The organism is Klebsiella sp. V115_8 (assembly GCF_029967715.1).
In the GTDB taxonomy this organism is placed as follows: domain Bacteria; phylum Pseudomonadota; class Gammaproteobacteria; order Enterobacterales; family Enterobacteriaceae; genus Klebsiella; species Klebsiella quasipneumoniae.
Genome location: NZ_JASCAR010000038.1, coordinates 1 through 104492, shown reverse-complemented (window position 1 = coordinate 104492; position 104492 = coordinate 1). Strand labels below are relative to the sequence as shown.

The 104492-nt window shown below is 58.4% G+C and carries 95 protein-coding genes and 1 pseudogene; 64 read left to right on the top strand and 32 right to left on the bottom strand.

The window, feature by feature from the left end:
- Positions 1 to 214 precede the first annotated feature (214 nt).
- A complete protein-coding gene (panM, locus tag QLG03_RS17780) occupies positions 215 to 598 on the bottom strand; it encodes an aspartate 1-decarboxylase autocleavage activator PanM (RefSeq protein WP_023291228.1) in 384 nt (127 codons plus the stop codon).
- Positions 599 to 1021: 423 nt separating this feature from the next.
- Between panM and livK the strand changes: the two genes are divergently transcribed.
- The 10 genes from livK to ugpQ all read left to right on the top strand — a co-directional run bounded on the left by livK (position 1022) and on the right by ugpQ (position 11105).
- On the top strand, positions 1022 to 2131 hold the full coding sequence (livK, locus tag QLG03_RS17775; RefSeq protein ID WP_002920808.1) for a high-affinity branched-chain amino acid ABC transporter substrate-binding protein LivK: 1110 nt from the start codon (positions 1022 to 1024) through the stop codon (positions 2129 to 2131).
- A 61-nt stretch (positions 2132 to 2192) separates the two neighbouring features.
- Positions 2193 to 3119, top strand: coding sequence for a high-affinity branched-chain amino acid ABC transporter permease LivH (gene livH / locus QLG03_RS17770; protein WP_002920807.1), 927 nt, complete (start codon positions 2193 to 2195; stop codon positions 3117 to 3119).
- On the top strand, positions 3116 to 4393 hold the full coding sequence (gene livM, locus QLG03_RS17765; protein ID WP_255989232.1) for a branched chain amino acid ABC transporter permease LivM: 1278 nt from the start codon (positions 3116 to 3118) through the stop codon (positions 4391 to 4393). Before livH ends, livM begins: the two co-directional genes overlap by 4 nt.
- Positions 4390 to 5157, top strand: a complete 768-nt coding sequence (gene livG, locus QLG03_RS17760) for a high-affinity branched-chain amino acid ABC transporter ATP-binding protein LivG (RefSeq protein WP_023291227.1) — start codon at positions 4390 to 4392, stop codon at positions 5155 to 5157. Before livM ends, livG begins: the two co-directional genes overlap by 4 nt.
- A 1-nt stretch (position 5158) precedes the next feature.
- Complete coding sequence (gene livF, locus QLG03_RS17755; RefSeq protein WP_004145133.1) at positions 5159 to 5872, top strand: high-affinity branched-chain amino acid ABC transporter ATP-binding protein LivF; 714 nt, start codon at positions 5159 to 5161, stop codon at positions 5870 to 5872.
- Positions 5873 to 6143: 271 nt separating this feature from the next.
- Positions 6144 to 7460 carry a sn-glycerol-3-phosphate ABC transporter substrate-binding protein UgpB gene (gene ugpB / locus QLG03_RS17750; RefSeq protein ID WP_032454248.1) on the top strand — a complete coding sequence of 439 codons (1317 nt, stop codon included), beginning with the start codon at positions 6144 to 6146 and terminating at the stop codon, positions 7458 to 7460.
- 106 nt (positions 7461 to 7566) lie between these two features.
- Entirely contained in the window at positions 7567 to 8454 is an 888-nt protein-coding gene (gene ugpA / locus QLG03_RS17745) for a sn-glycerol-3-phosphate ABC transporter permease UgpA (protein ID WP_032454247.1), read from the top strand.
- Positions 8451 to 9296, top strand: coding sequence for a sn-glycerol-3-phosphate ABC transporter permease UgpE (gene ugpE / locus QLG03_RS17740; RefSeq protein ID WP_008806976.1), 846 nt, complete (start codon positions 8451 to 8453; stop codon positions 9294 to 9296). The genes ugpA and ugpE overlap by 4 nt, the downstream gene beginning before the upstream one ends.
- Position 9297: 1 nt before the next feature.
- On the top strand, positions 9298 to 10368 hold the full coding sequence (locus QLG03_RS17735) for a sn-glycerol-3-phosphate import ATP-binding protein UgpC (RefSeq protein WP_023291224.1): 1071 nt from the start codon (positions 9298 to 9300) through the stop codon (positions 10366 to 10368).
- Positions 10365 to 11105: a glycerophosphodiester phosphodiesterase gene (gene ugpQ / locus QLG03_RS17730; RefSeq protein ID WP_023291223.1), complete on the top strand. Its 741-nt coding sequence runs from the start codon at positions 10365 to 10367 to the stop codon at positions 11103 to 11105. Before QLG03_RS17735 ends, ugpQ begins: the two co-directional genes overlap by 4 nt.
- 24 nt (positions 11106 to 11129) lie before the next feature.
- Here the strand turns inward: ugpQ and QLG03_RS17725 are convergent, their stop codons facing one another.
- The gene (locus QLG03_RS17725) at positions 11130 to 11450 is read right to left on the bottom strand and encodes a DUF2756 family protein (RefSeq protein WP_023291222.1); all 321 of its coding nucleotides are present in this window, start codon (positions 11448 to 11450) and stop codon (positions 11130 to 11132) included.
- A gap of 123 nt (positions 11451 to 11573) precedes the next feature.
- Between QLG03_RS17725 and ggt the strand changes: the two genes are divergently transcribed.
- Complete coding sequence (gene ggt, locus QLG03_RS17720; RefSeq protein ID WP_023291221.1) at positions 11574 to 13319, top strand: gamma-glutamyltransferase; 1746 nt, start codon at positions 11574 to 11576, stop codon at positions 13317 to 13319.
- Between the two features lie 89 nt (positions 13320 to 13408).
- Here ggt and yhhY read toward each other — a convergent pair whose 3' ends face one another.
- Together yhhY and QLG03_RS17710 are read right to left on the bottom strand one after the other, a co-directional pair.
- On the bottom strand, positions 13409 to 13885 hold the full coding sequence (yhhY, locus tag QLG03_RS17715; protein WP_072096665.1) for an N-acetyltransferase: 477 nt from the start codon (positions 13883 to 13885) through the stop codon (positions 13409 to 13411).
- 240 nt (positions 13886 to 14125) lie between these two features.
- The gene (locus QLG03_RS17710; protein ID WP_255989228.1) at positions 14126 to 14767 is read right to left on the bottom strand and encodes a polymer-forming cytoskeletal protein; all 642 of its coding nucleotides are present in this window, start codon (positions 14765 to 14767) and stop codon (positions 14126 to 14128) included.
- Positions 14768 to 15031: 264 nt separating this feature from the next.
- On the opposite strand from QLG03_RS17710, the gene QLG03_RS17705 reads away from it, so the two are divergent.
- From QLG03_RS17705 to gntU, 5 genes are all read left to right on the top strand, one after another.
- Entirely contained in the window at positions 15032 to 16069 is a 1038-nt protein-coding gene (locus tag QLG03_RS17705; RefSeq protein ID WP_255989226.1) for an oxidoreductase, read from the top strand.
- Positions 16070 to 16190: 121 nt separating this feature from the next.
- A complete protein-coding gene (locus QLG03_RS17700) occupies positions 16191 to 16886 on the top strand; it encodes a pirin family protein (RefSeq protein WP_040237620.1) in 696 nt (231 codons plus the stop codon).
- 239 nt (positions 16887 to 17125) lie between these two features.
- Positions 17126 to 18121, top strand: a complete 996-nt coding sequence (gene gntR / locus QLG03_RS17695) for a gluconate operon transcriptional repressor GntR (RefSeq protein ID WP_023291217.1) — start codon at positions 17126 to 17128, stop codon at positions 18119 to 18121.
- Positions 18122 to 18301: 180 nt separating this feature from the next.
- Positions 18302 to 18832 carry a gluconokinase gene (gntK, locus tag QLG03_RS17690; protein WP_004202126.1) on the top strand — a complete coding sequence of 177 codons (531 nt, stop codon included), beginning with the start codon at positions 18302 to 18304 and terminating at the stop codon, positions 18830 to 18832.
- Positions 18832 to 20172 carry a gluconate transporter gene (gene gntU / locus QLG03_RS17685; RefSeq protein ID WP_004202127.1) on the top strand — a complete coding sequence of 447 codons (1341 nt, stop codon included), beginning with the start codon at positions 18832 to 18834 and terminating at the stop codon, positions 20170 to 20172. Before gntK ends, gntU begins: the two co-directional genes overlap by 1 nt.
- Here the strand turns inward: gntU and QLG03_RS17680 are convergent.
- Positions 20169 to 20530, bottom strand: a pseudogene (locus QLG03_RS17680) (hypothetical protein). The gene gntU and the pseudogene QLG03_RS17680 overlap by 4 nt on opposite strands.
- A gap of 103 nt (positions 20531 to 20633) precedes the next feature.
- Between QLG03_RS17680 and asd the strand changes: the two are divergent.
- From asd to glgP, 6 genes are all read left to right on the top strand, one after another.
- The gene (gene asd, locus QLG03_RS17675) at positions 20634 to 21740 is read left to right on the top strand and encodes an aspartate-semialdehyde dehydrogenase (protein WP_023291215.1); all 1107 of its coding nucleotides are present in this window, start codon (positions 20634 to 20636) and stop codon (positions 21738 to 21740) included.
- A 238-nt stretch (positions 21741 to 21978) separates the two neighbouring features.
- Positions 21979 to 24165, top strand: coding sequence for a 1,4-alpha-glucan branching enzyme (gene glgB / locus QLG03_RS17670; protein ID WP_023291214.1), 2187 nt, complete (start codon positions 21979 to 21981; stop codon positions 24163 to 24165).
- Positions 24162 to 26138 (top strand): glycogen debranching protein GlgX, encoded by a 1977-nt coding sequence (gene glgX, locus QLG03_RS17665; RefSeq protein ID WP_048335467.1) that lies wholly within the window; start codon positions 24162 to 24164, stop codon positions 26136 to 26138. The genes glgB and glgX overlap by 4 nt, the downstream gene beginning before the upstream one ends.
- A gap of 80 nt (positions 26139 to 26218) precedes the next feature.
- Positions 26219 to 27514, top strand: a complete 1296-nt coding sequence (gene glgC / locus QLG03_RS17660; protein WP_002920566.1) for a glucose-1-phosphate adenylyltransferase — start codon at positions 26219 to 26221, stop codon at positions 27512 to 27514.
- Positions 27514 to 28947, top strand: coding sequence for a glycogen synthase GlgA (gene glgA / locus QLG03_RS17655; RefSeq protein ID WP_004202133.1), 1434 nt, complete (start codon positions 27514 to 27516; stop codon positions 28945 to 28947). Before glgC ends, glgA begins: the two co-directional genes overlap by 1 nt.
- A gap of 17 nt (positions 28948 to 28964) precedes the next feature.
- Positions 28965 to 31412: a glycogen phosphorylase gene (glgP, locus tag QLG03_RS17650; RefSeq protein WP_023291212.1), complete on the top strand. Its 2448-nt coding sequence runs from the start codon at positions 28965 to 28967 to the stop codon at positions 31410 to 31412.
- Positions 31413 to 31513: 101 nt separating this feature from the next.
- On the opposite strand, the gene glpD is transcribed toward glgP, so the two are convergent.
- Positions 31514 to 33022 (bottom strand): glycerol-3-phosphate dehydrogenase, encoded by a 1509-nt coding sequence (gene glpD, locus QLG03_RS17645; protein ID WP_004202136.1) that lies wholly within the window; start codon positions 33020 to 33022, stop codon positions 31514 to 31516.
- A gap of 204 nt (positions 33023 to 33226) precedes the next feature.
- Between glpD and glpE the strand changes: the two genes are divergently transcribed.
- Genes glpE through QLG03_RS17630 form a run of 3 tightly spaced genes read left to right on the top strand, consistent with a single transcriptional unit; the run spans position 33227 to position 35245 of the window.
- Positions 33227 to 33556: a thiosulfate sulfurtransferase GlpE gene (gene glpE, locus QLG03_RS17640; protein ID WP_023291211.1), complete on the top strand. Its 330-nt coding sequence runs from the start codon at positions 33227 to 33229 to the stop codon at positions 33554 to 33556.
- Between the two features lie 50 nt (positions 33557 to 33606).
- Positions 33607 to 34437, top strand: a complete 831-nt coding sequence (glpG, locus tag QLG03_RS17635) for a rhomboid family intramembrane serine protease GlpG (RefSeq protein ID WP_004151408.1) — start codon at positions 33607 to 33609, stop codon at positions 34435 to 34437.
- A 49-nt stretch (positions 34438 to 34486) separates the two neighbouring features.
- Positions 34487 to 35245: a DeoR/GlpR family transcriptional regulator gene (locus QLG03_RS17630; RefSeq protein WP_002920548.1), complete on the top strand. Its 759-nt coding sequence runs from the start codon at positions 34487 to 34489 to the stop codon at positions 35243 to 35245.
- A gap of 15 nt (positions 35246 to 35260) precedes the next feature.
- On the opposite strand, the gene malT is transcribed toward QLG03_RS17630, so the two are convergent.
- Positions 35261 to 37966, bottom strand: a complete 2706-nt coding sequence (gene malT / locus QLG03_RS17625; RefSeq protein WP_023291210.1) for an HTH-type transcriptional regulator MalT — start codon at positions 37964 to 37966, stop codon at positions 35261 to 35263.
- 624 nt (positions 37967 to 38590) lie between these two features.
- Here malT and malP point away from each other — a divergent pair.
- Together malP and malQ are read left to right on the top strand one after the other, a co-directional pair.
- Positions 38591 to 40981 (top strand): maltodextrin phosphorylase, encoded by a 2391-nt coding sequence (gene malP, locus QLG03_RS17620; RefSeq protein WP_117129276.1) that lies wholly within the window; start codon positions 38591 to 38593, stop codon positions 40979 to 40981.
- Between the two features lie 10 nt (positions 40982 to 40991).
- A complete protein-coding gene (malQ, locus tag QLG03_RS17615) occupies positions 40992 to 43085 on the top strand; it encodes a 4-alpha-glucanotransferase (protein ID WP_023291208.1) in 2094 nt (697 codons plus the stop codon).
- Positions 43086 to 43187: 102 nt separating this feature from the next.
- Here malQ and gntT read toward each other — a convergent pair whose 3' ends face one another.
- The 3 genes from gntT to gntX all read right to left on the bottom strand — a co-directional run bounded on the left by gntT (position 43188) and on the right by gntX (position 46149).
- A complete protein-coding gene (gene gntT, locus QLG03_RS17610; RefSeq protein WP_008806999.1) occupies positions 43188 to 44504 on the bottom strand; it encodes a gluconate transporter in 1317 nt (438 codons plus the stop codon).
- 336 nt (positions 44505 to 44840) lie between these two features.
- Positions 44841 to 45416 carry a Fe-S biogenesis protein NfuA gene (gene nfuA, locus QLG03_RS17605; RefSeq protein ID WP_004202143.1) on the bottom strand — a complete coding sequence of 192 codons (576 nt, stop codon included), beginning with the start codon at positions 45414 to 45416 and terminating at the stop codon, positions 44841 to 44843.
- 58 nt (positions 45417 to 45474) lie between these two features.
- Positions 45475 to 46149 carry a DNA utilization protein GntX gene (gene gntX / locus QLG03_RS17600; RefSeq protein ID WP_023291207.1) on the bottom strand — a complete coding sequence of 225 codons (675 nt, stop codon included), beginning with the start codon at positions 46147 to 46149 and terminating at the stop codon, positions 45475 to 45477.
- 39 nt (positions 46150 to 46188) lie between these two features.
- Between gntX and bioH the strand changes: the two genes are divergently transcribed.
- Positions 46189 to 46962, top strand: a complete 774-nt coding sequence (gene bioH / locus QLG03_RS17595) for a pimeloyl-ACP methyl ester esterase BioH (protein WP_049013521.1) — start codon at positions 46189 to 46191, stop codon at positions 46960 to 46962.
- Positions 46963 to 47082: 120 nt separating this feature from the next.
- Positions 47083 to 47352 carry a YdgH/BhsA/McbA-like domain containing protein gene (locus QLG03_RS17590; RefSeq protein ID WP_004202149.1) on the top strand — a complete coding sequence of 90 codons (270 nt, stop codon included), beginning with the start codon at positions 47083 to 47085 and terminating at the stop codon, positions 47350 to 47352.
- Between the two features lie 87 nt (positions 47353 to 47439).
- Here QLG03_RS17590 and feoC read toward each other — a convergent pair whose 3' ends face one another.
- From feoC to greB, 5 genes are all read right to left on the bottom strand, one after another.
- A complete protein-coding gene (gene feoC, locus QLG03_RS17585) occupies positions 47440 to 47679 on the bottom strand; it encodes a [Fe-S]-dependent transcriptional repressor FeoC (protein ID WP_004202151.1) in 240 nt (79 codons plus the stop codon).
- 9 nt (positions 47680 to 47688) lie between these two features.
- Positions 47689 to 50007 (bottom strand): Fe(2+) transporter permease subunit FeoB, encoded by a 2319-nt coding sequence (feoB, locus tag QLG03_RS17580; protein ID WP_032454235.1) that lies wholly within the window; start codon positions 50005 to 50007, stop codon positions 47689 to 47691.
- A 28-nt stretch (positions 50008 to 50035) separates the two neighbouring features.
- A complete protein-coding gene (gene feoA, locus QLG03_RS17575; protein WP_002920506.1) occupies positions 50036 to 50263 on the bottom strand; it encodes a ferrous iron transporter A in 228 nt (75 codons plus the stop codon).
- Between the two features lie 418 nt (positions 50264 to 50681).
- Positions 50682 to 53012 carry a Tex family protein gene (locus tag QLG03_RS17570; RefSeq protein ID WP_255989219.1) on the bottom strand — a complete coding sequence of 777 codons (2331 nt, stop codon included), beginning with the start codon at positions 53010 to 53012 and terminating at the stop codon, positions 50682 to 50684.
- 101 nt (positions 53013 to 53113) lie between these two features.
- Complete coding sequence (gene greB, locus QLG03_RS17565; RefSeq protein WP_002920503.1) at positions 53114 to 53587, bottom strand: transcription elongation factor GreB; 474 nt, start codon at positions 53585 to 53587, stop codon at positions 53114 to 53116.
- A gap of 227 nt (positions 53588 to 53814) precedes the next feature.
- Here greB and ompR point away from each other — a divergent pair, with 227 nt between their 5' ends.
- Complete coding sequence (gene ompR, locus QLG03_RS17560; RefSeq protein WP_001157751.1) at positions 53815 to 54534, top strand: two-component system response regulator OmpR; 720 nt, start codon at positions 53815 to 53817, stop codon at positions 54532 to 54534.
- Entirely contained in the window at positions 54531 to 55886 is a 1356-nt protein-coding gene (gene envZ, locus QLG03_RS17555; protein ID WP_044524966.1) for a two-component system sensor histidine kinase EnvZ, read from the top strand. Before ompR ends, envZ begins: the two co-directional genes overlap by 4 nt.
- Positions 55887 to 55963: 77 nt before the next feature.
- On the opposite strand, the gene pckA is transcribed toward envZ, so the two are convergent.
- The 5 genes from pckA to QLG03_RS17530 all read right to left on the bottom strand — a co-directional run bounded on the left by pckA (position 55964) and on the right by QLG03_RS17530 (position 62120).
- Complete coding sequence (gene pckA / locus QLG03_RS17550) at positions 55964 to 57586, bottom strand: phosphoenolpyruvate carboxykinase (ATP) (protein ID WP_023291202.1); 1623 nt, start codon at positions 57584 to 57586, stop codon at positions 55964 to 55966.
- A gap of 359 nt (positions 57587 to 57945) precedes the next feature.
- The gene (gene hslO / locus QLG03_RS17545; RefSeq protein ID WP_017899960.1) at positions 57946 to 58830 is read right to left on the bottom strand and encodes an Hsp33 family molecular chaperone HslO; all 885 of its coding nucleotides are present in this window, start codon (positions 58828 to 58830) and stop codon (positions 57946 to 57948) included.
- An 18-nt stretch (positions 58831 to 58848) separates the two neighbouring features.
- Entirely contained in the window at positions 58849 to 59250 is a 402-nt protein-coding gene (gene hslR / locus QLG03_RS17540) for a ribosome-associated heat shock protein Hsp15 (RefSeq protein ID WP_023291201.1), read from the bottom strand.
- Positions 59247 to 59930, bottom strand: a complete 684-nt coding sequence (gene yrfG, locus QLG03_RS17535; protein ID WP_004202162.1) for a GMP/IMP nucleotidase — start codon at positions 59928 to 59930, stop codon at positions 59247 to 59249. The genes hslR and yrfG overlap by 4 nt, the downstream gene beginning before the upstream one ends.
- 60 nt (positions 59931 to 59990) lie before the next feature.
- Complete coding sequence (locus QLG03_RS17530; RefSeq protein WP_023291200.1) at positions 59991 to 62120, bottom strand: intracellular growth attenuator family protein; 2130 nt, start codon at positions 62118 to 62120, stop codon at positions 59991 to 59993.
- Positions 62121 to 62440: 320 nt separating this feature from the next.
- Between QLG03_RS17530 and nudE the strand changes: the two genes are divergently transcribed.
- Complete coding sequence (gene nudE, locus QLG03_RS17525) at positions 62441 to 63001, top strand: ADP compounds hydrolase NudE (protein WP_004202164.1); 561 nt, start codon at positions 62441 to 62443, stop codon at positions 62999 to 63001.
- Positions 63002 to 63054: 53 nt separating this feature from the next.
- On the opposite strand, the gene mrcA is transcribed toward nudE, so the two are convergent.
- Positions 63055 to 65613, bottom strand: coding sequence for a peptidoglycan glycosyltransferase/peptidoglycan DD-transpeptidase MrcA (mrcA, locus tag QLG03_RS17520; RefSeq protein ID WP_255989217.1), 2559 nt, complete (start codon positions 65611 to 65613; stop codon positions 63055 to 63057).
- Between the two features lie 118 nt (positions 65614 to 65731).
- Between mrcA and QLG03_RS17515 the strand changes: the two genes are divergently transcribed.
- The 12 genes from QLG03_RS17515 to trpS all read left to right on the top strand — a co-directional run bounded on the left by QLG03_RS17515 (position 65732) and on the right by trpS (position 75682).
- Positions 65732 to 66532, top strand: a complete 801-nt coding sequence (locus QLG03_RS17515) for a pilus assembly protein (protein ID WP_110238275.1) — start codon at positions 65732 to 65734, stop codon at positions 66530 to 66532.
- On the top strand, positions 66516 to 67049 hold the full coding sequence (locus QLG03_RS17510; protein ID WP_255989215.1) for a PilN domain-containing protein: 534 nt from the start codon (positions 66516 to 66518) through the stop codon (positions 67047 to 67049). Before QLG03_RS17515 ends, QLG03_RS17510 begins: the two co-directional genes overlap by 17 nt.
- Entirely contained in the window at positions 67039 to 67467 is a 429-nt protein-coding gene (locus tag QLG03_RS17505) for a pilus assembly protein PilO (RefSeq protein WP_110238276.1), read from the top strand. Before QLG03_RS17510 ends, QLG03_RS17505 begins: the two co-directional genes overlap by 11 nt.
- Entirely contained in the window at positions 67457 to 67837 is a 381-nt protein-coding gene (locus QLG03_RS17500; RefSeq protein ID WP_023291194.1) for a HofP DNA utilization family protein, read from the top strand. Before QLG03_RS17505 ends, QLG03_RS17500 begins: the two co-directional genes overlap by 11 nt.
- A complete protein-coding gene (gene hofQ, locus QLG03_RS17495; RefSeq protein ID WP_032429004.1) occupies positions 67773 to 69014 on the top strand; it encodes a DNA uptake porin HofQ in 1242 nt (413 codons plus the stop codon). Before QLG03_RS17500 ends, hofQ begins: the two co-directional genes overlap by 65 nt.
- 270 nt (positions 69015 to 69284) lie before the next feature.
- The gene (gene aroK / locus QLG03_RS17490; RefSeq protein WP_002920267.1) at positions 69285 to 69806 is read left to right on the top strand and encodes a shikimate kinase AroK; all 522 of its coding nucleotides are present in this window, start codon (positions 69285 to 69287) and stop codon (positions 69804 to 69806) included.
- 55 nt (positions 69807 to 69861) lie between these two features.
- On the top strand, positions 69862 to 70956 hold the full coding sequence (gene aroB / locus QLG03_RS17485) for a 3-dehydroquinate synthase (RefSeq protein ID WP_023291192.1): 1095 nt from the start codon (positions 69862 to 69864) through the stop codon (positions 70954 to 70956).
- An 84-nt stretch (positions 70957 to 71040) separates the two neighbouring features.
- Positions 71041 to 72330 (top strand): cell division protein DamX, encoded by a 1290-nt coding sequence (gene damX, locus QLG03_RS17480; protein WP_282473662.1) that lies wholly within the window; start codon positions 71041 to 71043, stop codon positions 72328 to 72330.
- 78 nt (positions 72331 to 72408) lie between these two features.
- Complete coding sequence (gene dam, locus QLG03_RS17475; RefSeq protein WP_004202178.1) at positions 72409 to 73236, top strand: adenine-specific DNA-methyltransferase; 828 nt, start codon at positions 72409 to 72411, stop codon at positions 73234 to 73236.
- A 17-nt stretch (positions 73237 to 73253) separates the two neighbouring features.
- Positions 73254 to 73931 carry a ribulose-phosphate 3-epimerase gene (rpe, locus tag QLG03_RS17470; RefSeq protein ID WP_023291190.1) on the top strand — a complete coding sequence of 226 codons (678 nt, stop codon included), beginning with the start codon at positions 73254 to 73256 and terminating at the stop codon, positions 73929 to 73931.
- A complete protein-coding gene (gph, locus tag QLG03_RS17465) occupies positions 73924 to 74685 on the top strand; it encodes a phosphoglycolate phosphatase (protein ID WP_023291189.1) in 762 nt (253 codons plus the stop codon). The genes rpe and gph overlap by 8 nt, the downstream gene beginning before the upstream one ends.
- Positions 74678 to 75682, top strand: a complete 1005-nt coding sequence (gene trpS / locus QLG03_RS17460; RefSeq protein ID WP_002920253.1) for a tryptophan--tRNA ligase — start codon at positions 74678 to 74680, stop codon at positions 75680 to 75682. Before gph ends, trpS begins: the two co-directional genes overlap by 8 nt.
- A gap of 74 nt (positions 75683 to 75756) precedes the next feature.
- Here trpS and cysG read toward each other — a convergent pair whose 3' ends face one another.
- The 3 genes from cysG to nirB form a co-directional block, all read right to left on the bottom strand.
- Positions 75757 to 77130: a siroheme synthase CysG gene (gene cysG / locus QLG03_RS17455; protein WP_255989211.1), complete on the bottom strand. Its 1374-nt coding sequence runs from the start codon at positions 77128 to 77130 to the stop codon at positions 75757 to 75759.
- A 153-nt stretch (positions 77131 to 77283) separates the two neighbouring features.
- A complete protein-coding gene (nirD, locus tag QLG03_RS17450; protein WP_023291187.1) occupies positions 77284 to 77610 on the bottom strand; it encodes a nitrite reductase small subunit NirD in 327 nt (108 codons plus the stop codon).
- The gene (nirB, locus tag QLG03_RS17445; protein WP_255989209.1) at positions 77607 to 80150 is read right to left on the bottom strand and encodes a nitrite reductase large subunit NirB; all 2544 of its coding nucleotides are present in this window, start codon (positions 80148 to 80150) and stop codon (positions 77607 to 77609) included. The genes nirD and nirB overlap by 4 nt, the downstream gene beginning before the upstream one ends.
- Positions 80151 to 80388: 238 nt before the next feature.
- Between nirB and QLG03_RS17440 the strand changes: the two genes are divergently transcribed.
- Complete coding sequence (locus QLG03_RS17440; RefSeq protein ID WP_023291185.1) at positions 80389 to 81711, top strand: cytosine deaminase; 1323 nt, start codon at positions 80389 to 80391, stop codon at positions 81709 to 81711.
- Here QLG03_RS17440 and tsgA read toward each other — a convergent pair.
- Positions 81708 to 82895, bottom strand: coding sequence for an MFS transporter TsgA (tsgA, locus tag QLG03_RS17435; protein WP_004202192.1), 1188 nt, complete (start codon positions 82893 to 82895; stop codon positions 81708 to 81710). The genes QLG03_RS17440 and tsgA overlap by 4 nt on opposite strands.
- A 277-nt stretch (positions 82896 to 83172) precedes the next feature.
- Between tsgA and ppiA the strand changes: the two genes are divergently transcribed.
- From ppiA to QLG03_RS17410, 5 genes are all read left to right on the top strand, one after another.
- The gene (ppiA, locus tag QLG03_RS17430) at positions 83173 to 83742 is read left to right on the top strand and encodes a peptidylprolyl isomerase A (protein ID WP_002920238.1); all 570 of its coding nucleotides are present in this window, start codon (positions 83173 to 83175) and stop codon (positions 83740 to 83742) included.
- A gap of 106 nt (positions 83743 to 83848) precedes the next feature.
- The gene (locus QLG03_RS17425; protein WP_004202194.1) at positions 83849 to 84016 is read left to right on the top strand and encodes a YhfG family protein; all 168 of its coding nucleotides are present in this window, start codon (positions 83849 to 83851) and stop codon (positions 84014 to 84016) included.
- Positions 84006 to 84608: a putative adenosine monophosphate-protein transferase Fic gene (locus QLG03_RS17420; protein WP_023291184.1), complete on the top strand. Its 603-nt coding sequence runs from the start codon at positions 84006 to 84008 to the stop codon at positions 84606 to 84608. The genes QLG03_RS17425 and QLG03_RS17420 overlap by 11 nt, the downstream gene beginning before the upstream one ends.
- 31 nt (positions 84609 to 84639) lie before the next feature.
- On the top strand, positions 84640 to 85203 hold the full coding sequence (gene pabA / locus QLG03_RS17415) for an aminodeoxychorismate synthase component 2 (protein ID WP_023291183.1): 564 nt from the start codon (positions 84640 to 84642) through the stop codon (positions 85201 to 85203).
- An 89-nt stretch (positions 85204 to 85292) separates the two neighbouring features.
- Positions 85293 to 86513 carry an aspartate aminotransferase family protein gene (locus QLG03_RS17410; RefSeq protein WP_023291182.1) on the top strand — a complete coding sequence of 407 codons (1221 nt, stop codon included), beginning with the start codon at positions 85293 to 85295 and terminating at the stop codon, positions 86511 to 86513.
- Here the strand turns inward: QLG03_RS17410 and QLG03_RS17405 are convergent.
- Both QLG03_RS17405 and crp read right to left on the bottom strand, forming a co-directional pair.
- Positions 86503 to 88581, bottom strand: coding sequence for a YccS/YhfK family putative transporter (locus QLG03_RS17405; RefSeq protein ID WP_023291181.1), 2079 nt, complete (start codon positions 88579 to 88581; stop codon positions 86503 to 86505). The two genes, QLG03_RS17410 and QLG03_RS17405, sit on opposite strands and share 11 nt — an antisense overlap.
- A gap of 51 nt (positions 88582 to 88632) precedes the next feature.
- Positions 88633 to 89265 carry a cAMP-activated global transcriptional regulator CRP gene (crp, locus tag QLG03_RS17400; RefSeq protein WP_000242758.1) on the bottom strand — a complete coding sequence of 211 codons (633 nt, stop codon included), beginning with the start codon at positions 89263 to 89265 and terminating at the stop codon, positions 88633 to 88635.
- A gap of 306 nt (positions 89266 to 89571) precedes the next feature.
- Here crp and QLG03_RS17395 point away from each other — a divergent pair, with 306 nt between their 5' ends.
- Positions 89572 to 89976 (top strand): OsmC family protein, encoded by a 405-nt coding sequence (locus QLG03_RS17395; protein ID WP_023291180.1) that lies wholly within the window; start codon positions 89572 to 89574, stop codon positions 89974 to 89976.
- 55 nt (positions 89977 to 90031) lie between these two features.
- Here the strand turns inward: QLG03_RS17395 and QLG03_RS17390 are convergent, their stop codons facing one another.
- The 4 genes from QLG03_RS17390 to QLG03_RS17375 form a co-directional block, all read right to left on the bottom strand.
- Entirely contained in the window at positions 90032 to 90901 is an 870-nt protein-coding gene (locus tag QLG03_RS17390; RefSeq protein WP_004202201.1) for a phosphoribulokinase, read from the bottom strand.
- A gap of 36 nt (positions 90902 to 90937) precedes the next feature.
- Complete coding sequence (locus QLG03_RS17385) at positions 90938 to 91156, bottom strand: YheU family protein (RefSeq protein WP_002920151.1); 219 nt, start codon at positions 91154 to 91156, stop codon at positions 90938 to 90940.
- The gene (locus QLG03_RS17380; RefSeq protein WP_072096663.1) at positions 91153 to 92151 is read right to left on the bottom strand and encodes a hydrolase; all 999 of its coding nucleotides are present in this window, start codon (positions 92149 to 92151) and stop codon (positions 91153 to 91155) included. The genes QLG03_RS17385 and QLG03_RS17380 overlap by 4 nt, the downstream gene beginning before the upstream one ends.
- A 219-nt stretch (positions 92152 to 92370) precedes the next feature.
- A complete protein-coding gene (locus QLG03_RS17375; RefSeq protein ID WP_255989208.1) occupies positions 92371 to 94275 on the bottom strand; it encodes an ABC transporter ATP-binding protein in 1905 nt (634 codons plus the stop codon).
- Between the two features lie 173 nt (positions 94276 to 94448).
- Between QLG03_RS17375 and kefG the strand changes: the two genes are divergently transcribed.
- The 4 genes from kefG (at position 94449) to slyD (ending at position 97703) form a co-directional block, all read left to right on the top strand.
- The gene (kefG, locus tag QLG03_RS17370; protein WP_004202208.1) at positions 94449 to 95012 is read left to right on the top strand and encodes a glutathione-regulated potassium-efflux system ancillary protein KefG; all 564 of its coding nucleotides are present in this window, start codon (positions 94449 to 94451) and stop codon (positions 95010 to 95012) included.
- Positions 94999 to 96804 (top strand): glutathione-regulated potassium-efflux system protein KefB, encoded by a 1806-nt coding sequence (kefB, locus tag QLG03_RS17365; RefSeq protein ID WP_072413870.1) that lies wholly within the window; start codon positions 94999 to 95001, stop codon positions 96802 to 96804. Before kefG ends, kefB begins: the two co-directional genes overlap by 14 nt.
- A gap of 11 nt (positions 96805 to 96815) precedes the next feature.
- Positions 96816 to 97016, top strand: coding sequence for a YheV family putative zinc ribbon protein (locus tag QLG03_RS17360; RefSeq protein ID WP_002920143.1), 201 nt, complete (start codon positions 96816 to 96818; stop codon positions 97014 to 97016).
- Positions 97017 to 97109: 93 nt separating this feature from the next.
- Entirely contained in the window at positions 97110 to 97703 is a 594-nt protein-coding gene (gene slyD / locus QLG03_RS17355) for a peptidylprolyl isomerase (RefSeq protein ID WP_004202213.1), read from the top strand.
- A 58-nt stretch (positions 97704 to 97761) separates the two neighbouring features.
- Here slyD and QLG03_RS17350 read toward each other — a convergent pair whose 3' ends face one another.
- A complete protein-coding gene (locus QLG03_RS17350) occupies positions 97762 to 97980 on the bottom strand; it encodes a protein SlyX (protein WP_002920136.1) in 219 nt (72 codons plus the stop codon).
- A 222-nt stretch (positions 97981 to 98202) separates the two neighbouring features.
- Here QLG03_RS17350 and fkpA point away from each other — a divergent pair, with 222 nt between their 5' ends.
- The 9 genes from fkpA to QLG03_RS17305 all read left to right on the top strand — a co-directional run.
- A complete protein-coding gene (fkpA, locus tag QLG03_RS17345) occupies positions 98203 to 99033 on the top strand; it encodes an FKBP-type peptidyl-prolyl cis-trans isomerase (RefSeq protein WP_004202215.1) in 831 nt (276 codons plus the stop codon).
- 168 nt (positions 99034 to 99201) lie between these two features.
- On the top strand, positions 99202 to 99924 hold the full coding sequence (locus tag QLG03_RS17340; RefSeq protein WP_002920130.1) for a transcriptional regulator: 723 nt from the start codon (positions 99202 to 99204) through the stop codon (positions 99922 to 99924).
- On the top strand, positions 99924 to 100310 hold the full coding sequence (tusD, locus tag QLG03_RS17335; RefSeq protein ID WP_002920128.1) for a sulfurtransferase complex subunit TusD: 387 nt from the start codon (positions 99924 to 99926) through the stop codon (positions 100308 to 100310). Before QLG03_RS17340 ends, tusD begins: the two co-directional genes overlap by 1 nt.
- The gene (gene tusC, locus QLG03_RS17330; RefSeq protein WP_032454214.1) at positions 100310 to 100669 is read left to right on the top strand and encodes a sulfurtransferase complex subunit TusC; all 360 of its coding nucleotides are present in this window, start codon (positions 100310 to 100312) and stop codon (positions 100667 to 100669) included. Before tusD ends, tusC begins: the two co-directional genes overlap by 1 nt.
- 7 nt (positions 100670 to 100676) lie before the next feature.
- Positions 100677 to 100964 carry a sulfurtransferase complex subunit TusB gene (gene tusB / locus QLG03_RS17325; protein WP_004202221.1) on the top strand — a complete coding sequence of 96 codons (288 nt, stop codon included), beginning with the start codon at positions 100677 to 100679 and terminating at the stop codon, positions 100962 to 100964.
- Between the two features lie 124 nt (positions 100965 to 101088).
- Positions 101089 to 101463: a 30S ribosomal protein S12 gene (gene rpsL / locus QLG03_RS17320; protein ID WP_002920115.1), complete on the top strand. Its 375-nt coding sequence runs from the start codon at positions 101089 to 101091 to the stop codon at positions 101461 to 101463.
- Positions 101464 to 101559: 96 nt separating this feature from the next.
- Positions 101560 to 102030: a 30S ribosomal protein S7 gene (rpsG, locus tag QLG03_RS17315; protein WP_002920113.1), complete on the top strand. Its 471-nt coding sequence runs from the start codon at positions 101560 to 101562 to the stop codon at positions 102028 to 102030.
- 96 nt (positions 102031 to 102126) lie between these two features.
- Positions 102127 to 104241, top strand: a complete 2115-nt coding sequence (gene fusA, locus QLG03_RS17310; protein ID WP_023291175.1) for an elongation factor G — start codon at positions 102127 to 102129, stop codon at positions 104239 to 104241.
- 69 nt (positions 104242 to 104310) lie between these two features.
- Positions 104311 to 104492: GTP-binding protein (locus tag QLG03_RS17305; protein ID WP_010287081.1), on the top strand; the 182-nt coding region annotated here is incomplete at its 3' end.

Sequence of the window (104492 nt, the reverse complement as noted above, 5' to 3'; positions counted from 1 at the left end):
CTTACTGATGTAAGCTCCCGGGGATTTCGGGTCTTGACGCCTTTTTGCAACGCGAAATGCTGGGTTAAATGGGTGGGGCGCCTTTCACGCTGCAAATGCGTTGTCTGCGCCCGCTCGCGCTGCGCTTACCAGGGCTATAGTTGCCAGGTAGCCCGGCTAAGCGAAGCGCCGCCGGGTTCTTCCTTGGCCATGCTCCGCTTATTGGGGCTACGGCTTAATGCTTTTCCCAACCGGTCTGCTGGGCGCTAAAGCCGAGCGCCTGCATAAAGGCCGCCATCACGCCGCGGTCTTCCACTCCGCGGTCGGCGACGCGCCAGCTATTGATCGCCGGGTTATCACGCAATGTCTCTTCCACTAAATATTGCCCGACGCCGCGGCGGCGGGTCACTTCACGCACGCACAGATCGCTGAGCTCACCTTCGACGCCGCGCAGGGTAACGCGCACAGCGCCCAACAGGCGCTCGTTAAAGCGGGCGGCATAGAGACGATGGTTTTCATCCAGGGTCAGCGTCGACAGATCCTGCGACGGCCAGATTTTCCCCAGATCAATGCGATCCTGATCGCTGAAGTGCTGTAAACGGATAATAGTCAGTTTCATGGGCGGCAAGTCCAGTGCAAAACAGAGGCGCCAGTGTACCCAAAATTGCTGTCTGGCGGAGCGCTGTTTTTTGCGCATACATCAGGGGATTCGTTTTCCTGGCGTTGTTGGGGTAGCGCAATCCGTCATGGATCGAAAAATAAGCAGGATTTTAACCTAATGTGCAGCGTTTTATTCCGCCTTATGTATCGTTATTTTATGCTGCCGCATGGACTTTTTTTTGTTTATCTTCAGCAAAATACAGAATATTATCTTTGCTTAATCGACTGAAAAATAGAGATTTTAATCTGTTTTTTAGTGAAAAGCTGCGCTAAACCATTAAACTCAATGGTAAAAATGGCGTTGTTTAATAAAAGCACAGAATGCTTTTTAACCATAAAAATACAAAACATTTACACCACATCACGAACGGGGTTCTGCAGCATGAAAAGGAACGCGAAAACCATCGTCGCGGGCATTGTCGCATTAGCGATGTCGCACGCGGCGATGGCCAAGGATATTAAGGTCGCCGTGGTCGGCGCGATGTCGGGTCCGGTGGCCCAGTGGGGCGACATGGAGTTCAACGGCGCGCGTCAGGCGATTAAAGACATCAACGCCAGCGGCGGTATTAAGGGCGACAAGCTGGTGGCCGTCGAATATGACGACGCCTGCGATCCGAAGCAAGCGGTCGCGGTGGCCAACAAAATCGTCAACGACGGTATTCAGTACGTTATCGGCCACCTGTGCTCCTCTTCCACCCAGCCGGCTTCCGATATCTATGAGGATGAAGGCATCCTGATGATCTCCCCGGGAGCGACCAACCCGGAGCTGACCCAGCGCGGCTATCAGTACATCATGCGTACCGCCGGCCTCGACTCCTCGCAGGGGCCGACCGCGGCGAAATATATCGTCGAGAAAGTCAAACCGCAGCGTATCGCCATCATTCATGACAAGCAGCAGTATGGCGAAGGGCTGGCGCGTTCGGTGCAGGACAACCTGAAAAAAGCCGGGGCCAACATCGTCTTCTTTGACGGCATCACCGCGGGCGAGAAAGATTTCTCCGCGCTGCTGGCGCGCCTGAAGAAAGAGAACATCGACTTCGTCTACTACGGCGGTTACTACCCGGAAATGGGCCAGATGCTGCGCCAGGCGCGCTCCGTGGGGCTGAAAACCGTGTTTATGGGGCCGGAAGGGGTCGGCAACGCCTCGCTGTCCAATATCGCGGGCGCCGCGGCGGAAGGGATGCTGGTGACGATGCCAAAACGCTACGATCAGGACCCTGCCAACAGCGCCATCGTCAACGCGCTGAAAGCGGAGAAGAAAGATCCGAGCGGGCCGTATGTCTGGATCACTTACGCCGCGGTTCAGTCGCTGGCGCAGGCGATGGACAGAACCGGCAGCCAGCAGCCGCTGGATTTAATCAAAGATTTGAAAGCGCACGGGGCGAAAACCGTGATTGGGCCGCTGACCTGGGATGAAAAAGGCGATCTGAAGGGATTTGAGTTTGGTGTCTTCCAGTGGCACGCCGACGGCTCTTCGAGCGCGGCGAAATAAGCGCTGAAGATGAGTTATCCCTCCGCCCGCGATCCGCGGGCGGTTTGAAAAAGGTTACCTTATGTCCGAGCAGTTTCTCTATTTTCTGCAGCAGATGTTTAACGGCGTCACGCTGGGCAGTACCTACGCGCTTATCGCCATCGGCTATACGATGGTGTACGGCATTATCGGCATGATCAACTTCGCCCATGGCGAGGTCTACATGATTGGCAGCTATGTCTCCTTCATGATCATCGCCGCGCTGATGATGATGGGGATCGACACCAGCTGGCTGCTGGTCGCCGCCGGCTTCGTGGGCGCCATTGTGATTGCCAGCGCCTACGGCTGGAGCATCGAGCGCGTGGCCTATCGGCCGGTGCGTAATTCCAAGCGTCTGATTGCGCTGATCTCCGCTATCGGGATGTCTATATTCCTGCAGAACTACGTCAGCCTGACCCAGGGCTCCCGCGACGTGGCGCTGCCGAGCCTGTTTAACGGCCAGTGGGTCGTCGGCCACAGCGACAGCTTCTCCGCGACGATCACCACCATGCAGCTGGTGATCTGGGTGGTGACCTTTATCGCCATGCTGGCCCTGACGCTGTTCATTCGCTACTCGCGGATGGGGCGCGCCTGCCGCGCCTGTGCCGAAGACCTGAAAATGGCGAGCCTGCTCGGCATTAACACCGATCGCGTCATTGCCCTGACCTTTGTCATCGGCGCAGCGATGGCGGCGGTGGCGGGCGTGCTGCTGGGTCAGTTCTACGGCGTGATTAACCCCTACATCGGCTTTATGGCCGGGATGAAGGCCTTCACCGCCGCCGTGCTCGGCGGTATCGGCAGTATCCCCGGCGCGATGATCGGCGGCCTGATCCTGGGTATTGCCGAGGCGCTCTCTTCTGCCTATCTCAGCACCGAATATAAGGATGTGGTTTCCTTTGCGCTGCTGATTCTGGTGCTGTTAGTGATGCCGACCGGCATTCTGGGCCGCCCGGAGGTGGAAAAAGTATGAAACCGATGCAAATTGCAATGGCGCTGCTCTCTGCTGCGATGTTCTTCATTCTGGCGGGCGTCTTTATGGGCGTGCAGCTGGAGCTGAACGGCACCAAACTGGTGGTGGATACCGCCGCCGATATTCGCTGGCAGTGGATCTTCATCGGCACCGCGGTGGTCTTTTTCTTCCAGCTGCTGCGGCCGCTGTTCCAGAAAGCGGTTAAGAACGTCTCCGGGCCGAAGTTTATTATGCCGGCGGTTGACGGCTCGACGGTGAAGCAGAAGTTGTTCCTGATAGCCCTGCTGGTGATTGCCGTGGCCTGGCCGTTTATGGTGTCGCGCGGTACGGTGGATATCGCCACCCTGACGATGATCTATATCATTCTCGGCCTTGGGCTGAACGTGGTGGTCGGCCTTTCCGGCCTGCTGGTCCTGGGCTACGGCGGGTTCTACGCCATCGGCGCGTATACCTTCGCGCTGCTGAACCACTATTACGGTCTCGGCTTCTGGACCTGTCTGCCGCTGGCCGGCCTGGTCTCCGCGGCGGCTGGCTTCCTGCTTGGCTTCCCGGTGCTGCGTCTGCGCGGCGACTACCTGGCGATTGTGACCTTAGGCTTCGGCGAGATCGTGCGTATTCTGCTGCTCAACAATACCGAAATCACCGGCGGGCCAAACGGCATCAGCCAGATCCCGAAACCGACCTTCTTTGGCCTCGAATTCAGCCGCAGCGCCCGCGAAGGCGGCTGGGATACCTTCAGCAACTTCTTCGGCGTCAAATACGATCCCTCCGACCGGGTCATTTTCCTCTATCTGGTGGCGCTGCTGCTGGTGGTGCTGAGCCTGTTCGTTATCAACCGCCTGCTGCGGATGCCGCTGGGGCGGGCGTGGGAAGCGCTGCGTGAAGATGAGATCGCCTGTCGTTCGCTGGGCCTCAGCCCGACGCGCATTAAGCTGACCGCCTTTACCATCAGCGCCGCGTTTGCCGGCTTCGCCGGGACGCTGTTCGCCGCGCGCCAGGGCTTCGTCAGCCCGGAATCCTTTACCTTCGCTGAGTCCGCCTTTGTACTGGCGATCGTCGTGCTGGGCGGGATGGGCTCGCAGTTCGCGGTGATCCTGGCGGCTATTCTGCTGGTGGTGTCGCGTGAGCTGATGCGTGACTTTAACGAATACAGCATGTTAATGCTCGGCGGTCTGATGGTGCTGATGATGATCTGGCGTCCGCAGGGGCTTCTGCCAATGACGCGCGTGCAGTTGAAGCTGAAAAACGGTCAGGCGAAAGGAGAGCAGGCATGAGTCAGCCATTATTATCCGTCAGCGGCCTGATGATGCGTTTCGGCGGTCTGCTGGCCGTCAACAATGTGTCGCTGGAGCTCAAAGAGCGCGAGATCGTCTCGCTGATCGGCCCCAACGGCGCCGGGAAGACCACCGTCTTTAACTGCCTGACCGGTTTTTACAAGCCCACCGGCGGCACCATTCTGCTGCGCGACCAGCATCTGGAAGGGCTGCCAGGCCAGCAGATTGCCCGGATGGGCGTGGTGCGGACCTTCCAGCACGTGCGCCTGTTCCGCGAAATGACGGTCATTGAAAACCTGCTGGTGGCGCAACATCAGCAGCTGAAAACCGGGCTCTTCTCCGGCCTGCTGAAAACGCCGGCCTTCCGTCGGGCGCAGAGCGAAGCGCTGGACCGCGCGGCCACCTGGCTTGAGCGTATCGGCCTGCTGGAGCACGCTAACCGGCAGGCCAGCAACCTGGCCTATGGCGACCAGCGCCGGCTGGAGATTGCCCGCTGCATGGTCACCCAGCCGGAAATTCTGATGCTCGATGAACCGGCGGCGGGGCTGAACCCGAAAGAGACCAAAGAGCTGGACGAGCTTATCGCCGAGCTGCGTAACCATCACAACACCACCATCCTGCTTATCGAACACGATATGAAGCTGGTGATGGGCATTTCCGATCGCATCTACGTCGTGAACCAGGGGACACCGCTGGCCAACGGGACGCCGGAAGAGATTCGTAATAACCCGGACGTGATCCGCGCATACCTTGGTGAGGCATAAGATGGAAAACGCGATGTTAACTTTTGACAACGTCAGCGCCCACTACGGCAAGATTCAGGCGCTGCACAACGTCAGCCTGCATATCAAACAGGGCGAGATCGTCACGCTTATCGGCGCCAACGGCGCGGGGAAAACCACCCTGCTCGGCACGCTGTGCGGCGATCCGCGCGCCTCCAGCGGGCGTATTGTCTTTGACGGTAAGGATATTACCGACTGGCAGACGGCGAAGATCATGCGCGAGGCGGTGGCGATCGTCCCGGAAGGGCGGCGCGTCTTTTCGCGAATGACGGTGGAAGAGAACCTGGCGATGGGCGGTTTTTTTGCCGACCGCGATCAGTTCCAGACCCGCATCAAATGGGTGTATGAGCTGTTTCCGCGTCTGCACGAGCGTCGTATCCAGCGCGCCGGCACCATGTCCGGCGGCGAACAGCAGATGCTGGCCATCGGCCGCGCCCTGATGAGCCAGCCGCGTCTGCTGCTGCTGGATGAACCGTCGCTGGGGCTGGCGCCGATCATCATTCAGCAGATCTTCGATACCATCGAGCAGCTGCGCGAGCAGGGGATGACTATCTTCCTGGTTGAGCAGAACGCCAACCAGGCGCTGAAGCTGGCCGATCGCGGCTACGTGCTGGAGAACGGCCACGTGGTGCTGGAGGATACCGGCGACGCGCTGCTGGCCAACGAGGCGGTGCGCAGCGCCTATCTCGGCGGTTAATTCATCGCAACCCGGCGTCATTCACTTCGCCGGATAGTAGCCCGGGTGAGGCGCTTGCGCCGACCCCGGGAGCCGATCGCACAACTATTATCCGTGTCTCAGCTCCCACTTTACTTCCCCCGTCCTTTCATCGGCTTGTCATCTCTCTGACCCGTTACTATCTTTTTTTTGTAATAAAAAAGTTATTTTTCTGTAATTCGAACATGTCATGTTACCCCGCGAGCATAAAACGCGTGAAATCGCGCATCCGGCACAACAAGAGAGATAACCGATGATATCGTTACGACATACAGCTTTAGGACTGGCGCTGAGCCTGGCTTTTGCCGGTCAGGCCCTGGCGGTTACCACCATCCCGTTCTGGCACTCAATGGAAGGCGAACTGGGTAAAGAAGTGGATTCTCTGGCGCAACGCTTTAACGCGGCCAATCCTGATTACAAAATCGTTCCGGTATACAAGGGCAACTATGAACAGAGCCTGAGCGCCGGTATCGCCGCCTTCCGTACCGGCAACGCGCCGGCGATCCTGCAGGTGTATGAAGTGGGTACCGCCACCATGATGGCGTCAAAAGCCATTAAGCCGGTCTACCAGGTGTTCAGCGAGGCGGGCATCACGTTTGATGAATCGCAGTTTGTGCCAACGGTCGCCGGGTATTACACCGATTCGAAAACCGGCCATCTGCTCTCCCAGCCGTTTAACAGCTCCACGCCGGTGCTGTACTACAACAAAGACGCCTTCAAAAAAGCCGGTTTAGATCCAGAGCAGCCGCCGAAGACCTGGCAGGATCTGGCGGCCTACACCGCGAAGCTGAAAGCCGCCGGAATGAAGTGCGGCTACGCCAGCGGCTGGCAGGGCTGGATCCAGATTGAGAACTTCAGCGCCTGGCACGGCCTGCCGGTGGCGACGAAAAACAATGGCTTTGACGGCACCGACGCGGTTCTTGAGTTCAACAAGCCGGAGCAGGTGAAGCATATCGCGCTGCTCGAAGAGATGAACAAGAAGGGCGATTTCAGCTACTTCGGGCGTAAAGACGAGTCCACCGAAAAGTTCTATAACGGCGACTGCGCCATTACCACTGCCTCGTCCGGCTCGCTGGCCGATATCCGCCAGTACGCCAAATTTAACTACGGCGTCGGCATGATGCCTTACGATGCCGACGTGAAAGGCGCGCCGCAGAACGCCATCATCGGCGGGGCCAGCCTGTGGGTGATGCAGGGTAAAGACAAAGAGACCTACACCGGCGTGGCGAAGTTCCTCGACTTCCTGACCAAACCGGAAAATGCCGCCGAATGGCACCAGAAAACCGGCTATCTGCCGATCACCACCGCGGCCTACGATCTGACCCGCCAGCAGGGCTTCTATGATAAGAACCCGGGCGCCGATATCGCCACGCGCCAGATGCTGAACAAGCCGCCGTTGCCGTTCACCAAAGGCCTGCGTCTGGGCAACATGCCGCAAATCCGCACCATCGTCGATGAAGAGCTGGAGAGCGTGTGGACCGGCAAGAAAACCCCGCAACAGGCGCTGGATTCCGCCGTTCAGCGTGGGAATCAGCTGCTGCGCCGCTTCGAACAAGCGACCAAATCGTAATCTGTAACTTGCCCGGTGGCGCTGCGCTTACCGGGCCTACGATGTGCCTTATGTAGGCCGGGTAGGGCGTAGCCGCCACCCGGCATTGTTCAGGAACCCAATCTCAATGTCATCATCCCGTCCGGTATTCCGCTCGCGCTGGCTGCCCTATGTCCTGGTCGCGCCGCAGCTGATTATCACGCTGATTTTCTTTATCTGGCCCGCGGGCGAAGCGCTGTGGTATTCGCTGCAGAGCGTCGATCCGTTTGGCCTGTCCAGCCAGTTTGTCGGCCTGGATAACTTCGTGGCGCTGTTCCATGACCCGTACTATCTGGACTCGTTCTGGACCACTATCAAATTCAGCGCCCTGGTGACCGTCAGCGGCCTGCTTATTTCGCTCTTTTTCGCTGCGCTGGTCGACTACGTGGTGCGCGGCAGCCGCTTCTATCAGACCCTGATGCTGCTGCCGTATGCCGTGGCCCCCGCGGTGGCGGCGGTGCTGTGGATCTTCCTCTTTAACCCCGGGCGCGGGCTGATCACCCATTTCCTCGGCGAGCTGGGCTACGACTGGAACCACGCGCAGAACAGCGGCCAGGCGATGTTCCTGGTGGTCTTCGCCTCGGTATGGAAGCAGATAAGCTACAACTTCCTGTTTTTCTTCGCCGCGCTGCAGTCGATCCCGCGTTCGCTGGTTGAGGCTGCCGCTATCGACGGCGCCGGGCCAATCCGCCGCTTCTTCAGGCTGGCGCTGCCGCTGATTGCGCCGGTGAGTTTCTTCCTGCTGGTGGTCAACCTGGTTTACGCCTTCTTCGACACCTTCCCGGTGATCGATGCCGCCACCGCCGGCGGCCCGGTGCAGGCGACCACCACCCTGATTTACAAAATCTATCGCGAAGGTTTCGCCGGGCTCGATCTTTCCGCTTCCGCCGCGCAGTCGGTGGTGCTGATGTTCCTCGTCATTATCCTGACGGTGGTGCAGTTCCGTTACGTTGAAAGTAAGGTGCGTTACCAATGATTGAGAACCGTCGCGGGCTGACGATTTTCAGCCACACCATGCTGATTCTGGGCATCGCCGTCATTTTATTCCCGCTGTACGTCGCCTTCGTGGCGGCGACGCTGGATAACCAATCGGTGTTCGAAACGCCGATGACGCTGATCCCCGGCGGACATCTGCTGGAGAACATGAAGACCATCTGGGTGAACGGCGTTGGCGTCAACAGCGCGCCGTTCTGGCTGATGATGCTCAACAGTTTCATCATGGCGTTCGCCATTACGGTGGGCAAAATCGTCGTGTCGATGCTGTCGGCGTTCGCCATCGTCTGGTTCCGCTTTCCGCTGCGTAACCTGTTCTTCTGGATGATTTTTATCACGCTAATGCTGCCGGTCGAGGTGCGTATTTTCCCGACGGTGGAAGTGATCGCCAATCTCAACATGCTCGACAGCTACGCCGGGCTTACGCTGCCGCTAATGGCCTCGGCCACCGCCACCTTCCTGTTCCGCCAGTTCTTTATGACCCTGCCGGACGAGCTGATAGAAGCAGCGCGTATCGATGGCGCTTCGCCGATGCGCTTCTTTCGCGACATCGTGCTGCCGCTGTCGAAAACCAACCTCGCGGCGCTGTTCGTCATCACTTTTATCTACGGCTGGAACCAGTATCTGTGGCCGTTGCTGATTATTCAGGATGTGAATCTTGGCACCGCCGTCGCCGGCATCAAAGGCATGATCGCCACCGGCGAAGGCACTACCCAGTGGAATCAGGTGATGGCGGCGATGCTGCTGACCCTGATCCCGCCGGTTGTCATCGTTTTAGCCATGCAGCGCGCATTTGTGCGTGGCCTGGTCGATAGTGAGAAATAAAATGGCTGGTTTAAAACTACAGGCAGTAAGCAAAAGCTGGGATGGCAAAACCCAGGTGATTCAACCGCTGACGCTGGACGTGGCGGACGGGGAATTTATCGTCATGGTCGGCCCGTCGGGCTGCGGGAAATCAACGCTGCTGCGGATGGTCGCCGGACTGGAGCGGGTGACCAGCGGCGATATCTGGATCGACCGCAAGCGGGTCACCGAAATGGAGCCGAAGGATCGCGGCATCGCCATGGTGTTCCAGAACTATGCCCTTTATCCGCATATGAGCGTGGAAGAGAACATGGCGTGGGGGCTGAAGATCCGCGGCATGGGTAAGGGATTGATCGCCGAGCGGGTGCAGGAGGCGGCGCGTATTCTTGAGCTCGACGGCCTGCTCAAGCGCCGCCCGCGCGAGCTCTCCGGCGGTCAGCGCCAGCGCGTGGCGATGGGCCGCGCCATCGTGCGTGACCCGGCGGTATTCCTCTTCGACGAACCGTTGTCAAACCTCGACGCCAAGCTGCGCGTGCAGATGCGTCTTGAGCTGCAGCAGCTGCATCGCCGCCTGAAAACCACCTCGCTGTACGTTACCCATGACCAGGTGGAGGCGATGACCCTCGCCCAGCGGGTGATGGTGATGAATAAAGGCGTTGCCGAGCAGATCGGCACCCCGGTGGAAGTGTATGAGAAGCCGGCCAGCCGCTTTGTGGCGAGCTTTATCGGCAGCCCGGCCATGAACCTGCTGGAAGGGCGCATCAGCGATGACGGCGGTCGTTTTGAGCTAGCGGGCGGCATCCAGCTGCCGACGAATCATGAGCACCGGCGCCACGCCGGGCGTAAAATGACCCTCGGTATCCGCCCGGAGCATTTTATCTTAAGCTCGCAGGCGCAAGGCGGCATTCCGCTGCTGATGGACTCCCTGGAAATTTTAGGCGCCGATAACCTTGCCCACGGGCGCTGGGGCGAACAGAAGCTGGTGGTCAGACTGCCGCACCAGCAGCGCCCGGCGGCAGGCAGCACGCTATGGCTGCATCTGCCTTTGGAACATCTGCACCTCTTTGATGGTGAAACAGGACAACGCGCATGAGTAACTGGCCTTATCCCCGTATCGTCGCCCATCGCGGCGGCGGTAAACTGGCGCCGGAGAACACCCTGGCGGCTATCGACGTCGGCGCTCGCTACGGGCACACGATGATTGAATTTGACGCCAAGCTGTCAAAGGACGGGCAGATCTTTCTGCTGCATGACGATAATCTCGAACGCACCAGCAACGGCTGGGGCGTGGCGGGGGAGCTGCCATGGGACGATCTGCTGAAGGTGGATGCCGGTAGCTGGTTCAGCCGTGAATTTAAGGGCGAGCCGCTGCCGCTGCTCTCCCAGGTGGCGGAGCGCTGCCGCCGTCACGGCATGATGGCGAATATCGAAATTAAACCGACCACCGGCCTTGGGCCGCAGACCGGCAACGTGGTGGCCCTGGCGGCGCGGGAGCTGTGGGCGGGAATGACCGCGCCGCTGCTGTCGTCGTTTGAAATCGATGCCCTGGAAGCGGCGCAGGAAGCCGCCCCCGAGCTACCGCGTGGGCTGCTGCTGGATGAGTGGCGTGAGGACTGGCGGGAGTTGACCACCCGGCTGGGCTGCGTCTCCATTCACCTTAACCACAAGCTGCTGGACGCCGGGCGGGTGGCAAGCCTGAAACAGGCCGGCCTGCATATCCTGGTGTATACCGTTAACAAACCCCAGCGCGCCGCCGAGCTGCTGCGCTGGGGCGTAGACTGCATCTGCACCGATGCCATTGACGTCATCGGGCCCCATTTCCAGCCTTAATAACCGCTGCGCGGCGGCTGGCCTTTACGGGTTGGTCTGCCGCAGCATCCCTCCGTTATTGTTCGGCAGCACCTGCTGCGGCGGATTGAGATTCCCGCCCTGCGCCGCGCGCTGCTGATTGGTCTGCAGCTGGTTTTGCAAATGCTGCTGCTGGGAGCGAGTCTGATTGTTCAGATTCTGCTTCAGCATGCTCTGTTGCTGCTGTTGCTGAACCTTCATCTCATTTTGCATGCGCTGCTGGCTGGGGACCACGTAACCCGGCTGGTTGGGGTTGTTATCAATATTGATTGGCTGGGCTAAAACGCCGAGCGGCATCAGCGCCGCCAGAAATAACATCGCTTTCATGGTTTTCTCCTCCCGTGCGTGGGATCACTTAAGTGTACCTCGAATCCGCCATAACAATGATTTTTTAGGAGTTATCAACCAGGCTTAAGCGGGGAATGAAACCTACCTATCAGGAGTAAGACAATGATAAAAACAACAATCTGGCGTCAGGTGGTCATCGCTGCGTTGCTGGCGGGCGGTAGTTTTACCGTCGCCGCCAGTCCACCGCCGCCGCCGCCGGTCTCTTATGGCGTAGAGGAGGATGTATTCCACCCGGTGCGCGCCCGGCAGGGCATGGTGGCCTCGGTGGATGCGCTGGCCACCCGCGTCGGGGTGGATATTCTGCGCCAGGGCGGCAACGCTGTCGATGCGGCGGTGGCGGTTGGCTACGCGCTGGCGGTCACTCATCCGCAGGCGGGGAATATCGGCGGCGGCGGTTTTATGATGCTGCGGACGAAAGACGGCAAGACTACGGCGATCGATTTCCGCGAAATGGCGCCAGAGCAGGCCACCCGCGACATGTTCCTCGACGACCAGGGTAACCCGGACAGTAAAAAATCGCTCACCTCGCATCTGGCCTCCGGTACGCCGGGCAGCGTGGCGGGCTTCTCTCTTGCCCTGGAAAAATACGGCACCATGCCGCTGAACAAAGTGATCCGCCCGGCAATCAAGCTGGCGGAAGAGGGCTTTATTGTTAACGATGCGCTGGCGGACGATCTGAAGACCTACGGCAGCGAAGTGATCCCGCAGCACGAAAACAGTAAAGCGATCTTCTGGAAGAACGGCGAGCCGCTGAAGAAGGGCGACCGGCTGGTACAGAAGAACCTGGGGAAAAGCCTCGAGCTGATTGCCGAGCACGGTCCGGATGCCTTCTATAAAGGCGCTATTGCCGACCAGATCGCGGACGAGATGAAAAAGCACGGCGGGCTTATCACCAAAGCCGACCTCGCTAACTATAAGGCCGTGGAGCGCACGCCGATTAGCGGCGAATATCGCGGGTATGAGATCTACTCTATGCCGCCGCCCTCCTCCGGCGGGATCCACATCGTGCAGATCCTCAATATCCTCGAAAACTTCGATCTGCAGAAATATGGCTTTGGCAGCGCCGACGCTATGCAGGTGATGGCGGAGGCGGAGAAACACGCCTATGCCGACCGCTCTGAATATCTCGGCGACCCTGACTTCGTCAAAGTGCCGTGGCAGGCGCTGACCAGCAAAGCCTACGCCAAAGCGATTGCCGCCGAGATCGACGTCAATAAGGCGAAGCCTTCCAGCCAGATCCGCCCGGGCAAGCTGGCGCCCTATGAAAGCAACCAGACCACCCACTTCTCGGTGGTCGATAAAGACGGCAATGCGGTGGCGGTGACCTATACGTTGAATACCACCTTCGGCACCGGCATTGTGGCGGGGGACTCCGGCATTCTGCTGAATAACCAGATGGATGATTTCTCGGCGAAGCCCGGCGTACCTAACGTCTATGGCCTGGTGGGCGGCGACGCCAATGCGGTGGAGCCGAAAAAACGCCCGCTGTCGTCGATGTCGCCGACCATTGTGGTGAAAGACGGCAAAACCTGGCTGGTGACCGGCAGCCCGGGCGGCAGCCGGATCATCACCACTGTGCTGCAGATGGTGGTCAATACCATCGATTTCGGGATGAACGTCGCAGAAGCCACCAACGCCCCGCGCTTCCATCATCAATGGTTGCCGGATGAGCTGCGGGTGGAGAAAGGCTTTAGTCCGGATACCCTGAAGCTGCTGGAGGCGAAAGGGCAGAAAGTGGCGCTGAAAGAGGCGATGGGCAGCACTCAGAGCATTATGGTGGGGCCGGACGGGATGCTGTATGGCGCCTCCGACCCGCGTTCGCCGGATGATTTAACGGCGGGGTATTGATATGTTGCCCGGTGGCGCTGCTGCGCTTACCGGGCCAACCACTGCACGAACGCAGGTCGGGTAAGGCGAAGCCGCCACCCGGCAACATGCTACTTCATTCTCGCCATATAATATGCATCCACATATTCACCGTTGCGCAGCGCGTAACGCTTGCCTGTGCCTTCGATCTCAAATCCGTGTTTTTTGTACACCGCAATCGCCGGCTTGTTATCAGCGAACACCGTCAGCTCAATGCGGTCAACGCGCAGCCAGTTATCGCACAGGTCGATCATCTCGCGCATCAGCGCGCTGCCGATACCGCGCCCCTGATGGCCGGCGGCAACCGCCATGCCAAAGGTCGCCACGTGGCTGCGACGAGGGCGCGGTTCGACATGGAGCGACAGATGCCCGGTAACCCGATCGTCCAGCGTCGCCACCAGATGGAAGGTATGGGGTTTGGGCTGTAGCTTCTCCTGCCAGGCTTCCATGGCGGGGTAAGGGATCTGTAGCGTGTCATGATAGACCTCCGGGTGCGCCATCAGCATACGTAAAGGTTCAGCATCGCGCGGTTCGGCATGGCGTATCACTATGTCACTCATTCCCTTGTCCTCTTTTTGGTGGTTGATTCTCCTTCACCATCTCTGACGGCAGCCGGGGAGTCAATGCCGTTTTTTGCAAAAAAAAGATAGACAAGTGCGAATGAGAATGATTATTATTGTCCTGCATTCAGGAAGACCCTTGCGGAAAGCCTGAAAGCACGACATTGCTCACATTGCTTCCAGTATTACTTTAGCCAGCCGGGTGCTGGCTTTTTTTTTGCTGCAACCTCAGGCGCTTTGCGGCCTGGCGGACATCACGCCGTCTTCCGCAACCAGGCCGATGAGATGACTTTTGCTTTCCGCCGCGGCCAGCACCTCGGCGCTGCCGGTGAACTGGCCGCCCTTTTTAATCGCCAGCGAGCGATAGGCGAGGGTGCCATCCAGATTGCCGTGTTCCTCAATGGTGATGCTGTCGCCGCGGCACTGGCCCTGAACCCTGCCATCAATAATCAGCTCACGGCAGCTGATGTTGCCCTCGACCTGACCTTCACGCATCACCTTAATCAGATGTTCTTTCGCCTCGATGTTGCCGGTAAGCTGGCCGTGAATATAGACATGGCCGCTGGCGACAATATTGCCGACGAAATGCACCCCGCTGGCGATGACCGTAGTCTCTTGTTTTTTGCTGGCGACCGCCTGGGGTTCTGGGTTGTTTGCCGGAGGCGTGGCCACTTCTGACGTCTGAGGTTCCGTTTTATTTTTCTTAATAAACATCGCGTTAATTTTGTTCCGTTGGCTATGGAGGAGAAAGGCGACCAGTGCGCAGGCGGCCGCCAGGCGCGCCGGCACGATCGCATCGACAGACCAGGCGATCAGCGCGAGAAGCCAGAAAAAAAGGGCGCCGTTTAAGGCGAGATACTGTTTGTCCATCCGTAGCGGCTGGCTACTCCGTTAGTCATCAGCAACGTCCTGGTTTGCCCTCCACTTATCCGCAGTTTCGCCATTGAGATCAAGATATTTAACCGAAAAATGTCGATTTAATCTGTTGTTAATCAATGAGTTATTAATAATTGCGTATGGATGGTACGCGACCTATTTTTTTGACGAATCTTCACGGAAAACGGACTGAGAGGATGAAGTCATGTCCCGGCTTGCGCTATGGTTGAAGGTAGCTCATTAACTAAGGACAGCGTTATGACTCTGCACTGCGCATTTATTGGCTTCGGCAAAAGCACCACCCGCTACCATCTTCCTTACGTGTTACACCGCCAGGACCGCTGGCAGGTGGCGCACATCTATCGCCGTCGGGCGAAGCCCGAGGAGCAGGCGCCGCAGTATTCCCACATCCATTTCACCAGCGATCTCGATGAAGTATTAAACGACCCGCAGGTCAGGCTGGTGGTGGTCTGCACCCATGCCGACAGCCATTTTGACTATGCGAAAAAGGCGCTGGAGGCGGGGAAAAACGTGCTGGTGGAAAAGCCGTTCACCCCGACGCTGGAGGAAGCCAAGACCCTGTTTGCGCTGGCGAACAGCAAAGGCCTGACGGTGACGCCCTACCAGAACCGCCGCTTCGACTCCTGCTTCCTGACCACTAAAAAGGTGATTGAGAGCGGCAAACTTGGCGAACTGGTGGAGATCGAAAGCCATTTTGACAACTACCGTCCGCTGGCGGAGACCAACCCCGGCGGCCCGCAAAACGGCGAGTTCTATGGCCTTGGTGTGCATACCCTGGACCAGATTATTTCGCTGTTCGGCCGCCCGGACCATGTCGCTTACGATCTGCGCTCGCTGCGCAACAAAGCTAACCCGGATGATACCTTTGAGGCCCAGCTGTTCTACGGCGATCTGAAGGCCATCGTTAAGACCAGCCACCTGGTGCAGATCGACTACCCGAAATTCATCGTCCACGGCCATAAAGGCTCGTTTGTGAAATATGGTATCGACCAGCAGGAGACCAGCCTGAAAGCCAATATCATGCCGGGCGAGCCGGGCTTTGGCGCGGACGACAGCGTCGGCGAGCTGGTGTATGTCAACGAGGCGGGGGAGACGGTGCGCGAAGCGGTCCCGCTGGAGAGCGGCGACTATGGCCGGGTCTACGACGCGCTGTACGACACCCTCGTCAACGGCCAGCCAAATTACGTCAAGGAATCTGACGTTCTTACCAATATGGAGATCCTGCAGCGCGGCTTTGAGCAGCCCTCACCGGTCACCATTACTCTGGTGAAATAAGCCCAGTCGGCTCCTCTGCGCTTGTTCATATTTTTTGAACAGAGGAGTCAATTTTCACCCTCTATGATCGTCGGCGAAATGGGTCCACACTGACTCCATCGAAAACATATGGGGGTGCAACATGATCTACTTACGCAAAGCGAACGAACGTGGCCACGCTAACCATGGCTGGCTGGATTCCTGGCATACTTTCTCTTTCGCCAACTACTACGACCCGAACTTTATGGGCTTCTCCGCCCTGCGGGTGATTAACGACGACGTCATCGACGCCGGTCAGGGCTTCGGTACCCACCCACATAAAGATATGGAGATCCTGACCTATGTGCTGGAAGGGGCGGTGGAGCACCAGGACAGCATGGGCAACAAAGAGCAGGTGCCGGCGGGCGAGTTCCAGATCATGAGCGCGGGTACCGGGGTGCGTCACTCTGAGTACAACCCGAGCAAAACCGATCGTCTGCGTCTGTACCAGATCTGGATTATTCCGGAAGAAACCGGCATTACCCCGCGCTACGAGCAGCGCCGCTTCGACGCCGCCCAGGGCAAACAGCTGGTGCTGTCGCCGGATGCACGGGATGGCTCGCTGAAGGTCTATCAGGATATGGAGCTGTATCGCTGGGCGCTGCTGAAAGATGAGCAGTCGGTTCACCAGATTGCCGCGGAACGTCGCGTCTGGATCCAGGTCGTCAAAGGCGAAGTGACCATCAACGGTACCAAAGCCTCTACCAGCGATGGTCTGGCTATCTGGGACGAGCAGGCGATTTCGGTTCATGCCGACAGCGATAGCGAAATCCTGCTGTTCGATCTGCCGCCGGTTTGATCGTTATCTGAGGTCGTCTATACCCAAAATAATTCGAGTTGCAGAAAGGCGGCGACGCGGAGAATCCCCAGGAGCTTCGTTAAGTAAGTGACCAGGGGTGAGCGAGGAAAGCCAACGCGCATGCAACTCGAAGTATGATGGGTATAAATAAATTGCGTAGCCTTCCCTCATGTTAGGGAAGGTTGCGCTTTGTCCGTGATAAACTGAGAAAATGTTCCCCGTTGATCACAGTCAGGACGATGAAAAAGAAAAGACCCGTACTTCAGGATGTAGCCGATCTTGTCGGCGTGACCAAAATGACGGTCAGTCGCTATTTACGCAACCCGGAGCAGGTCTCCGAAGCGCTGCGTGGCAAGATTGCCGTTGCCCTCGATGAACTGGGTTATATTCCCAATCGCGCCCCTGACATTCTCTCCAACGCCACCAGCCGCGCCATTGGCGTGCTGCTGCCATCGTTAACCAACCAGGTGTTCTCGGAAGTGCTGCGCGGGATTGAAAGCGTCACTGACGCCTTCGGCTATCAAACCATGCTGGCGCACTACGGCTACAAGCCGGAAATGGAAGAGAAACGCCTCGAATCGATGCTCTCCTGGAACATTGACGGCCTGATCCTCACCGAACGCACCCATACGCCCCGCACCCTGAAGATGATTGAAGTCGCCGGCATTCCGGTGGTGGAGCTAATGGACAGCCAGTCACCGTGCCTTGATATCGCGGTCGGTTTCGATAACTTCGAAGCGGCGCGGCAGATGACGGCGGCGATTATCGCCCGCGGCCACCGCCACGTTGCTTATCTCGGCGCGCGTCTTGATGAACGTACTATCATCAAACAGAAGGGGTACGAGCAGGCGATGCTCGATGCGGGCATGACGCCCTACAGCGTGATGGTGGAGCAGTCCTCGTCCTATTCATCCGGGATTGAGCTGATGCGCCAGGCGCGCCGCGAATACCCGCAGCTTGACGGCATCTTTTGCACCAACGATGACCTCGCGGTCGGCGCGGCCTTTGAGTGCCAGCGCCTGGGGCTGAAGATCCCGGACGACATGGCGATAGCCGGTTTCCACGGCCACGATATCGGCCAGGTGATGGAGCCGCGGCTGGCCAGCGTCCTGACCCCGCGCGAGCGGATGGGGCGCATTGGCGCCGAACGTCTGCTGGCGCGCATTCGTGGCGAAGCGATTACCCCTAAGATGTTAGATTTAGGTTTCACATTGTCACCGGGCGGATCAATTTAAACTGACAAGTTTGAAGTAGATCACACATATTCACATCTGGCACGAATGGATATTGCTTCTCCACAGGTCCGGCATGACAATGTTACCGATAACAGTTACCCGTAACAATTAACCGATACGCCGCCTTCGCGCTCAATGAGTCAGCCCCGGCGCGGCGTACCTGTCCGGTGGGAGGATGCTTTGAGCACGACTAATCATGATCACCACGTCTACGTTCTGATGGGCGTTTCCGGCAGCGGGAAATCCGCTGTCGCCAGCGAAGTGGCGCATCAGCTGCATGCCGCGTTTCTCGACGGCGACTTTCTGCATCCGCGCAGCAATATCACCAAGATGGCCTCCGGTGAGCCGCTCAACGATGACGACCGTACCCCGTGGCTGCAGGCGCTAAATGACGCCGCGTTTGCCATGCAGCGTACCAATAAGGTGTCGCTGATCGTCTGTTCGGCGCTGAAGAAGAGCTATCGCGACATTCTGCGCAAGGGCAACCCGAACCTCTCCTTCATCTACCTGAAAGGCGACTTCGAGGTGATCGAAAACCGTCTGAAGGCGCGTAAAGGGCACTTCTTCAAAACCCAAATGTTGGTGACGCAGTTTGAAACGCTGCAGGAACCAGGCGCCGACGAGAGCGATGTGCTTATCGTCGATATCGACCAGCCGCTGGAAGGCGTGGTGGCCAGCACCATTGAGGTGATCAACAAAGGCAGTCACTAGTGAGTACTTTAACGCTTGTTTTAACAGCAGTCGGCTCGGTATTGCTGCTGCTGTTTTTAGTCATGAAGGCGCGGATGCACGCCTTCGTGGCTTTGATGGTGGTTTCTATTGGCGCAGGTCTCTTCTCCGGCATGCCGCTGGATAAAATCGCGGCGACGATGGAAAAGGGGATGGGCGGTACGCTGGGCTTCCTGGCGATCGTCGTCGCGCTGGGCGCGATGTTCGGGAAGATCCTGCATGAAACGGGGGCGGTCGATCAGATTGCCGTCAAGATGCTCAAATCCTTCGGCCACAATCGCGCGCACTATGCGATTGGTCTCGCCGGCCTCATCTGCGCGCTGCCGCTGTTTTTCGAAGTGGCGATCGTGCTACTGATCAGCGTCGCCTTCTCGATGGCGCGCCATACTGGCACTAACCTCGTGAAGCTGGTGATCCCGCTGTTTGCCGGGGTGGCCGCCGCCGCGGCGTTCCTGCTGCCGGGACCGGCGCCGATGCTGCTGGCGTCGCAAATGCACGCCGACTTTGGCTGGATGATCCTGATTGGCCTGTGCGCGGCCATTCCGGGAATGATTATCGCCGGGCCGCTGTGGGGCAACTTCATCAGCCGCTACGTTGAGCTGCATATTCCTGACGACGTGACGGAGCCGCATCTCGGCGAAGGCAAAATGCCCTCCTTCGGCTTCAGCCTGTCGCTGATCCTGCTGCCGCTGGTGCTGGTAGGCCTGAAAACCATCGCCGCGCGCTTTGTGCCGGTGGGGTCGACCGCTTACGAATGGTTTGAATTTATCGGTCACCCATTCACCGCGATCCTGGTAGCCTGCCTGGTGGCAATCTACGGCCTGGCGGTACGTCAGGGGATGGCGAAAGACCGGGTGATGGAGATCTGCGGTCATGCGCTGCAGCCGGCGGGCATTATCCTGCTGGTGATCGGGGCAGGCGGCGTCTTCAAGCAGGTGTTGGTTGACTCCGGCGTCGGCCCGGCGCTGGGTGAAGCGCTGACCGGTATGGGGCTGCCGATCGCCATTACCTGCTTCGTGCTGGCGGCGGCGGTGCGTATCATCCAGGGCTCCGCCACCGTGGCGTGCCTGACGGCGGTCGGCCTGGTGATGCCGGTGATTGAGCAGCTGAACTACAGCGGCGCGCAGATGGCGGCCTTGTCTATCTGTATCGCCGGCGGCTCGATTGTCGTGAGCCATGTGAACGACGCCGGCTTCTGGCTGTTCGGTAAATTTACCGGCGCCACCGAAGCCCAGACGCTGAAAACCTGGACGATGATGGAAACCATCCTCGGCACCACCGGGGCGATTGTCGGCATGATCGCCTTCCAGCTGCTGAGCTAAGTCTGTTCGCCACCCGCTCGCGGGTGGCCAAAAGCCAGGGTAACGCCGTTTACCCTGGCTTCCCGGCGATAAGCCGCGCTTTTTCCCTCTTTTCTCTTCCCGCTCCTCGCCCTTATTAGCGCTACGACGATGCTCGTATCCTTCGGCAAGCCTTGCTGCACCTGGGTTTGTTGCCTCTTTTTGGCAAGGGGAAAATCAGCGGATTTCGCGCTTAATCCATAATCAGGATCAATAAAATCGCGACGGAAAATGTTCCATTCCCTGGGTGATTTCCCCGATAATCATTGCGCTTTGACGACGACCAGCGACGGTGGACAATGTGCAGGATAAGTTGCTTTTCTGATTGTTCAGCAATCATTGATTAATTTCACTTGCGACTTTAGCTGCATTTTGTAAGGTGAGGGATAATCCAGTTGGAAACTGGTCAGGCACAAACAGCACACACCTCGCAGGAATACGTTATGAAAAATGTTGGTTTTATCGGCTGGCGCGGAATGGTCGGCTCTGTTCTCATGCAACGCATGGTTGAAGAGCGCGATTTCGACGCCATTCGCCCGGTGTTCTTCTCTACCTCCCAGCTGGGACAGCCAGCGCCGTCTTTCGGCGGTAGCACCGGTGGCACGCTCCAGGATGCGTTCGATCTGGACGCGCTGAAGGCACTGGACATTATTGTCACGTGCCAGGGCGGCGATTACACCAACGAGATTTACCCGAAGCTGCGCGAAAGCGGCTGGCAGGGTTACTGGATTGACGCCGCCTCTTCGCTGCGCATGAAGGACGATGCGATCATTATCCTCGACCCGGTTAACCAGGACGTGATCACCGCCGGCCTGAACAACGGCGTAAAAACCTTTGTCGGCGGCAACTGTACCGTCAGCCTGATGCTGATGTCCCTCGGCGGCCTGTTTGCCCAGGATCTGGTGGAGTGGGTCAGCGTGGCGACATACCAGGCGGCTTCCGGCGGCGGCGCGCGTCATATGCGCGAACTGCTGAGCCAGATGGGCCAGCTGCACAACCACGTCGCGGCAGAGCTGGCGGACCCGGCTTCCGCCATTCTGGATATCGAGCGCAAAGTGACGTCGCTGACCCGCAGCGGCGAGCTGCCGGTGGATAACTTCGGCGTACCGCTGGCGGGCAGCCTGATCCCGTGGATCGACAAACAGCTGGATAACGGCCAGAGCCGCGAAGAGTGGAAAGGCCAGGCGGAGACCAACAAGATCCTCGCCACCTCGTCCGTTATCCCGGTAGACGGCCTGTGCGTCCGCGTTGGCGCGCTGCGCTGCCACAGCCAGGCGTTCACCATCAAGCTGAAAAAAGATGTCTCTATCCCGACCGTTGAGGAGCTGCTGGCCGCGCACAACCCGTGGGCCAAAGTGGTACCGAACGATCGCGACATTACCATGCGCGAGCTGACCCCAGCCGCGGTGACTGGCACCCTGACCACCCCGGTAGGTCGCCTGCGTAAACTGAATATGGGGCCGGAGTATCTGTCGGCCTTTACCGTTGGCGACCAGCTGCTGTGGGGCGCCGCGGAGCCGCTGCGCCGGATGCTTCGCCAGCTGGCGTAAGCGCAGGATGAACAGAAAGGGGGTCTTCGAGCCCCCTTTTTTTTTGCGTAATACAAGGAGTAAACGCGGATGTTAGATTTTTCCCCACGGAGGTAACTCAGCCTTGGCTATGCTTTAAGTAAGGAATTCCTTACCTGAAGGTGGGACGGAGCAGAAGGATGCAGAAAGCGCTGCGCCGTTCAGGTCAAAAAAAGTCGCCAGTTACAGGAATGAGCGACACTTACAACAGGATGAAAGCATGTCTAATCATATCGATAGAGACGTGATTAATGCGCTAATCGCCGGTCATTTCGCGGACCCTTTTTCCGTGCTCGGCATGCACCGTACCGACGCCGGGCTGGAAGTGCGCGCATTATTACCCGATGCCACCGATGTGTGGGTTATTGAACCGAAAACCGGACGCAAAGTCGGCAAGCTCGAATGCCTCGACTCGCGTGGTTTCTTCAGCGGCGTTCTGCCGCGGCGTAAAAACGCCTTTCGCTATCAGCTGGCCGTCACCTGGCACGGGCAGCAGAATCTGATTGATGACCCTTATCGCTTTGGTCCGCTGCTGCAGGATCTTGACGTCTGGCTGCTGTCGGAAGGGACCCACCTACGCCCTTACGAAACGCTGGGCGCGCACGCCGCCACCATGGACGGCGTCACCGGCACCCGTTTCTCGGTATGGGCGCCGAACGCCCGTCGCGTCTCAGTGGTGGGGCAGTTTAACTACTGGGACGGCCGGCGCCACCCGATGCGATTCCGCAAAGAGTCCGGCATCTGGGAACTGTTCGTCCCCGGCGCGCACAATGGCCAGCTGTATAAATTCGAGCTGATTGACGCCCACGGCCATCTGCGGGTCAAAGCCGACCCTTACGCCTTTGAATCGCAAATGCGTCCGGAAAGCGCCTCGCTTATCTGCGACCTGCCGCCTAAAGTCGAACAGCCGGCGGACCGCAAAGCGGCGAACCAGTTCGATGCCCCTGTCTCTATCTATGAAGTGCATCTTGGCTCATGGCGTCGTCATACCGACAATAATTTCTGGCTGAGCTACCGCGAGCTGGCCGACCAGCTGGTGCCCTACGCGAAATGGATGGGCTTCACCCATCTCGAGCTGCTGCCGGTTAACGAGCACCCGTTCGACGGCAGCTGGGGCTATCAACCCACCGGCCTCTATGCGCCGACCCGCCGATTCGGCACCCGCGATGATTTCCGTTACTTTATCAACGCCGCGCACGCCGCCGGGCTAAACGTCATTCTGGACTGGGTGCCTGGCCACTTCCCGGCGGATGATTTTGCCCTTGCCTCTTTCGATGGCACCGCGCTGTATGAGCACAGCGATCCGCGCGAGGGGTATCACCAGGACTGGAATACCCTGATCTACAACTACGGACGCCGCGAAGTCAGCAACTTCCTGGTGGGAAATGCGCTGTACTGGATCGAACGCTTCGGCATCGATGCTCTGCGCGTCGACGCGGTGGCCTCGATGATCTATCGCGACTATAGCCGCAAGGCGGGGGAGTGGATCCCCAATGAATACGGCGGCCGGGAAAATCTGGAAGCCATTGAGTTTCTGCGCAACACCAACCGCATCCTTGGCGAACAGACGCCGGGCGCGGTCACCATGGCGGAAGAGTCCACCGATTTCGCCGGGGTAACCCGTCCGCCAGCCGGCGGGGGCCTCGGTTTCTGGTTCAAATGGAACCTCGGCTGGATGCACGACACCCTGGATTACATGAAACTCGATCCGGTGCACCGCCGCTTCCATCACGACAAAATGACCTTCGGCATGCTCTACAACTACACCGAGAACTTTGTGCTGCCGCTCTCCCACGATGAAGTGGTGCACGGCAAAAAATCGATTCTCGACCGCATGCCGGGGGACGCCTGGCAGAAGTTCGCCAACCTGCGCGCCTACTACGGCTGGCTGTTCGCCTTCCCGGGGAAAAAGCTGCTGTTTATGGGCAATGAGTTCGCCCAGGGCCGCGAGTGGAACCACGACGGCAGCCTCGACTGGCATCTGCTGGAGGGCGGCGACAACTGGCACCACGGCGTCCAGCGGCTGGTGCGCGACCTGAACCATACCTATCGCCACCATAAGGCGCTGCACGAGCTGGACTTTGACCCGTACGGCTTCGAATGGCTGGTGGTGGACGACCACGAGCGCTCAGTGTTTGTCTTTGTGCGCCGCGACCGGGCGGGGAACGAGATTATCGTCGCCAGCAACTTCACGCCGGTGCCGCGCCACGACTACCGCTTCGGCATCAACCAGCCGGGCCGCTGGCGCGAGGCGTTGAATACCGACTCAATGCACTATCACGGCAGCAACCAGGGCAACGGCGGGGTGGTGGAAAGCGATGCCATCCCCAGCCACGGTCGCGAACATTCGCTGTCCCTGACCCTGCCGCCGCTGGCGACGATCTGGCTGGTCCGGGAGGCGCAATGACCAACCTCGCGGCAGGCAAGCCTGCGCCGTTGGGCGCCAGCTATGACGGCAAGGGGGTGAACTTCGCCCTCTTCTCCGCCCACGCGGAGCGGGTGGAGCTGTGCGTGTTCGACGAGCAGGGCAACGAGCAACGCTTCGATCTCCCGGCGCGCAGCGGCGACATCTGGCACGGCTGGCTGGCTGCCGTCGGGCCGGGCCTGCGCTACGGCTACCGGGTGCATGGCCCCTGGGATCCGGCGCAGGGACACCGCTTTAACCCGGCCAAGCTGCTGCTCGATCCCTGCGCTCATCGGGTTGAGGGCGATCTGCCGGACGACGAGCGCCTGCACGGCGGAATGTGGCAGCCGGATCATCGCGATAGCGCCGCGATAGCGCCAAAATCGCAGGTAGTGGATCTGCGTTACGACTGGCTGGGCGATAAACCGCCGCGTACCCCATGGGGGGAAACGGTGATTTATGAAGCGCACGTGAAAGGGCTCACCCTGCTTAATCCGCAGCTGCCGGAAGCCATTCGCGGAACGTATAAGGCGCTGGGCCACCCGGTGATGATCGCTTACTTCAAATCGCTGGGCATCAGCGCCCTTGAACTGTTGCCGGTGGCGCAGTTCGCCAGCGAGCCGCGACTGCAGCGGATGGGGTTGAGCAACTACTGGGGCTACAACCCGCTGGCCTGGTTCGCGCTGGATCCGCGCTATGCCAGCGACCCGACGCGCGCCCTGGATGAGTTTCGCGATGCGGTTAAGGCGCTACATGCCGCCGGTATCGAGGTGATTCTGGATATCGTGCTCAACCATAGCGCGGAAATCGATCTTGAAGGTCCCACCGTCTCCCTGCGCGGAATCGACAACCGTAGCTATTATTGGGTAAGGGAAGATGGCGATTATCACAACTGGACCGGGTGCGGGAATACGCTCAATCTCAGCCACCCGGGGGTAGTGGAACTGGCGCGCCAGTGTTTGCGCTTCTGGGTGGATGAGTGCCATGTCGACGGTTTTCGCTTCGATCTCGCCTCAGTGATGGGACGGACGCCGGAATTCCGCCAGGATGCGCCGCTGTTCGAGGCTATCCGCCACGACAGCGTGCTGTCGCAGGTGAAACTGATCGCCGAACCCTGGGATATCGGCCCGGGGGGCTACCAGGTGGGCAATTTTCCCCCGCTGTTCGCTGAGTGGAACGACCATTTTCGCGATAGCGCCCGCCGCTTCTGGCTGCAGCAAAACGTCTCCCTGGGGGATTTCGCGCAACGCTTCGCGGCCTCCAGCGATCTCTTTGCCCGTGATGGCAAGCCGCCATCGGCGACGGTCAATCTGGTGACGGCCCACGATGGCTTCACGCTGCGCGACTGCGTTTGTTTCAATCAGAAACACAATGAGGCGAACGGGGAGGAGAATCGCGATGGGACTAACAATAACTACAGCAACAATCATGGTATAGAAGGATTAGAAGCTAATTTTGCGGTGATTGAACGGCGACGCGCCAGCGTGCATGCGCTGCTGACGACGCTGCTGCTGGCTCAGGGGACGCCGATGCTGCTGGCGGGCGATGAGCAGGGTCACAGCCAGCACGGCAACAATAATGCCTACTGTCAGGACAACGCCCTGACCTGGCTCGACTGGCGCCAGGCGAACCCGGGATTAACCGCCTTTACCGCGGCGCTGATCCACCTGCGCCGGCGCATTCCGGCGCTCACCCGCAACCGCTGGTGGCAGGAGGGGGATGGCAGCGTCCGCTGGCTTAATCGCCATGCCCAGCCGCTGACTGCCGGGGAGTGGCAGCAGGGGGCAGCGTGTATGCAGATCCAGTTGTCGGATCGCTGGCTGCTCACGCTGAACGCCACCGCAGAGGTGGTCGATATGGTTTTACCCGAGGGGGAATGGCGCGCCGTTCCTCCATTCGCCGGAGAGGATAATCCGGTCATCATGGCTGTCTGGCATGGGCCCGCGCACGGAGTGTGCGTATTTCAAAGGTCGTAAGCCCTGAAGCTTCCGGTTGAACCCGTGGCGGCGGCGCGGCGGGATGAGCAGGAAAGCGGGGGTGTAAAAAGGAGTTAATCATGGTTAGGCTTGAAAAAAACGATCCGCTGATGCTGGCGCGTCAATTACCTATCAAATCCGTGGCGTTGATCCTTGCGGGCGGCCGTGGCACCCGGCTTAAGGATCTCACCATTAAGCGTGCGAAACCTGCCGTTCACTTCGGCGGCAAGTTCCGTATTATCGATTTCGCATTATCTAACTGCATTAACTCAGGGATCCGCCGCATCGGCGTTATTACCCAGTATCAGTCGCATACGCTGGTGCAGCACATCCAGCGCGGCTGGTCGTTCTTCAGCGAAGAGATGAACGAGTTTGTCGATCTGCTGCCGGCCCAACAGCGCGTACACGGCGAAAACTGGTATCGCGGCACGGCGGACGCGGTGACGCAGAACCTGGACATCATCAGCCGCTACAAGGCCGAGTACGTGGTGATCCTCGCGGGCGACCATATTTATAAGCAGGACTACTCGCGCATGCTGATCGACCATGTCGAAAAAGGGGCGCGTTGCACCGTGGCCTGCATGCCGGTGCCCATTGAAGAGGCATCCGCCTTCGGCGTCATGGCGGTCGACGAAAACGAAAAAATCATTGAGTTTGTCGAGAAACCCGCCAACCCGCCGGCGATGCCGACCGACCCGACCAAATCGCTGGCCAGCATGGGCATTTATGTCTTCGACGCCGCCTATCTTTATGAGCTGCTGGAGGAAGACGATCGCAACGAGAACTCCAGCCATGATTTCGGCAAAGACATCATTCCGAAGATCACCGAAGCTGGCATGGCTTATGCACATCCTTTCCCGCTCTCCTGCGTGCAGTCCGACCCGAACGCCGAGCCGTACTGGCGCGACGTGGGGACGCTTGAGGCCTACTGGAAGGCCAACCTCGATCTGGCGTCAGTCACGCCGGAGCTGGATATGTACGACCAGAACTGGCCGATCCGTACCCATATGGAATCGCTGCCGCCGGCGAAGTTCGTGCAGGACCGTTCCGGAAGCCACGGCATGACCCTGAACTCGCTGGTCTCCGGGGGCTGCATTATCTCCGGGTCGGTGGTGGTGCAGTCGGTGCTGTTCCCGCGCGTGCGGGTGAACTCATTCTGTAACATTGATTCGGCAGTCTTGTTGCCAGATGTCTGGGTGGGGCGCTCATGCCGCCTGCGTCGCTGCGTGATTGACCGCGCCTGCGTCATCCCGGAAGGTATGGTGATTGGTGAGAACGCGGAAGAGGATGCACGCCGCTTCTATCGCTCAGAGGAAGGTATCGTGCTGGTGACCCGCGACATGCTGCGGAAATTGGGGCACAAACAGGAGCGCTAATGCAGGTCTTACATGTATGTTCTGAGATGTTCCCGCTGTTAAAGACGGGCGGTCTGGCGGACGTCATCGGCGCGCTGCCGGCGGCGCAAATCGCGGAGGGTATCGATACGCGCGTGCTGTTGCCGGCGTTTCCCGATATCCGCCGCGGCGTGGTGGATGCCCAGGTGGTGACCCGCCGGGATACGTTCGCCGGGCGGATCACGCTGCTGTACGGCCACTTTAACGGCGTGGGGATCTATCTGATAGACGCCCCGCATCTCTATGACCGGCCGGGGAGCCCTTACCACGATACCAACCAGCACGCTTATACCGACAACGTTCTGCGCTTTGCGCTGCTGGGCTGGGTGGGAAGCGAAATGGCCAGCGGACTGGATCCGTTCTGGCGCCCGGATGTGGTCCATGCCCACGACTGGCACGCCGGCCTGACGCCGGCCTACCTGGCGGCGCGCGGGCGTCCGGCTAAATCGGTCTTTACCGTGCACAACCTGGCGTACCAGGGGATGTTTTACTCCTGGCATATGAATGATATCGAGCTGCCGTGGTCGTTTTACAACATGCATGGCCTCGAGTTTAATGGCCAGATCTCGTTTCTGAAGGCCGGCCTTTACTACGCCGACCATATTACGGCGGTGAGCCCGACCTACGCGCGCGAGATCACCGAGCCGCAGTACGCCTACGGCATGGAGGGGCTGCTGCGTCAGCGCCATCATGAAGGGCGGCTGTCGGGAATTCTCAACGGCGTTGACGACGGTATCTGGAGCCCGCAAAACGACCTCCTGCTGCCGATGCGCTACGATCGCGACACGCTGGAGGAGAAGGCGGAGAACAAGCGTCAGCTGCAGATCGCCATGGGCCTGAAGGTCGATGATAAAGCGCCGCTGTTTGCCGTCGTCAGCCGTCTCACCAGCCAGAAAGGGCTCGATCTGGTGCTTGAAGCGCTGCCGGGCCTGCTTGAGCAGGGCGGCCAGCTGGCGCTGCTGGGCGCCGGCGACCCGGTGCTGCAGGAAGGGTTCCTCGCCGCCGCTGCCGAACACCCGGGCAAGGTGGGGGTGCAGATTGGCTATCATGAGGCCTTCTCCCACCGCATTATGGGGGGCGCCGACGTCATTCTGGTCCCGAGCCGCTTTGAACCCTGCGGCCTGACCCAGCTGTACGGTCTGAAGTACGGTACGCTGCCGCTGGTGCGCCGCACCGGCGGGCTGGCGGACACGGTCTCTGACAGTTCGCTGGAGAACCTTGCCGATGGTCTGGCGACAGGTTTTGTCTTTGAGGACAGCAATGCGCTGTCATTGCTGCGCGCTATACGTCGCGCCTTTGTCCTCTGGTCGCGCCCATCGCTCTGGCGCTATGTGCAGCGTCAGGCGATGAATATGGATTTTAGCTGGCAGGTTGCCGCGAACTCCTATCGCGAACTTTATCAACGCTTGATGTAATCACTGGAGTCATTGTTATGAATGTACCCTTTAGCTATGCATCACCGACGCTGAGCGTTGAGGCGTTAAAACATTCTATTGCCTATAAGCTGATGTTTATCATCGGTAAAGATCCGGCCATCGCCAACAAGCATGAATGGCTTAACGCCACGCTGTTTGCCGTTCGCGATCGCATGGTGGAGCGCTGGCTGCGCTCCAACCGCGCGCAGCTCTCGCAGGAAGTGCGCCAGGTATACTATCTGTCGATGGAGTTCCTGATCGGCCGTACCCTCTCGAATGCCCTGTTGTCGCTCGGCATCTATGACGATGTGAGCAGCGCGCTGGCGGAGATGGGGCTCGATCTTGAAGAGCTGATCGATGAAGAGAACGACCCGGGGCTTGGCAACGGCGGTCTGGGCCGCCTGGCGGCCTGCTTCCTTGACTCCCTGGCGGCGCTGGGGCTGCCGGGACGTGGCTACGGGATCCGCTACGACTACGGGATGTTTAAACAGAATATCGTCGATGGCCGACAAAAAGAGTCCCCTGACTACTGGCTGGAGTACGGTAACCCGTGGGAGTTTGAGCGCCACAACACCCGCTATAAAGTGCGCTTCGGCGGCCGCATTCAGCAGGAGGGGAAGAAAACCCGCTGGATAGAGACGGAAGAGATCATTGCCGAAGCCTACGATCAGATTATCCCCGGCTTTGACACCGACGCCACCAACACGCTGCGTCTGTGGAGCGCGCAGGCCAGTAGCGAAATTAACCTCGGTAAGTTCAACCAGGGCGACTACTTCGCCGCGGTAGAGGATAAGAACCACTCCGAAAACGTCTCCCGCGTCCTCTATCCGGACGACTCGACCTACTCCGGCCGCGAGCTGCGCCTGCGCCAGGAGTATTTCCTCGTCTCGGCCACGGTGCAGGATATTCTGAACCGCCACTATCTGTTGCATAAGACCTATGACAACCTGGCGGACAAGATAGCCATCCACCTGAATGACACCCACCCGGTGCTGTCGATACCGGAGCTGATGCGCCTGCTTATCGACGAGCATAAATTCAGCTGGGACGAGGCGTTCGAGGTGACCTGTCAGGTCTTCTCCTATACCAACCATACCCTGATGAGCGAAGCGCTCGAGACCTGGCCGGTGGATATGCTGGGCAAAATTCTCCCGCGCCATCTGCAGATTATCTTTGAGATTAACGACTACTTCCTCAAGACCCTGCAGGAGCAGTATCCCAACGATACCGCGCTGCTCAGCCGGACCTCGATTATCGACGAGTCAAACGGCCGTCGCGTGCGGATGGCCTGGCTGGCGGTGGTGGTCAGCCACAAGGTCAATGGGGTGTCGGAGCTACATTCCCGATTGATGGTGGAGTCGCTGTTTGCCGAATTCGCCAAAATTTTCCCGATGCGCTTTATCAACGTGACCAACGGCGTCACGCCGCGCCGCTGGCTGGCGCTGGCCAACCCGCCGCTCTCCAAAGTGCTGGATGAGCATATCGGCCGCACCTGGCGGACCGATCTGAGCCAGCTTGACGAGCTGAAGCAGCATATCGACTATCCGACGGTCAATCAGGCAGTGCGTCAGGCTAAACTGGAAAACAAACAGCGGCTGGCCAGCTATATTGCGCAGCAGCTTAATGTGGTGGTGAATCCGAAGGCGCTGTTTGATGTGCAGATCAAACGCATTCACGAGTACAAACGCCAGCTGATGAATGTGCTGCACGTCATTACCCGCTATAACCGGATCAAAGCCGATCCGCAGGCGGAGTGGGTGCCGCGGGTGAACATTTTCGCCGGTAAGGCGGCTTCAGCCTACTACATGGCCAAGCATATTATTCACCTGATCAACGATGTGGCGGCGGTGATCAATAACGATCCGCAGATTGGCGACAAGCTGAAGGTCGTTTTTATCCCCAACTACAGCGTCAGCCTGGCGCAGCTGATCATTCCGGCGGCAGACCTGTCGGAACAGATCTCGCTCGCAGGCACGGAAGCCTCCGGCACCAGTAATATGAAGTTTGCCCTTAACGGCGCGCTGACGATCGGCACCCTCGACGGGGCGAACGTGGAGATGCAGGAGCACGTGGGCGAAGAGAATATCTTTATCTTCGGCAACACCGCGGAAGAGGTGGAGGAGCTGCGTCGCAGCGGCTATAAACCTCGCGAATATTACGAGCAGGATGAAGAGCTTCACCAGGCGCTGACGCAGATCGGTACCGGCGTTTTCAGTCCGGCGGAACCGGGGCGCTACCGCGACCTGCTGGATTCGCTGATTAACTTTGGCGACCACTACCAGGTGCTGGCGGACTATCGTAGCTATGTGGACTGCCAGGATCGCGTCGACGAGCTGTATCAACATCCGGAAGAGTGGGCCTACAAGGCGATGCTGAATATTGCCAATATGGGCTACTTCTCTTCCGACCGGACGATCCAGGAGTACGCGAAATATATCTGGCATATCGACCCGGTAAGGCTGTAAGCCAGTCAACGCAACACAACGGGGCCATTTGGCCCCGTTGTTTCATTATTGCGGTTGGATCCGGCCTCAGGCGTTTCCCCAGGCCCGCGCAGCCGGGCGCGTTAAGACGCTAACGACAGCTCAGACTTTCCCGCATGCTGCGCCAGCCATTCGCTGATGCGCGCCTGCTGCTCGCCATTCAGCCACATGCCCTGTTTGGTTCGACGCCAGATGGCGTCATCCAGGCTGCGCACCCATTCATGCTCAACCAGATACTTCAGCTCGGCTTCATAAAACTCATGGCCGAAATCTTCCCCCAGATCGCTCAGGGCGCTGGCTTCCTTGAGGATCCACTCGCTGTTGCTCCCGTAGGTGCGGGCATAATGGCGGGCCAGTGATTCACTGATGAACGGGAAGCGACGGCGCAGTTTTGCCGCGTAGTCGTCGCGGTCGCCGCCGATATCGCCGCCTGGGAGCACCGCGGTTTTGGTCCATGCCGGGCCGATCCCTTTGTAATAGGGGGTCAGTTTTTCCAGCGCATGCTCGGCCAGTTTGCGATAGGTGGTCAGCTTCCCGCCGAAGACGGAGAGCAGCGGCGCCTGGCCGTTCTCATCGTGAATATCCAGCGTGTAGTCGCGGGTGATCGCCTGCGGTGAATCCGACTCGTCGTCGCACAGCGGACGGACGCCGGAGTAGGTCCAGACGATATCATCCCGGCTGAGGGTCTTTTTAAAGTGCGCGTTATAGACGTTCAGCAGGTAATTAATCTCTTTATCATCAATGGCCACCGCTTTCGGATCGCCCTTATACTCGACGTCCGTCGTGCCGATGATGGAGAACTCATCCATCCACGGGATAACAAACACAATACGTTTATCTTCGTTTTGCAGAATGTAGGCCTGCTTCTGGGTATGCACCCGCGGCACCACGATGTGGCTGCCCTTGATCAGGCGGATACCGTAAGGCGAGCGGAGATGCATCCCTTCGTCGAAGAACTGTTTGACCCATGGACCGGTGGCATTGACCAGACCGCGCGCCTTCCAGGTAAACTTCTCGCCGCTATCGATATCTTCCGCTTCCACCACCCACAGGCCGTTCTCCCGTTTTGCCGAGATGGCGCGAGTGCGGGTCCGCACCTCGCCGCCTTTGCGGACGACCATCTGCGCGTTGGCCAGCACCAGGCGGGCATCGTCGACCCAGCAGTCGGAATATTCGAAACCGCGCACAATTTCCGGCTTAAGTACCGATTCTGCGCCAAAACGCAAGCCGGTGGATCCCGGCAGACTGGTGCGTTTGCCCAGATGATCGTACATAAACAAGCCGATGCGGATCATCCATGCCGGACGCAGATGCGGGCGATGCGGGAGACGAAAGCGCATCGGGAAGGCGATATGCGGGGCCATTTTTAACAGCACTTCGCGTTCGGCCAGCGCTTCGCTGACCAGGCGGAACTCATAGTGTTCGAGGTAGCGTAGCCCGCCGTGGATCAGTTTGGAACTGGCGCTGGAGGTGGCGCAGGCGAGATCGCGCGCTTCCAGCATCAGTACGGATAAACCACGCCCGGCGGCATCTGCCGCGATACCGGCACCGTTGATGCCTCCGCCTATCACAATCAGATCTTTGGTTTCCACGTTCTTACCCTCTCACACTTTCGTTTAAGCTCACAAATGCTCGATATCGCTCACTATAGCAAACAAACGCGCTTTTGGTAACATCAAAAAAACATTTTGGAGTGATGGGTGTAACATATTGGCGTTTCTTTACCGCCTGACGGTACACTACAGGGTAAAATTGGGCCGGCCACTGCCCGTCATGACGAGAAAGAGAAGAGAACCATGGAACAGTTTGAATGTATCAACGTTGAAGAAGCGCACCAGAAACTGCATCAGCAGACGGCGGTTTTGGTCGATATCCGCGATCCGCAAAGCTATGCGATGGGCCATACGCCGGGCGCGTTTCATCTGACCAACGATACCCTGGGCGCGTTTATGCGTGACAACGACTTTGACACGGCGGTGATGGTGATGTGCTATCACGGCAACAGCAGCAAGGGCGCCGCGCAGTATCTGCTGCAGCAGGGGTTTGATAAGGTCTACAGCGTTGACGGCGGGTTCGACGCCTGGCATCGCCATTTCCCGGCGGAAGTGGCGCACGGGACGTTTTAACGACTGGCAGGTATACTATCTCCCTTTGTGTGGAATAAGCGATTCGCTGCATGTTAATGATTACCTCTTTTGCCAACCCGCGTGTGGCCCAGGCGTTTGTCGATTATATGGCGACGCAGGGGATTATCCTGACTATCCAGCAGCACACCCAGAGCGACGTCTGGCTGGCTGATGAGAGTCAGGCCGGGCGCGTCAGGGCTGAGCTGGCGCGTTTTCTCGAAAACCCGGCGGACCCGCGCTATCTGGCGGCGAGCTGGCAGTCCGGTCAGACCAACAGCGGGTTGCGCTATCAGCGCTTTCCTTTCTTTGCCACGCTGCGACATAACGCCGGCCCGTTCACCTGGGCGATTCTGCTGATCTGCATCGCGGTGTTCATCCTGCAAAATCTGCTGGGCGATCAGCCGGTGATGATTTGGCTGGCCTGGCCCTACGATCCTTCGCTGCAGTTCGAAGCCTGGCGCTATTTCAGCCATGCTTTCATGCATTTCTCGCTGATGCATATTCTCTTCAACCTGCTATGGTGGTGGTATCTCGGCGGCGCGGTGGAAAAGCGCATCGGCAGCGGCAAGCTGGTGGTGATCACCGTCATCAGCGCCCTGCTGAGCGGCTTTGTGCAGCACCAGTTTAGCGGCCCGTGGTTTGGCGGGCTGTCGGGCGTGGTTTACGCGCTGATGGGCTATGTCTGGCTGCGGGGCGAGCGCGATCCGCAGAGCGGTATTTATCTGCAGCGCGGGTTGATACTCTTCTCTTTAGTATGGTTAATTGCTGGCTGGTTTGACGTTTTCGGCATGGCGATCGCTAACGGCGCGCACGTGGCTGGTCTGGCGACCGGCCTGGCGATGGCGTTTGTCGATACCTTGCATGGGCGAAAACGCGCATAAAGACTTACCGACAGGGGTCGGGTAGGCGACATTTTTCCAGGGATATTTCATGAAACAAACACAACGTCATGACGCCATTATCGAGCTGGTAAAAAAACAGGGTTACGTCAGCACGGAAGAGCTGGTTGAGCAGTTCGCGGTCAGCCCGCAGACCATCCGCCGCGACCTGAACGATTTAGCCGAACAGAAAATGATCCTCCGTCATCACGGCGGCGCGGCGCTGCCCTCCAGCTCGGTGAACACCTCCTGGCACGATCGCAAAGCGACCCAGACGGCGGAGAAAGAGCGTATCGCCCGGCGGGTGGCCAGCGAGATCCCGGACGGGGCGACGCTGTTTATCGATATCGGCACCACGCCGGAAGCGGTGGCGCACGCCCTGCTCGATCACAACGATTTGCGGATTGTGACCAATAACCTGAACGTCGCCAACACGCTGATGGTGAAAGAGGACTTCCGCATTATTCTCGCCGGCGGCGAACTGCGCAGCCGCGACGGCGGGATCATCGGGGAAGCCACCCTCGACTTTATCTCGCAGTTCCGTCTCGACTTCGGCATTCTCGGCATCAGCGGCGTCGACAGCGATGGCTCGCTGCTGGAGTTTGATTATCATGAAGTGCGCACCAAGCGCGCGATTATTGAGAATTCACGCCACGTGATGCTGGTGGTGGATCATACCAAGTTTGGCCGTAACGCGATGGTCAACATGGGCAGCATCAGCATGGTCGATGCGGTCTATACCGATGTGCTGCCCCCGGCGGGCGTGCTCAAAGTCATCACCGATAACAACCTCCAGCTCGAGCTGTGCTAAGCGACAACGGCGTCGTCAGACGCCGTATCCCATCATCTTAAGCAACTGCTGGGCATGCTGCACCGCGTCCTGACGGTGGGCGACGCCCAGTTTCTGATACAGGTTGCGAATATGGGTCTTGATGGTGGTGGCCGCCACGTCAAGCTCGCCGGCAATCTGCTCGTTGCTGTAGCCGGAATAGATTAAGCCAAGCACCTGCCATTCGCGCTGGGTCAGCGGGCTGGTGCGGATAAGCTCCGGCACCTCGGGGTGATTCAGCAGCCGCTCGACGAACCCTTCGTCAAAGTGGGCGAATTTGTGGCGATGATGCTGGTTGATGTCGCGCAGAATGCGCTGGGCGCGATGCTGCTCCAGCTCCGGCAGGGTGTTCAGCTGGATCAGCTGGCGCAGCTGCTGGGCCATCGCCTCGCCTTCAATCACAAAGTGGTTGATAAAGCCGGTGCGGTTGGCGAGCGTCAGGGCTTCCAGCAGGGCTTTCTGCGCTTCGCTCTTGCGTCCTGCCTGCCAGTACAGCTGGTTGAGCAGCAGCAGGTTGCGGTTGAGATCGCTCATCAAACGCAGTGAGCGCGCATTTTCGTTCAGCTCTTCCAGCACCATTTCCGCCGGTTCGAAATCGCCCAGCAGGATCTGCGCGCGGGCAATATTGCGCCACTGGCTCTGCAGGAAGTGGTTATTGGCGAATTCCGGCTTCGGCGTCTGGCGCAGCCAGTTGGCCGCCGCGGTTTTATCGCCGGTCATCTGCCAGTAGATCACCCGCACCTTGTCGGCGTTGGAGACCCAGTCGCTGTGGTAGTGACCGTTACCGAGCAGGTTTTCCAGCCGGTTCAGGTGGCTACGGGCATTATCCAGATCGCCGCGCGCCAGCGAGCATTGCACCATCAGCGCCAGACACTGCAGCTGCTGCTGCGGTTGATAAGTTGAGAGAACCGCCATCCCCTGGCGGGCGCAGGCTTCAGCCTCGTCGAGGCGCGCCCATGCCCACAGCAGCTGAGAGCGGATGCGCAGCAGGAACTCATGCATCGGCAGCTGCTCAAGATGCTGTTCGCGTACCAGATGGAAGGCTTTCTCCTGGCTCTCCCAGGCGGCCTGCAGGAAGCCCTGGGCGAACAGAATTTCGCTTTGCTGAATGATGCTCCACAGGGCGTAATGCCAGACGTCGTGACGGCGGGCCATCTGTTCGGTCTGCTGCATCACGGCGAGAGATTTGGTCAGTTTCCCCTTACAGTGGAGGACTTCGCCATGTACTGAGGTGGCGACGATGCGGCTGTAATAGTTGGCCAGCGGCAGCTCTTCCAGCGCCACCATCGACAGACGTTCCGCTTCGTCCTGGTCGCCGTCGTTAATCGCCACCTGCGCGCGCAGGGCGTTGAAGTCGCCATGCATCGCGGTATCCATTTCGACGCTCATCTCCTGCTCGGCGCGCGCCAGCAGGGTGTTGACTTCGCTGTAGCGATGCTGGCTCTGCATCAGCCAGGCCTGCAGCAGGATCAGGCGCGGATTTTCCAGCAGATTTGACCAGGGCAGCGCCGACAGCGACTGCTCCAGCAGACCCAGTTCGCTATGGTTGAACATGCCCCAGGCGTGATTGAGCAAGATATCGCGCAGCATTTTGGCATCGCCGGCCGCCAGCGCATGGTGGATGGCCTCGCTGGGGAAGCCTTGCGCCATCCAGCTCTCCGCCGCGGCGCGGTGGATCTCCGGCAGTTCAACCGCCAGCTCCCACTGACAGCGCTGGCGCAGGAAACTGCCAAACAGCGGGTGATAGCGGAACCATTCGCCGGAATCATCCATCCGCTGCAGGAACAGCCCTTGACGTTCGATCTCCTCCAGCTGCATCTGGCCATTCTCTTCGCCGGTGACGCGCACGATTAACGCGTCGTTCATTGAGCGCAGCAGAGAGCTCTTCAGCAAAAAGTTGCGCGTGCGGGCGTCGACGTTATCCAGCACTTCATCCACCAGATAATCCGACAGATGGCTGGCGTTAATCCCGGCGAGGCGACGGGCGGAGTGTTGGGCGGAGGAGTTATTCTGGCGGGCGGAGAGGGCGATGAGCTGCAGCGCGGTGGCCCACCCGGCGACGTCGTCGCACAGCCGACTGCTGTCGTCGGCTTCGATAGGCGACGTCAGACGACAGTCGAAAAATTGTTTCGCTTCCTGGTGGGTAAAGGCCAGCTGCTGGCTGCCAATCTCCAGCAGCTGATCGCGGACGCGCAGGTTGGCAATACCCAGCTGCGGCAGGTTCCGCGACAGGACCACGAGGGTCATATTCTCCGGCTGATGGCGCAGGAAAAAGCGCATCGCGTCATGGATCACCGGATTATTGATCAGGTGATAATCATCAATGACGAGGTACAGCGGGCGCTGCCAGTCGGCGAGTTCAATAAACAGCTGCGCAAAAAGAGAGGAGAGGCTGGCGTACTGGCGCTTTTGCACCATCGCTTCACTGGCCGCGCAGTGGTTGCCGGTGGCCTGCTGGATCGCCGCGATCAGATAGCTGGCAAAACGCTCCTGCTGGTTGTCGCCTTCGTCCAGCGAAAACCACCCAAGATCGTTTTTACCTGCGGCCCACTGAGAAATGAGCGTTGTTTTACCGTACCCGGCAGGACTGGTGATCAGCACGAGACGATAATTGTTCGCGCCGGAAAGTTTCGCCAGTAAACGCTCACGAACCACGGTGTGTTCAAGGCGAACCGGACGACTTAATTTGGACGGAATCAACATAGTTCTACATTTCGCTGTGCAAGAGAGAGGTTGCGATTTTTTTTGCGCTTCGTAATTAATATCTAATAAGGTCGGTGATTATGAAATTTATTGCAAGTTATGTCCGAAGTTTATGCTCTTGAATTTGCTCTATGTCACAAATTTCGACATTGGTTGCGAATGGGTAAAAATCGCAGGCAGGACTCGTCCTCAGCGGTTTTTAGCCGGCAGCTGGCGGAGCGGGGAGAGATTTATTTTATATCGGGAGTAGTTGTTTGTTTTTATTAAATTATTGTCAGTGATTTCTTAGAAGTAATCTTTTTTGCGGATTAATGTGATGAAATGTGCTTATTTTCCCGGAGGTCGCAATTCATTTTTTTAATAACCAGGCGAAAGGCGGGAAGCGTTTTGCCGCGTAGTGGCCTGTAACAAATTTTTACCCTGCACAGGTGACATCTCGACTGTCATACAGCGGTGATTTTTACAGCATATTTTGGCCTTCTCACCCACACTATAGTGGCCAGGATCACACTTTTCGCTCATCCCCGGTACTCCTCCCTGTCTAATCCCCGTCGGGATGAGGACGATGAATCGGGAGGTCGGCACACTAGCGCCATCGTTTTAGTAAAGGACCCGGATCTCATTATGTCACAGACTTCATTTAACAAAGCTCAGTTTCAGGCTGCACTGACGCGTCAGTGGCAGCGTTTTGGTTTACAGTCCGCTTCCGAGATGACGCAGCGTCAATGGTGGCGCGCCGTCAGCGGAGCGCTGGCGGAACTTCTGTCGGCGCAGCCGGTGGCAAAACCAGCGCAAGGACAACGTCACGTTAACTACATCTCGATGGAGTTTCTGATTGGTCGCCTGACCGGCAACAACCTGCTCAACCTGGGCTGGTACGAGGGCGTAAGCGACGCGCTGAAAGGCTATGACGTCAACCTCACCGATCTGCTGGAAGAAGAGACCGACCCGGCGCTGGGTAACGGCGGCCTGGGCCGTCTGGCAGCCTGCTTCCTCGACTCCATGGCGACCGTGGGGCAGTCGGCGACCGGCTACGGCCTCAATTACCAGTATGGTCTGTTCCGCCAATCCTTTGACGATGGCCAGCAGAAGGAAGCCCCGGACGACTGGGGTCGCAGCAGCTACCCGTGGTTCCGCCATAACGAGGCGCTGGATGTCCAGGTCGGCATCGGCGGCAAAGTCAGCAAAAACGGCGAATGGCAGCCGGCGTTCGTCATTACCGGCGAAGCCTGGGATCTGCCGGTGCTCGGCTATCGCAACAACGTCGCCCAGCCGCTGCGTCTGTGGCAGGCCAAACATGCCCATCCGTTTAACCTGACCAAATTCAACGACGGTGATTTCCTGCGCGCCGAGCAGCAGGGCATCGACGCGGAAAAACTGACTAAGGTGCTGTACCCGAACGACAACCATCAGGCCGGTAAAAAACTGCGCCTGATGCAGCAGTACTTCCAGTGCGCCTGCTCAGTGGCCGATATCCTGCGTCGTCATCATCTGGCAGGCCGCAAGCTGGCCGAGCTGGCGGATTACGAAGTGATCCAGCTGAACGATACGCACCCGACCATCGCCATCCCGGAACTGCTGCGCGTGCTGATCGACGAGCACCAGCTGAGCTGGGACGACGCCTGGGCGATCACCAGCAAAACCTTTGCTTACACCAACCATACCCTGATGCCGGAAGCGCTGGAGTGCTGGGATGAGAAGCTGGTGAAAGCGCTGCTGCCGCGCCATATGCAGATCATCAACGCGATTAACGACAAATTTAAACTGCTGGTGGACAAAACCTGGCCGGGCGATAAGCAGGTCTGGGCGAAACTGGCGGTGGTGCATGACAAGCAGGTGCGGATGGCCAACATGTGCGTGGTGGGCGGTTTTGCCGTCAACGGCGTGGCGGCGCTGCACTCGGACCTGGTGGTGAAAGATCTGTTCCCGGAATATAACCAGCTGTGGCCGAACAAATTCCATAACGTGACCAACGGCATCACGCCGCGCCGCTGGATCAAGCAGTGCAACCCGGCGCTGGCCACGCTGCTGGATGAGACGCTGAAAAAAGAGTGGGCCAATGACCTCGACCAGCTGATCAATCTGGAAAAATACGCTGACGATGCGGCATTCCGTCAGACTTATCGCGATATCAAGCAGGCCAACAAAGTTCATCTGGCTGAGTTTGTGAAGCAACGTACCGGGATTGAGATCAACCCGCAGGCGATTTTCGACATTCAGATCAAACGTCTGCACGAGTACAAGCGTCAGCACCTCAACCTGCTGCATATCCTTGCGCTGTACAAAGAGATCCGCGAAAACCCGCAGACCGACCGCGTTCCGCGCGTCTTCCTGTTCGGCGCGAAAGCGGCGCCGGGCTACTATCTGGCGAAAAACATTATTTTTGCCATCAACAAGGTAGCGGAAGCGATCAACAACGACCCGAAAGTCGGCGATAAGCTGAAAGTGGTCTTCCTGCCAGACTATTGTGTATCGGCTGCGGAAAAACTGATCCCGGCGGCGGATATCTCCGAGCAGATCTCCACCGCGGGCAAAGAAGCCTCTGGCACCGGCAACATGAAGCTGGCGCTGAACGGCGCGCTGACCGTCGGGACGCTGGATGGCGCCAACGTGGAAATCGCCGAGCAGGTCGGTGAAGAGAACATCTTTATCTTCGGCCACACGGTAGAAGAAGTGAAAGCCCTGAAAGCGAAAGGCTACGATCCGCTGAAATGGCGTAAAAAAGACAAACTGCTCGATGCAGTGCTTAAGGAGCTGGAGAACGGCACCTATAGCAACGGCGATAAGCATGCCTTCGACCAGATGCTGCATAGTCTGCTGCAGGGCGGCGACCCGTATCTGGTGCTGGCCGATTTCGAAGCCTACGTGGCGGCGCAAAAACGGGTAGATGAGCTGTATCGCGACCAGGAGGCCTGGACCCGCGCGACAATCCTCAACACCGCGCGCTGCGGCATGTTCAGCTCCGACCGCTCGATCCGCGATTATCAGCAACGTATCTGGCAGGCGAAACGCTAAAGGAAGGCCTATGGAGAGTAAACGCCTCGATAATGCCGCGCTGGCGGCGGGCATCAGCCCCAGCTATATCAACGCGCACGGCAAGCCGCAGTCTATCGCGGCTGTCACCAAACAGCGTCTGCTGGATGCGATGCATCGCTCAACCGCCGCCACGAAAGTGGCGGTTAACCCGCTGCCGAACGTGAAGATCTTCACCCACGGCAAAAAAATGTCGCTGCCGGTGGCAGGACGCGGTGAGTATCAGTGGATCCTGACCACTGAGGACGGTAAGCAGTATCAGGGTAAAACCCGCGGCGGCGAGACGCTGCCGCTGCCGGCCAGACTGCCGGAGGGGTATCACTCCCTGACGCTCACCCAGGAGGGGGAGCGCTGGCACTGCCGGACCATCGTCGCCCCGGCCCGCTGCTATGAGCCGCAGCCGCTGAAAGAGGGGAAAAAGCTGTGGGGCACCTGCGTGCAGCTGTATACCCTGCGTTCGGAGAAAAACTGGGGGATCGGCGATTTTGGCGATCTGCGCGCCATGCTCCCGGAAATCGCCCGCCGCGGCGGGTCGTTTATTGGCCTCAACCCGATCCATGCCCTCTATCCGGCGAACCCGGAGAGCGCCAGTCCGTATAGCCCGTCTTCACGGCGCTGGCTGAACGTCATCTACATCGACGTCAACGCGGTTGAAGATTTCCAGCGTAGCGAAGAGGCGCAGGCGTGGTGGCAGTCCGCTGCGACCCAGCAGGCCTTGCAGGCGGCGCGGCAAACGGATGATGTGGATTACACCGCCGTCACCACGCTGAAAATGACCGCGCTGCGTATGGCGTGGAAACGATTCTCCCGTCGTGAAGATGAACAGATGACGGCGTTCCGCGAGTTTGTTCTGCGCGAAGGGGAAAGCCTCTACTGGCAGGCCGCTTTCGATGCGCTGCACGCCTGGCAGGTTCAACAGGACCCGCTGCGCTGGGGCTGGCCGGCCTGGCCGAAGGCCTTTCAGGATATCGACAGCCCGGAGGTGAAAGCCTTCTGCGTCGAGCATGAGGACGACGTCAGTTTCTATCTCTGGCTACAGTGGCTGGCCTGGAGCCAGTTTGCCGCCTGCTGGGAAACCAGCCAGCGCGACGGGATGCCGATCGGCCTCTACCGCGATCTGGCGGTGGGCGTCGCCGAAGGCGGGTCGGAGACCTGGTGCGACCGTGAGCTGTACTGTCTGAAAGCGTCCGTGGGCGCGCCGCCGGATATTCTGGGCCCGCTGGGCCAGAACTGGGGCCTGCCGCCGATGGATCCGCATATTATTGCCGCTCGCGCCTATGAGCCGTTTATCGACCTGCTGCGCGCCAATATGCAGAACTGCGGCGCGCTGCGTATCGATCACGTGATGTCGGTGCTGCGTCTGTGGTGGATCCCCTATGGTGAAACCGCCGACCATGGCGCTTACGTTCAGTATCCCGTCGACGATCTGCTGTCGCTTCTGGCGCTGGAAAGCCAGCGTCATCGCTGCATGGTGATCGGCGAAGATCTGGGCACGGTACCGGTGGAGATCGTCAGCAAGTTACGCAACAGCGGCGTCTATTCGTATAAGGTGCTCTATTTTGAGAGTGATGCAGAGAAAACGTTCCGCGCGCCGGCGCTGTACCCGGAGCAATCAATGGCTGTGGCGACGACGCACGACCTGCCCACCCTCCGCGGCTACTGGGAAAGCGGCGATCTAACGTTAGGCAAAGCGCTGGGTCTCTATCCTGATGAGGTGGTGCTGCGCGGGCTGTACCAGGACCGTGAGCTGGCGAAGCAAGGGCTGCTGGATGCGCTGCATAAGTACGGCTGTCTGCCCAAGCGTGCCGGCCATAAGGCCTCCCTGATGAGCATGACGGGGATCCTCAACCGGGGGATGCAACGTTATATTGCCGACAGCAACAGCGCCCTGCTGGGCCTGCAGCCGGAAGACTGGCTGGAGATGGCGTCGCCGGTCAATATTCCGGGCACCAGCACTGAGTACCCAAACTGGCGCCGGAAGCTGTCCGTCACCCTTGAGCAGATGTTTGCCGATGAACAGGTCAATAAGCTGATTAAGGATCTGGATAAACGGCGCAAGGCGGCGAGCAAAAAAGCCGCCTCCTGATGACTCCCCGCCGCGCGCACCTCAGCGCGGCGAAGAGTATGTCCGATAAAAAAGGCCGGTCCGCATGATGCGGACCGGCCTTTTTCTATGGCGGGAGTAACCTTACACCACCATCCCCAGCAGCAGACAGCCTACCAGGCCGCAGACCGAGATAATGGTTTCCAGCACCGACCAGGACCTGATGGTCTCGCCAATGGTCAGGTTAAAGTACTCTTTGAACAGCCAGAAGCCCGGATCGTTCACGTGGGAGAAGATAACGCTGCCGGAGCCGACCGCGATAACCATCAGCTCCGGGCTGACGCCGGTGGTGGCGATCAGCGGCGCGGCGATCCCGCCCGCGGTGATGGCGGCAACGGTCGCCGAACCCAGCGCGATACGCAGCACCGCGGCGATGGACCAGGCCATAAACAGCGGAGACATATTCGATTCGTGCATGATAGAAGCGATATATTTATCCATGCCGCTATCCACTAGCACCTGTTTGAAGGCGCCGCCGCCGCCGATGATCAACAGCATCATGGCGATGATTTTAATCGAAGAGGTCAGGGTATCGTTGATCTGCTCCATGGAGCGGCCGCGGTTCAAACCGAAGGTGAACAGCGCGATCAGTACCGCAATCAGGGTGGCCATGACCGGGTCGCCGAAGAACTCGGCAATCGGCAGGAAGGCGTGGCCCTTCGGCAGGATCATCTCGGCAACGGCGCGCATCGCCATCAGGATCACCGGAACCAGCGAGGTCCAGACGCTGACGCCAAAGCCAGGCATCTCTTCTTCAGTGAACACTTTCGGGTTATGCAGGCCTTCCGGGATCGGCTTATCAATGCCTTTCAGGAATCGGGCGAAAACCGGGCCGGCGAGAATAACCGTCGGGATAGCCAGAATGGTGCCGTAGAGCAGCGTTTTACCCATATCGGCGTGGAAGATGGTGGCGATCGCGGTCGGACCCGGGTGCGGCGGCAGGAAGCCATGGGTGACGGAGAGCGCGGCGGCCATCGGTACGCCGACGTACAGCAGCGGAATACGGGCCGAGGCGGCGATGGTAAACACCAGCGGCAGCATCAGCACGAAGCCCACCTCATAGAACAGGGCGAAACCGACGGTGAAGCCGGTCAGGACCACGGCCCATTGAATATGCTTCTTACCGAATTTATTGATAAGCGTGGTGGCGATACGCTGAGCGCCGCCGCAGTCTGCCAGCAGCTTACCGAGCATAGCGCCGAAGCCCATGATCAGCGCGAGGCTGCCAAGGGTACCGCCGACGCCGTTCTTGATGGAGACGATCACTTTATCCAGCGGCATACCCTGCATTAATCCGACGGCGAGCGCCACCAGAACCAGCGCAATGAAGCCGTTCATTTTGAAACGGATCATTAACAGCAATAACAGGGCAACCCCGATAGCAACGATGATTAATGGCATGATTTACCTGGCCTTAATTTGTTATGGGTAACGTCAAAGTTTCAACCTTTACAACATTCGCTCCGTCAGGGAGCAAAATAGTCTGGCACCGTAAACGCTTGCATTATCCTTACCCAGAGAAAGGATAGCTGGCTATTTTTTTGCCGGTGGCGCCTGAAGGGGATGATACGGGTAACATGTGAGGGTTGAGAATCACCTGGCGGGGGAAAATGTTAAATATGAGACTTAAGTCATACTCTTTCCCCGGTTTTTGCCGGTCGTGTAGCGGGAGATGTTGCGCGGTAACACAGAAAGGAGAAAGGAGAGCCGGCGACAGGCTGCCGCCGGAGGGAAGGCTTAGTAGTAGGAGTGCTCGCCGCGCTGGTGCTCGGTCAGATCGCGAACCCCTTTCAGCTCCGGAAACTCGTTCAGCAGCTGTTTTTCAATACCTTCTTTCAGGGTCACATCGACCATCGAGCAGCCGTTGCATCCGCCGCCGAACTGCAGGATAGCCAGACCGTCGTCGGTGATCTCCATCAGCGACACGCGGCCGCCGTGCCCGGCCAGCTGCGGGTTAATCTGCGACTGCAGCAGGTACTCGACGCGCTCCATCAGCGGGGCATCGTCAGCGACTTTGCGCATTTTGGCGTTCGGCGCTTTCAGGGTCAGCTGCGAGCCAAGCTGGTCGGTGACGAAATCAATTTCAGCGTCTTCCAGATAGGGCGCGCTGAGCTCATCGACATAGGCGGTCAGCTGTTCAAATTTCAGCGCCGTGTCGGTGTCTTCCACCGCATCCGGTGGGCAGTAGGATACGCCGCACTCAGCGTTTGGGGTGCCGGGATTAATCACAAATACGCGAATTTGCGTCCCTTCTTCCTGATTTGCCAGCAGTTTGGCAAAGTGCGCTTGTGCAGCATCGGAAATACGGATCATAGCGTTGGCCTAATAGTTGACTATTTTACTGGGTTATAATACGCCCATCAGCGGGGGTCTACAAGGTACGGCATACACACCATACCTGAACCGTCGCGGCGCCGTTTCGCAAAAGCAGGCGGGATATCTCGGCGACGGTGCTGCCGGTCGTGACGACATCATCCACCAGAGCGATATGGAGTCCCTGCACGGCAAATTCAAGCTGAAAGGCATTTTTCAGGTTCTGCCTGCGCAGGCGGGCATTAAGCGAATGCTGCACGGCGCCCGCTCGCTGGCGCGTCAGGCCGTCGCGACGCCAGACGCACCCACGCCAGCGGGCTAACGGTCGGCACAGCTCATCGCACTGATTATAACCCCGGCGCCAGCGGCGGCGATGCCCCAGCGGCACGCCGACCAGCGCGTCTACCGGCGGCAAATCGTCACGCTGTTTAAGGCGCAGCAGCAGCAGGCGCGCCAGGGCGGGGCCCAGTTCCGGACGATGGTGAAACTTCAGCTGCCGCACCAGATCGCTCAGCGGCGGACGATAGTCATTGACCGCCACCATCCGATGCCAGGGAGGCGGCTTTTGCAGGCAGCGGCCGCAGGGATGCCGGGACATTGCCGACGGCAGGCCGCATTGCGGGCAGAGCGGGGGGCAGGCGAGCAGGGCGCGGCTGCAGCGAGAGCAGATCCCCCAGCGGGCGACCGCCAGCGGCATTTGGCATAGCCAGCATAAGCTGTGTGCTGTTAGCATATTTGGCCTTCTGTCCAGTAAAAAAGAGAACGGTAACGGATGAACGACATCTGGTGGCAAACAATCGGCGAAGGTGATTGTCATCTTGTGCTGCTGCACGGTTGGGGGCTGAACGCTCAGGTCTGGGATTGCATCACGCCGCAGCTGGCTTCGCATTTTACCCTTCACCTGGTGGACCTGCCGGGCTATGGCCGTAGCGGCGGGTTTGGGGCGATGTCGCTGGAGGCGATGGCGCAGCGGGTGCTGGAGCAGGCTCCGCCTCAGGCGGTATGGCTGGGCTGGAGCCTGGGCGGGCTGGTGGCCAGCCAGATAGCGATAAGGTGCCCGCAACGGGTGCAGGCGCTGGTAACGGTCGCCTCTTCCCCCTGTTTCGCGGCCCATGAGGACTGGCCGGGCATCAAGCCGGAGGTGCTGGCCGGATTTCAGCAGCAGCTGAGCGAGGATTTCCAGCGTACCGTCGAGCGGTTCCTCGCCCTGCAAACCATGGGAACGGAGAGCGCTCGTCAGGACGCGCGGGCGTTAAAGCAGGCGGTGCTCTCGCTGCCGATGCCTTCCGCTGAGGCGCTGAACGGCGGTCTGGAGATCCTCAGAACCGTCGATCTGCGTCAGGCGCTGGTCGGACTGCCGATGCCGTTTCTGCGGCTGTACGGTCGGCTGGACGGGCTGGTGCCGCGCAAGATTGTCCCGCTGCTGGATAAGCTATGGCCGGAAAGTGAGTCCATTCTCTTTGACAAGGCAGCGCATGCGCCGTTTGTTTCCCATCCCGCAGCCTTCTGCGAGCCGCTGCTGGCGTTGAAAAAACGGCTGGGGTAATTTTTTTTGCCGCGCCATGGTAAAAGGGCCATTCACAGCAATACTTAGGTTGTTACGGTGGTTGATTATTTCATTCCGCCACCGTGACCTAAAATAACAACCTAATGGAGAGTAGAGGCTATGAAACTTGTTACAGGAATGGTTGCATCTCTGGTGATTGGCTGTCTGTCTTTTGGCGCATTCGCAGCGAAAGAGATCCAAAAAGAGGACGTGGCGAAGATGAATCTGACCAAGGTCGGCAGCATCACGACCTCAAGGACGACCTCGCCGATGGACGCCCGACGCGATCTGTCGAAAAAAGCCGATGAGCTGGGTGGAAAATACTTTGTGGTGATTGCCGGGCAGAAAAACGAAAAAACCGTTCACGCTAACGCTGACGTGTATAAATAATCCAGTCATAAAAAACGGGCCTGCTGGCCCGTTTTTCCCTGCTGTCGCACTCGTTTTATCCCGTGGCGCTGGCAGGCCTTACTCCCTTCATCGCAGCGCCCACCACTCCTGCTGGCACGCCGCTTTCCCTTCAGGACAGCTTTTACAGCTGCCGGAGAGACAGCCCTCGCTGGTTTCGCTGATCCGTACCACCTTACCCATGGCTTCCATGCGTTCGAGCATGGCGTCAATCAGCGGCTGAGGCGTCCGCAGGCGGGCGCTGAGCTGTTTCGCCTCCATGCGGCCCTGCAGGGCCAGCATATCGCGGACTTCCATTAACGACGCCACAGATCCTCCTTAGTGGCAATCGCCAGCCGGGCTGGAACAGCAGGAGGCCGGCGTTTTCCGGGTGGCCAGCAGCGAGACGTCAACCCGGCTGCGCGCCCGACGCAGCAGACCGAAGAGCACCACGTTGAACAATATCACCGCCAGGATACACACCAGGCTGTAGCGCGGATGGTCGCTAAAGCTGACGGTCTGGTAGTAGAGCGTCGAGAGCGAATAGGCGATATTCAGTCCCCACAGAATGGAGAAGGTCATCCAGCCGCGGCTCGATTCGCGGGCGATGGCCCCCATCACCGAGATGCAGGGGATATAGAGAAGAACGAAGATCAGGTAGCTGTAAGCCGCCGCGGCGCTGCCAAATTTACTGCCCATCACGCCCATCGCGCCGGTGGCCATTTCGCCATCGCCTTTGCTGGCTTCGATGGGGTTGGCCAGGACGCTGAGGCTGAAGGTGTCTTTCAGTCCCTGCCATGTTTCGTCGACGGCGGCCAGCAGTTCCTCGCCGAGGCTGAAGGTCTGCGGATTGAACTCCTCGTTCTGGATATCTTCGGCGGTATAAAGGGTGTTCAGCGTACCGACCACCACCTCCTTCGCCATCGCGCCGGTAAACAGGCCCACGGTGGCCTGCCAGTTATCTTCATGCACGCCGATCGGCTTAAACAGCGGAGTGATGACCCGGCTCACCGAGGCCAGCGCGGAGTCGTTGATGTTGTCGACGACCTTACCGCTCAGCGAGAAGCTGTTCAGCGCGCTGAGGAAGATGCTGACAATGACGATCACCTTCCCGGCGCGCAGCACAAAGCCTTTCAGGCGCTGCCAGGTCTGGATAATCAGGCTCTTAATATGCGGGACGTGGTACACCGGCAGCTCCATCACGAACGGCGAGGCTTCGCCGCGCATAATGGTGTGCTTCAGCATCAGGCCGGTGAGAATGGCCATCACAATGCCCAGCACGTAGAGCGAGAAGACCGCCAGCGCGCCGTTCTGACCAAAGAAGGCGGCCGCGAAGACGGCGAAGATCGCCAGCCGCGCGCCGCAGGACATAAACGGCGCCATCATAATGGTCATCAGACGTTCGCGCGGGGCGTCGAGGGTGCGGGCGCCCATCACCGACGGCACGTTGCAGCCGAAACCGACAATCAACGGGACAAAGGATTTCCCCGGCAGGCCGAGAGCTTGCATCAGGCGGTCCATGACAAAGGCGGCGCGCGCCATGTAGCCGGAGTCCTCGAGGAAGGAGAGGAACAGATACATCATGCCGATCTGCGGCACCAGCGGCAGTACGGTGTTGATACCGCCGCCGATCCCCTGGGCGAGGAAGACGGTCAGCCAGTCCGGGAAGTGCAGGGTGTAGCCCAGCCATTGAATACCGTGAATAAAGACCGCGACCGAGCCGGCGTCGAAAATCGGCTGCAGCGCGCCGCCGATGTTGATGGCCAGCAGGAACATCAGGTACATAACAAAGAGAAAAATCGGCAACCCGAGGAAGCGGTTGAGGATCACTTTGTCCATCGCCGCGGTGAAACGGCTCGGCTCGGCGGTCAGGGTGTTGCTGACGGCGTCGCAAATGGCGGCGATGGTCTGATAGCGCGCGTCAGCGATATGCAGGGCCGGGTCGTCGATCTCGTCGCTGAGATTCGCCAGGGCGATATCCAGTTTATCGGCGGCGTCGCCGGCATAGGCCCGGCTGTAGATGTCGCCCTCCAGCATCTGCAGACCGAGCCAGCGCCGCTGCCGGGCCGGGATCTGCGCTGACATCTGCTGCGCCAGCAGGTCGGCTTCGCGCAGCAGCGGCTGTGGATAGTGGACCAGCTCGATATCGCTGTTCGCCTGATGACGGTCGAGGGCAATCTTCAGCGCTTCGATCCCGCGTCCGCGGGTCGAAACCAGCGGAATGACCGGGCAGCCGAGGCGTGCGGCGAGGGCATCGATATCGATACGCACCTGCTGCTTTTCGGCAATATCCAGCATGTTCAGCGCCACGACGCAGGGGATCCCCAGCTCGAGCAGCTGCAGCGTCAAATAGAGGTTTCGCTCGAGGTTGGAGGCATCGACCACGTTAATCAGCATGTCGGCGTCGCCGCTGAGGATGTAGTGGCAGGCGATCTGCTCGTCCAGCGAGGTTTGCGAAGAGATGGTGGTCAGAGAGTAGGTTCCCGGGAGGTCGACCAGCGTGACCTGGTGGTCAGTGGTGGCGAACACGCCCTCTTTACGCTCAACGGTGACCCCGGCCCAGTTGCCCACGCGCTGGCGGGCGCCGGTCAGCTGATTAAACAGGGTAGTCTTGCCGGAATTAGGATTACCAATTAAACCAACGGTTAATTTTTTCATATTTCAAACTCTTGTGCCGGGTCAGCCGTTATTGTGCAACCGCTTCCAGTTCGATTAAGGCGAGATCTTTTTTGCGTAATACCAGACTGACGCGTCGGGTTTCAATATGAACAGGATCGCCGAGCGGCGCCACGCGCACCACATGAAAAGAGGATCCGGGCAGCATGCCGAGGGAGAGCAATTTCTGACGGTATGCTGGGCTAATATCGCGGGAAAATCCGGTAATTTTCCACGCACTATCAGGTGTGAATTGCATAGGGCCTACTTGTCTATCGCTAACCGAAGAAGAATTTTCCGGACGCCTGGAGGCAGTTGCGCCGGGGACCGTAGCCAACGAAAAAGAAAAAACATTCTGCAAGCGATGATAATGAGAATGGTTTTTATCATCAATACATATGATGCGCTTTATGCCATTTTTAAAGTGGAATTCACCTTTTTATTGATATGCCGCAAAGTCCGCCTGTGATCGAAAATATGCGAAATATTATTTCGTCGCTCTAATGTTTAATTAAGGTTTCTTAAGTTAACGAAATGAAAATATTAATTTCGCTATCTGCCCGGCGCGGAATAAATGCAGGTTATCAGAAATAACTGAGAGCCATTTGCGCGAAAAGGCGGCTATAGGTCAGTGACAATGAAAAGGAAAACTGCCCCTGAAAAGGGGCAGGGAGGGATTAGCGTTTTTTACCCATCGCCGCGGCGAGGGCATCCATCATCGCGCTGTTGCCGGCAGGCTGCGCGTCGCGACCGCGGGGTTTGGCGGCTTTCGCGGCCGGGCGATTGCCCTGCGGGCGATCCTGACCGCCGCCGCGGCGGGCGTTGCTGTCGCCCGGCTGCTCGTCGAGACGCATGGTCAGGGCGATACGCTTACGCGGCAGATCGACTTCCATGACCTTGACCTTCACGATGTCGCCCGCTTTCACCACCGTATGCGGGTCTTCAACGAACTTGTTCGAAAGGGAAGAGATATGCACCAGGCCGTCCTGGTGAACGCCGATATCAACAAACGCGCCGAAGTTGGTGACGTTGGTCACCGCGCCTTCGAGGATCATCCCCGGCAGCAGGTCGTTCATAGTCTCCACGCCGTCGGCGAACTGAGCGGTTTTGAACTCAGGACGCGGGTCGCGGCCCGGTTTTTCCAGCTCTTTGATGATGTCGGTAACGGTCGGTACGCCGAACTTCTCATCGGTGAAATCGACGGCTTTCAGGTTCCGTAGCTCGCTGCTGTTGCCCATCAGATCTTTCAGCGCCTGCTGAGTCGCCGCCAGAATGCGCTCCACCACCGGATAGGCTTCCGGGTGAACGGTGGAGGCGTCCAGCGGGTTGTCGCCGTGGTTGATACGCAGGAAGCCGGCGCACTGTTCAAAGGCTTTCGGCCCCAGACGGCTGACCTTCAGCAGCTGCTGACGGTTCTGGAACTGGCCGTTCTCGTCGCGCCAGGCGACGATGTTCTGCGCCATCATGCGGGTCAGGCCGGCAACGCGGGTCAGCAGCGGCACGGAGGCGGTGTTCAGGTCAACGCCGACGGCGTTCACGCAGTCTTCCACCACCGCGTCCAGCTTACGCGCCAGCTGGGTCTGGCTGACATCATGCTGATACTGACCGACGCCGATGGATTTCGGGTCGATTTTCACCAGCTCGGCCAGAGGATCCTGCAGACGGCGGGCGATGGAGACCGCGCCGCGCAGCGACACGTCGAGGTCCGGGAACTCCTGCGCCGCCAGCTCGGAGGCGGAGTAAACGGAAGCCCCGGCTTCGCTGACGATCACCTTCTGGGCGGTGACCTTCGGGAACTGCTTCTGCACGTCGAGGAAGAAACGCTCGGTTTCACGCGAGGCGGTACCGTTGCCGATGGCCACCAGCTCAACGTTGTATTTCTCACACAGCGCGGCGACGGCGACGGCCGCTTTGGCGGCCTGGCCGGTGTGGGGGTAAATGGTGTCCGTCGCCACCAGTTTGCCGGTACCGTCAACCACGGCCACTTTCACCCCGGTGCGCAGGCCCGGGTCAAGGCCCATGGTGGCGCGCAGCCCGGCGGGCGCGGCCATCAGCAGGTCGTGCAGGTTGCGGGCGAAGACGTTAATGGCTTCGTCTTCGGCGCGCTCGCGCACGGTGCCCATCAGCTCGGTTTCGAGGTGCATCAGGACTTTGATCCGCCAGGTCCAGCTGACGACGCCTTTACGCCAGCTGTCCGCCGGGGCGTTGTTCAGGCGCAGGCCCAGGTGGTCGATAATAATCTGCTCGCCGTGGCTCTCTTTCGGCGGCTCGTCAAACTGCGGGTCGGCGTTTAAAGAGAGCTGCAGGACGCCTTCATTGCGGCCGCGGAACATCGCCAGCGCACGATGCGACGGCACGGCGGTGATCGGTTCGTGGTGATCGAAGTAGTCGCGGAATTTGGCGCCTTCCTCTTCTTTGCCGCTGACGACGGTGGAGACCAGGTGGGCGTTTTTCCACAGATAGTCACGGACCTTCGCCAGCAGCGCGGCGTCTTCGGCAAAACGCTCCATCAGAATATAGCGCGCGCCATCCAGCGCCGCTTTGCTGTCGGCCACGCCTTTATCGGCGTCAATATATTTTGCGGCTTCCGTTTCCGGATCGTGGGACGGTTCGTTCCACAGCAGGTCAGCCAGCGGCTCCAGCCCGGCTTCGATGGCGATCTGTCCGCGGGTACGGCGCTTCGGCTTGTACGGCAGGTAGAGGTCTTCCAGTTCGGTTTTGCTGAGCGTGGTATTGATGGCTTTTTCCAGCGCGTCGGTCAGTTTGCCCTGTTCAGCGATGGATTTGAGGATCGCCTGACGACGGTCTTCGAGTTCGCGCAGGTAGCCGAGGCGGGTTTCCAGATTACGCAGCTGCGTGTCATCCAGACCGCCGGTGACTTCTTTACGATATCGTGCAATAAACGGCACGGTGTTCCCTTCATCAAGCAGGCGAACGGCAGCTTCTACCTGTTCGGCTCTGGCCTGAAGTTCACCCGCAATAATGCGGCAGAGCGAATCATTCATCATGGCTTTTAATTCATCTTTAGGGTCAAAAAAACAGGGACTAGTTATACGGACTGGCGGCTGAAAATGCCAGCCGCGCCCGGCGTCTCTCGGAAAGTTCTTGTCTATTTTACGTATTCGATCTCGTTGACATACCAGCTGGCTTCCCCCGCCGGCGTGTTAACGATGGCCAGATCGCCGACCTCTTTTTTTAACAGCGCGCGCGCCATCGGCGAGTCGATGGAGATATAGTCTTTACGGCCAAAAATTTCATCGTAACCGACGATGCGAAAGCGCTTGATATCGCCTTCATCGTTTTCAATTTCTACCCAGGCGCCGAAGAAGACTTTGCCCTCCTGCTGCGGGGAGTAATCGACGATCTTTAACTGTTCCAGACATTTGGTCAGATAGCGGACCCGGCGATCGATCTCGCGCAGGCGCTTTTTGTTGTACTGGTAATCCGCGTTCTCGCTGCGGTCGCCAAGGCTGGCGGCCCAGGTCACCTTTTTGGTCACTTCCGGGCGCTCCTGGCGCCACAGGTAGTCCATCTCCTGCTTCAGTTTTTCATATCCCTCGCGGGTGATCAGCGGCGTTTTCATCGTGAGTTCAACCTTCTGACAGTCTGTCGTTGCGCACAATTTGTAGCGCGCAATAATACCGACAGGATAAATACTGTGTCTTATGATTAAATGTATACTTAACCTGCTGTTAAATATGCTTTGTAACAATTTAGCCTGGAATGTATACCAGATTTAGCTGGTGAGCGCGCCGGGCTTTTTTGAGAATACGCACTGACTATTGCAGTGAACCTTTGGGAGTACAAACAATGCAAGAGAATTATAAGATTCTGGTTGTGGATGACGACATGCGCCTGCGTGCGCTGCTCGAACGTTATCTGACCGAGCAGGGCTTCCAGGTTCGTAGCGTGGCGAACGCCGAACAGATGGATCGTCTGTTAACCCGCGAATCCTTCCACCTGATGGTGCTGGATCTGATGCTGCCCGGGGAAGATGGTCTCTCGATTTGCCGCCGTCTGCGCAGCCAGAGCAACCCGATGCCGATCATTATGGTGACGGCGAAAGGCGAAGAGGTCGATCGGATCGTGGGCCTGGAGATTGGGGCTGACGACTATATTCCGAAGCCGTTCAACCCGCGCGAACTGCTGGCCCGCATCCGCGCGGTGCTGCGCCGTCAGGCGAACGAGCTGCCGGGCGCGCCGTCGCAGGAAGAGGCGGTTATCGCCTTTGGTAAATTCAAACTGAACCTGGGCACCCGCGAAATGTTCCGTGAAGACGAGCCGATGCCGTTGACCAGCGGCGAGTTCGCGGTCCTGAAGGCGCTGGTGAGCCATCCTCGTGAGCCGCTGTCGCGCGATAAGTTAATGAACCTCGCTCGCGGCCGCGAATACTCGGCGATGGAGCGTTCCATCGACGTACAGATCTCCCGCCTGCGCCGCATGGTGGAAGAGGACCCGGCGCATCCGCGCTATATCCAGACCGTCTGGGGTCTGGGCTACGTCTTCGTCCCGGACGGTTCTAAGGCATGAAACGCGTGCGCTTTTCGCCGCGCAGCTCCTTTGCTCGCACGCTGCTCCTGATCGTCACCTTGCTGTTCGTCAGCCTGGTGACGACCTATCTGGTGGTACTGAATTTCGCGATCCTGCCGAGCCTCCAGCAGTTTAATAAAGTATTGGCCTACGAAGTGCGTATGCTGATGACCGATAAGCTGCAGCTGGAGGATGGCACCCAACTGGTGGTGCCCCCGGCGTTTCGTCGTGAAATTTATCGCGAGCTGGGGATTTCGCTCTATTCCAATGAAGCGGCGGAAGACGCAGGCCTGCGCTGGGCGCAGCATTATGAATTCTTGAGCCAGCAGATGGCTCATCAGCTTGGCGGCCCCACTGAGGTGCGGGTGGAGGTCAATAAAAGCTCCCCCGTGGTGTGGCTGAAGACCTGGCTGTCGCCCAATATCTGGGTGCGGGTGCCGCTGACCGAGATCCATCAGGGCGACTTCTCGCCGCTGTTCCGCTATACCCTGGCGATCATGCTGCTGGCGATAGGCGGCGCCTGGCTGTTTATCCGTATTCAGAACCGCCCGCTGGTGGATCTGGAGCATGCGGCGCTGCAGGTCGGGCGCGGCATCATCCCGCCGCCGCTGCGCGAGTACGGCGCCTCTGAGGTGCGATCGGTGACCCGCGCCTTCAACCACATGGCCGCGGGCGTGAAGCAGCTGGCCGACGACCGTACGCTGCTGATGGCCGGGGTCAGCCATGATTTACGTACTCCGCTGACCCGCATTCGTCTGGCCACCGAGATGATGGGCGAGCAGGACGGCTATCTCGCGGAGTCGATCAACAAAGATATCGAAGAGTGCAATGCCATCATCGAGCAGTTTATCGACTACCTGCGCACCGGGCAGGAGATGCCGCTGGAGCTGGCGGATCTGAATGCGGTGCTGGGGGAAGTGATCGCTGCGGAGAGCGGCTATGAGCGGGAGATCGCCACCGCCCTGCAGGCCGGCGAAATTCCGGTACGCATGCATCCTCTGTCTATCAAGCGCGCGCTGGCGAATATGGTGGTCAACGCGGCCCGCTATGGCAATGGCTGGATCAAGGTCAGCAGCGGCAGCGAAGCGAGCCGGGCGTGGTTCCAGGTTGAAGATGACGGACCGGGGATTAAACCTGAGCAGCGGGAGCACCTGTTTCAGCCGTTTGTGCGCGGCGACAGCGCCCGCAGCACCAGCGGAACCGGGCTGGGGTTGGCGATTGTTCAGCGTATTATCGACAATCACAACGGCCGGCTGGAGATTGGCTCCAGCGAACGCGGCGGGTTACTGATCCGCGCCTGGCTGCCGGTGCACCGGGCGCTGACGCCGATGAAACCGGCCAAAGAGAGCTGATCGCGCCCGCGGTTGGCTGGTCAAAACGTTGCGCAATAAAAAGCCGGGCAAGCCCGGCTTTTTCATCTCTGCGTCCGTTAGCGCTGCGGCCCTGCCGCCACCAGCGCGGCGCCCGCTGGCGTATCGGTATACTTCTCAAAGTTCTCAATAAACAGCTTCGCCAGCTGGTCGGCTTTTTCCTGCCACTGCTCCGGGGAACCATAGGTGCTGCGCGGATCGAGGATCTGGGTATCCACGCCCGGGAGCGCCGTCGGGATCTGCAGATTAAACATCGGCAGGGTAAAGGTCTCCGCGTTGTCCAGCGAGCCATTGAGGATGGCGTCGATGATGGCGCGGGTATCTTTAATCGAGATGCGCTTGCCGGTGCCGTTCCAGCCGGTATTGACCAGATAAGCCTGCGCGCCAGCCGCCTGCATACGTTTGACCAGCACTTCGGCGTACTGCGTCGGGTGCAGCGACAGGAAGGCGGCGCCGAAGCAGGCGGAGAAGGTTGGCGTGGGTTCGGTCACGCCGCGCTCGGTGCCGGCCAGTTTGGCGGTAAACCCGGACAGGAAATGGTACTGCGTCTGATCGGCGGTCAGGCGGGAGACCGGCGGCAGTACGCCGAACGCATCGGCCGTCAGGAAGATCACTTTGGTGGCGTGACCCGCTTTGGAGACCGGTTTGACGATATTATCGATATGGTCGATGGGGTAGGAGACGCGGGTGTTTTCGGTTTTTGAACCGTCATCGAAATCGATTGTGCCGTCGGCGCGCACCACCACGTTTTCCAGCAGGGCGTTGCGGCGGATGGCGTGATAGATATCCGGCTCGGCCGCTTCAGAGAGCTTGATGGTCTTGGCGTAGCAGCCCCCTTCGAAGTTAAACACCCCATCGTCATCCCAGCCATGTTCGTCATCGCCAATCAGGCGGCGTTTCGGATCGGTGGAAAGGGTGGTTTTGCCGGTGCCTGAGAGGCCGAAGAAAATGGCGACATCGCCTTTCTCGCCGACGTTGGCAGAACAGTGCATGGAGGCGATGCCCTTCAGCGGCAGCAGATAGTTCATGATCGAGAACATCCCTTTCTTCATTTCGCCGCCGTACCAGGTGCCGCCGATCAGCTGAATGCGCTCGGTGAGGTTGAAAGCGATGAAGTTTTCCGAGTTCAGGCCCTGCTCTTTCCACTGCGGGTTGGTGCACTTCGCGCCGTTCATCACGATGAAGTCGGGCGCGAATTCCGCCAGCTCTTCGTCGCTCGGGCGAATGAACATGTTCTTCACGAAGTGCGCCTGCCAGGCCACTTCGGTAATGAAACGTACGCTGAGACGAGTATCGGCGTTAGCGCCGCAGAAGGCGTCGACGATAAACAGGCGTTTACCGGACAGCTGCTGTGTCACCAGCCCTTTCAGATGCTGCCAGGTTTCCTGCGAAAGCGGCTTGTTGTCGTTTTTACCCTTGCCTTTATCGGACCACCAGACGGTATCGCGGGTGGTGTCGTCGCGCACGAGGTACTTATCTTTCGGAGAACGACCGGTAAAAATGCCCGTGTCGACGGCGATAGCACCCAGACTGGTTAATACGCCACGTTCGTAGCCTTCCAGGTTGGGGTCGAGCTCTTCCTGAAACAACATGTCGTAGCTGGGGTTGTGGACGATATCCTGAACGTCATTGATACCATAAGCCTTGAGATCCTGCGGGGTTAAACCATGATTAACGCGCATGTCACTGCTCCTTAGCCAAGATGTACTGCTGTAAATTGTAGGGTTTATTACCGGGTATTGACCGCGACCAGGCTCATAGATTTACGTATCTCGACATTCCGCAGAATGACGAAAAAAACGGTGACTCCTGTCACGAAGTGAAGTGGATTATCTCAGGAAATGGCCGGATGGTGGGGTTAGATGTTTCTCAATGGTTAAAAAGTAATTAAAAAAACTGCTGAAATGTGAATGTAATCGCTTTCCTGGAATAAAATTACGTAACTCTTTCAGCGAGAATCGATTCAACTCGTGAATAAATAAAAGTCAGGCACCGGGCGACAAACCACATCGCCGCCCGGTGCCTGAAGAAGAAGTGAGGATTAATGGACCTGCGGGTCGGCCGGAGAGGCGTTGTTACGGATCTCGGCGATGTCCATGGCGTTGAAGATATAGTGGTTACCGCAGTAGTCGCAGTGCATATCAATCTCGCCTTCGTCGGCAAGGATGCTATCTATCTCTTCGTCCGGCAGCGTCTTCAGCGCGCCGGCGCAGCGTTCGCGGGAGCAGGTGCACTTGAACTCCACGCTCTGCGGATCGTAGACCGTGACTTCTTCTTCATGGTACAGACGCCACAGCACATCGTTCGCCGGCAGGGTGAACAGCTCTTCCGCCTTGATGGTCTCGGTGAGCGTCGCCAGGTGTTCAAAGTCGGCAGTCTGGGCATCCTGGGCCGGCATCACCTGCAGCAGCATCCCGCCCGCCATCGGCTGGCCTTCATGTTCGCCGGTGCGGATGATAAGGCGCGTCGGCAGCTGCTCTGAACGCTGGAAGTAATCTTCCAGGCAGGCGGCCAGCGTATCGCCTTCCAGACCGACCACGCCCTGATAGCGCTCACCCTCTTCTGGGGAGATGGTAATGACCAGATAACCGTTGCCGACCATCGCTTTTAGATCCGCATCGTCCGCAATCTCGCCCTGCACGCGCGCGACGCCGCGCAGCTGCTGCTGGTTATTGCCGTTGATCACCGCCAGCTGTAAAGGCCCATCGCCCTGCAGCTGCACGGTAATGTCGCCGGCAAACTTCAGGGTCGCAGTCAGCAGACTGGTGGCGACCAGCAGCTCCGCCAGCACCGTTTTCACCGGCTGGGGATAAGTGTGATTCGCCAGAATCTGTTCCAGGGTTTCCGACACCGTCACCAGCTCGCCGCGCACGGCATAGTTTTCAAACAGATAACGATGTAATTGATCGTGTTGAGTCATAATCATCTCTCTTTCTGGCGCGAGTTACTCACTCTCGCCGTGTTTAAATCTCATCAGGTCGCGGCGCTCTTTCTTGTCCGGACGTCTGTCAGGGTGCGGCATGGTCAGGGCGTTCATTTTGCGCGCCAGGGCCATTTTTTCACGCTTCTCGATACTCTCCGCCGTCTCTTCATACAGGGTGACGGCTTCGCTTGCCGGGCGGCGCTGCTCGGTGATACCGACGATGCGCACCGTCCGCTCGTCGTTGCCCTGACGCAGCGTCAGCATGGCGTCCAGTTCGACGATTTTCCCTGGTTTGCTGCGTTGTCCGTTGTAATGCACCTTGCCGCCTTCAATCATCTCCCGCGCCAGCGCGCGGGTCTTGTAAAAGCGGGCGGCCCAAAGCCATTTATCCAGTCTGACGGTTTCGGCAGGCTTCTCTTTCATCGCCTCTCCTTCGGGGTAAGCGAAGGGATCAGTCGTCGGTAATCATTCAGCCCCGGATGGCGCAGATACTGCTTTTCCGCCAGCCCGGAGTCGGGATTGGTAATGCCCAGGCAGTAGCGAATGCCAAACTCCCTCGCGGCATCCAGAATCGCCTCGCTGTCGTCGACAAACAGCGTTTTATGCGCCTCAAGGCCGGTTTCCTCCGCCACGGCGCGCCACAGACGCTGATCCTCTTTCGGATAACCAAATGTGTGGGTGGAAAGTAATAAATCAAGGTGCGCATCCAGGCCGGTGTGTTTGAGTTTCACCGCCAGATTGTGGGGATGGGCATTGGTCAACAGAATACGTCGCTTACCGCTGGCCTTGAGCGCATCAAGGAACGGCACGGTATCCTCACGCAGCGTGGCGCGCGGACCCTGTTCGCTGGTCATCGCACAAATATCCAAACCCAGGCGCTCGCTCCAGTAATCCAGACAGTACCAGTTTAGCGTATGCTGCACGGCATGATACTCCTGGTGCATGGCCTCTTTCGCCTGTTGCAGATTGAGGCCGCGGGCGGCCCCCCAGGTTTCCGGCACCAGCGTTTGCCAGAAATAGTTATCGAAAGCGAGATCCAGGAGCGTGCCGTCCATATCCAGCAGAACGGTATCGACCTCCTGCCAGGCGATATCAAAATGCATGATGACTCTCCAGCGAGCGGGAAATGGGCGACAGGGTATCACACCCTGCCGCCGGGGAAATTAATCTTGCGGGTCAGACGAGGGGAGCAGCACCGGGTTCAGGCAGCTTTCGTAATATTTCTGAATTTCTTCCATACGCTGGCGATGGCGTTGATAACGACGCAGCGCCTGCACGCCGTGGTAAGCCATGCATCCCACCATCGACAGCAGCAGAAGAGTGATGCCCAGATAGCGCCACAGGCCGCTGCGGTCGGGAATGCGGTGCAGGTTGATATGCTGGGTGCCGTTGGCGTCAGTAAACAGATTGGTGACGATCCCTTCGGCGTGGAAGGGGGTATGCATCAGCATACCGGCCAGCCGCCGCAGTTCGCCCCATTGCTCATGCGCCGGGTAATCATACAGGCTTACCGCCGGCCACGGCTGATTGACCAGCACGCTGCCCTCGTCGCTGGCGATGAGGAAGCCGCCCGGGGCCGGGCTGTTGAGCGCCTGCGCCGCTCGCGAGGTTTCACGCATTACAAAGGGGGCGGTTGAGGTGGTCACCAGATTCTCCAGCGACTCGGCGCTGACTGGTCGCAGGAGCACGTTCACACCATCCAGTTTCCCGGCGGACGCGCGCTTGGTTAACGTCTCCCAGTTACGGGTATTGCCGAGATTAACCAGCGCGTTCTTCAGGCGCAGGCAATCATCGGCAGCCGAACAGAGATCGTTGGTTTTCTGAACGATATCGCCGAAATCATCCAGCAGCACCATGCCTGATTTTTGAATGGCGGAGCGCAGCGCCGGGCTGACGCGGGAGTCGTCGTCGGTTTCCGGGTGCAGCTGACGCTGGACGGACTCCATCAGGGCGGTCGCTTTGCTGACAATGTCAGACTCCGGCAGCGGCAGAGGAGGGGCATCGTTCCACACAATCTGCGAACAATCGAAAGGCAGGAACGGCGAATCCTCTTTGGCCGTCCAACTGCCCGGCGTGCGGATGTTGCACATCCCGGTACCGGTCAGGCGCAGCGTATCGCCAATGCGCACATGGGCCTTTTCCAGCTGGCTGACGGTCGTGGCTTCAATCGTCTGCGCCCCCTTCAGCCACGACAGGGTGAACTTAAACGGCATATTCAGCGGTACGCTGGCCCATAGCATGATCACCACCACAAGAGCGCCGGCGGCGATAATCGCGCTGCGCAGCCAGTACTGCAGCGGGAAATTTTTCACTTCATCATGAAGCGACAAGTAGCGTCCCTGACGGGCCACATGGCGGTTGAGATAGATATCAATATCGGTCTGCTGTCCGAGGTCCTGGGCGATCCAGGGCTGCCAGTGGCGCGGATAGATGAGATCGATAATGCCCAGCGAGATATTATTGATATGTTCCTGATCGTTTTCGCCGAACAGCCCCCAGCGCTTCGGGACGCCGCGCAGGCAGTGGATTTCGCGCAGCGCGGCGCGGCGCGGCGGGGCATAGATCCCCCACAGGCCGGCGGCGAGCAGCAGCAAACCGGCGGCTACCAGCCACGGGGTAAAGACGGCTGGCCCAATCAGGCTGAAATAAAAGAACAGGAAAGAGGCGACGATCAGGATCGCTTCCCGCAGACCGTCCGGGCGATTCAGGGCGTGCTCTTCCGGGCTTTCCCGCCGGATCTGCCGCAGCTCTACCTGTTCGCTCTCTTCGCCGCGAATCGAGGCCTGGGTGGCCGAGGCGCGTTCCAGAGCGTAGCTTTGCGCTTCCTGACGATAGTCGCTCAGGGTATGACCGTTAAGGGTGATAACCAGCGGCAGGCTGTCGGTGGGGATCAGCTCAACGCTGTTTTCATCGTTGATATGCTGTTCCCAGAACGGCGGCAGATGTACCTCCACCGAATCGAGAAAATAGCGCCATTTATTCGGCGCGTCGGTGGTGATCCCGTAGCGGGTGATAGCTCGCGTCAACCCATAGACGGTATCGCTCTGTTCGTTTAGCGCCAGAGCGACGGGCGCGCTGGTGGCGCCGGACGCGGGCACCTGCTGGGCGCGGCTCAGTTCGGCAAGATACTTTTCGATGGCCTGGCGCTCATCGGCAGGGAGCGGCCGCGTGGTGGCATCGCTAAAGGCGTGCAGTAGGGGGAGCCGGCGGCGTCTGGCGTGCGTGCGATACCACCATCCAATGAGCAATACGCAGATTAGCAGAGCTGTAAGGAATATCAGAAAGGTGCCCATGCCCATCCCATCATAGTTATATTTTTCTTACGAAATCGTCGGTGAACGTGAAGACTAACGTCAAGCTGCAGTGTTAGCGGCGCACCTGCTTGCAGGGTAGTGAATATGTCATGCAGCAGTGTATAAGCTTACCAAAAACGTTAAAGCGCAGAAATCGGTAAATTCTCAAACAGAATTCAAGCTATTGACTTTTTTATCTTTATTACTTTCACCTTTGCAGGGAAAAGGTTACAACTCTGTAAATAAGTGGCGATTTGGATTGCCGAAAGCGTGTTGCGTATCGCACAATGACTGCTTAATCACAGCATAGACCGATGACAATGAGCAAATCATTACAAAAACCCACCATTCTCAATGTTGAAACTGTCGCCCGTTCGCGCCTCTTTAATGTCGAAAGCGTCGATCTGGAATTCAGCAACGGTGTGCGTCGTGTTTATGAACGTATGCGGCCTTCCACCCGCGAAGCGGTAATGATTGTGCCGATTGTGGATGATCATATTATTTTGATTCGCGAGTATGCCGTCGGGACGGAATCCTACGAGCTGGGCTTCTCCAAAGGGCTGATTGATCCGGGTGAAACCGTGGATGAAGCGGCCAATCGCGAGCTGAAAGAAGAGGTTGGCTTCGGCGCCAATAAGCTGACGTTCCTGAAGAAGCTCAGTATGGCTCCCTCTTACTTCTCCAGCAAAATGAATATCCTGGTGGCGGAAGATCTCTATCCGGAGTCGCTGCCGGGCGATGAGCCTGAGCCGCTGCCGCAGGTGCGCTGGCCGCTGGCGCAGCTGATGTCGCTGCTGGATGAAGAAGATTTTAACGAGGCCCGCAACGTCAGCGCGCTGTTTTTAGTGCGGGAATGGCTGCAGGCCCAGGGGAGACTCTGAACGAGCGTTCACGCTAAGCAGCAATAAAAAAGCGCCCGCAGGCGCTTTTTTTGTCAGAACAGCTCGTGGGTTTCACCGCCGCCGTCCGTCAGGGTGGTGCCCACCTCATGGACCGCCTGCTGCGTGGGCTGGGTACCCTCAATAAAGTATTCCGCCCGGCTGTTGCCCCCGTTCGCCAGCTGACCGGTGCTGCGATCGATATTCACCGTGACGATTCCCGGCGGCGGCGTTAACGGCTCTTCCGCAACGCCTTCCAGCACGCTCTTCATAAAGCTGTCCCAGGCCGGTTGGGCGCTTTTGGCGCCGCCTTCGTAGCCGGAGATCTGATCTTTAATCGCCCCTGATGCGGTGGTCCGGCCAAGATCGCGACGATGATCGTCAAAGCCGATCCAAACCGAGGTCACCACGCCCGGCCCGTAGCCTGAGAACCAGGCGTCCTTCGAGCTGTTGGTGGTTCCGGTTTTGCCGCCGATGTCATGCCGCTGCAGATCCCGTCCGGCGCGCCAGCCGGTTCCCATCCAGCCCGGTTCGCCAAAGATGTTGCTGTTCAGCGCGCTCTTGATCAGGAAGGCCAGCGGGGTATTGATCACATGCGGCGCGTATTCCTGGGCGCCGCTCTGCGCCACCAGTGACTGATTGGCCTGCTCCAGCTGCGGCTGCGGCGGCACGTTGCCATTCTGCGGTTCCGTCGAGGTGGCGACATCTTCCACATCTTTGTTTTCCAGCACATTGGATTTTGGCGTATCGCCGTAAATCACCGGTAAATCACACTGCGGGCAGGCGATTTTCGGGCGCTCCTCGAAGAGGACCCCACCCTGATCATTCTCAATCTTACTGATAAAGAACGGGTTGACCAGGAAGCCGCCGTTGGCCATCACCGAATACCCGCGGGCGACCTGCAGAGGCGTAAAGGAGGCGGAGCCCAGCGCCAGCGATTCGGTGTGGACAATGTTTTGCGCCGGGAAACCAAAGCGCTGCAGATACTCGGCGGCATAGTCAACGCCCATGGCGCGCATGGCGCGCACCATTACCACGTTTTTCGACTGCCCCAGGCCCTGGCGTAAACGAATCGGACCGGCATACTGCGGCGGCGAGTTTTTCGGCCGCCAGTCGGAGCCGGCCCCGGCGTCCCAGCGCGAGATTGGCACATCGTTGAGCATGCTTGCCAGAGTTAAGCCTTTATCCATCGCAGCGGTGTAGAGGAACGGCTTGATGTTGGAGCCGACCTGGCGCAGCGCCTGGGTGGCGCGGTTAAACTTGCTCTGGTTGAAGTCAAACCCACCGACAAGGGCAATAATCGCGCCGTTTTGCGGGTTAATGGAGACCAGCGCCGAGTTGACGTCCGGGACCTGCGACAACCACCAGCTGTCACCCACTTTGCGAACCAAGATCTGCTGCCCGGCCTGCACGACGTCGTTGACTTTACGCGGAGTCGCTCCCTGCTGCGTATCGGAGATAAAGCGACGAGCCCAGCGCACGCCGTCCATCGTCAGTGAAACGGAGTCGCCGTTAGCCAACAGCGCGACGGCCTCCTGGGCATTCGCGGAGGTGACCACCGCAGGAGAAAGCGGGCCTAAGCCAGGCTGGCGCTTCAGGGCGTCGACGATCTTTTTCGCCTCCCACGGCGTTTCGCCGACCTTCCACAGCACGCTGGCCGGGCCGCGGTAGCCGTGACGCATATCGTAATCCAGCACGTTATTGCGGACCGCCTGCTGGGCCGCCTGCTGGTTTTTGCGGGTAATCGTGGTGTACACCCGGTAGCCATCTTCATAGGCCTGCTCGCCATAGCGATTCACCATCTCCTGGCGCACCATTTCGCTCAGATAAGGCGCTGAGAAGGCGATTTTCGGCGCGTGGTAGCTGGCGTCGATGGGTTCGCTGCGCGCTTCATCGTATTGCGCCTGGGTGATGTACCCCTCGCTCAGCATACGCGACAGCACCACGTTGCGACGGGCTGTGGCGCGATCCATCGAATAGAGCGGGTTAAAGGTGGACGGGGCTTTCGGCAGACCGGCAATCACCGCCATTTCGCTGAGGGTCAGCTGGTCGATAGGTTTGCCAAAATAGACCTGCGCCGCGGCGCCGACGCCATAGGCGCGGTAGCCGAGGTAAATCTTGTTCAGATACAGCTCAAGGATTTCATCTTTGTTCAGCAACTGCTCGATGCGGATGGCCAGAAAGGCCTCTTTAATCTTACGCATCAACGTCTTCTCGGGGCTGAGGAAGAAGTTACGCGCTAACTGCTGGGTGATGGTGCTGGCGCCCTGCGAGGCGTGGCCTGAGAACATCGCCACGCTGGCGGCGCGGAAAATACCCACCGGATCGACGCCGTGATGCTCATAGAAACGACTGTCTTCGGTGGCGATAAACGCTTTCACCAGCTCGGGGGGAATTTGCTGCAACGTTACAGGGATACGGCGCTTTTCGCCGTACTGCGCAATAAGCTCACCGTCGGCGCTATAGACCTGCATCGGGATCTGCAAACGCACATCCTTCAGGGTTGCGACGTCGGGGAGTTGCGGCTCTATGTATTTGTAGAGGCCAAAAATCGAGCCTGCTCCCAGCAGTACGCAACAGACTGCAAGGATCAATAGATACTTTACGAACTTCACCGGTGTTTTCCCATTTAGTTTTATTTGGGCAGTTTATAAACAAACGCGCGGTAGTATAAAGGCAAGCCAGGTGCATTGATATAGCCGGACAGTTTTGCCGGATAAGGAGATCGTAAGCATGGCTTTCAGAAACTGGCGGATCGGAATGCATATCCAACAGGATAGCATTGCCATTGTCGCGCTACTGCATGAGCGCTCACACTGGGCACTGCGCCGCTGGTGGCGCATTCCGCTGCCGCCAGGTCTGGTGCGGCAGGGGATGGTGGCGGACGTTAGCGCCCTCGGCTCACGGCTGGCCGCCTGGCGGCGGGAGCTACCGGCGCAGCATCAGATCAGTATCGCCTTTCCCGCGGCTCGCACGCTGCAAAAACGTCTGCCTTATCCCCAGTTCGCCCTGCGAGAGCGGGAACAGGCGACGTGGATAGCCAGCGCCATGACCCAGCAGCTGGCGATGCCCGCCTCCTCTCTATGTATTGATTATGCGCCCACCTCGCGGGATGACGGCTGGCAGGTGACGGCGGCGCAGCGGCTGGATATCAATGTTTTGCGGGAGCTGGCAGGGCGGCTGCGGCTGCGGGTGGCGGCCATCGTACCGGATGCCAGCGCGCTCGGCGCCTTTTTCCCCTGGGTGACGGCAGCAGATCAAGGCCTGGCGTGGCGGGATGAAAAGTACTGGCTATGGGCGACCCAGGAGGCCTGGGGCTGTGACGCCTGCGATGCGATAGGGTCCTTAAGCCAGCTGGCGGGGCAACTTCAGGTTCCTTTGCGCCTGTGCGCTGATGCGGGCGACGAGGGCAGTCGTTTTGATGTCTGGCAGGTGGTTCACCGCCGGCAGCCTCCGCTGCCAGCCGACGGCGATCGCTACGCCATTGCCCTTGGGCTGGCGCTGGGAGGCGGGCGCCATGACGCATGTCGTTAATCTTCTCCCCTGGCGTGACCTGCGTCGCCGCCAGCGCCTGCGCTACGCCCTGTTGTTAGCCACCGGTATCGTGCTGCTGGTGGGAACGACCCTGCAGGCGGGGCAAACAGCGGGTCTACAGCGCGACGCCCTGGCGAGGATCCACACGACAGCCGACGCATCGTTGCTCGCCTCGCTCAAACAGCGTGAACAGGCGATGCGCGAGGCATGGCAGCAGCATCAACGCCAGCGCGAGCAGCGCCAGCGCAGATCGACGATCGCCGCCTGGCAACCCCGACTAATGGCGCTCGCGGCAGGCCTGCCCGCTCAGGCATGGCTGACGCGGCTGGAGTACCAGGGGGCGCGCCTGACGCTGGATGGTCTGGCCCTCAACCTGCAGGCGCTGGCCCGGGTGGAGGCTGCTCTGGCCAGCGTCGCGGGATTCGCGCCGGCTAAAGCCGGCGGAACGCAGCGCGACGCCGAGGGGCGCTGGCGGTTCAGTTTTACCCTGTCGGGAGCGCGCGCCGATGCGGATTAACACCCGGCGCACCCGGGCGGGGCTGTTGATCCTGCTCGCGATGGGGCTGATGGGGGGCGGCGTGGCGCTCTGGCGCGATGCCCCCCAGCCGCTGGCGGCGCTGTCCCGCGATGGCGCTCTGCAAACGCAGTGGCGGCGGATCATGGCGCTGCGCATCCCCGGCGGTGAAAGTTCCGGGGAACGCATCGACAAGCAGCCGTTCTCGCCCATCGCCATTCCGCTCGCCGGCGCGAAGCTAATCGCCTGGCATCCGCAGGGGAGCGGCGGTGAGATGGCGCTGTCTCTCCCCTGGCCGACGGTACCCGCCCTGTTCTCATGGCTGGCGCGCTGCGGGATGAACCCGCGTTCGTTCTCGCTGGAGCGCGAGGGGCAGGCGCTGCGCATGCGGCTGCAGCTGGAGGCGGAAGATGGGCGGTAAATGCTGGATTTTGCTGTGGTTGCCGCTGTCGCTGCTGGCGGCCGGGCGCGATCCTTTCCTGCCGGTTGAAGATCCTTGCCGCACGGCGCAGCTGTCGCAATGGCGCTATGGCGGCGCGGCCGGCGATGGCGCAGGCTGGACGGGGTTTTTGCAGGACGGAAGCGGCATGTGGCGACGGGTACGCCTGGATGAGCAATTGCCCACGGGCTGGCGGGTGAGTCGGCTGACGGCCGGCGAGCTGGACATCGTCACGCCCCCGGGATGTGAACCGCCAGCGTGGCGCTGGCAACGTGAAGGAAAACAAGATGATGCGATGGATAAGCCTGCTGCTTCTGCTGCTACCGCTGGCGGTGGTCGCCGCGCGAAATGACAAGCCGGTTTCGCTGGTCGTTGACGACGCGCCAGTGGCCCAGGTGCTGCAAGCCCTGGCCGAAATGAACCATAAGAACCTCGTTGTCGCACCGGACGTCAGCGGCACGCTCTCCCTGCGCCTGCAGAAGGTCCCCTGGACCCAGGCGCTGCGGGCAGTGGCGGATAGCGCAGGCCTCTCTTTGCAACAGCAGGGGACGGTCATCTACGCGCATACGCAGGCCTGGCAAAAAGCCAATCTGGCGCAGCGCGAAGCTGAACAGGCGAAACGTCTGCAGAACCTGCCGCTGCTGGCGGAGAGCGTGACGCTGCACTATGCCGATGCCGAGGAGCTGGCTAAAAGCGGCGGTAAGTTGCTTAGCGCCCGGGGAAACCTGATGGCGGACAAGCGGACCAATCGGCTGCTGATCCGCGATGATGCGCGGCATCTGCCGGCGCTGAAGGCCTGGGCGCAGGAGATGGATCTGCCGGTCGGACAGGTGGAGCTGGCCGCCCATATCGTGTCGATGAGCGAAACCAGCCTGCGTGAACTGGGGGTGAAGTGGCGGCTGGCGGAGGCTGAAAGCACCCCGGGATCCGGGCACATCACCACCCTAAGCAGCGATGTGTCGGTCAACGATGCCAGCACCCGCGCAGGCTTTAACATCGGCAAAATTAACGGGCGCTTGCTTGAGCTGGAGCTTTCCGCGCTGGAGCGCAAGCAGCAGGTCGAGATTATCGCCAGTCCTCGTTTGCTCGCCTCCCATATGCAGCCCGCCAGCATCAAGCAGGGGAGCGAGATCCCCTATCAGGTCTCCAGTGGTGAAAGCGGCGCCACGTCGGTGGAGTTTAAAGAGGCGGTGCTGGGCATGGAGGTGACGCCGACGGTGCTGCAGCAGGGGAGAGTGCGGTTGAAGCTGCGAATAAGCGAGAACACGCCAGGCCAGGTGCTGAAGCAGGATAACGGCGAGGCGCTGGCCATTGATAAACAGGAGATCGAGACCCTGGTGGAAGTCCGCAGCGGCGAGACCCTGGCGTTGGGCGGCATCTTTTCGCAGAAAAACAAAACCGCCCGCGACAGCGTCCCGCTGCTTGGCGATATCCCGGTGCTGGGGCGTCTGTTTCGCCGCGACGGGAAAGATAATGAACGCCGTGAACTGGTTGTCTTTATTACGCCACGGATTCTGGCAGTACGTTAAGCAGGTTTTTCATGCTAAACACGTTTCAGGTGTTTGACGTGAGGACGGATTTAGCATACAAGGGGTACCGATTTGAGAGTCGGGTACGACATCAATCCTCCCTTTATTGTCCGGCGATTTTATTCAGTTGCCAAACCAGCCGGAGTATTGAGATAATTTTTAGTCTGACTCTCGCTCTATTGCATATGAGGTTTCAGTTCATGCCCTGCGGCGCTGGGTGTCTGCGAAGCGGGTTTATCATTAACGAATAGTCTTAGTAGTACCGAAAAAATGGCAGAGAAACGCAATATCTTTCTGGTTGGGCCTATGGGTGCCGGCAAAAGCACTATTGGGCGCCAGTTAGCCCAACAGCTCAACATGGAATTTTACGATTCTGATCAAGAGATTGAGAAACGCACTGGCGCTGATGTGGGCTGGGTCTTCGATGTTGAAGGCGAAGAAGGCTTCCGCGACCGTGAAGAAAAAATTATCAATGAGTTGACGGAAAAACAGGGGATTGTGCTGGCGACTGGCGGCGGCTCTGTAAAATCCCGTGAAACGCGTAACCGTCTCTCCGCCCGCGGCGTGGTGGTCTACCTGGAAACAACGATCGAGAAGCAGTTGGCCCGTACGCAGCGTGATAAAAAGCGTCCTTTGCTACAAGTCGATGCGCCGCCTCGTGAAGTACTGGAAGCGCTGGCTGACGAGCGTAACCCGCTGTATGAAGAGATCGCCGATGTGACTATCCGCACAGACGATCAGAGTGCGAAAGTCGTCGCGAACCAGATTATTCATATGCTGGAAAGCAACTGATTCTGGCTTAATAAAAGTGCGTCAGAGTAAAAGTCATTGAGGTGGATGTCGCGTTATGGAGAGGCTTACTGTTACCCTCGGGGAACGTAGTTACCCGATTACCATCGCGGCTGGTTTGTTTAACGATCCAGCTTCCTTCCTGCCACTCAAGTCGGGCGACCAGGCTATGCTGGTCACCAACGAAACGCTGGCGCCGCTTTATCTGGATACCGTCCGCTCTGCGCTGGAGCAGGCAGGGGTCAACGTTGACAGCGTGATCCTGCCCGACGGCGAGCAGTATAAAAGCCTGGCGGTGATGGATACCGTATTTACCGCGCTGTTACAAAAACCCCATGGCCGCGACACCACGCTGGTGGCGCTCGGCGGCGGTGTTATCGGTGATTTAACCGGTTTCGCCGCGGCAAGCTATCAGCGCGGCGTGCGTTTTATCCAGGTCCCTACCACCTTGCTGTCGCAGGTCGACTCGTCGGTCGGCGGCAAAACCGCAGTGAACCACCCTCTCGGCAAAAACATGATTGGCGCCTTCTGGCAGCCGGTTTCCGTGGTGGTTGATCTTAACTGTCTGAAGACGCTTCCGAAACGCGAACTCGCTTCCGGACTGGCTGAGGTCATCAAGTATGGGGTGATCCTCGACGGCGCATTCTTCAGCTGGCTGGAAAACAACATTGATGCCCTGCTGGCGCTGGATGAAAAGGCCATGGCGTACTGCATTCGCCGTTGCTGTGAGCTGAAAGCGGAAGTTGTGGCTGCCGACGAGCGTGAAACCGGGTTACGTGCTTTACTCAATCTTGGACATACCTTCGGCCATGCTATCGAGGCTGAAATGGGCTACGGTAACTGGCTGCACGGCGAAGCGGTGGCGGCAGGTATGGTGATGGCGGCGCATACGTCCGAGCGGCTGGGGCAGTTCCGCTCGCAGGATACTCAGCGCCTTATCGATCTGCTCAAGCGTGCAGGTTTACCGGTACGCGGCCCGCAGGAAATGAGTGCGCAGGCGTATTTGCCCCATATGATGCGCGATAAGAAAGTACTGGCTGGCGAAATGCGGCTGGTGCTCCCGCTCGCAATAGGAAGCAGCGAGCTGCGCGGCGGAGTGCCGCATGATGTGGTTCTTGGCGCGATTGCTGATACTCAGCAGGCGCAACAATAAGAAGGTCTGGCCGCGTTCGCGCGGCGTTATCATTTCGGGTGATGTGCAATAATCGTGAGCATAAGCCTTTTAGTGGGGTGTTAAATGGATGATTTCAAACCAGAAGACGATATGAAAGCCGATCGCAACGATCGTCGTGCTGGTCGTTCCCGTCAGTCTTCCGAGCGTGATGCCGATCCGCAGATCAATTTTGACGATGTTGATCTTGATGCCGATGAAGGCCGTCCGACGCGCGCCGGCAAGGCCCGTCGTGAGCGTGAAGAGGAAGAGTTCGAAGAAGAACTGGATGCGGAAGATGAGGAGATGCTCGAAGAGCAGCCTGTAGAGCGTCGTCCGCGTAAGCGTAAAAAAGCGCCGGCGAAACCCGCTTCCCGCCAGTACATCATGATGGGCGTGGGGATTCTGGTGCTGTTGCTGTTAATCGTAGGTATCGGTTCCGCGCTGAAATCGCCATCTTCGTCCAGCCAGCAGACCGCTTCCGGCGAGAAGAGCATTAATCTGTCTGACGACCAGTCCGCCAGCACGCCAGCTGCCGGCCAGGATCAGACAGCCGCCAATACCACCACACAGCAGGACGTCACGGTACCGCCTATTGCCGCGAACCCGACCCAGGGCCAGGCAGCGGCAGAGCCGCAGGGCCAGCAGCGTGTTGAAGTTCAGGGCGATCTGAATAACGCGCTGACCCAGCAGCAGGGCCAGCTGGACGGCGCCGTAGCTAACTCGACGCTGCCAACTGAACCGGCAACCGTCGCTCCGATCCGTAATGGCGCCAGTGGCGCTGCGGCGCCGCGCCAGACGACCGAACGTCAGACGGCTGCAACGCCGCGTCCGGCCGAGCGTAAGCACACCGTCATCGAAGCGAAGCCGCAGCCGAAACCACAGGCGGTGGCGAAAGCGCCGGTAGAAACGAAACCGGTCCAGCCGAAGCATGTTGAAAGCGCGGCCACTACCGCTCCGGCGAAAACGACCGTCAGCGAAAGTAAACCGGCAGCCACCGCGCAGAGCAAACCAGCCACGACCGCGACGACCGCAGCGCCAGCCGCAACGGCAGCCGCGGCAGCGCCGGCGACGAAGAGCGGTAAAACGGCAGGTGACGTCAGCTCGATGAAATCTGCGCCGTCGGGTAACTATACCCTGCAGCTCAGCAGCTCCTCTAACTATGAAAACCTGAACAACTGGGCGAAGAAAGAGAAGCTGGACAGATATGTTGTCTATGAAACGTCGCGTAACGGCCAACCGTGGTACGTGCTGGTGAGCGGTATCTATTCATCGAAAGATGAAGCGAAACGCGCGGTCACCTCGCTGCCGCCGGACGTGCAGGCGAAAAATCCATGGGCAAAACCACTGCATCAGGTTCAGGCTGATCTGAAATAATGCCGTGGGGTAGTCTTAAGCGCAGGATGCTGTCGGAGCTTTCTCCACAGCCGGAGAATGTGTAATTAGTTAGGCAGCATGAAAAAGAATCGCGCTTTTCTAAAGTGGGCAGGGGGGAAGTACCCCCTGCTTGACGATATTAAAAAGCATTTGCCGGAAGGTGAGTGCTTAATCGAGCCCTTTGTGGGCGCCGGGTCGGTATTTCTCAATACCGACTTTTCTCGTTATATCCTCGCGGATATCAACAGTGATTTAATCGGCCTGTACAACATCGTCAAATTGCGCACCGACGAGTATGTCGCTGCCGCCCGCGAGATGTTTACCCCGGAAAACAACGTCGCTGAGCGCTACTACCAGTACCGAGATGAATTCAACCAGAGCCAGGATCCGCTGCGTCGCGCGGTGCTGTTCCTGTATCTGAACCGTCACGGCTACAACGGCCTGTGTCGCTACAATTTGCGCGGCGAATTCAATGTGCCGTTTGGCCGCTATAAGAAGCCCTATTTCCCCGAGGCTGAGCTCTATCATTTTGCCGACAAGGCGCAAAACGCTGAGTTTTACTGCGAATCTTATGAAGAGTGCATGCAGCGTGCGGATAGCCGCACGGTGGTGTATTGCGATCCGCCCTATGCGCCATTGACGGCGACGGCGAACTTTACCGCCTACCACACCAACAGCTTCAACCTGGAGCAACAGGTGCTGCTGGCGCAAAAGGCGGAATCGCTGATGAAGAAACGGATCCCGGTGCTGATTTCCAACCACCGCACGCCGTTGACGCAGGAGTGGTATAAAAACGCGGCAGAAACGCATATTGTGAAGGTTCGGCGCAGCATCAGCAGCAACGGTGGTACGCGTAAAAAGGTGGACGAGCTCTTAGCGCTCTACCGTCCGCCTAAGACCAAATAAATTTCAAGGAGATGCGGATGAAGCAGTATTTGATTGCCCCTTCGATTCTGTCGGCTGATTTTGCCCGTCTGGGTGAGGATACCGCGAAGGCGCTGGCGGCGGGTGCGGATGTCGTGCACTTCGACGTCATGGACAACCACTACGTGCCGAACCTGACGATTGGCCCGATGGTGCTGAAGTCGCTGCGTAACTACGGTATTACCGCGCCGATCGACGTCCACCTGATGGTGAAGCCGGTCGACCGCATCATTCCTGATTTTGCCGAAGCTGGCGCCAGCATCATCACCTTCCACCCGGAAGCCTCCGAACACGTCGACCGCAGCCTGCAGCTTATCAAAGAGCACGGCTGTAAAGCGGGCCTGGTGTTTAACCCCGCGACGCCGCTGAGCTATCTCGATTACGTGATGGATAAGCTGGACGTGATCCTGCTGATGTCGGTTAACCCGGGCTTTGGCGGCCAGTCCTTTATTCCGCAGACGCTGGATAAACTGCGTGAAGTGCGCCAGCGCATCGATGCGTCCGGCTACGATATTCGCCTGGAAGTGGATGGCGGAGTGAAAGCGAGCAATATCGGCGAAATCGCCGCGGCGGGTGCGGATATGTTCGTTGCCGGTTCGGCGATCTTCGGCCAGCCGGACTACAAGAAAGTCATTGATCACATGCGTAATGAATTAGCGAAGGTAAGTCATGGATAAATTACAGGCGATCCGCGGCATCGCGTTTGATCTCGACGGCACGCTGGTGGACAGCGCGCCGGGTCTGACCGCCGCCGTTGATAACGCCCTCTACGCCCTGGAGCTGCCGGTGGCGGGAGAAGAACGCGTCGTGACCTGGATCGGCAACGGCGCCGATGTTCTGATGGAGCGGGCGCTGACCTGGGCTCGTCAGGAGCGTGCAACGTTACGTGCGGCGATGGGCAAGCCTTCCGTCGACGATCATGATATTCCGCAAGACGAACAGCTGCGCATTTTGCGTAAACTGTTTGACCGCTATTACGCCGAAGCGGCGGAAGAGGGCAGTTTCCTGTTTCCGGCAGTGGCCGATACGCTCGGCGCGCTGCAGGCCAAAGGCCTGCCGCTGGCGCTGGTGACCAATAAGCCGACGCCGTTCGTCGCCCCGCTGCTGGACGCGCTCGATATTGCGAAATACTTTACCGTGGTGATCGGCGGCGATGACGTACAGAACAAAAAGCCGCATCCGGAACCGCTGCTGCTGGTGGCGCAAAAGCTCGGCCTGACGCCGGAGGCGCTGCTGTTCGTCGGCGATTCCCGTAATGATATTCAGGCGGCCAAAGCGGCAGGCTGCTGCTCTGTTGGCCTGACCTACGGCTATAACTATGGCGAACCGCTTGCGCTGAGCGAGCCGGACTATCTCTTCGACCAGTTTAATGAACTCTTACCCGCTCTCGGGTTACCGCACAGTGAAACTCAGGAATTGAAACATGACTAAGCCCATCGTTTTTAGTGGCGCACAGCCCTCAGGTGAACTGACCATTGGCAACTACATGGGTGCGCTGCGTCAGTGGGTAAACATGCAGGACGATTACCACTGCATCTATTGCATCGTGGACCAGCACGCCATCACCGTGCGCCAGGATCCGCAGCAGCTGCGTAAGGCGACGCTGGACACCCTGGCGCTGTATCTGGCCTGCGGCATCGACCCGCAGAAAAGCACTATTTTCGTTCAGTCTCACGTGCCGGAACATGCCCAGTTAGGCTGGGCGCTGAACTGCTACACCTATTTCGGCGAACTGAGCCGCATGACCCAGTTTAAAGACAAGTCCGCGCGCTACGCGGAGAACATCAACGCCGGTCTGTTTGATTATCCGGTACTGATGGCCGCTGACATTCTGCTGTACCAGACCAACCAGGTTCCGGTGGGCGAAGATCAGAAACAGCACCTTGAACTGAGCCGCGATATCGCCCAGCGTTTTAACGCCATCTACGGCGATATTTTTAAAGTGCCTGAGCCGTTTATCCCTAAATCCGGCGCGCGCGTGATGTCGCTGCTGGAGCCGACGAAAAAGATGTCCAAGTCCGACGACAACCGCAACAACGTCATCGGCCTGCTGGAAGACCCGAAATCGGTGGTCAAGAAGATCAAACGTGCGGTCACCGACTCCGACGAGCCGCCGGTGGTGCGCTACGACCTGAAAGAGAAAGCGGGCGTCTCCAACCTGCTGGATATCCTCTCCGCGGTCACCGGGAAAACCATTCCTGAGCTGGAGCAGCATTTCGAAGGCAAAATGTATGGCCACCTGAAAGGCGAAGTCGCCGAAGCGGTATCGGGCATGCTGATTGACCTGCAGGAGCGCTATCACCGTTTCCGTAACGACGAAGCGTTTCTCAATCAGGTGATGAAGGACGGCGCAGAAAAGGCCAGCGCGCGGGCTTCTCAAACTCTGAAAGCGGTATACGAAGCGATTGGCTTTGTCGCCAAGCCGTAAGCGACGCAACAGCTAAAAAGGGCGGGATTATCCCGCCCTTTTTTATGCCTGTCGTTCACGCCGTCAGGCGAAGGTTAATGGTTCGAAAACCAGTTCAGTTTATCCCGCAGACCGACCACGCGGCCGACAATGATCAGCGCCGGGCTGGCCATCTGCTGCGCCAGAATATCCAGCTGTCCTAAGGTGCCGCTGACCACTTTTTGCGTCACGGCGGTGCCGTTCTCGACGATGGCGGCAGGAATATCTTCCGCCATGCCGTGGGCGATAAGCTTCTCGCGGATCGCCGGCGCCTGGTTCAGACCCATGTAGAACACCAGGGTCTGCTTCTCCACCGCCAGGTTCGCCCAGTCCAGCTCGCCGCCGGTTTTCAGATGGCCGGTGACCAGGCGGACGCCCTGGGCGAAATCGCGATGGGTCAACGGGATCCCCGAGTAGGCAGAGCAGCCGGAGGCGGCGGTGATGCCGGGCACAACCGAGAAGGGGATCCCCGCCTCGCAGAGGGTCTCCAGCTCCTCTCCGCCGCGGCCAAAGATAAAGGGATCGCCGCCTTTCAGCCGGACCACGCGTCTTCCTTTTTGCGCTTCGCGCAGCAGGATCTGGTTGATCTCCTCCTGCGGCACGCAGTGATAGCCTGAGCGCTTGCCGACGAACACCCGGTCGGCATCGCGGCGCACCAGATTCATAATGTCGTCGGAGACCAGCCGGTCATAGACCACCACGTCGGCCTGCTGGATCTGCTGCAGGCCCTTGAGCGTGAGCAGCCCGGCGTCACCAGGGCCGGCGCCAACCAGGACGACCTCGCCGCGATGCTCTAACGGCTCGGTCAGCAGCTGCTCGGTGGTATCCGCCACCGCCTGCCGATCGTCATTGGCCAGCGACTGCGCCAGCCGGTCGTTAACGAACAGCTTCTCCCAGAAGCGGCGGCGTTCGCCTACGGTGGCAAACTGCTGCTTCACGCGCGCGCGCAGATGGCCGGCGTAGCGGGCCAGCTGGCCAAGATGCAGGGGTAAGACTGACTCCAGCTTCTCGCGCAACAGGCGCGCCAGCACCGGGGATGTCCCGCCCGAGGAGACGGCGACCATCAGCGGCGAGCGGTCGATGATGGACGGCATGATAAAGCTGGCCTGGCGCGGGGCATCCACCACGTTACAGAAGATACGCCGCGCTTCGGCCGCGTCGCTGACCTGCTGGTTCACCGTCTCATTATCGGTAGCGGCGATGGCCAGCCAGCAGTTGTCCAGCAGCGAGGGGATAAACTCCCCCTGCACCAGGGTTAGCATCTGTGAATCGGCCCACACATGAAACTGCGGGGTAAAGTCGAGCGCATTGACCGTGACGTTTGCGCCAGCATCCAGCAGCAGACGGGCCTTGCGTTCGGCGACATCCCCGCCGCCAACCAGTAAACAATCACGCTGGCGCAACTGGCAGAATATGGGTAAGTGATCCACAGAATAACCTCATAAAAATAAGGGGTAGAAAATGAGTGGTCGTAGAATAGCAGCAAAGGTAATACAAAACATGCGACATATCCCGCACTCATGCGCTGTCGGTCAGAAGTGTTACTTATATCTCCCCCCGTGGCCGGGGGGAGGATGCGGGACTCACGCCTTAAGCTGAACGTGGCCGTCTTTTACCCGGGCGTCGAAACGGGCGATAGAGTGGCTGGCATCTTCCATACACAGGCCGTCGCTTAGGCGGAAACGTTGTTTTTTCAGCGGGCTGGCAACCCACAGGGCGCCGTCATGCTCGGCGATAATGCCGCGAGACAGTACGCTGGCGTTAAAGAACGGATCAATGTTGCTGATGGCGAACACCCTGTCGTCATGATAGGGACGGAAGATCGCCACCTGCTGCTGACCGAGCAGGGCGCAGACGCCGGTGGCGGGCAGGATGTCGTCAATGTTGCAGATGTTTACCCACTGGCTCATGCTTTTTCCTCCACCAGAGTAACCGGGATGCGCTCATACGGCGTGGCCGGGCGATGCTGGTCACGTTCCGGCACCACCTGAACGTTCGGGTCGCGCTGGTCGCTGTTGATAAAGTGTTTGAAGCGGGTCTGCGCCGCCGGGTTATTGACGGTCTCGGTCCACTCGCAGGCGAAGGCGGCGCGCAGGCGAGCCAGCTCCTCTTCCAGATGGTCGTTCAGACCGAGCTTGTCATCGATGATGACGCTGCGCAGATAGTCGATCCCGCCTTCCATGTTGTCCAGCCACGGCGCGGTGCGGGTCAGCTTATCGGCGGTGCGGATGTAGAACATCATAAAGCGGTCGAGATACTTAATCAGCGTCTCGCGATCGAGGTCCGCGGCCAGCAGATCGGCGTGGCGCGGCTTCATCCCGCCGTTACCGCACACGTACAGGTTCCAGCCTTTCTCGGTGGCGATGATCCCGACGTCTTTGCCCTGGGCTTCCGCACATTCGCGGGTACAGCCGGAGACGCCGAACTTCATTTTGTGCGGCGTACGGATGCCTTTGTAGCGATTTTCCAGTTCGACGCCGAAGCCGACGCTGTCGCCGACCCCGTAGCGGCACCAGGTGCTGCCGACGCAGGTTTTCGCCATACGCAGCGCTTTGGCGTAGGCGTGGCCGGTTTCGAAGCCCGCTTCAATCAGCTGCCGCCAGATCTCCGGCAGGTCGTCTTTCTGCGCGCCAAACAGGCCGATGCGCTGGGAACCGGTGATTTTGGTGTACAGATTGAATTCACGAGCGATACGGCCCACGGCGACCAGCCCTTCCGGCGTGATTTCGCCGCCCGCGGAGCGCGGAATGACCGAGTAGGTGCCATCTTTCTGGATATTGGCGAGGAAGTTGTCGTTGCTGTCCTGCAGCGGCGTGTGCTGAGGCTTGAGGACGTACTCATTCCAGCAGGAGGCCAGCAGGGAGCCGACGGTCGGTTTACACACTTCACAGCCGTAGCCCTGGCCGTGTTTGGCCAGCAGTTCGTCGAAGGTTTTGATGCCTTCCACGCGGATCAGGTGGAACAGCTCCTGGCGGGAGTAAGCGAAATGTTCGCACAGGTTGTTGTTGACCTCGATACCCTGTTTCGCCAGCTCGGCGTTGAGCACCTGGGTGACCAACGGGATACAGCCGCCGCAGCCGGTACCGGCCTTGGTTTCCGCTTTCAGCGCCGCGACGGTATGGCAGCCTTTATTGATGGCGGCGATCAGGTCGCCTTTGCTGACGTCGAAGCAGGAGCAGATTTGCGCGCTGTCCGGCAGTTTATCGACGCCGATCGACGGCTTGCCGCTGCTGGCGTGGGCCGGGAGGATCAGCGAATCCGGATTCTCCGGCAACTCGATGGCGTTCAGCACCAGTTGCAGCAGGTTGCCGTAGTCGCTGGTGTCGCCGACCAACACCGCGCCGAGTAGGGTTTTGTTGTCGGCGCTGACGATCAGACGCTTATAAACTTCTTTGCTTTCGTCGAGATAGACGTAGCTACGGGCGCCCGGCGTGCGGCCGTGGGCATCGCCGATACCGCCCACGTCTACACCCAGCAGCTTCAGCTTGGCGCTGAGGTCGGCGCCGGTGAAGCTGTTTTCACTGCCGAGGAGGTGGTCAACGGCCACCTGGGCCATTTTATAACCCGGCGCGACGAGGCCATACACGCGGTTGTTCCAGCTGGCGCATTCGCCGATGGCATAGATATCCGGGTCGGAGGTCTGGCAGCTATCGTTGACCATGATGCCGCCGCGCTGGGCAACCGCCAGTCCGCACTGGGTGGCCAGTTTATCGCGCGGGCGGATCCCGGTAGAGAAGACGATGAAATCGACCTGCAGCTCGCTACCGTCGGCGAAGTGCATGGTTTTGCGCGCCTCGGTGCCCTGCTGAACGATCTCTTTGGTGTTTTTGCTGGTGTGAACTTTCACGCCCATGCTTTCAATTTTGCGCCGCAGCTGCTCGCCGCCCATCTGGTCGAGCTGCTCGGCCATCAGCATCGGCGCGAATTCGATAACATGGGTTTCGACACCGAGGTTTTTCAGGGCGCCTGCGGCTTCCAGGCCGAGCAGGCCACCACCGACCACCGCGCCGCGTTTGCTGCGACGGGCGCAGGATTCAATGGCGTTAAGATCTTCAATGGTGCGATAGACGAAGCAATCCTGAGTTTCCGCGCCTTTAATCGGCGGGATCCAGGGGTAGGAGCCGGTCGCCATAATCAGCTTGTCGTAGAACACCGTGCGCCCGGCGCTGGAGTGGATCACTTTCTCCTGGCGGTTGATGGTGATGGCCCGTTCGCCGACCAGCACCTTGACGCCGTGTTTCTCATAGAAACCTTCGCGGACCAGCGACAGCTCTTCTGCGGTATGGTGGGAGAAATAAGACGACAGGTGGACACGGTCGTAGGCGATACGCGGTTCTTCACAGAACACGGTAATGTCGAACTGTCCGGTAGGCGCCTTATCGAGAAGCTCTTCGATAAAGCGATGGCCAACCATGCCGTTACCGATAATAGCGATTCTGACTTTGCTCATTTTTGCCTCGATTTCTTTTCTATTACCGCCTACCTTAACGATTCAGCCATCAGGCTTATTGATGCAAATCAATGACAACTTCACCTACCACTTAATAGGTATATAATTGATTTGTCTGTAATTTTCTAAGTTGTGGAAAACGCTGGCTTTTCCTTTTTGCCGATTTTGTGTACAAGAATTGGGTAGGTCGCGATTGGGGTTGAGTAGAAAACAAGCCGTATTGAATAGAGAGGGTGATATGACAGCAGCGCCGCTTTGGTTGATTCAGAACGTACGCCTGGCAGACCGCGACGGCCTGTGGCAGATAGCGATAGATAAGGGCCGCTTTGGCGAGATCACACCGATGGGGGAGGCGCGGGACGAAAGCTACGAGGTGTTGAACGCTCGCGGCGGTCTGGCGATCCCGCCTTTTATTGAGCCGCATATCCATCTGGATACCACCCAGACGGCCGGTGAGCCGAACTGGAACCAGTCCGGCACCCTGTTCGAGGGGATTGAGCGCTGGGCGGAGCGGAAAGCGCTGCTCAGCCATGAGGACGTTAAAGCCCGGGCGTGGAAAACCCTCAAGTGGCAGATCGCCAACGGCGTGCAGTTTGTCCGTACCCATGTCGATGTCTCCGATCCAACGTTGACGGCGCTGAAGGCGATGCTGGAGGTCAAAAAGGAGGTGGCGCCATGGGTCGAGCTGCAGATTGTCGCTTTTCCGCAGGAGGGGATCCTCTCTTACCCCAACGGCGAGGCGCTGCTGGAAGAGGCCCTGAAGCTGGGGGCGGATGTCGTCGGGGCGATCCCGCACTTTGAGTTCACCCGTGAATATGGGGTGGAATCGCTGCATATCGCCTTTCGACTGGCGCAGAAATATGACCGCCCGCTGGATATTCACTGCGATGAAATTGACGATGAACAGTCGCGCTTTGTTGAAACCGTTGCCGCGCTGGCGCTGAAGACGGGGATAGGGCCGCGGGTGACGGCCAGCCATACCACCGCCATGCACTCCTATAATGGCGCCTATACCTCGCGCCTGTTCCGCCTGCTAAAGCTCTCCGGCATCAACTTTGTCGCCAATCCGCTGGTCAATATTCATCTGCAGGGCCGGTTTGACGACTACCCGAAGCGACGGGGCATTACCCGGGTGAAGGAGCTGATGGCGGCGGGGATCAACGTTTGTTTTGGTCATGATGATGTCTTTGACCCGTGGTACCCGCTGGGGACCGGTAATATGCTGCAGGTCCTGCATATGGGGCTGCACGTTTGCCAGCTGATGGGCTACCAGCAGATTAACGACGGCCTGCAGCTTATCACTGACAACAGCGCCCGCACGTTTGGCCTGACCGATTACGGCATCGTCAGCGGCAACCCGGCTAACCTGATCATCCTCCCGGCGGAGAATGGCTTTGAGGCGGTACGCTGCCAGGTGCCGGTGCGCTGGTCAATTCGCCAGGGAAGGGTGATCGCGATTACCCAGCTGGCGCAAACCTGGATCCAGACCGACCGCGGTGGCGAGGCGCTCTCTTTTATGAGGAACAGCCCCCTTGCGGACGCAAAGGGGCCGAAGGCTTAGTGAGACGCCGCCTGCGCGTTGTTCTGGCGGTGACGGGAGACGAAGCCGAGGATAAAGCACATCACGAACACCACGGCGTAGAGGCCGTTAGCGGTGTGCAGCGCTGCCAGCGGACCGCTGGCAGCCACAATCGGGCCGGTGACCACGAAAGTCAGCATGGTGCCGATGGTGCCGCAGGTGAGGATAAAGTTCACCAGCTTTGGTGAAGCGACTTTAGTTTGCTGCGAACCGAGCGTAATGATCGAGGTGTAGATGGCGCTGGAGAAGAAGCCCAGGGTCAGAATAAACCACGGCATATGCTCCGGCGAACCATTTATAAACAGGTACATCAGCACCGTCGCGAGGCCGGCGAGGACGGTTAAAATGCGCTGCAGGTCGAAGAAGCGCAGGATAAAGCTGAATGACCACATGCCGATCATGTAGGACATCCAGAAATCGCTCACCAGTTTACCGGCATCGCCGAGGCTCATGCCCAGGCTCTTGGCATATTCCGGTACCCAGGAGATAAAGCCCAGCTGACCGAGGATGTAGCACAGCGCCGCGACGGAGAGGAACAGCACGCCGATGCCCCACTTCTCTTTCACCACCGGCTGGCTGTTTTCGCTCTGCGCTTTTTTGCCGAGCACCGGGAAGTCACAGCCGAATGTCAGGACGAAAATAGCGACATACACCAGACCGATACAGGCGTAGACCCAGTACCACTCGATGCTGCGCGCCAGCAGGACCGCGGCGACCATCGGAAAAATCATTCCCGCCATGCTAAAGAAGGAGTCGGTAAACAGCAGACGCGCCCCGCGCTGACGGCCTTCATACATATGGGTGATCAGGAAGGTCCCGATCGACATGGTGATCCCGCTGACCAGGCCGAGAACGAACATCGACGCGGAGAACAGCGCCAGGCTGTGGCTGAGCATCAGGCCGGCCACCGCCAGCACCATTAAAATAAAGCCAAAACGCAGCTGAGTTTTCAGCGGCACGATCTCCATCAGCCAGGCATTGAGGAAAATGGAGATCAGAATACCGGCGTTCAGAAAGGTAAAGGTGTTGCTCATACTGGAAACTGGCAGATGGAAATAATCCGCAATGTTACCCATCACCATCCCGGTGACGATCACCAACGCGCCGGTCAGGGCGTAGGAGAAGAAGCTGATCCATGTGAGCTTAATACGGTTGCTGTTAGTCATGACTGGCCTGTGAATAGAAAGGTAAAGCGCGTTGACGCTGCGCCGGGCGGACAGATTTTAGTCGTTCAGGTGATGTAATTAAATGTTTATTGTGAAATACGTTATCTTTTGCATGTTTTAATGTGACTTGCATCACGATTTTTTCGACGCAAGGGAGAACGTTTGCGCGGTTACAATTATTACAGCTAAGTAAAATTTGGTAAAAGGCTGGCCCAGGATGCAAAGGCTCTTTAGAATCAAGGCACTCGCTTTTATTCTGCTCCGTTAAGGAATTTCCATGCTCAAATCAACACTGGCGGCGATGGCTGCCGTTTTCGCCATTTCAGCTTTCTCCCCGGCCATGGCGGCAAAGGGCGATCCGCATGTGCTGCTGACCACCTCGGCAGGTAACATTGAGCTTGAGTTAAACAGCCAGAAAGCCCCGATTTCCGTGGATAACTTCCTGAAGTACGTTAACAGCGGCTTCTACAACAACACCACCTTCCACCGCGTGATCCCGGGATTCATGGTGCAGGGCGGCGGCTTTAACGAGCAGATGCAGCAGAAACAGCCTAACCCGCCGATCAAGAATGAAGCAGACAACGGCCTGCGCAACACCCGCGGCACCATCGCGATGGCGCGTACCGCCGATCAGGATAGCGCCACCAGCCAGTTCTTCATCAACGTGGCGGATAACGCCTTCCTCGACCATGGCCAGCGCGACTTTGGCTATGCGGTGTTTGGCAAGGTAGTCAAAGGCATGGACGTTGCGGATAAGATCTCCCAGGTCCAGACTCATAACGTCGGCCCATACCAGAATGTGCCGACTAAACCGGTTGTTATCCTCTCTGCGAAAGTGCTGCCCTAATCCTCCCGCGGCGCGGTGGTTTATCGCCGCGCCCGGTTGCCTCCCGGCATAACCTGTAATTGCTGCTTATACTTGTGGCACACAGGGGACGATAAGGGGGGCGACGATGCGTCCACTCACCGATAAGCAAAAATCCCGGCTCTGGGAACAGACACGTAATAGCAATTTTCAGGCCAGCCGTCGCCTCGAAGGCGTATCGGTGCCGCTGGTTACGCTGACTGCCGAGGAGGCGCAGGCTCGCCTCGCGACGCTGCGGAGGGAGTATGAGCGATAAATTTGGCGATGAACGCGATCCTTACCTCTATCCGGCGCTGAACGTCCTGCGCAACCGCCTCGGCATCCGCCAGGCTAAAACGCTGCAGCAGGCTGCCCTGGAGATGACGTCCCTGCGGGCGGCCACCCTGCCGCTGGGCCCGCGGGTGCGCGGCTTACCCTATCTGTGCGCTATTCATCATCAGCTGTATCAGGATCTGTTTGACTGGGCGGGTAGGCTGCGTGAAGTGAACCTCTACCTGGGCGATACGCCGTTCTGCCACTTTGCCCGCATCGAAGAGGAGGGGAATGCCCTGATGCAGGCTCTGGAGCAGGAGGATTATCTCTGCGATCTGCCGCGGGATACCTTTATCGAACGCCTGAGCTGGTTCTATGGTGAAATTAATGTGCTGCACCCTTTTCGTCTCGGCAATGGCCTGACCCAGCGCATTTTCTTTGAACAGCTGGCGATACATGCCGGCTACCTTCTTGACTGGCGTGACGTCGATCCTGCCGCCTGGAGCACCGCCTGTCAGCAGGGCGCGATGGGCGATCCGGACCCGCTGGCGGCGATCTTTCGCAAAGTGGTAAGCGAAGCGCGGGAATCTGAGTAGAATAGCCCGGTTTGATTGTTCCGGAGCCGCTATGATCCTGCTTATCGATAACTATGACTCTTTCACCTGGAATCTGTATCAGTACTTTTGCGAACTGGGGGCGGAAGTGCTGGTCAGGCGCAACGATGCGTTGACGCTGGAGGAGATAGCGTCGCTGGCGCCGGAGAAGATAGTGATTTCGCCTGGTCCCTGTACGCCGGATGAAGCGGGGATTTCCCTCGCGGTAATCCGTCACTATGCAGGGAAAACGCCGCTGCTGGGCGTCTGCCTCGGGCATCAGGCGATAGCCCAGGCGTTTGGCGCGACCATTGTGCGGGCGGCGCAGGTGATGCATGGAAAAACCTCGCTTATCGAGCATAACGGCGAAGGGGTGTTTCTGGGGCTGAATAATCCTTTGACGGTGACCCGCTATCATTCGCTGGTGATTGACCCGCCGACGCTGCCGCCTGAGTTTATCGTCACCGCCCGCAGCGCCAGCGGTGAGATTATGGGGATCCGTCATCGCGACTGGGATCTCGAGGGCGTGCAGTTCCATCCGGAAAGCATCCTCAGCGAACAGGGCCATCAATTGCTGGCGAACTTTATTAAGCGGTGATTTCGGTTGCCATTGACTGATTTTTTATGCATATTTTGTGATTAGATTATCATAATCGCATCTGCATAACGAAGAGGGATGGGCAAGACATGGCAACTGAACAACCGGCAATCACCCGCGCCACATTCGATGAAGTTATTTTGCCAATTTATGCACCGGCAGAATTCATCCCGGTAAAGGGAAAAGGCAGCCGCGTCTGGGATCAGCAGGGCAAAGAGTATGTTGATTTCGCCGGCGGTATCGCGGTGACGGCGCTCGGCCATTGCCACCCGGCGCTGGTGGCGGCGCTCCACGAGCAGGGCGAAACGCTGTGGCATACCAGCAACGTCTTTACCAATGAGCCAGCGCTGCGCCTGGGACGTAAACTTGTCGATGCCACCTTCGCCGAGCGAGTGGTGTTTATGAACTCCGGTACCGAAGCCAATGAAACGGCCTTTAAGCTGGCGCGTCACTATGCGGTGACCCGCCATAGCCCGTACAAAACCAAAATCATCGCTTTCCATAATGCCTTTCATGGTCGCTCCCTGTTTACCGTCTCCGTCGGCGGGCAGCCGAAGTACTCCGATGGTTTCGGCCCGAAACCGGCGGATATTGTCCATGTTCCCTTCAACGACCTGCAGGCGGTAAAAGCGGTGATGGATGACCACACCTGCGCGGTGGTGGTGGAGCCGATTCAGGGCGAAGGCGGCGTGACGGCAGCGACGCCGGCGTTCCTGCAGGGGCTGCGCGAACTGTGCGATCAACACCAGGCGCTGTTAGTCTTTGATGAAGTGCAGTGCGGAATGGGGCGTACCGGATCGCTGTTTGCCTATATGCACTATGGCGTAATCCCGGATATTCTCACCAGCGCCAAAGCGCTGGGCGGCGGTTTCCCGGTCAGCGCCATGTTGACCACCCACGAGATCGCCAGCGCCTTCCATGCGGGTTCCCATGGCTCAACCTACGGCGGCAACCCGCTGGCCTGCGCGGTCGCCAACGCCGCTTTCGATCTGATCAATACCCCGGCGGTGCTGGATGGCGTGAACGCCAAACGCGAACTGTTCGTCAAACACCTGCAGCAGCTGGATGCCGAGTTTGATCTGTTCAGTGATATTCGCGGGATGGGCCTGCTGATTGGCGCCGAACTCAAGCCGCAGCACAAGGGCCGCGCGCGTGATTTCCTCTATGCCGCTGCGGAAGCCGGCGTCATGGTGCTTAACGCCGGGCCGGACGTGATGCGTTTTGTTCCCTCGCTGATCATCGAAGAGCAGGATATTGCCGAGGGGATGGCGCGCTTTGCCCAGGCCGTGGCAAAGGTGATTAACGGCTGATCTTCCGCAGCCAGATGCCGTGATGCGGCCGCTGACGCCATGCCACTGACGAAATGGTGTGCATGGTGTTCAGATGGCCCAGAATGCGTTGCAGATGCTGCTCCAGGGTGCTTAACGGACCGATCGGCACCTCGCTTTCCGGTGACTCCATAATATTGACATCCCCTGCGCTGCCGGGGCCATCGCTGTCCAGCCGCTGCTGACAGCGCTGCAGGGCAATCTCACAGGATTCGAGATAGCGCTGGGCAAGATCCGGGGTGAGCATCGTATGCTCCCGGGCCAAAGTGGTCATGGCGTTGATGTGTTCGACGATAAACTGGCTGTGCGTCACCCATAGCTTCATATCTTCCAGGTAGTGGGTATTAAACCCGGGCTCCTGCATCGCCTGATTCAGGGAGTTGTAGAGCGCGTTGTGCGCCTGATTGACGCGCATGCGTTGGTAGGCCAGCGCGGGCGCTTTGGGGTCGGGACTGAGGATCAGGCGAATCGCCTGCTGGTCGGCCTCCAGCGCATCGTGGGCGTTTTTTTTCAGCAGGCCGCTCTGCCACTGCGGCCACAGCCAGACCATCCCGCCGAAGGCGATCAGGCAGCCGATCAGCGTGTCGATCAGCCGGGCGATAATAAACTGTTCGCCGTTAAGCGTCAGCAGCTGCAGGGTATATACCGCCGTCACCGTAAACCCCACCATCGCCCAGCCATAGTGTTTGCGGATGATCAGATAGCTGAGCAGGGTGATCAGCAGCATCCCGCTCAGGGTATAGCTCTCCGGAACGTGAAAGTGCAAGGTCAGCCCGGCGATGATCAGGCCGGCGAGCGTCCCCGCCGCCCGGTGGACAATACGTACCCGTGTGGCGCCATAGCCGTTCTGTGTCACGAAGAGGACGGTCATCAGGATCCAGTAGGGCTTCGGCAAATGCAGGGCGTTGCCCATCAGGCTGGCGATGCTCAGCATCACGCTGATGCGGGCGGCGTTGCGCAGCGCGGGCGACTTCAGCGACAGATAGTTCTTTAGCGCGGGAAACAACGGTAAACGACGCTCTTTGTCAGCCATCAGATCCCGGGCATACAGCGGGCGCTGGGTATGCAGCACCCGGGCGATGCGGCTGAAGTGCCAGGCGCAGAAGTGGCCGACCGGGTTATCCGGATGCTGGCGGGCGATTTTTTCCAGGGCGCCGATCTGTTTATCCATCTGGAAACGCTGCGGAAAACGATGATAGAGCATGTCATCCGCCAGCACCCGCAGACGGGCGGCGACGGTCTGCGCGTTCCAGCGGATCACCGCTTCGGCATGGCTGCGCTCAACCAGCTTTTGCACCTCTTCCGGCTGATGCAGGCTGACCGAAATATGCTCCTGTAGATCCAGCCCCATCTGGAACGCCCGCAGAAGACGTTTGTGGTCGTTACGTTGGTTGGCGGCCAGCATATGCATCTGCTGATAGCACTGGGTGATTAAATCGACCACCTTCTGCTGGCGGATGAGCAGCGGCGGCAGGGCGGTCGAGGGATCGGTATGCTGGGTCAACAGGCTATATTTGGCTTCGCAATAATTGGCCAGTTCCCGGTAGAGCAGACTGAGCGACTCCCGCAGCGGCTGTTCGCGCCACAGCCAGAACCAGAACCAGTTAAACACGCCGTACCATAGCGTGCCGAAGGCGTAGATCAGCAGCGGCTCCCAGACGGGCATATTGCCCGCCAGGCTCAGGGTAAAGATGGCGGCGATCAGCGACGCGGGCAGCAGGCGCGCGTGCAGCGAACTGATTTCCGCGGTGACGCCGAGCAATAGCGCCAGGCCGCTGAGAATAAGCGGCAAAGGTATGGTCTGGGCGAGCAGCAGCTGCACCACCAGGCTGCATCCGGCAAACAGACAGCCGCCGATAATCAGACGCTTAAAAAAGCGCTTATGCGGAGTGTCGAGACCGGCGATGTTGCAGCAGGCGGGAACTAAGGAAAACAGGAGTCCCTGCTGGAGATGGCCGAGCAGAAGACCGATGGCCACAGGCAGACACAGCACCAGCGTTTGCCGCAGTGCATAGTTGACTTCCGGGTGGTAAATCAGCCTGCGCCACATGAGGGAAAAACAAAAACGGCGTACTGCAGGAGCAATACGCCGCTTAGCAACTTAACGGGTGCCGTAGACGACGATAGTTTTACCGTGGGCGGAAATCAGGTTCTGATCTTCCAGCATTTTCAAAATACGGCCAACGGTTTCACGAGAGCAGCCGACGATCTGACCAATTTCCTGACGGGTAATTTTAATTTGCATACCGTCCGGGTGGGTCATGGCATCGGGTTGCTTCGCCAGGTTCAGCAGCGTCTGGGCGATACGGCCCGTCACGTCGAGGAAGGCGAGGTTGCCCACTTTCTCAGACGTCACCTGCAGACGGCGAGCCATTTGCGAAGAGAGACGCATCAGAATGTCCGGGTTCACCTGGATCAGCTGACGGAATTTCTTATAAGAGATCTCGGCCACTTCACATGCGGTTTTCGCCCGTACCCAGGCGCTACGCTCCTGACCCTCTTCAAACAGGCCTAATTCACCGATGAAATCGCCCTGGTTGAGGTAGGAGAGGATCATCTCTTTACCTTCTTCATCCTTGATGAGTACAGCCACGGAGCCTTTAACGATGTAGTACAGCGTTTCTGCTTTCTCACCCTGGTGGATCAGCGTGCTCTTTGATGGGTACTTATGAATGTGGCAATGAGACAAGAACCATTCAAGGGTAGGGTCTGTTTGCGGTTTGCCAAGCACCATGCGCGGTTATCCTCTGTTATAAGCTATCTCCGGGCGCCGACACTACACGGCGTCCGGGCATGCAATCGTATTGTTTCCCTATACCTGGGAAGCTGGCTGATGATTTTTCGACAGCCTGTAATGTGAACTCCTCTGCATACATGCAGTACATCAATGTATTACTGTAGCATCCAGACTGTTTTAGCATAGCTTTCGCCGCATGTCTCCTGGTGTCTCGCTTCAGCATGACGCAGGTCGCCTTCCGTTGCGAGAATTGTTATGTGCGCGTAATCTGACAGGAATATTGCGATACTGGAGTTAAATTTTATGCAAGCGCGTGTGAAATGGGTTGAAGGGTTAACCTTTATCGGGGAGTCCGCGTCAGGACACCAGATTCTGATGGATGGCAACTCCGGAGATAAGGCGCCCAGCCCGATGGAGATGGTGCTGATGGCGGCGGGCGGTTGCAGTGCGATCGATGTGGTCTCTATTTTGCAAAAAGGTCGTCACGACGTGACCAACTGCGAAGTGAAGCTGACCTCTGAGCGTCGGGAAGAGGCGCCGCGCCTGTTCACGCATATTAATCTGCACTTTATCGTCACCGGTAAGGCGCTGAAAGATGCCGCAGTCTCCCGTGCGGTGGATCTGTCGGCAGAGAAATACTGCTCGGTGGCGCTGATGCTGGAAAAAGCGGTGAAGATCACCCACTCCTATGAAGTGATCGAGGCGTAGTCTTCGCCTGCTGATGTGAATGATCTCAACCCCGGCCTGGCCGGGGTTTTTTCTGTTAGCCGATCTTTCGGCCTTCCATCAGACGCTCGACCAGCGGCGCCATAATAAGCTCCATCGCCAGCCCCATTTTACCGCCCGGCACCACCAGGGTGTTCATGTGCGAAATAAACGAGCCCTGTAGCATCGCCAGCAGCCAGGGGAAGTCGATGTTCTGCAGATTGCGGAAATGGATCACCACAAAGCTCTCGTCCAGAGAGGGGATCGCTTTCGCGGCAAACGGGTTGGAGGTGTCCACCGTCGGCACGCGCTGGAAGTTGATGTGGGTGCGGGAAAACTGCGGGGTGATGAAGTTAATGTAATCTTCCATCGATCGGACGACGGAGTCCATCACCGCCTCCCGGGAGTGGCCGCGTTCGCTGGTGTCGCGAATGAGTTTCTGGATCCACTCCAGGTTAACGATAGGCACGACCCCGACCAGCAGGTCGACATGGCTGGCGACATCATGCTGCGGCGTGACAACCCCGCCATGCAGCCCCTCATAGAACAGCACGTCCGTCGGCTCCGGCAGCGGCTGCCATGGGGTGAAGGTTCCCGGCACCTGATTCCACGGCACGGCTTCGTCATAGGTGTGCAGGTATTTACGCGACTGGCCTTTGCCATGGCGGCCATAGTCGACAAAGGTCTGCTCCAGCAGGCCGAAGTCGTTCGCCTCCGGGCCAAAGTAGCTGATATGTTTGCCCTGATCCCGCGCTTTGCGGATCGCCATGTCCATTTCCGGGCGGGTGTAGCGATGAAAGCTGTCGCCTTCCACCTCCGCGGCGTGCAGATTTAGCTGCGCGAAGATTTTGCGAAAGGCGAGGCTGGTGGTGGTAGTGCCCGCGCCGCTGGAGCCCGTGACGGCGATCACCGGATGTTTGGCAGACATAACAACTCCCTGGTTAAACGATGTAGTGGCGTCGCCTTAGCCGTTAAACAGGGCGCGCGGCATAATATTGACTGTCTCATGCAGTTCCGACCACACGAGGACCGCCTCTCCGCGTTTCAGCTGCTGTTTTACATCGGCGACTTTATCGGCAAGTGAACGTTCATGTTCACCATAATCGGTGCCTTCGCGTAACACAAAGCTTTCAATCAGGTTATCCAGCGTTTCGGGATCCAGATCCTGCCAGGGAATAATCATACGGGAACCTCCAGCCAGCGGTTTAACCAGTCGGGAATGCGTCTTTCCAGCCACATCTCCGGTTTACGCAGGGTGCCGCCGACGAAGCCGACGTGGCCGCCTTGTTCAGTCAATTGATACTCAACGTTCGCCGGCAGTTGCTCCTGCGGGGGAATGGAGTGGTGGTCCATAAACGGGTCGTCTTTCGCATGGATGATGAGCGTCGGCTTAGTGATATCGCTGAGCCGCGGCATAGCGCTGCATTGCCGGTAATAATCCAGCGCATCGGCGAAACCATGGATTTTGGCGGTGATCATGTCGTCAAATTCCCGGATGCGGCGCATCCCTTTGAGCTGGCGTAAATCGACGGGCAGCGAGCCAGGATACGCTTTCAGCTTACGTGAGGCGTTGGCTTTTAACAGATTGAGCAGATAGCGCTGATAAACTCGCGAGAAGCCCTTATCCATATGATAGCTGCAGGCTTCCAGCATGAAAGGCGCGGAAACGATCACCGCCGCATCCAGCGGGCAGCGGTCGCCTTCTTCTGCCAGCAGGCAGCCCAGCATGTTGCCGCCCAGCGAATAGCCGACGGCGGCGGTCGGCGCGGGGCCAAACTCGCGCTGCAGCCAGTGGAGAAACCAGGTGCCATCTTCCGTTTCGCCGGAGTGATAGATGCGGTGATTGCGGTTAGGTTCGCCGCTGCAGCCGCGAAAGTGCATGACCACGCCCAGCCAGCCGCGCTGCATCGCCGCGTGGATCAGGCCATGGGCATACGGGCTGTGCAGACTCCCTTCCAGACCATGAAAGACGACGAGGCGCGGCTTGTGGCGCGCCTGGTGCGGGTCTTCGCTCCAGGCGAGATCGACAAAATCGCCGTCCGGCAGCTCAAGGCGCTGCCAGTGCGGGGTAAAGCGCAATTTACGGCGGATCAGCCGCGGCAGCATGGTTTGCAGATGACGATTGCCCACGCCGCGCATGGGATGGAACTCACGCGAATCGTTTTCGGGGGGCGTCATGTCTGTGGGGATGATTTCAACCATAGCACCAGAATAATTAATAAACGTGATGATGACTATACCGCGCAGGGCGCGCGGGAGTTAGCCAATATGTGGTCTTGTGGCCAATGACGCCCGGTGACACCGAAAACAAACCATTGATGTCATTGATGGCCTGAGCATGGGAATGGCAGAAACCCATTCTGCCCGCGCCGTCGCAGGCAGAATGATGAGGCGGCGTTAGCCTTCCTGAAGCATGCGCTCCAGCTGCTCTTGAGCCTCCAGCCAGGCCATTTCGCACTCTTCCAGCCCGGATTTCGCGCTGGCCTGCTGCTGAAGGCATTCAGTCAGTTCCGCTTTCCGCGAGGCGTCGTACAGTTCGCTGTCGCCAAGTTTCTCTTCCGCACTGGCCAGCTGCGCGTTGAGCTTGTCCATCTCTTTCTCCAGACGGGCGATCTCTTTGCGCAGCGGTTGGGTCTGGCTGCGCAGCTCCGCTTCCCGACGCTTCTGGTCTTTGCGCGCTTGCGCGCTGTTGCCGCTCTCTTTTGGCACGTCGCCGCTCTGGGACTCCTGTTTTTGCGAGTCGCTGAGCCACTGCTGATAATCGTCCAGATCGCCGTCGAACGGTTCGACTTTGCCATCGTGGACAAGGTACAGATCGTCGGTGGTGGAGCGGATCAGGTGGCGATCGTGCGATACGACCACCAGCGCCCCTTCAAAGTCGATCAGCGCTTCGGTTAAGGCCTGACGCATATCGAGGTCGAGATGGTTGGTCGGTTCGTCGAGCAGCAGCAGGTTAGGGCGCTGCCAGACGATCAGGGCCAGCACCAGACGCGCCTTTTCTCCACCGGAGAAGCGGCGGGTCTCTTCGCTGACCTTATCCCCCTGGAAACCAAAGCCGCCAAGATAATCGCGCAGCTTCTGCTCCAGCTCCTGCGGCGCCAGGCGCGCCAGGTGCTGCAGCGGCGACTCATCGGCGCGCAGGAACTCCAGCTGATGCTGGGCGAAGTAGCCGAGCTTGATGCCTTTGGCGAGGCCGATCTCGCCGCTCACGGGCTGGAGTTCGCCAGCCAGCAGCTTAATCAGCGTCGATTTCCCTGCGCCGTTGCGGCCCAGCAGGCCGATACGCGACCCCGGCACCAGATTGAGCTTAATGGAGTCGAGGATAATACGCTCGCCATAGCCGGCGCTGACTTTCTCCATCTTCAGCAGCGGGTTTGGCAGGCTCTCCGGCTGGCGGAAGCTGAAGTGGAACGGGTTATCCACGTGCGCCGGGGCGATGAGTTCCATCCGCTCCAGCATTTTAATACGGCTCTGCGCCTGCTTGGCTTTGGTGGCTTTAGCGCGGAAGCGATCGATATAGCTTTGCAGATGCGCGACACGCTGCTGCTGGCTTTCGTACATCGCCTGCTGCTGAGCGAGCCGGGTGGCGCGCTGCACTTCAAACGAGCTGTAGTTGCCGGTGTACTCAAACATCGTCTGCTGTTCGATATGGATAATTTTGTCGACGATAGGATCGAGGAAATCGCGATCGTGGGAGATCAGGATCAGCGTCCCCGTGTAGCCCTTCAGCCACTTCTCCAGCCAGATCACCGCATCAAGGTCGAGGTGGTTAGTCGGTTCATCGAGCAGCAGCAGATCGGAGCGGCAGATCAGCGCTTGCGCGAGGTTAAGACGCATACGCCAGCCGCCGGAGAAATCGCTGACCGGCCGCTCGAGCTGTTCATTGCTGAAACCCAGGCCGTGCAGCAGGCTGGCGGCGCGGGAGTGGATGGTCCAGGCGTCGATGGCGTCCAGCTTGCCGTGGACGGTGGCGATGGCATGGCCGTCGTTGCGCTCGTTAGCCTGCTGGAGCGCGGCTTCCAGCTGGCGATATTCGCGATCGCCGTCAATGACATAATCGATTGCCGGCTGCGGCAGGGCCGGGGTTTCCTGATTCACCCAGGCCAGCTGCCAGTTGCCGGGAAAGGTCATACTGCCGCCGTCAGCGCTTATCTCGTTTTTCAAAAGCGATAGCAGCGTCGATTTCCCGCAGCCGTTTTTCCCCACCAGACCGACCTTCTGGCCAGGGTTGATGGTAGCGGTGGCGTTGTCCAGCAGGACGCGTACGCCGCGACGAATTTGTAACGAGGAGAAAACAATCATAAGGCGCCGTATGTTCAGACTATGTTAATTTGTCATTATGATAATGTAGTGTGGAAGCGAATCGCTTCACCGGGCCGCCATGGTAGCCCAAAACGAAGACGATACACAAAGTCATTCTGGCTGTGTCAAAACGCCAGGGCTGTGCAGGCCGCCAGAAGACCTACGGGAGGGGAATGATGTCTCAGACAGCGAAAGTGTTGCTGCTGTATGCCCACCCAGAATCTCAGGATTCCGTGGCCAACCGGGTTTTATTACAACCGGCCTTACAGTTGCCAAACGTCACCGTGCACGATCTCTACGCGCACTATCCGGATTTTTTTATCGATATTGCTCACGAACAGGACCTGCTGCGCCAGCATGAGGTGATCGTTTTCCAGCATCCTTTATATACCTGGAGCTGTCCGGCGCTGCTCAAGGAGTGGCTGGATCGTGTCTTAAGCCGCGGCTTCGCCAGCGGCGCCGGAGGGAACGAACTGGCGGGAAAGTACTGGCGCAGCGTGATCACCACCGGCGAGCCTGAGAGCGCCTACCGTCGCGATGCGAATCGCTATCCGATGAACGATATTTTACGTCCTTTTGAACTGACCGCCGGCATGTGCCGTATGCACTGGATGAGCCCCATTATCGTCTACTGGGCCCGGCGGCAACAGCCAGAGGAGCTACGCAGCCGCGCCCTGGCCTATCGGGACTGGCTGGCCAACCCCCTTGCCGCCGGAGGTGTCCATGGCGGGATTTGATTTGCTGCTGGCGGGGGTGCTGTTTTTGTTCGCGGCCGTTATCGCCGTCCCTCTGGCTTCAAGACTGGGGATTGGCGCGGTGCTGGGCTATCTGCTGGCCGGGATCGCCATTGGTCCGTGGGGGCTCGGGTTTATCAGCGATGTGGATGAAATTCTCCATTTCTCTGAACTCGGCGTGGTGTTTCTGATGTTTATCATCGGCCTGGAGCTCAATCCCGCCAAGCTATGGCGGCTGCGAAGCTCCATCTTCGGCGTTGGCGCGGCGCAGGTGATGCTCAGCGCGGCGATCCTCGGCGGTCTGTTGATGACGACAGGATTTTCATGGCAGGCGGCGGTGGTCGGCGGGATCGGCCTGGCGATGTCCTCTACCGCGATGGCACTGCAGCTGATGCGCGAGAAGGGAATGAGCCGCAGCGAATCAGGGCAGTTAGGCTTTTCGGTCCTGCTGTTTCAGGATCTGGCGGTGATCCCGGCGCTGGCGCTGGTGCCTCTGCTGGCGGGTTCCGCGGATGAGCATGTGAACTGGCTAACGGTCGGCATGAAGGTCCTGGCGTTTGCCGGGATGCTGATTGGCGGACGCTATTTACTGCGGCCGGTGTTCCGCTTTATCGCCAGCTCCGGGGTCAGGGAAGTGTTCACTGCCGCCACGCTGCTGCTGGTCCTTGGATCAGCCCTGTTTATGGAGGCGCTGGGGCTGTCGATGGCGCTGGGTACCTTTATCGCCGGCGTGCTGCTGGCGGAAAGTGAGTATCGCCATGAACTGGAGATCGCCATCGATCCGTTCAAGGGGCTGCTGCTTGGGTTGTTCTTTATCTCCGTCGGTATGGCGCTGAACCTTGGCGTGCTGTACACCCATCTGCTGTGGGTGGCAGTGAGCGTGGCGGTGCTGGTGGCGGTAAAAATGCTGGTGCTCTATCTGCTGGCCCGTCTCTATGGCCTGCGGAGTTCCGAGCGTATGCAGTTTGCGGGCGTATTAAGCCAGGGCGGCGAGTTCGCGTTTGTCCTCTTTTCGCTGCCCGCTTCTCAGCGGTTGTTCCATCACGACCAGATGGCGCTGCTGCTGGTGGCCGTCACCTTGTCGATGATGACCACGCCGCTGCTGATGAAAGGGATCGATAAGATACTGTCGCGACGCCTGAATCCAGCGGAGGATACCGATGAGGCGCCGTGGGTAGAGGACGATAAACCGCAGGTGATTATTGTTGGCTTTGGCCGTTTCGGCCAGGTCATCGGTCGCCTGCTGATGGCCAATAAGATGCGTATTACGGTGCTGGAGCGAGACATCAGCGCGGTGAATCTGATGCGCAACTATGGCTATAAAGTCTATTTTGGCGACGCCACCCAGCTGGAACTGCTGCGCTCGGCGGGGGCGGAGGAGGCGCAGTCGATCGTCATTACCTGTAATGAGCCGGAAGACACCATGCGGCTGGTGGAGATGTGTCAACAACACTTTCCACATCTGCACATCCTGGCGCGCGCTCGCGGGCGCGTCGAGGCGCATGAGCTTCTGCAGGCCGGCGTGACGCAGTTTTCCCGTGAGACTTTCTCCAGCGCGCTGGAGCTGGGGCGTAAAGCGCTCATCACCCTCGGGATGCATCCTCACCAGGCCCAGCGCGCGCAGCTGCACTTCCGACGCCTCGATATGCGAATGCTGCGTGAGTTAATGCCGGTGCATACTGATACGGTACAGATATCACGCGTGCGGGAAGCCCGGCGCGAACTGGAAGAGATTTTTCAGCGCGAAATGCAGAAAGAGAGCCGGCAGCTGGACGGCTGGGACGAGTTTGAATAAAGGTAAATCATATGGCAGTACGTAAACGTTTTATTGCCGGGGCGAAATGTCCGGCGTGCCAGGCGCAGGATTCACTGGCGATGTGGCGTGAAAATAATGTCGATGTTGTTGAATGCGTTAAGTGCGGTCATCAGATGCGTGAGGCGGATAAAGAGGCCCGTGAGCATGTACGCAAAGAGGAGCAGGTGATTGGCATTTTTCATCCCGACTAGCGTTATCCGTCGGCTTTTTTTAAGCTAAAGGGTACACGGCAGCAGAATTCCGCTACAATCTGCGCCACTATTCTTCCCATCTCAGGAGATATCATGAAAGTAGCAAAAGACCTGGTGGTCAGCCTGGCCTATCAGGTACGTACAGAAGACGGTGTGTTGGTTGATGAGTCTCCGGTAAGCGCGCCGCTGGATTACCTGCACGGTCACGGCTCCCTGATTTCCGGCCTGGAAAACGCGCTGGATGGCCACGAAGTGGGCGACAAATTTGACGTAGCCGTTGGCGCTAACGACGCTTACGGTCAGTATGACGAAAACCTGGTGCAGCGTGTACCGAAAGACGTCTTCATGGGCGTTGATGAACTGCAGGTTGGCATGCGCTTCCTGGCGGAAACCGATCAGGGTCCGGTACCAGTAGAGATTACTGAAGTTGAAGACGACCACGTTGTGGTTGATGGCAACCACATGCTGGCAGGCCAGAACCTGAAGTTCAATGTGGAAGTTGTCGCCATCCGCGAAGCGACCGCTGAAGAGCTGGAGCACGGTCACGTGCACGGCGCGCATGGTCATGATCACGACCACGATCATGGTCACGATGGCTGCTGCGGCGGTCACGGTCACGACCACGATCATGGCCACGACCATGGTAAAGGCGGTTGCGGCGGCCACGGTGGCTGCGGTTGCCACTAATCTTCGCGCTTCGGCACGAAGACGACAAAAAAGCGGGGAGACCCGCTTTTTTTACGCCTCAATAATGCGGCGGCGGCGTCTCTTCGGCCTGGGAGGCGATATGGGAGGGTTGGGTCGCCTTCAGCTTCTCGATCATCAGACGCATATGCTCGCGCATCTTCGCCATCTCAATCTCGTGGGCGGTCACGGTTTTATTGAGGTCTTCGATGGTGATTTCCTGAAACGCCAGCCGGCTTTCCAGCTCCGCAAGGCGCGTTTCTAATGTGCTATCGTGCATGGGTAACCTCTTTAGTCTGATCCTGCGGGCGGATTCTACTTAAGTTTCCCCCGGCGCGCAGCATCGCTGCGTCCTACAGGAAACTTATTCATACAAAAATAGTCCTAAAAGAGGCGATATTCAGGAACGTCCGTATGTAGATTTTAACGGCGACGTTCTATAGTACGTTTTTTGCTTTTTACGATAACCCTGGGGTGAGAGGCCCCGGCCCTGGAGAAATGGATGAAATCACTGTTTAAAGTAACGTTGCTGGCGACCACAATGGCCGTCGCCCTGAATGCACCGCTGACCTTTGCTGCAGATACCGCGGCGAAAGCAGCCCCGGCGGCTGAGAGTAAATCGGCATTTAAAAATGACGATCAGAAATCGGCCTATGCGCTGGGCGCGTCCCTGGGGCGTTACATGGAAAACTCCCTGAAAGAACAAGAAAAACTCGGCATTAAGCTGGATAAAGCCCAGCTGATCGCCGGCGTACAGGACGCGTTTGCCGATAAGAGCAAACTGTCCGACCAGGAGATCGAACAGACTCTGCAGGCCTTTGAAACGCGCGTGAAGACCGCGGCTCAGCAGAAAATGGAAAAAGACGCCACTGAGAACGAAACCAAAGGTAAAGCTTTCCGTGACAGCTTTGCCAAAGAGAAGGGCGTGAAAACGTCGAAAACTGGCCTGCTGTATAAAGTCGAGAAAGAAGGCACTGGCGATGCGCCGAAAGACAGCGACACCGTGGTGGTTAACTACAAAGGTACGCTGATCGACGGCAAAGAGTTTGATAACTCTTATACCCGCGGCGAGCCGCTCTCTTTCCGTCTCGACGGGGTGATCCCGGGCTGGACTGAAGGCCTGAAGAACATCAAGAAAGGCGGCAAAATCAAGCTGGTCATTCCGCCAGATCTGGCCTACGGCAAAACCGGCGTCCCGGGCATCCCGGCCAACTCTACGCTGGTCTTTGATGTAGAGCTGCTGGATATCAAACCGGCGCCGAAGGCAGATGCTCAGCCGGAAGCCGCTGGCGATGCGAAAGCCGCGGACGCGAAAGCTGACGCTAAGAAGTAATCGGGTTCAGGCCGCCGTCTCGTCAGAGGCGGCGGCTTTTTTATTGAGCGCAGATATAATTAAAACTGGAAAGATCCTCAGGCGCTGTATTACTTTAGATAGCTTAATAATGATGATGAGCCTGCCCTGACAATAACGACAGGCTCCTGAAAAGGAGTGCTTTTTTTCATGTCCAGGTCGCTTTTAACCAACGAAACCAGCGAGCTTGACCTGCTGGATCAACGTCCCTTTGACCAGACCGATTTCGATATTCTTAAATCTTATGAAGCGGTGGTGGACGGGTTGGCGATGCTCATCGGTTCGCACTGTGAAATCGTGCTGCATTCTTTGCAGGATCTGAAATGCTCTGCCATCCGTATCGCCAATGGTGAACATACCGGCCGCCAAATCGGTTCACCGATTACCGATCTTGCGCTGCGCATGCTGCACGATATGACGGGCGCCGATAGCAGCGTTTCCAAATGCTACTTTACCCGCGCCAAAAGCGGCGTCCTGATGAAGTCGGTGACGATTGCCATCCGCAACCGCGATCACCGGGTGATTGGTCTGCTGTGCATCAATATGAATCTGGATGTGCCTTTTTCCCAGATCATGAGCACCTTTATTCCGCCAGAAACGCCCGAGGTTAACTCGCCGGTGAACTTTGCTTCCTCGGTTGACGATCTGGTCGCCCAGACTCTGGAATTCACCATCGAAGAGGTGAATGCCGATCGCAGCGTGTCCAACAATGCTAAAAACCGTCAAATCGTGCTGAATCTCTACGAGAAAGGGATCTTCGATATTAAAGACGCCATTAACCAGGTGGCCGATCGTCTGAACATCTCCAAGCACACCGTCTACCTCTATATTCGCCAGTTCAAAAGCGGCGATTTCCAGGGGCTGGATAAGTAATGCGTTTTGCCCTCACGGTGACCGGCCCTGCCTATGGCACGCAGCAGGCGAGCAGCGCCTGGCAATTTGCGCAGGCCGTGCTGCAGGAAGGCCATGAGCTGGCGTGCGTTTTTTTCTATCGCGAAGGCGTGCTTAACGCTAACCAGCTGACGGCGCCCGCCAGCGATGAGTTCGATCTGGTGCGCGGGTGGCAATCCCTCCACGATGAGCACGGCGTCGCGCTGCATATCTGCGTGGCGGCCGCCCTGCGTCGTGGCGTAACGGACGAGCGCGAAGCGCAACAGCTCGCTCTGCCTGGCCATAATCTGCAGCCGGGTTTTACGTTGAGCGGACTTGGCGCGCTGGCGGAAGCGGCGCTTACTTGCGATCGGATGGTACAGTTTTGATGAAACGTGTGGCTTTCGTTTTTTCCTCCGCGCCGCACGGCAGCGCCGCCGGCAGGGAAGGCCTCGACGCCTTATTAGCCACCTCCGCCCTCACCGACGAGATTGGCGTATTTTTCGTGGGCGACGGCGTGTTTCAGCTGTTGCCCGCTCAGCGGCCTGGCGCTGTGCTGGCCCGCGATTACATCGCCACTTTTAAACTGCTGTCGCTATATGATATCGACCAGTGCTGGCTGTGCGCCGAGTCGGCGCGAGAGCGCGGCCTGGACCCCGCGACACCGTGGGTGGTGGATGTCGAATGCCTGGCGCCGGATGCCCTGCGCGCCCGTCTGCATGAATTTGATGTGATTTTGCGTTTCTGAGGCCCCCATGCTCCATACGCTCAGTGTTTCTCCCTGGCATGCCGATATCGCAGCAATGCTTCGCTTGATGGAGCAGGGTGACGATCTGTTACTGCTGTCTGATGGCGTCGCGGCGGCTATCGCCGGCGGTCGCTTCCTTGAGATCCTGCAATCCGCCCCCATAACCCTTTACGTGCTGCAAGACGACGTTGACGCCCGCGGGCTAACTGGTCAAATTGCGGACAGTGTCGGCAGGGTTAGCTATACTGATTTCGTCAGACTCACAGTCAAACATGCCGGTCAGTTGGCCTGGTGATGGCGGGATCGTTGTATATTTCTTGACACCTTTTCGGCACCGCCCTAAAATTCTGCGTCCTCATAATATATGAGGCGATTTATTACGTGTTTACGAAGCAAAAGCTAAAACCAGGAGCTATTTAATGGCAACAATTAACCAGCTGGTACGCAAACCACGCGCGCGCAAAGTTGCAAAGAGCAACGTGCCAGCGCTGGAAGCCTGCCCGCAGAAACGTGGCGTATGTACTCGCGTATATACCACCACTCCTAAGAAACCGAACTCCGCACTGCGTAAAGTTTGCCGTGTGCGTCTGACTAACGGTTTCGAAGTCACCTCCTACATCGGTGGTGAAGGTCACAACCTGCAGGAGCACTCCGTGATCCTGATCCGTGGCGGTCGTGTTAAAGACCTTCCGGGTGTTCGTTACCACACCGTTCGTGGTGCGCTTGACTGCTCCGGCGTTAAAGACCGTAAGCAGGCTCGCTCCAAGTACGGCGTGAAGCGTCCTAAGGCTTAATGGTTCTCCGTTAAGTAAGGCCAAACTGATTTATCTTAATGTCATACTAAACTCTTAGAGTTTTGGACAATCCTGAATTAACAACGGAGTATTTCCATGCCACGTCGTCGCGTCATTGGTCAGCGTAAAATTCTGCCGGATCCGAAGTTCGGATCAGAACTGCTGGCTAAATTTGTCAATATCCTGATGGTAGATGGTAAAAAATCTACTGCAGAAACTATCGTATACAGCGCGCTGGAGACCCTGGCTCAGCGTTCTGGTAAATCTGAACTGGAAGCCTTCGAAGTTGCGCTCGAAAACGTGCGCCCGACTGTCGAAGTTAAGTCCCGCCGCGTAGGTGGTTCTACTTATCAGGTTCCAGTTGAAGTTCGTCCGGTCCGTCGTAATGCCCTGGCAATGCGTTGGATCGTTGAAGCTGCTCGTAAACGCGGTGATAAATCCATGGCTCTGCGCCTGGCGAACGAACTCACTGATGCTGCAGACAACAAAGGTACTGCAGTTAAGAAACGTGAAGACGTTCACCGTATGGCCGAAGCCAACAAGGCGTTCGCTCACTACCGTTGGTAATCCCTTCGGAGTCATAGTCACCAGGCGGGCGCTTCAGATGAGTCGCCCGCTCTGGATAACTTAACTGAACGCCTAAAGAAATAAACGAGGAATCAAATGGCTCGTACAACACCCATCGCACGCTACCGTAACATCGGTATCAGTGCGCACATCGACGCCGGTAAAACCACTACTACCGAACGTATTCTGTTCTACACCGGTGTAAACCACAAAATCGGTGAAGTTCATGACGGCGCCGCTACCATGGACTGGATGGAGCAGGAGCAGGAACGTGGTATCACCATCACTTCCGCTGCGACTACTGCATTCTGGTCTGGTATGGCTAAGCAGTATGAACCGCACCGTGTAAACATCATCGACACCCCGGGGCACGTTGACTTCACTATCGAAGTAGAACGTTCCATGCGTGTTCTTGATGGTGCGGTAATGGTTTACTGCGCAGTTGGTGGTGTTCAGCCGCAGTCTGAAACCGTATGGCGTCAGGCAAACAAATATAAAGTTCCGCGCATCGCGTTCGTTAACAAAATGGACCGCATGGGCGCTAACTTCCTGAAAGTTGTTGGTCAGATCAAAACCCGTCTGGGCGCGAACCCGGTTCCGCTGCAGCTGGCAATTGGTGCTGAAGAAGGTTTCACCGGCGTTGTTGACCTGGTGAAAATGAAAGCCATCAACTGGAACGATGCAGACCAGGGCGTAACCTTCGAATACGAAGATATCCCGGCTGACATGCAGGATCTGGCTGACGAATGGCACCAGAACCTGATCGAGTCCGCAGCTGAAGCTTCTGAAGAGCTGATGGAAAAATACCTGGGTGGTGAAGAACTGACTGAAGAAGAGATCAAAAAAGCTCTGCGTCAGCGCGTTCTGAACAACGAAATCATCCTGGTAACCTGTGGTTCTGCGTTCAAGAACAAAGGTGTTCAGGCGATGCTGGATGCGGTAATTGACTACCTGCCATCCCCTGTTGACGTTCCGGCGATCAACGGCATCCTGGACGACGGTAAAGATACTCCGGCTGAGCGTCACGCAAGCGACGACGAGCCGTTCTCTGCACTGGCGTTCAAAATCGCTACTGACCCGTTCGTGGGCAACCTGACCTTCTTCCGCGTGTACTCCGGTGTGGTTAACTCTGGTGATACCGTACTGAACTCCGTGAAAGCTGCACGTGAGCGTTTCGGTCGTATCGTACAGATGCACGCTAACAAACGTGAAGAGATCAAAGAAGTTCGCGCGGGCGACATCGCTGCTGCAATCGGTCTGAAAGACGTAACTACTGGTGACACCCTGTGTAACCCGGATGCGCCGATCATTCTGGAGCGTATGGAATTCCCTGAGCCGGTAATCTCCATCGCCGTTGAGCCGAAAACCAAAGCTGACCAGGAAAAAATGGGTCTGGCTCTGGGTCGTCTGGCTAAAGAAGACCCGTCTTTCCGCGTATGGACTGACGAAGAGTCTAACCAGACCATTATCGCCGGTATGGGTGAGCTGCACCTCGACATCATCGTTGACCGTATGAAGCGTGAATTCAACGTTGAAGCGAACGTCGGTAAACCTCAGGTTGCTTACCGTGAAGCAATTCGCGCGAAAGTTACCGATATCGAAGGTAAACACGCCAAGCAGTCTGGTGGTCGTGGTCAGTACGGTCACGTTGTGATCGACATGTACCCGCTGGAGCCGGGCTCTAACCCGAAAGGTTACGAGTTCATCAACGACATCAAAGGTGGTGTAATTCCTGGCGAATACATCCCGGCCGTTGATAAAGGCATCCAGGAACAGCTGAAAGCTGGTCCGCTGGCAGGTTACCCGGTAGTTGATATGGGTATCCGTCTGCACTTCGGTTCTTACCACGACGTTGACTCCTCTGAGCTGGCGTTTAAACTGGCTGCGTCTATTGCCTTTAAAGAAGGCTTTAAGAAAGCAAAACCAGTTCTGCTTGAGCCGATCATGAAGGTTGAAGTAGAAACTCCGGAAGAGAACACTGGTGACGTTATCGGTGACTTGAGCCGTCGTCGCGGTATGCTGCGCGGTCAGGAATCCGAAGTAACCGGCGTTAAGATCCACGCTGAAGTACCGCTGTCCGAAATGTTCGGTTATGCAACTCAGCTGCGTTCTCTGACCAAAGGTCGTGCATCATACACCATGGAATTCCTGAAGTATGATGATGCGCCGAACAACGTTGCTCAGGCCGTTATTGAAGCCCGTGGTAAATAATCCACAGGATTAAAACCTAAGTCCCGTGCTCTCTCCGAAGGGGAGAGCACTATAGTAAGGAATATAGCCGTGTCTAAAGAAAAATTTGAACGTACAAAACCGCACGTCAACGTTGGTACTATCGGCCACGTTGACCATGGTAAAACTACCCTGACTGCTGCCATCACTACCGTTCTGGCTAAAACCTACGGTGGTTCCGCTCGCGCATTCGACCAGATCGATAACGCGCCGGAAGAAAAAGCTCGTGGTAT

What these genes read in the sequence shown, in the direction of transcription:
- rpsG (WP_002920113.1), top strand. Translation starts at nt 101,560, where the DNA reads ATGCCACGTCGTCGCGTCATTGGTCAGCGTAAAATTCTGCCGGATCCG.
- livH (WP_002920807.1), top strand. Translation starts at nt 2,193, where the DNA reads ATGTCCGAGCAGTTTCTCTATTTTCTGCAGCAGATGTTTAACGGCGTC.
- QLG03_RS17630 (WP_002920548.1), top strand. Translation starts at nt 34,487, where the DNA reads ATGAAACAAACACAACGTCATGACGCCATTATCGAGCTGGTAAAAAAA.
- QLG03_RS17385 (WP_002920151.1), bottom strand. Translation starts at nt 91,156, where the DNA reads ATGATTATTCCCTGGCAGGATCTGGATCCCGAAACGCTGGATAACCTG.
- QLG03_RS17440 (WP_023291185.1), top strand. Translation starts at nt 80,389, where the DNA reads ATGACAGCAGCGCCGCTTTGGTTGATTCAGAACGTACGCCTGGCAGAC.
- livF (WP_004145133.1), top strand. Translation starts at nt 5,159, where the DNA reads ATGGAAAACGCGATGTTAACTTTTGACAACGTCAGCGCCCACTACGGC.
- tsgA (WP_004202192.1), bottom strand. Translation starts at nt 82,895, where the DNA reads ATGACTAACAGCAACCGTATTAAGCTCACATGGATCAGCTTCTTCTCC.
- tusB (WP_004202221.1), top strand. Translation starts at nt 100,677, where the DNA reads ATGCTCCATACGCTCAGTGTTTCTCCCTGGCATGCCGATATCGCAGCA.
- QLG03_RS17590 (WP_004202149.1), top strand. Translation starts at nt 47,083, where the DNA reads ATGAAACTTGTTACAGGAATGGTTGCATCTCTGGTGATTGGCTGTCTG.
- glpG (WP_004151408.1), top strand. Translation starts at nt 33,607, where the DNA reads ATGTTAATGATTACCTCTTTTGCCAACCCGCGTGTGGCCCAGGCGTTT.
- yrfG (WP_004202162.1), bottom strand. Translation starts at nt 59,930, where the DNA reads ATGCATTTTGATATCGCCTGGCAGGAGGTCGATACCGTTCTGCTGGAT.
- malQ (WP_023291208.1), top strand. Translation starts at nt 40,992, where the DNA reads ATGGAGAGTAAACGCCTCGATAATGCCGCGCTGGCGGCGGGCATCAGC.
- glgA (WP_004202133.1), top strand. Translation starts at nt 27,514, where the DNA reads ATGCAGGTCTTACATGTATGTTCTGAGATGTTCCCGCTGTTAAAGACG.
- glgX (WP_048335467.1), top strand. Translation starts at nt 24,162, where the DNA reads ATGACCAACCTCGCGGCAGGCAAGCCTGCGCCGTTGGGCGCCAGCTAT.
- crp (WP_000242758.1), bottom strand. Translation starts at nt 89,265, where the DNA reads ATGGTGCTTGGCAAACCGCAAACAGACCCTACCCTTGAATGGTTCTTG.
- QLG03_RS17710 (WP_255989228.1), bottom strand. Translation starts at nt 14,767, where the DNA reads ATGGACAAACAGTATCTCGCCTTAAACGGCGCCCTTTTTTTCTGGCTT.
- nirB (WP_255989209.1), bottom strand. Translation starts at nt 80,150, where the DNA reads ATGAGCAAAGTCAGAATCGCTATTATCGGTAACGGCATGGTTGGCCAT.
- QLG03_RS17375 (WP_255989208.1), bottom strand. Translation starts at nt 94,275, where the DNA reads ATGATTGTTTTCTCCTCGTTACAAATTCGTCGCGGCGTACGCGTCCTG.
- QLG03_RS17420 (WP_023291184.1), top strand. Translation starts at nt 84,006, where the DNA reads ATGAGCGATAAATTTGGCGATGAACGCGATCCTTACCTCTATCCGGCG.
- hslO (WP_017899960.1), bottom strand. Translation starts at nt 58,830, where the DNA reads ATGATTATGACTCAACACGATCAATTACATCGTTATCTGTTTGAAAAC.
- gntX (WP_023291207.1), bottom strand. Translation starts at nt 46,149, where the DNA reads ATGCTAACAGCACACAGCTTATGCTGGCTATGCCAAATGCCGCTGGCG.
- malP (WP_117129276.1), top strand. Translation starts at nt 38,591, where the DNA reads ATGTCACAGACTTCATTTAACAAAGCTCAGTTTCAGGCTGCACTGACG.
- livK (WP_002920808.1), top strand. Translation starts at nt 1,022, where the DNA reads ATGAAAAGGAACGCGAAAACCATCGTCGCGGGCATTGTCGCATTAGCG.
- kefB (WP_072413870.1), top strand. Translation starts at nt 94,999, where the DNA reads ATGGCGGGATTTGATTTGCTGCTGGCGGGGGTGCTGTTTTTGTTCGCG.
- glgP (WP_023291212.1), top strand. Translation starts at nt 28,965, where the DNA reads ATGAATGTACCCTTTAGCTATGCATCACCGACGCTGAGCGTTGAGGCG.
- rpe (WP_023291190.1), top strand. Translation starts at nt 73,254, where the DNA reads ATGAAGCAGTATTTGATTGCCCCTTCGATTCTGTCGGCTGATTTTGCC.
- QLG03_RS17700 (WP_040237620.1), top strand. Translation starts at nt 16,191, where the DNA reads ATGATCTACTTACGCAAAGCGAACGAACGTGGCCACGCTAACCATGGC.
- glpE (WP_023291211.1), top strand. Translation starts at nt 33,227, where the DNA reads ATGGAACAGTTTGAATGTATCAACGTTGAAGAAGCGCACCAGAAACTG.
- tusC (WP_032454214.1), top strand. Translation starts at nt 100,310, where the DNA reads ATGAAACGTGTGGCTTTCGTTTTTTCCTCCGCGCCGCACGGCAGCGCC.
- QLG03_RS17380 (WP_072096663.1), bottom strand. Translation starts at nt 92,151, where the DNA reads ATGACGCCCCCCGAAAACGATTCGCGTGAGTTCCATCCCATGCGCGGC.
- bioH (WP_049013521.1), top strand. Translation starts at nt 46,189, where the DNA reads ATGAACGACATCTGGTGGCAAACAATCGGCGAAGGTGATTGTCATCTT.
- ompR (WP_001157751.1), top strand. Translation starts at nt 53,815, where the DNA reads ATGCAAGAGAATTATAAGATTCTGGTTGTGGATGACGACATGCGCCTG.
- QLG03_RS17360 (WP_002920143.1), top strand. Translation starts at nt 96,816, where the DNA reads ATGGCAGTACGTAAACGTTTTATTGCCGGGGCGAAATGTCCGGCGTGC.
- ppiA (WP_002920238.1), top strand. Translation starts at nt 83,173, where the DNA reads ATGCTCAAATCAACACTGGCGGCGATGGCTGCCGTTTTCGCCATTTCA.
- feoB (WP_032454235.1), bottom strand. Translation starts at nt 50,007, where the DNA reads ATGAAAAAATTAACCGTTGGTTTAATTGGTAATCCTAATTCCGGCAAG.
- ugpQ (WP_023291223.1), top strand. Translation starts at nt 10,365, where the DNA reads ATGAGTAACTGGCCTTATCCCCGTATCGTCGCCCATCGCGGCGGCGGT.
- panM (WP_023291228.1), bottom strand. Translation starts at nt 598, where the DNA reads ATGAAACTGACTATTATCCGTTTACAGCACTTCAGCGATCAGGATCGC.
- kefG (WP_004202208.1), top strand. Translation starts at nt 94,449, where the DNA reads ATGATGTCTCAGACAGCGAAAGTGTTGCTGCTGTATGCCCACCCAGAA.
- gntR (WP_023291217.1), top strand. Translation starts at nt 17,126, where the DNA reads ATGAAAAAGAAAAGACCCGTACTTCAGGATGTAGCCGATCTTGTCGGC.
- QLG03_RS17350 (WP_002920136.1), bottom strand. Translation starts at nt 97,980, where the DNA reads ATGCACGATAGCACATTAGAAACGCGCCTTGCGGAGCTGGAAAGCCGG.
- QLG03_RS17505 (WP_110238276.1), top strand. Translation starts at nt 67,039, where the DNA reads ATGCGGATTAACACCCGGCGCACCCGGGCGGGGCTGTTGATCCTGCTC.
- envZ (WP_044524966.1), top strand. Translation starts at nt 54,531, where the DNA reads ATGAAACGCGTGCGCTTTTCGCCGCGCAGCTCCTTTGCTCGCACGCTG.
- QLG03_RS17515 (WP_110238275.1), top strand. Translation starts at nt 65,732, where the DNA reads ATGGCTTTCAGAAACTGGCGGATCGGAATGCATATCCAACAGGATAGC.
- glgB (WP_023291214.1), top strand. Translation starts at nt 21,979, where the DNA reads ATGTCTAATCATATCGATAGAGACGTGATTAATGCGCTAATCGCCGGT.
- gph (WP_023291189.1), top strand. Translation starts at nt 73,924, where the DNA reads ATGGATAAATTACAGGCGATCCGCGGCATCGCGTTTGATCTCGACGGC.
- QLG03_RS17405 (WP_023291181.1), bottom strand. Translation starts at nt 88,581, where the DNA reads ATGTGGCGCAGGCTGATTTACCACCCGGAAGTCAACTATGCACTGCGG.
- aroK (WP_002920267.1), top strand. Translation starts at nt 69,285, where the DNA reads ATGGCAGAGAAACGCAATATCTTTCTGGTTGGGCCTATGGGTGCCGGC.
- QLG03_RS17390 (WP_004202201.1), bottom strand. Translation starts at nt 90,901, where the DNA reads ATGTCTGCCAAACATCCGGTGATCGCCGTCACGGGCTCCAGCGGCGCG.
- aroB (WP_023291192.1), top strand. Translation starts at nt 69,862, where the DNA reads ATGGAGAGGCTTACTGTTACCCTCGGGGAACGTAGTTACCCGATTACC.
- fkpA (WP_004202215.1), top strand. Translation starts at nt 98,203, where the DNA reads ATGAAATCACTGTTTAAAGTAACGTTGCTGGCGACCACAATGGCCGTC.
- nudE (WP_004202164.1), top strand. Translation starts at nt 62,441, where the DNA reads ATGAGCAAATCATTACAAAAACCCACCATTCTCAATGTTGAAACTGTC.
- QLG03_RS17340 (WP_002920130.1), top strand. Translation starts at nt 99,202, where the DNA reads ATGTCCAGGTCGCTTTTAACCAACGAAACCAGCGAGCTTGACCTGCTG.
- livM (WP_255989232.1), top strand. Translation starts at nt 3,116, where the DNA reads ATGAAACCGATGCAAATTGCAATGGCGCTGCTCTCTGCTGCGATGTTC.
- greB (WP_002920503.1), bottom strand. Translation starts at nt 53,587, where the DNA reads ATGAAAACGCCGCTGATCACCCGCGAGGGATATGAAAAACTGAAGCAG.
- ugpE (WP_008806976.1), top strand. Translation starts at nt 8,451, where the DNA reads ATGATTGAGAACCGTCGCGGGCTGACGATTTTCAGCCACACCATGCTG.
- ugpB (WP_032454248.1), top strand. Translation starts at nt 6,144, where the DNA reads ATGATATCGTTACGACATACAGCTTTAGGACTGGCGCTGAGCCTGGCT.
- damX (WP_282473662.1), top strand. Translation starts at nt 71,041, where the DNA reads ATGGATGATTTCAAACCAGAAGACGATATGAAAGCCGATCGCAACGAT.
- QLG03_RS17530 (WP_023291200.1), bottom strand. Translation starts at nt 62,120, where the DNA reads ATGGGCACCTTTCTGATATTCCTTACAGCTCTGCTAATCTGCGTATTG.
- QLG03_RS17395 (WP_023291180.1), top strand. Translation starts at nt 89,572, where the DNA reads ATGCAAGCGCGTGTGAAATGGGTTGAAGGGTTAACCTTTATCGGGGAG.
- QLG03_RS17510 (WP_255989215.1), top strand. Translation starts at nt 66,516, where the DNA reads ATGACGCATGTCGTTAATCTTCTCCCCTGGCGTGACCTGCGTCGCCGC.
- fusA (WP_023291175.1), top strand. Translation starts at nt 102,127, where the DNA reads ATGGCTCGTACAACACCCATCGCACGCTACCGTAACATCGGTATCAGT.
- nfuA (WP_004202143.1), bottom strand. Translation starts at nt 45,416, where the DNA reads ATGATCCGTATTTCCGATGCTGCACAAGCGCACTTTGCCAAACTGCTG.
- QLG03_RS17500 (WP_023291194.1), top strand. Translation starts at nt 67,457, where the DNA reads ATGGGCGGTAAATGCTGGATTTTGCTGTGGTTGCCGCTGTCGCTGCTG.
- tusD (WP_002920128.1), top strand. Translation starts at nt 99,924, where the DNA reads ATGCGTTTTGCCCTCACGGTGACCGGCCCTGCCTATGGCACGCAGCAG.
- rpsL (WP_002920115.1), top strand. Translation starts at nt 101,089, where the DNA reads ATGGCAACAATTAACCAGCTGGTACGCAAACCACGCGCGCGCAAAGTT.
- feoA (WP_002920506.1), bottom strand. Translation starts at nt 50,263, where the DNA reads ATGCAATTCACACCTGATAGTGCGTGGAAAATTACCGGATTTTCCCGC.
- QLG03_RS17425 (WP_004202194.1), top strand. Translation starts at nt 83,849, where the DNA reads ATGCGTCCACTCACCGATAAGCAAAAATCCCGGCTCTGGGAACAGACA.
- ggt (WP_023291221.1), top strand. Translation starts at nt 11,574, where the DNA reads ATGATAAAAACAACAATCTGGCGTCAGGTGGTCATCGCTGCGTTGCTG.
- hofQ (WP_032429004.1), top strand. Translation starts at nt 67,773, where the DNA reads ATGATGCGATGGATAAGCCTGCTGCTTCTGCTGCTACCGCTGGCGGTG.
- QLG03_RS17735 (WP_023291224.1), top strand. Translation starts at nt 9,298, where the DNA reads ATGGCTGGTTTAAAACTACAGGCAGTAAGCAAAAGCTGGGATGGCAAA.
- asd (WP_023291215.1), top strand. Translation starts at nt 20,634, where the DNA reads ATGAAAAATGTTGGTTTTATCGGCTGGCGCGGAATGGTCGGCTCTGTT.
- trpS (WP_002920253.1), top strand. Translation starts at nt 74,678, where the DNA reads ATGACTAAGCCCATCGTTTTTAGTGGCGCACAGCCCTCAGGTGAACTG.
- hslR (WP_023291201.1), bottom strand. Translation starts at nt 59,250, where the DNA reads ATGAAAGAGAAGCCTGCCGAAACCGTCAGACTGGATAAATGGCTTTGG.
- QLG03_RS17570 (WP_255989219.1), bottom strand. Translation starts at nt 53,012, where the DNA reads ATGATGAATGATTCGCTCTGCCGCATTATTGCGGGTGAACTTCAGGCC.
- QLG03_RS17410 (WP_023291182.1), top strand. Translation starts at nt 85,293, where the DNA reads ATGGCAACTGAACAACCGGCAATCACCCGCGCCACATTCGATGAAGTT.
- gntT (WP_008806999.1), bottom strand. Translation starts at nt 44,504, where the DNA reads ATGCCATTAATCATCGTTGCTATCGGGGTTGCCCTGTTATTGCTGTTA.
- QLG03_RS17725 (WP_023291222.1), bottom strand. Translation starts at nt 11,450, where the DNA reads ATGAAAGCGATGTTATTTCTGGCGGCGCTGATGCCGCTCGGCGTTTTA.
- pabA (WP_023291183.1), top strand. Translation starts at nt 84,640, where the DNA reads ATGATCCTGCTTATCGATAACTATGACTCTTTCACCTGGAATCTGTAT.
- malT (WP_023291210.1), bottom strand. Translation starts at nt 37,966, where the DNA reads ATGTTGATTCCGTCCAAATTAAGTCGTCCGGTTCGCCTTGAACACACC.
- slyD (WP_004202213.1), top strand. Translation starts at nt 97,110, where the DNA reads ATGAAAGTAGCAAAAGACCTGGTGGTCAGCCTGGCCTATCAGGTACGT.
- QLG03_RS17705 (WP_255989226.1), top strand. Translation starts at nt 15,032, where the DNA reads ATGACTCTGCACTGCGCATTTATTGGCTTCGGCAAAAGCACCACCCGC.
- pckA (WP_023291202.1), bottom strand. Translation starts at nt 57,586, where the DNA reads ATGCGCGTTAATCATGGTTTAACCCCGCAGGATCTCAAGGCTTATGGT.
- glgC (WP_002920566.1), top strand. Translation starts at nt 26,219, where the DNA reads ATGGTTAGGCTTGAAAAAAACGATCCGCTGATGCTGGCGCGTCAATTA.
- nirD (WP_023291187.1), bottom strand. Translation starts at nt 77,610, where the DNA reads ATGAGCCAGTGGGTAAACATCTGCAACATTGACGACATCCTGCCCGCC.
- dam (WP_004202178.1), top strand. Translation starts at nt 72,409, where the DNA reads ATGAAAAAGAATCGCGCTTTTCTAAAGTGGGCAGGGGGGAAGTACCCC.
- livG (WP_023291227.1), top strand. Translation starts at nt 4,390, where the DNA reads ATGAGTCAGCCATTATTATCCGTCAGCGGCCTGATGATGCGTTTCGGC.
- ugpA (WP_032454247.1), top strand. Translation starts at nt 7,567, where the DNA reads ATGTCATCATCCCGTCCGGTATTCCGCTCGCGCTGGCTGCCCTATGTC.